This is a genomic window from Micrococcaceae bacterium Sec5.1, from assembly GCA_039636795.1.
Lineage (GTDB): Bacteria > Actinomycetota > Actinomycetes > Actinomycetales > Micrococcaceae > Arthrobacter.
Map to the genome: position 1 here is coordinate 2296712 of CP143430.1, position 115343 is coordinate 2412054.

Genomic DNA, 115343 nt, shown 5'->3' on the forward strand with positions numbered 1-115343 from the left:
AGCCACGGGGCTGCCCATACTTGGGTGAAGAACTGCTGTGACTAACCTTCCGGCGTTCCGATACCCTCATTGCCGCTAGGTCGGCTGCAATCACAACACCCCCCGAATCATGAACGACTGGGGCGAACCATGCCGGAACCAACCCTGCCGACACGCCCTCACCCAACAGAACTGGGCTGCGAAAAAGGGTATCGACGCTTAGAGACGCGCACGCCTTCCGATGCGCGACACCCGAAAATTATGCAGCACAGCGAGCAGAAGGAAGGATGGTCGATCTCGTCCACCCATTCCTCGAATACGCCTCGTCTGGCCAGCAGCAGCGGGTCTCCCCAAGCCAACAACGCATGGTATGAGTCCAACCCTTCTGGCCGTATCACCCCAATCGGGTAATACGGCCATCTTTGCCGGGCTGGCTGCACATCGTTGAGAGGCGCTCAGGGGACGATAACGCCCTTGCCGCTGCTCTGGCGGTCGAACCATTCGTAGGCCTTCACTGCCTCGCTCAGTTTCCAGCGATCCGTAAAGAGTGCGTCGACGGCGATGCCGCGGTCAAGGACGAAGTCTGCCAACCGGCCCATCTGCTCTGTCGAGAGCGTCCACGAAGTCTTGGCCGTTACTTGCTTTGAAAGCAGTTCTGTCATGTCGACCTGTAGCGGAGCTCCCCGCCCCACCCAGCACAGGGTACTCCAGAGGCCCAGCACCTGAAGCGCCTGGTTGGTAGCGATCGGCGCACCTGATGTCTCAAGGCTTTTCGTCACGCCGAGGCCTCCGGTGAGGTCGAGAACTGCCTCCCGGACGGAGCCGACCTCGAGCGGATTGATGGTTTCGGCCGCGCCAAACTCACGAGAACGTTCCAGCCGGTGCGGCTCGATATCGAGCGCGATGACCTTGGCTCCGAGCGCGGTGGCCAACTGGGTAGCGGAGAGACCTACCGGTCCCTGCCCGAAGATGGCGATGGTGTCGTCGCCGCGCAGATTGATCATTTCGAGTGCCCCCCACGCAGTTCCCGTGCCGCAGCTGATGGCGGCGGCGGCTTCGAAGGACAGGCCGTCAGGCAGAGGCATCACGATCGAAAACGGCACCTTGATGTAGTTGGCGTGCCCCCCGTTCACGGCGTATCCGAGCGCACGGTGTTCCTCACGGCACATGTGGGTCCAGCCCGTCCGGCACTGGTCGCAGCGTCCGCAACCGATGTAGTGGTGGATCATCACCCGGCGCCCTATCCACGACGCCGGCACCAGATCGCCGGCGGCCACGACGACGCCGGCGGGTTCGTGTCCGGCGATCGCTTTCGGCGTCTGGCCCTGTGGTTTTCGGTACTCGTGTAGGTCTGATCCGCACATTCCCGACGCGCGGACTTCGACGACGACCTCATCGGGTCCGGGGCTTGGATCCGGAAATTCCCGCAACTCGAGTTTGCGGTCTCCCTTGAATAGAACTCCTTGCATGGGATTCTCCTTGATATAGAAAGCTAAACGTGCGTGGTCAGCGGCTCACACCATCGGTGGGTGGCTAAAAGGGGTCGCACAGCTTTCGAAGTGCGGCACCGGAAAGGCCAGGGTTATTTACTGCAGGGAATCGGCGACTTCCTTTGAGATTCCGATTGATTTCAGTTCGATGTAGGCGTCGATGCCTTCCGGGCCGAACTCGCGGCCGAGCCCGCTCTGCTTCACGCCGCCCATCGGGGCGCGGAACCCTGCCGGATTCCCGTTCAGCTCCACAGTTCCGGTCTGCATCAGGCCAGCTAAGCGCAAACCGCGCTCGATGTCCGATGTGAAAACCGACCCGTTGAGGCCGTAGTTGGAGTTGTTGGCGATGGCGATGGCTTCATCCTCGGTCTCATACGGGATGACCGATACCACGGGTCCGAAGATTTCCTCCTGGGCGATGGTGGCGTCGGGGCCGACCCTGGTGAAGACCGTCGGCTCGACAAACCACCCCTTCTCCAGGCCGGAAGGCCGCCCGCCGCCCCGGACGAGCCGCGCACCTTCCGCGATGCCGGATGCAATGTACCCCTCAACCCGCTCACGCTGGCGGGCGCTTACGAGGGGCCCGATCTGGGTGGCCTCGTCCCGCGGGTCACCGACCGGCATGGTGTCGATCAATGCGTTCAGGCGGTCAAGGAACTCGTCCTCGAGCCGCGAGGGCACCAGGAGCCGGGTCTTGAGGCTGCAGACCTGTCCACTATTTCGGAACGATCCGATGCGCAGGGCTGACACGGCCGCATCCAGGTCGGCATCGTTGAGGATGACAGCGGCCGATTTGCCTCCGAGTTCCAGCGTCACCCGTCGCAGGTCCTGGGCGGAGATTTCGGCGATCCGCCGGCCGGCGACGCTCGACCCAGTGAACGTCACCTTGTTCACGCCGGGGTGCGAGACGAGGTACTCGCTGACCGCGCGGTCGGCGGGCACAACGTTCACAACCCCTGGCGGCAGGCCGGCCTCTGAGAGCAGTCGAGCCATGAAGTAGGCGTCCAGCGGAGTCTCCGGCGCCGGCTTGAGTACAACGGTGCAGCCCGCCAGCAGCGCCGGGACGATCTTCTGCACAGTCAGCGAGGCGGGTACGTTCCACGGCACTACAGCCGCCACCACGCCCACCGGCGCGCGCGTGACGAGCGCCTGGCCGTTAGCTGAACGGCGCACACTGCGGAATGGATACGTCTCCGCAGTCTCGAGGTACGCGTCGAGAATGCCAATGGGATTGACGACCTGGATGTTGCGGGACTGCGTGATCGGACATCCCATCTCAGCCGTAATAAGCTGGGCGAGCTCCTCGCTGTGCTCAACGAGGAGTTCGCGCAACCGTTTCAGGATCGCCACCCGTTCTGCCAGAGACATTGAGGGCCACGGCCCGGCGTCGAGGGCCTGACGAGCGGCGGCCACCGCCCGGTCGACGTCCTCGCGGGAGCCGGAAGGCACCGTGGCGATAACGTCCTCGCTCCACGGAGAGACCACCTCGATACGGTCCCGTGTTGCTGGTGCTACCCAGTCACCCCCGATAAATACCGAATCGTGGTTTGTCATCAAGTTAGTAGCCATTGGAAGCCCTCCGGGTAGTCTGTGGCTGTAGTGCGTCTCTTGGGTGGAAACCGGCACTTAGTCTTGGCCGGGAATAGTCACGGAGCCAAGTGCCTGCTGTTGGTGCTGTCCGACGAGTTCGGAACAGCCGGTGCCGCCACGGATGGATCAACTTCCGGGGATGAGTGACTCGCACTGTTCTTGGGGTCGCCGAGCAAAGAGTGGCGCAGGCTCACGTGACGTGTTTCCGGCGTGAGAAGGAAACCTGCCAAGCCAAGCGTCACGGCGAGCCCGATTGCATAGAACGCGGGGGCGACGGGGGTACCGAATTGGGTCACAAGGGCCGTGGCGACGAGCGGGGTCGTTCCTCCGAAGATGGCCGCGGCGAGGTTGAAGGCCAGCCCGTGCCCGGCGTACCGCACTCGGGTCGGGAAGACCTCGACCGCGATAACGAAGAACGCCGAATTGATGAGAGAAACACCGATCGCCAAGAGGCATTGTCCAAGGAGGGCACCGATCACCGTGCCATTGGAAGCCAGAGCGAATGCCGGATATGCCAACAGCACCAGCCAGATAAACCCCGCAGCGAGCACGGGCCTGCGTCCGAAACGATCGCTGATGCTGCCGAAGACAGGCCCGAGGCAGGCCAGGAGCAGGACTGAAGCTCCAGTGGTCAGCTGCGCTTGAAACTGGGAAAGGTGGCCGTACGTCACGACGAACGTGAACATGTACCCGATAACCAAGTAGGCCGCTGCCGTCTGCGGAGCCTGAAGCAGGAGAATCCGGCCGATTGACTTCCACGACTGGGCAAGGCCGCGCAGCGTGTCCTTGACAGTGACCTTCCCGGCCGCCGCAGCTTCAAACTCCTCAGGGTCATCGAGGCGCAACCTCAACCAGAAGCCGATCCCAGCGATTACGCCACCAATAACGAACGGCACGCGCCATCCCCAGTCCATATAGGCGGAGTCTCCCATTGCACCGCTGATGCCAACGATCATCAGCGACAGGAACGCGGTCGGGACGTAGAGGGCAAAGATAACGATGCCGATCCACTTCCCACGCTTGTTGTCGGGGGCGGATTCGATGACATAGGTGTAGCCGCCGGAGGACTCACCGCCCAATGACAGTCCCTGTACGAGGCGGCAGACCACGAGCAGGATCGGAGCAGCGATGCCAATCGCCGCGTACGAGGGGAGCAACCCGGTCAGCAGTGTAGCGCCGCCCATCATCAGGACCGTCAAAGACAGAATACGCATTCGGCCAAGACGATCGCCGAGGATGCCGAAAAGTACACCCCCGAGTGGCCGGGCAAAGAACGCTGCAGCGAAGACCGCAAACGTGGCAAGCAGCGCCGCGGCCGGATCGCCCTTGGGAAAGAAATGAATCGCGAGCGCCGGGGCCGTCAGTGCGTACACCGAGAAGTCAAATATCTCGACGACGCTGCCGATGGCCCCGCCCAGAAGTCGCTGATGTGGGCGAATTTCGGTCTTAGGTTTTTTCATGGTGTGTCTCCTCGTTGAGTGCCTGCATGATGCTGCTGAAGTAAGGAACTTCTCTGGTCGTTGGGGGGCAATCAAGAGCCCCACGACCGTTGAAGTGCCCTCGATGACCTTGATAAGGCTTGTGCAGGCTGCTTGCGACGTCCGTTTGCGGGCGGCCGCATGCAGTCACAGGGCCTTCGAGGTACCTTGTCCAAAGTCATTTGTGAGTGACGAAGGCGCCAATGCCTGGGTCAGCACAGGATTCAGATGGCTTTTGTGGAGCGTCGGCTTGTGTAACTCAGTTCCAGAAGTGACAGTATCCTGTTATGTAGGATTTCGTCAATAGAACTTACGGAATGGTGGAACGAGGTTCCATTCGTCTAGGCTGAGAGTACGCAACAGTTTACGACCGGGAGGCAGACAGGTGCGGAAGTCGTCTTCCCGCCGGCTGTGACGGACGCGGGTTCGGAAGGAAAATAGGCGAGCGTAGTAGGGAGACGGCATGAGTGCGGAACTGGAGCGCGGACTGCAGGCGATAGAGCTGATGAGCCAGGCGCCACGCGGGCTCACTTTCACTGACATTGCCGAGGGTTTGGAGACTTCCAAAGGCCCCACGCACCGGCTCATCAGTGAGCTGGTACGTCTGGGATATGTGCGAATCGACGAGTTTGGACGTTACCACCTGACGCTGAAACTTACGTCTCACGCCCTGCACTACCTCGAACTAATCCCGCTGGTGGACCTGGCGGGCCCCCTGCTGGAAGACCTCGCGATGGCCAGCGGGGAACTCGCGCGGCTGAACCTTGTAGACGGAAACCATCTTGTACGCGTCAGCAAGGCCCAGGGCAGGCAGTCCGGCCTGAAGTACGATCCCCTTCATGTTCACGGCGGCAACATTCCCCTTGCCTCCACGGCCAGCGGTTTACTCCTGCTTAGCGGCCTCCCCGACGACGAAGCTGCGATGCGTTTACAGGCAGAGGGTTTCGCGCCCTCGGACGAGTACGGCTCTGCTGCGCCCCGCAGCCTCGAAGAGGCCCTGGAGATACTGCACAGGGCACGGAAGGTTGGCTACCTGTACCTACCCAACATCTTTGAGGAAGGCATTGCGGCCCTTGCCTATCCTATCCGAGCGGCCGGCAGCACTGATATCGTCGGCGTACTCACCGTATCCGGACCCAGCTTCCGCTTCACCGAACAGGCAGCCCAAGGCGTGCTGCCTGTCATGGAGAAAATCGCCGACGAACTCGGACGCATACCTTTGGCAGACATGCTCGGATCCTACGTCCCCACCCGGTAGATGCCCCGGTGAAAAATCATGTTCAGACCTGCGAGCACGATGAGGCCAAGCTTTTGTAGCGCGCTGCCACGGTCAGTAATAAGGGCCGGGCTGGACAGGTACATCGCCACCCTGGTGGCGGCTGTAATCATGAACCGAGGTGTGACCGGGGGAGAAGGTGCTTGGCCGCGGTCGTCACCCAAACCAATCCCCTCACCATCGACGAGAGGGCGGTCAGGCCCCCACCTGCCCGTATAGCCCGGCGGGGCGACGGTGACCTCAACTCTTCATGGGAACCACTGTAGGGCGGCGCAGCGTTGATCGGGCCGCTGTCCGGAGCTTGAAGATCCTCGGGCAGAGGCAGCTCAGGGGTGTCAGCCGGAACGTCGCTTTCGAGGGTCACCGTGAAATAGGAATGTAGGTCGCTCCACCGGACTTCCAAGACGGTGCCCGCAATGCAGTTCCGGCGAGCGGTGTCGAAGTCGTCAAAGTCGTGGTGCGCCAGCGCGGCCACGGCAGGGTACGCCTTGGAGCATGAGCGCGGAGACAAAGACGCTGCGGCCAGTCGGACGGCACGGATGCCAAGCGTTAGAGGTGCCATGACTAGACAATATCCCGTTATTCGGGATATCCTCAGCGGAGGCCGTGTTGGTCCGGAAGACGACATGATGAGGTGCGTACCGGGCGGCACGGTGGAAGGCAGGGCCGCCATAGTTGCTGAAGAACCAATCGGCTGCCTGGGCCAGCAGGAAGAGATCGCCGCCGCGGTATTTTTGGTCGCCTCGCCAGTGGCAAGTTTCGTGAGCGGCTCCATTCTTGTCGTGCATGGCGGGCACACCATCCGGTATGACGTCGTCCAGCCTGGGGCGCTGCACTTCCCAGACCAACCAAATCCTCAAGAAAAAGGGAACCAACATAATGCGTGCAACCTTGATGTACGGCCCTGGTGACGTCCGGGTCGAGAACGTCCCGGACTCCGTCATCAAGCATCCTACAGATGCGCTGGTCCGAGTGACTGCGTCGTGCATCTGCGGCAGCGACCTGCACCCATACCACTCCATGTCCCCTGTAAACGGGCCCGCCCGGATGGGTCATGAGTTCATCGGCATCATCGAGGATATCGGCTCAGCAGTGACCACGCTGAAGAAAGGTGACCTCGTGGTCTCCCCGTTCGCTATCTCCGACAACACCTGTGAGTACTGCCGCGAAAAGATGCACACATCCTGTTCGCACCACGAGGCAGGCTTTTGGGACACCATCCCGGACGAAGGTGGCCAGGCCGAGGCAGCGCGTGTCCCACTGGCGGACGGAACCCTCGTCAAGCTGCCAGTCGCCGTCGACTCAGCCCTCATCCCATCCCTGCTGACCCTCGCGGACGTCCTTGGCACTGGCCACCACGCCGCCCATGCAGGCGGCGTCAACAAGGGCACCAACGTCACAGTGATCGGTGATGGGGCGGTCGGGCTGATGGCCGTGCTGGCCGCTAAACGTCTAGGCGCCGAGCAGATCATTCTCATGGGCCGGCACAAAGCCCGCACTGACCTCGGCCTCGATTTCGGCGCCACTGATGTTGTTTCCGCCCGCGGTGACGAAGGCATCGCGCAGGTCCGTGACTTGACCGGCGGCCACGGCACCCACGTGGTCCTTGAAGCGGTCGGACACATGCCGGCCTATGACCAGGCAGTGGGCGTCGTCCGCCCCGGCGGCATCATCAGCCGGGTTGGCGTCCCGCAGTACGAGGAAGGTCCCATTGGGTTCGGCAGCCTGTTCCGGCACAACATCAAACTCACTGGAGGACCCGCACCGGTGCGGGCATACATTGACGAGCTGCTGCCCGAAATTCTCAACGGCACCATAGAACCGGGCAAAGTATTTGACGTCACCACCAACATGGACGGCGTTCCTCAGGGATACAAGGACATGGACGAGCGCAGGAGCCTCAAGATCCTCATCCAACCCTGAGCCTGACAGAGGAAATGCCTGGCTTTGGTGTGGCGGTGACACTCAGTTGCTGTGGCCCTACAGTTCATTTTGTGGGCGATCCCTGCCGGGTCAGGGCAGGGCCAAGTGTCACGGATGGCCCTCGGTAAGCCCGCTTTAACAGCGCACTCCATCTCCCCGGGACTTGGAGCGCGACGGCGGTCCGTTGCCAAGGTACGCTTTCGCACGGTTGAGTCCTCCCACGAGCAGAAAAAGACCCGCGGGGTCCGAAGCGGGCGGTTTCGGACCCCTTGAGTCTGGTCGTTGGCCCTAATGAGTGCGGGTGTCCGTGCCGCAAGGCTTATGGGCCCAGTAGCACCTAGAGGGCGCGCCGCCGGACGTGAACCGCGGCACCGCCCGCCAACCATTCGCGCTTCATCCTCCTCGGTCCTCGTGCGCACAACTTTTTCGCCTGACTGGAAACGCGCTGCGAATGTAAATGTCGTGGTTCCCCGTCGCGAAGCGGCGAATTTCGCGCGCTGTGGGCAACGCACAAGGTTCGGCGCATTTACTCCGCGTCGGTTAAGACGGGCGGCCATCTGCCCAACGTGCGGTCCTCACATACGGGTGCGCAACGTGACCGTCTTCGTGGCCGCGGCGCTGCTTCTCACCGGAGCTGCCGCTCGGACCTTCGCGTCCGCCTCTCCGCAGATCATTTGCCACAGTCACATCACCCCAGACGCGCAAGTGCAACCCGAGCCGTACCTTGAAATGGACCGGGTCAGGGTACGTTGTGCCCGGCTGCTTGGATGAGTCCGTACCACTCGCCCCGGGTCAGTGGGATATCAGAGCCGTCCGCCGCGTCCCTAATGCGCTGGGGAGTGGTAGAACCAAGGACTACCTGGAAGCCGGCCGGGTGGCGGGTGATCCAGGCGGTGGCAATAGCGGTCGGTGTGACGCCGTACTCGGCCGCGAGCCGGTCGAGTTCGGCATTCAGCTCTGGATAGTCCAGGGAGCCGAAGAACACGCCGTCTTGAAATCCCTTCTGAAAAGGTGACCATGCCTGCAGGGTTATTTTGTTGATGCGGGCATAGTCGACGACGCCTCCTCCGTCACGGCTGATCGAGTCATCCTTACCTGTCATGTTCGCTGACAGGCCCTGCGCGATGATCGTGGAGTGGGTGAGTGACAGCTGTAACTGGTTCGCGACGATCGGCTGCGTCACCGCCGTCTTAAGCAAATCGATCTGCCGCGGCGTGTGGTTCGAGACCCCGAACGCACGGACTTTACCGCTGGATTCCAGGTGGTCAAATGCGCGGGCGACCTCCTCGGGCTCGACGAGCGCGTCGGGTCGGTGCAGTAGCAGCACGTCAATGTAGTCGGTTCCGAGGGCTTCCAGCGACTCTTCCGCGGAGGTCACGATGTGTTCGTAGGAGGAGTCATAATGCCACTCCTTCGCGACGATGCCAGTCTTCGTTTGCAGAGTGATTTGTTCGCGTTCGGTCGTGCTCAGTTTCAGGGCCGAGGCGAATCGTCGCTCACACGTGTGCGGTTCTCCGCCGTACAGGTCGGCGTGGTCGAAGAAGTCGATACCGGCCTCCCGGGCTGTGGTGTACAGCTCACGGATGTCCTCGTCGGAGTTATCCCTGATCCTCATCATGCCCGCCACGATGTTGGGCGCGAGGCTGCCTGTTGGCCCAAGGGGAACGGTGCGCATAATCTCCTCCAAGAAGAATCTTTATGTGAATTTGCCGGATCAATGCAACACCCTGAACCGCGGGGCCCGGCGTTTTGGGTTTAGTCGGTTTCGGGGCTTGTGCAGAAGGGACACTCGCTCCTGTTGGTGTCTCCTACACAGACTGGATCCGACCGGTTGCGAGCACAATCGGACCAGGCAAGATTGAGTGAAAATTGGGCTGCAGGGCCGGAAGAACCACCCTTATGTGGGCCAATCATCCAGAGGTCCTCGTATAGCCCCGGGCGGCCGCTTCTCTGTTGAGGTACGCCGTCAGTGAGAAACCGTGATGCGCCGAATGGTCTGTTTCTGGTCGTGCAGGAAAACAAATAAGCGGGGCTCTATCCCTTCGGCGGCCAACCAGAAGCCCGAGTTGTCCCTCATCACAGTGTCGATGACCCCTCGTCGTACTTCCCCGCCGAATCGTCGCACCTCCACGAGTTCGCTTGGTTTTGGCACCCAACCCGAGCTGGTGGGCTCGTTGTCCGTTCCGACAATGATGAAGGCGGCGTCGTCATCTTGCTTACGATCAGTAATCATGACCTCCCCTTGAACTCCCTAATGGTGGGTTTACAAGCCTGGGCCCCCAGCGGCCCTGCTGCTGCCTGGGAATCTCATAGCCCGCCCTACGGGCAACCTCAAGGACGAAACCCTTCGCCAGGACGAGCCGCGTCATCTACTGGTGTCGTGGTACAGTCCAGCGGCGCGTGCGCGCTGGGTAGCGAGCTCGATCACCAAATCGAGGTTGGGGGTGGGGACCTGCACTAGTTCGGCCAGATCGAGCGGGACCCGGAACAGTCCGTCGATCTCCATGGGCCGACCAGCCAAGAGGTCCTGCGCGATGCTTTGAAGATGACTGGATGTCGCCAGCTTGCTCAATCCTTTATCAGGATCGCCTGGGTCGCATCCGAGGGCGCGGGCAATCGCGACACCCTCGTCGGCCATCGCCTTGGCGGTGCCGGCAACGGCTGGCTTGTCAAGGACGTCCTTCATGGCCGAGGCGGTAACGACGCCGAGTGAACCCCCGATCAGGTTCATCACCAGCTTGGCCCAGACCGCGTCGCGGATTTTCGACGTGATGGTTACCTCCAGGCCGCTGGGGTTCAGGAGCGATGCCAGTATGTCGAGCCTTGCATCAGGCTTACCGTCGGGGCATCCGATGATCAGCCGGTTGACTGCGTTCTCGGCACGGATCACTCCCGGTGCGATTACACTGCAGGCAGTGTAGGCCACGGCGCCCGCAGCGCGTTCCGGGCCGATGTGGTCCCAGAGTGCCCCGGTGGGATCCAGCCGTCGCAAACGGGTACCGTCCAAGGTTCCGCCGTGAGAGTGGAAGTACCACCAAGGGATGCCGTTCATGACGAACAGCACCAGGCTGTCGCGGTGGAGCAGGGAAGCGACGTGCTCGGCGATGGCTGGCAGGGCCGGGGCCTTGACCGTGACGATGACAATGTCCTGGAGGCCAAGGCCGGCGGGCTGGTCGGTGGCGACCGGGTGGGAGAGGAGTGTCCCGTCGCGGGTTTCTACCCGCAAACCATTCTGTTGGATGGCGGCAAGCTGTTCACCGCGGGCGATCAGCGAGACCTCGGCGTCACTTCCGGCGAGCCGCCCGGCGATATGCCCACCGACGGCTCCGGCACCGTATATGCAGATTTTCATGTTCTCTGTTCCCTGGAGTCGACTACGCGAACTGCTGACGTTTTTGTGTTGCTGCAGTGCTGAGGAAGGTGATGTCGTTCCCGGTCGATACGTAACCGGCACCGAGTTCGAGGTATTGGCGGATCAGGTCCGGCCAACCACCAAGGCCGCCGATTCCCACCGAAACTCCATTCGCCTGGCAGGCCTTAATGACTCGCAGGTAGGCATCGTGCACCTTGGGGTGGTCCATCTGTCCGGCGATCCCAAGCCCGACGCTAAGGTCATTCGCTCCCACGAGGACCATGTCGAGGCCGTCCACGGCGGCAATTTCTTCGACGGCGTCGAGTCCCGTCTGGGACTCGATCATTGCGACGACCATCGAGGACTCATCAAGCACCCGGAGGACGTCGGCGGGCGGGTACGCCCGGTAGTTCAGCTGCGGGGCGGCGCCGGCGAGGGAGCGTTCCCCAAGGGGCGCGTGCTTCACTGCGCGGACGAGGGCGCGTGCCTGGGCGGCCGATTCCACGTCTGGCACGATGATGCCCATGGCGCCGGAGTCCATAACTCTGGCGATGAGTGCAGGGTCCAGGCCGGGGACGCGGACCAGAGGGGTGACGCCGAGGTGGTTGCAGGCCATGCAAATTTGCCCTGCGGCTTCCAGGGAGAAGCTGCTGTGCTCCATATCAATGTAAATGGAGTCAAAACCAGCGGTGTAGGCGATGGATGCGATGTCCACGGTCCGCACCAGCCGGACGGTCATCGAATATACGGTCTCGCCCTTGGCCAGCTTCTCTTTGGCGTGGTTGCGCAGCAGGGGAGTGGCTTCATTGTTCATGTTCTGTGGTCTCCTGATCGACGTAGTTGTTTTAGCCGAAGAGAGCCGGCAGTGTTTGGGCCTCGTCTTCGAACCCGTACACGGATTTGATTTCGAGGTATTCTTCAAGGCCGAACCTGCCCATGGAGCGGCCGATGCCTGACTGCTTGTAGCCGCCCATGGGGGTGTAGGAATCGGTGGCTGCGCCGTTGTAGCTGACTCGTCCGGCGCGCAGGCCGTTTACTACGCGGCGGGCATTTTCCCGGTCCCCGCCGAACACGTAGCCTCCGAGGCCATAGGGTGAATCGTTCGCGATCCGCAGGGCCTCGTCCTCGTCACGGTAGGGGATAACGGCCAGAACGGGTCCGAAGATTTCCTCCCGGGCGATCGTCATCTCCGGTGTAACTCCGGTGAACACGGTCGGCTGCACGAAATAGCCCTGGTCCAGGCCCTCAGGCCGTTCGAGGCCGCCGGTGACGAGGGTGGCGCCCTCGTCAAGACCGGTCTTGATGAGATCCCTGATCGATTTGTACTGCGCGGCGCTAATGACCGGGCCCATTGTCGTCGAGCCCTCCAGCGGGTCGCCCAGGCGGAAGCGCTGTGCCTCATCGACGAGGAAAGGTACCACCTGCTCCACCTGGCTTTCGTGCACCAGCATCCGGGTGGGGGCGTGGCAGGACTGACCGGCGTTGAAGAAGCTGCGTTGGATGTTCCAACGTGCGGCTTTTTCCAGGTCTGCGTCGGGCAGCACAATGTTCGCTGATTTTCCGCCCAGTTCAAGGGAAACGCGTTTCACGGTTTCCGCGGCGGCCGCTCCTACCTGCTGCCCGGCGCCGGTGGAACCTGTGAAGGAGATCATGTCCACACCAGGGTGGTGGGACAGCGCATCGCCGACCTCGCGGCCGGTCCCGTTCACCAGGTTGAAGACACCAGCCGGCACACCCGCCTCGTGCAGTACCTGGGCCAGAAGCGTGCCGCTGGCGGCAGAGTTGATACTGGGTTTGGCGACGATGGTGCACCCGGCAGCGAGCCCATAAATCAGCTTGATAACGCCGGTTTGGATAGGCCAGTTCCAAGGTGAGATCAGAGCACAAACGCCGATCGGCTCGCGACGGACAATGGCGCCGCCTATACGCGATTCGAAGGGGTATTCCCGCAAGATGTCGCGGGCTACGCTCATGTGCTGCGCTGGGCCGGTGACTTGGGCGCGGCTGCTGATGGGGATGCCAACTTCGCGCGCAATCAACTCGGAGAACTCGTCCGTGTACGACTCGTATACGTCGATGATGCGATCAATCAGAGCGATCCGTTCGTCCACGGAGGTGGTGGAGAAGCTTTCGAACGCGCGCTGGGCAGCCGCGACGGCGCGATCCACGTCCGCTGCGCTCCCCAAGGTAACCCGGGCGAAGGCCTCCTCGCGCGTGGGGTCGATGAGTTCCACTTCGCGGGGGTTGGTCGGATCAGTCCATTGACCGTCGATGTAAAGGTGCGGGTACTTCTTCATGATCGGGGTTCTCCTGTGGGGTGGCGTGTGGGGTGGGTTAGCTGCTGTGGGTGTAGCCGCCGTCGCAGGCGATGGTTTGGCCGGTGATGAAGGCAGCGGCGGGTGTGGCGAGGAAGAACATGATGCCGACGAGGTCGGTGGGGACCATTCCGCGGGGGATGCATTGCAGGGACGCGGCGCGTTCGCGGACTTCGGCGGTGGGGTTGACGGTGCGTTCGACTTCGGTGGCGACGCTGCCGGGGCGGATGCAGTTGACGGTGATCCCGTGGCTGCCGAGTTCACGGGCCAGGGAGTTGGTCATGCCGATCAGTGCTGATTTGGAAGTGACGTAGTGCAGGTAGTTCACGGTGCCGCGGGTGACTGCGTCGGATGAGATGTTGATGATACGGCCGAAGCCGGCTTTGCGCATGTGGGCAGCGACTGCTTTGACGCAGAGGTAAGTGCCGGTGATGTTGACCTTCAGTACGTGTTCCCACTGCTCCAGGGGGATCTCGTCGAACGGGCCCTTGTCGATGCTCGCGAAGATCGAGGCGTTGTTGATCAGCACGTCGACCCGGCCCCAGGTTTGGATCACGGTGTCGACCATGGCGGTGACGGACGCTTCGTCGGCCACGTTCACCTTGACGGCCAGGCCTACCCCGCCGGCGTCATGAATTTCCTTCACGACTGCTTCGGCCTTGTCGATGGCAAGGTCGGCTACGACGGCAACGGCTCCGGCTGCTGCGAACTGGCGCGCCAGTTCCCGCCCGATGCCCTGGGCTGCGCCGGTGACAATAACTACCCGCCCCTCGACGCTGAAGTCCCGCGCTGATGCCGGGACGCCGGAGTCATGGGGAATGTGGGTCAGGGGTGTCGTCGTCATGGTCGATTCCTCGTTGGTTTCGCATCGTGATGGTGGTAGAGGCAGTGATGAACAGGGGTTGCCGTCATAAACCCGCATTCACCCGTAACCGCCTAAAGCGGTGTGGGAAACAGGAGCGGCGGAACCCCCTTGCCCTTGAACAATATCCCGCCATGTGGGATAGTGTCAATGGACGGCGGCCGGTTCTGCACGAATTGCAGCGGCGGGCCGGGCGCCCCACCCCCGCGGATCTTGCCGGGGGAATACATCGACTTTGTGTTAAGGAGCAGGACATGCGCGTAAGCAAGGCAGCGGATACTGACATCGAAGCAGTCGGATCCATGCGTGAAGGAGTGCTGGACCAGAAGCACCTGCTGTTCGGTGAGGACGGCTCGCCGAACAATTACGACCTGAACATGGGCCACACCGGCGGCGGCGGGTGGCGGACCCCGCGTCACCGGCACAATTTTGACCAGGTCCGCTACGTGATCAAGGGCCGCCTGCCCTACTCCGAGAACGATTTCCTGGAGGAAGGCTGGGTCGGGTACTTCCCCGAGAGCGTCCACTACGGCCCGCAGGAACGCGCCGAGGGCCTGCGCACCCTGGTCCTGCAGGCCGGCGGCGCCAGCGGCCAGGGCTACCTCTCCGTCGCCCAGCGCGAAGCGACCAACGCCGAGCTGGAAAAGACCGGCGAATTCAAAAAGGGCATGTACACCTACACCGACGCCAACGGCGACGAGCAGACCGTGGACGGCTCCCAGGCGATCTTCGAACACGCCACCGGCGGCAAGCTCGAATTCGCCACCCCCCGCTACGAAGACGTCATCGCCATGAACCCCGACGCCTACGACTGGCTCCCCTCAGCCAACCAGGGCGTGTCCGAGAAATGGCTGGGCACCTTCACCGAGCGCAACTTCCGCATCGGATTCCTCCGACTCGAAGCCCGCGCCGTTTACCAGGCAGGCCAGTTCCCCTCCATCGAAATCCTGTTCCAGACCAAAGGCCAGGTCACCGCAGGAGGAGAAAAATACGGCCCCGAAACCGGCTACGAATTCCTCGCCAACGAAGGCCCCAAACCCCTCGAAGCCATCGAACCCACCGAATTCCTCCGCTTCGTACTCCACACCTTCTAACCACCACAGACCAGCACGGGGCCCACAACGGGCCCCGTGCCCACCCACACAGCCACACGCAAAAAGTAAAGCTCTGCATCTCCAACTAGTTGCAGTCACCCAATCCAGATCAGCCTTGATGCATCGCCAGACGCGTCGGGCATCCCAGCCCAGAGGAAGTAACCAGAATGCCAAAGAAGATCGCGATTCTGCACACAAGCTTCGTATTCGTATCCGTCGAGCCTGTGATCAATGACCTCATTGCCGAGCTCATCCCAGATGCTGAAGTCATGCACTTTGTAGACTCTGACGTTTTGGCCACAGTTGTGCGCGAGCAAGGTATTTCACGGAACAGCGAGGCGCGAATGACCCATCTTGCGCAGGCGGCAGAAGCAGCAGGGGCGGACATCATCTTCTCTGCATGCTCTTCTTTGGGACCGGCGCTGGACGTCGCGGCCCAAAACGTTCGCACCCCAGTGGTGAAAATTGACGAGGCGATGGCAATTCGCGCCGCCCGCGAAGGTAACCGTATTGGCGTCCTGGCCACCGTGCCCACCACGCTTGGTCCGACATCAGACCTGATCCAAGCAAAAGCCGACGAAATCGGGCGCAGCATTACGATCGAGCAGCGCTTGTGCGAAGGAGCGTTCTCAGTCCTTATGTCGGGGGACCGCGAAAAGCACGACGCCATGATCACTGAGCAGGCGACAGATCTTGCGAAAAACGTTGACATTATCGTTCTGGCACAAGCATCCATGAATCGACTTGCCGGCGTTCTTCAGGAAAAGACCAAGATGACAGTGCTGTCGAGCCCTCGTATAGGCGTGGACTACCTCGCTCAGCGCGTCGCGGAACTCCCTGCGTAAGCATTTCGGGGGAGCCACTTTGTTCTCCCCGTCTGCCGCCAGTCCTCATCCCTGAAGGATCTAATCGCCCTGAACCTTGAGTCATGATTTGCCTACAATCTACTGGCCTTGGGAGGCGACGGTTCTCCACATGCGCTGAGTCAGGACGTGGATACACGCTGGATAGGTGAAGACCTCTTAGCTTGGTAGTGATCACACACAGCCAACGCCTAGGAGGTCTTCATGTTTCACGGTCCATGTCCAGGCTGTAGGAGCCGAACCCGGCGACCTGGCAACGGATCCGGGCTGCACCGCGCCTGCGCCGAGGTCCTGGCCGACAACAAAAGGCTCGACCTGCGCGGATTCCATCCTGATTAAACCCCAGCAACCCTGACAGAATGAAAAGCAGAACGCTTCGACCGCTCCCTGCAACTGAACTAGGCCGGCAACCGGAAACCAGGACGCACCCACGCCTTCCAGCCATGGGGCTGTACTTCTGCAAGAAACCAGCGGCCATACGGGAAGGCCCGGGGGCGGGATGAGTGCGTTTAGCGGGTGAGGGTGTCCAGGGCACTGAAAGCGAATTTCCTGGCTGTGATGTTCCAATGACCCACCAGACTCTGTAGGTTCTCACCGTCGGCCCGGTGTCCTGGTAGCTGTTCCTGCAGGATGCCCAGGATGCCGGTGCGCAGCTCGGTATTGAAGTTGACCTTGCCCACGTTCATGGCCGCCGCCTTAACCAATTCCTCCGCAGGGATGCCCGACGCGCCATGGAGCACTAAGGGAATGTGGGTCTGCACCGCGATGTCTTGCAGGACATCCCAGCGCAGCTGGGGTTCGCCTTTGTACTTGCCATGGACGTTGCCCACAGCCACCGCCAGCAGTTCGGCGCCAGTACGGGACACAAAGCTTTCCACCTGGGCAGAATCGGTTAGACCAGCCACGGAGACCCCGGACTGATCAGCACCGAACGCCCGGTCCTCATCTCCGGCGAGGCCACCGAGCTCCGCTTCCAGCACTACATCGGGACCCAGCAACGCGCGGGCCGCCACAACCAACGCGATGTTTTCCTCGTAGGGAAAGCAGGAACCGTCCGCGAGGACGGAATCCGCCCCCGCCGCAACGGCGTCGGCCATCAGTTTGAGGTCTGAGGCGTGGTCCAGCTGGACTGCCACGGGAACGTCCGCGGCGTCCGCCAGGCCCCGCAACGCCGCCAACAGTCGCAGGCCGTTAGGGGTGGCGGCGGTCTTCGGGGCCACCATCAGGATCACGCCACGGCCTGCTTCCTCGGCCGCGCTAACCACTGCCAGCGCTGTGGTGAAGTCGTAGCAGGTGAAGGCGGGGACGGCTGAACCGTGCTGCAGGGCGGAGGTGACCAGGTGGTCGAGTCGGGTGCGCATCAGACTGCCAGGCCTCCCACAGGGCTCCAGGCGACGAAAGTCAGCGTGAAGCCGGCCCGCCTGCTCACCGCAGTGGACGGCATGGCGGATGTGACGGTCTCCATCGGTGCCAGGGGCGCGGCCATTGGCAGTGCCACGGCACGCAGACCATGGACAGAGCTGGTGTAGTTGCTGTTCATGTTCGTCCCTAATTCCAGGTTAGAAGGCGTTGCTGAGTTTGCGGGTGACGTCGGCGAGGGACTGGTCATCGCCCACGTTGCCGGCGAAGACGATGTAGGGGATGCCCTTGGCGGGTCCGTCCACGGGTTCCCAGAGGGAGACTATGCCGGGAAGCATGGGGCCGCGGACGATTGCGTGGCGGATCTCGAGTCCGTGGGCGGCTACGTCGGAGGAGGTGATGCCGCCTTTGGCGATGACGAATCGCGGCGGGAAGGTTTTCAGGGTCCGGTTGACAATGGCGACGACGGCTGCCGAGACTGTGCGTGCGATCCGCAGGCTTTCAGTGGGATCGCTCGTCTTGATGAGCAGGCGGCTGGTGTGAACGATGACGTCGCCGCGGCGGAGGGCCTCGACGACGGAATCGACCGTCTGGTTCAGGTAGGCGTCAGCGGCTGTTTCGGTTTCGGCGGCGAGGAGTTTCTCGACGTCGATCTCCACGATGCGGGCGGCGCTGTGCTGTTCCGTCAGCGCTTTGAGTTGCCGCGTGGTGACGCCCACATGGGAGCCGACGACGATCAGGCCGCCGGCTTCGGACGGGGTGTTGCCGGCGTAGGCTTCGGCACGGCTGAGTTCGGCGCGGATCTCCTGACCAATGCGTGCCCGCACGAACGGCGGACCCACGCGGTACAGCAGTTTCTTACCGCGGCGTTCCGCTTCCTCCAGGCCGAGGGACAGGGCCCGGAGGTCGTTTTCGCTGACGATGTCGGCCACGATGGGGGTCGAGCCCGCGGCGGCTTCGACGGCGTCGGCGATGGCCTTGGCGCTGATCCGTGCACCGATGGCAGGATCCTGGGCTGCTGCGCCGGCGCGGATGATGTTAAGGTCCACCACAATCACGGACTCGGCGGCGAAGCGTCCCTTGGACTTCTCCTGGACGTAGTCGGCCATCACGGAGGTGGTGAAACCGAAGGTGGCGTCCTTGGCGAATTCGGTCTCGGACACCGGGGTGAGGGTGCCGGCTGCCTCGCCGGTGCCGCGCATGTAGTGGACGCCGCCGATGGTGACCCGCCCGGCGTCGGGGAAGGCGGGAACCAGCACCACACCGTCGGTCTTTTCTCCGCTGACATCCGCCACGGTGGCGGCAATAACATCCGGTTCCAACGGGTAATGGCCGCGCAGGGTGGAATCGCTGCGGCTGACAAAGCTCAAGCGCAGTTTTTCCAGGGACCCCGCGGCGGTGAGGGCGTTACGGACCACTTCCTCATTTCTAGAAGCGGCCTCGGCCGGGTCCAGGCTACGGGTATTGGTCAGGACGTACACGGCCGGCTTGGACTGGCCGAAGGCCCAGATGAAGTCCTCAACTTCCCAGTGGGTGAGCACCGGTAGGTCCGCAACTGACTGGGTTCCGGTGGGGTCGTCGTCAAGCACCACCAGCACCCGGGGGGCTTTCGCGTTGGAGGTGGCCAAGGCTTCAGCCACTGTCGCAGCAGGGATCGGGACCTCGGCCGGGTAGGCGGCCAGAACGTCTGCTTCAAGCGTCACTATGTACTCCGTTGTCATGAATGGTATTGGCAGAGCTCAATTCGGACATATTGCATTCGAATTGGCAGTTTGTAGGGCAGAGGGACGCCGCTTTCTCAGTACCGTCCCGGCTGTGTGGGTGGGCACGGGGCCCGTTGTGGGCCCCGTGCTGGTCTGTGGTGGTTAGAAGGTGTGGAGTACGAAGCGGAGGAATTCGGTGGGTTCGATGGCTTCGAGGGGTTTGGGGCCTTCGTTGGCGAGGAATTCGTAGCCGGTTTCGGGGCCGTATTTTTCTCCTCCTGCGGTGACCTGGCCTTTGGTCTGGAACAGGATTTCGATGGAGGGGAACTGGCCTGCCTGGTAAACGGCGCGGGCTTCGAGTCGGAGGAATCCGATGCGGAAGTTGCGCTCGGTGAAGGTGCCCAGCCATTTCTCGGACACGCCCTGGTTGGCTGAGGGGAGCCAGTCGTAGGCGTCGGGGTTCATGGCGATGACGTCTTCGTAGCGGGGGGTGGCGAATTCGAGCTTGCCGCCGGTGGCGTGTTCGAAGATCGCCTGGGAGCCGTCCACGGTCTGCTCGTCGCCGTTGGCGTCGGTGTAGGTGTACATGCCCTTTTTGAATTCGCCGGTCTTTTCCAGCTCGGCGTTGGTCGCTTCGCGCTGGGCGACGGAGAGGTAGCCCTGGCCGCTGGCGCCGCCGGCCTGCAGGACCAGGGTGCGCAGGCCCTCGGCGCGTTCCTGCGGGCCGTAGTGGACGCTCTCGGGGAAGTACCCGACCCAGCCTTCCTCCAGGAAATCGTTCTCGGAGTAGGGCAGGCGGCCCTTGATCACGTAGCGGACCTGGTCAAAATTGTGCCGGTGACGCGGGGTCCGCCACCCGCCGCCGCCGGTGTGGCCCATGTTCAGGTCGTAATTGTTCGGCGAGCCGTCCTCACCGAACAGCAGGTGCTTCTGGTCCAGCACTCCTTCACGCATGGATCCGACTGCTTCGATGTCAGTATCCGCTGCCTTGCTTACGCGCATGTCCTGCTCCTTAACACAAAGTCGATGTATTCCCCCGGCAAGATCCGCGGGGGTGGGGCGCCCGGCCCGCCGCTGCAATTCGTGCAGAACCGGCCGCCGTCCATTGACACTATCCCACATGGCGGGATATTGTTCAAGGGCAAGGGGGTTCCGCCGCTCCTGTTTCCCACACCGCTTTAGGCGGTTACGGGTGAATGCGGGTTTATGACGGCAACCCCTGTTCATCACTGCCTCTACCACCATCACGATGCGAAACCAACGAGGAATCGACCATGACGACGACACCCCTGACCCACATTCCCCATGACTCCGGCGTCCCGGCATCAGCGCGGGACTTCAGCGTCGAGGGGCGGGTAGTTATTGTCACCGGCGCAGCCCAGGGCATCGGGCGGGAACTGGCGCGCCAGTTCGCAGCAGCCGGAGCCGTTGCCGTCGTAGCCGACCTTGCCATCGACAAGGCCGAAGCAGTCGTGAAGGAAATTCATGACGCCGGCGGGGTAGGCCTGGCCGTCAAGGTGAACGTGGCCGACGAAGCGTCCGTCACCGCCATGGTCGACACCGTGATCCAAACCTGGGGCCGGGTCGACGTGCTGATCAACAACGCCTCGATCTTCGCGAGCATCGACAAGGGCCCGTTCGACGAGATCCCCCTGGAGCAGTGGGAACACGTACTGAAGGTCAACATCACCGGCACTTACCTCTGCGTCAAAGCAGTCGCTGCCCACATGCGCAAAGCCGGCTTCGGCCGTATCATCAACATCTCATCCGACGCAGTCACCCGCGGCACCGTGAACTACCTGCACTACGTCACTTCCAAATCAGCACTGATCGGCATGACCAACTCCCTGGCCCGTGAACTCGGCAGCCACGGGATCACCGTCAACTGCATCCGCCCCGGCAGCGTCGCCACCGAAGTCGAACGCACCGTCAACCCCACCGCCGAAGTCCGCGAACGCGCCGCGTCCCTGCAATGCATCCCCCGCGGAATGGTCCCCACCGACCTCGTCGGCATCATGTTCTTCCTCGCCACACCCGCCGCTGCCTTCATCACCGGCCAAACCATCGCCTGCGACGGCGGCTACACCCACAGCAGCTAACCCACCCCACAGGAGAACCCCCATCAGCGGGGTGCTGAAACCGGCTTTTGGCCCCCATCGCGTTATCGCTAATGGCGTGCAAAACGTGCCGAATCGGATGGGCCCTTCGTCACATATTGCTTCAGGGGCCGCCTGTTGGCGCGAACGACATGCCAGCTAAATGCTCGGCTGCCATTCCCGTGCATATGTAGCGTCGCGTTGTCCTTTTGGCTGTGGTGTTGGAGCCGTGGAATTTTTGGTTTATTGACTCTGTTGGTTCCCCAGCAGGCGTCCGGATATGGTCGATGCCGCTTGCTTGACAGCGAGGACCGCTTGCTGGACCTCCACGTCGCGCCGGGCTTTTTCATCCCAGGCGACACCGACACTGCCCAAGGCTACCTTTTGCTCGTTGAAAATCGGTGCTGCGAGGCCGTAGACGCCGGGGTTGAATTCTCCCATGGTCAGCAAGTAGCCGTCTTTCTTTATCTCGCCCAAAGTCTTGCGGAAGACGCTCCAGGTGCTGCCCAGTCCGGCGTCCTCAATTTCAGTGCTGTGACGGGCGTAGATGGCTTTCAGCCGGTGGTGGGGGAAATGGGCGAGGATGACTTTCGATACTGCCCCTTGGAACAGGGGCCGTCGCTGCCCCCGGCTAAACCGGTTGGCCGGACTCTTCGGGGCGCGGGCTTCTCCGATGCACAAGACGGAGTCACGGAACGCTGTACACAGAAGGGCTGAGTGCCCGATTTTGTCCACCAGGTCCTCGAGCACGCCATGGCTGGCCAGGAGTAATGGGTCGGTCTGGCGAATCTGCAGGTCCATCTCGATGATCCGGGGGCCGAGGCTGTAGAAGCCGTTACGCACCGTGGTGAGCAGCCCTGCATCATGCAGGGTCTTAATGTACCGGTATCCCGTTGACCTGGAAGTCTCCAGAGCTTCAATAATATCCGCTGTTGACCAAACAGGCTCAGCTTCACTGAACAGGTCCAGAACGTTCAGCATCCTTGCCAGACTCCCAGCGCTATCTGGAGCCGCAATACTTTCCCCAGCGCCATCCAATGAACCGCGTCCTCCCATGACGTGACTCCAATCCCTTTCCTTGTGTCACCCAGCCAACGGGCGATCAGAGTCCACGTTCGCGGGCTACCAAGCAGGCCGATGCGCCGGCTAACGACTGCTCTAGATGCCTCAGATGATGGGCGACTTTTACTACGGGTGCCGGTAGTGCTGACTATTATACTGCGTACCAATGTGGAGGCCGCGCAGCGATGCGGCTGGCGGTGCCTGCCGCCCCAACGAATTGAAGCAGCAGGCACCGCCAAGTCCGATCCTGTGCAGATTCCGCAAGCCAGAGCAAAACCTGCACGCGTAGCCCCGCGGCGGTTAGAGTTGCATGTAGACGCTTTTGGTGTAGAGGTAGTTGTCCATGTGTGCGGCGGTGCCTTTGTAGCCGTAGCCGCTCATCTTGGTGCCGCTGAATCCGACCAGGGGGTCGATGTAGCCGTAGCAGTTCACCCACATGGTGCCGGTGTGCACGCCGTGGACCACCTGAAGGGCGGTGGAGAGGTTTTGTGACCATACTGCTCCGCCGAGGCCGAAATCGCTGTCGTTGGCGATGGTGATGGCTTCGTCGATGTCGTCGAAGGACAGGATCGAAAGGACCGGGCCGAAGATCTCTTCGCGGGCGATGCGCATCTGGTTGGTCACGGCACCGAAGACGGTGGGTTGGACGTAGTATCCGTTGCCGAGTTCGTCCCCGAGCCGTTGGCCGCCGTGAAGCAGTTCGGCCCCTTCGTTCTTGCCGATGTCGATGTAGGACAGGACAGTGTCCAACTGCTGTTGGGAGATGACCGGTCCCATGGTTGCGGTGTCGTCGAGGCTGTGGCCGACCCGCTGGGTTTGCATGAAGGCCAGCAGCCGCCGGGTGAACTCGTCAACGATGGACCGCTGAACCAGCACCCGGGTCCCGGCGAAACAGATCTGGCCGGAGTTGGCGAAAACGCCCATTGCGGCGCCGGGAACGGCCTTGTCCAGGTCCGCGTCCGCGCACACAATGTCCGCGGACTTGCCGCCCAGTTCCAGCTGCAGCTTTTTGATATTCGTCGTGGACGCCTCGATGATGCGCCGGCCGGTTTCAGTCGAGCCGGTGAAAGCGATGCGGTCCACGTCGGGGTGGGCCGCCAGCGCGTTGCCGGCATCGCTGCCGGGGCCGGTGACGACATTGATGACGCCTGCGGGCACGCCGGCTTCGTGGAGGATCTCGGCAACCCGCAAAACCGAAAGAGAAGCTTCCGAAGCCGGCTTGAGCACCGTGGTGCAGCCGCTGGCCAGAACGGCCCCGATGATCCAGAACTGACCGCCGAGGGGGCCGTTCCAGGGGATGATGCCGCCGATGACACCGACCGGGGCCTTCAGTGTCATGGTCGCGACGTTGCCGGGGATGCCGTTCATCAGTGTCTCGCCTGAGATGTTGGTAGCCTGTCCGGCGAAGAATGCCAGCATCTTCATCAGGGCGGGCTTGGAGTTGCGCAGCCTTGAGATCGGGGCGCCCATGTCCAGCGCTTCGATCTGGATCAGTTCCTCGAATCTTTCGTCAAGGACCTGGGCGATGCGGGTCAGCAATCCCTGGCGCTCGTACGGTGTCCAGGTGCTCCACGGACCCTTGAATGCCTTTCGTGCAGCGAGGACGGCACGGTCGACGTCGGCCTCACCGCCGGAAGCAAACCGCGCCAGAAACTCTCCGGTGGACGGGGTGGTGGTGGTCAGTGTCTTTCCCGACGCCGCAGGGACCCGCTGTCCATCGATAAAGAGGTGGTGCACATCGCGGGACAGGAAATCCTGCGCCTGCTCGCTCAAAGCGAAGTTTTGCTCGGTTACGGTCATGACTTTCCTCTCAGATGACCCTTTGACATTCCGTCAAACAAAATGAAAACGCCGTGGTGATGAAGTTCCGGCCGTCGGCCGGATGGCATGTCAGATTCCTGCTGTTTGGCCGCCGTCGATGACCATTGCGTGACCGGTTGCAAATGAACCGAGATCAGAAGACAGCCAGAGTACGGCCGACGCGATCTCCTCTGGGCTGCCCATCCTGCCGACAGGTTCCTGACCGATCACGTGGGCCCGTCCTTCCGGGGTGCCGCCGGAGAATCTGTCCATCATCGGCGTTTCGATGATGCCCGGGCAAATAGCATTGACCCTGATGCCCTGCGCGGCGTAGTCGAGAGCCGTTGATTTTGTCAGGCCGATCAGACCGTGCTTTGCGGCAACGTATGCAGCCTGGCCTCGTATCCCCATGACGCCGGCGCCTGATGAGGTGTTGACGATAGAGCCACCGCCGTGTTCGAGCATTGCGGGGATCTCGTACTTCATGCAGAGGAAGGCGCTGCTCAGGTCGATGTTGATGATTCTCGACCACTCATGCTCGGAGATGTCGACGAGGGGTGCTGCGGGTTGTTCGATACCAGCGTTGTTGAAGGCGATGTCGAGGCGACCAAACTGCTCAACGGTTTGGTTGATGGCGGCCTGGATGTCACTGGATGAAGTAACGTCGCACTTTACGGCCAGGACCTTCCCGCCATGCTCGGCGGCGAGTCGAGCGGTCTCGTCATTGCCGACCGTATCTATGTCGGCCAGCACCACGTTCGCGCCTTCGGTTGCGAATGCCAGCGCCGTAGCCCGGCCAATGCCGCTGCCGGCACCGGTTACGAAGGCAACCTTTCCGGCGAACCTTTGTTCAGTCATCTTGGGTATCACTTTCTGTCGTAGGGGTGAAGCTCGGGAGCAGCTGATTCGGCGGCCGGATCGGAAGGCGCCGAAAGGGTTGTTAGGGCCGTTCTATGTCAACGGCGTGTCCGTAACCGCACCGCTGTAGCGATCACGCAACTCGATCTCGAGCTCTTCCAGGGTGCGCCCTTTGGTCTCCGGGATATAACGGAAGGCGAAGAGCGCCGCGAGCACATTGAGGATCATGAACCCAGAGAAAACAGCCACCGAGCCGAACCGCTCAGCAAGAATGGGGAAAAGGAACGAGATGAGAGAGTTGGCGATCCACAACCCGCCGAGGGCTGCGCCCATGGCGAACCCCCGGATAGGCAAAGGGAACAGTTCCGAGAGCACGAGGAAGCCTGTGGTGCCCAGGAAGGTGACCATAAAGGCCGTTACTAAGAGCATGAACAGCAGGATCAAGTACGAACGCAGGATCGACTCGGGCAGCAGGTAGGTGAAGAGGAGTCCAAGATGCGAGGCCGCAACCCCGCCGAACCCGAGCAGCATCATCTTGCGGCGTCCCATAAGGCCGAGAATCCACATCCCGACAATGGTGAAGACAATCATGGCGATTCCGACGGTCACAGAAGCGAGCAGCGAGGCGGAGCGCGTAAGGCCGGAGCTTTCCAGCACGGTCGGCGCGTAGTACATGACCACGTTGATGCCTGTGGTCTGCTGGGCGATCGCGAGGATGATCCCGACGAGGATCAGGCGCTTCATCCAGGGTTCGCTGCGGAGGGTTGAGAGGACGGAGATTTTGCCCTCAAGGTGGTCGGCTTCGACGATCTCCGTGATCTGCCGGTACTCGTCCTCGACCCGGTCCGCATGATGTGCTCGCTGCAGAGTGCGCTTTGCCTCGGCATACATCTGCTTGCTCGCGTACCAACGCGGGGTGTCGGGCAAGCTGAGCATCCCGACGAGAAGCCCGGCAGCCGGAATAAGAGCGATGCCAAGCATGTAGCGCCAAACGACCGTGTCGTGGATCAGGTTGGCGAGCACTGCGTTGATAACGAACGCCAGGAACAAACCGATAACCAGCATGAGCTGGTTCACCGTGACGATCCGGCCGCGCTGCGAAGCCGGCGCCATTTCGGCGAGATACAGCGGAACGACGACGGATGCGACGCCAACGGCGTAACCGAGTGCGATGCGCCCCGTGACCAGGATGGCGATGCTGGGAGCCAACGTACATATGACCGTACCAATAACGAAGATCACGCCGGCAATGACCAGCGATTTCTTCCGTCCCACCCGGTCAGCAATGGGCCCGCCCAGAAGTGCACCTGCGGTTGCTCCGGGGAACAGCAGCGAAGTAACGACCAGGCCCTCGATAACGGGAGTCAACTGGAAGTCCTCCTGGAGGTACACCAGCGCTCCTGCGATCACCCCTGTATCGAAGCCGAATAGGAGACCTCCCAAGCTGGCGATCATAGTCAGGCGGAACAGGAATGTTCTTGGGTCTTCCTGGCTGTTCTTGGTCAGAACCTTTGTCGAGAGTGAATTATCAGACACAAAGTCTCCTTAGCGGTTGGACGGGTTCAGGGCCCGCATCCCACTTGGGTTCGATCGACGGTGTTCGTTCATGTGCCTTGTTACCTTAATTCGGGTGTCCGATGCGCAGCGGCGCGAACACGACGGTGTGTTGAACTGGTCCTTCTCGACTCGGTGGCACCGATTCGAGAGGGACCGTGATGGGGCTGCTAATGCCCGTTGGCTCAATGAGCTGGGTGACAATGCTGTGACGGTGCGCACAGTTCATAATTGACAATATCCTGCAATCTGGGACATAGTCAATTCCACGAGCATGCGCGACTGCCACACCCTAGTGCGAGACACGGAGACTGCGCTTTTGGCCAAAACAGGGTGCGGCCCCTACGGAAAGATTCGCGCTCTTTGCGGCGAAGGAACAAGAACACCATTGGAAAGGACCATAACCATGGCTGGAGAACATCGGGACTTTCAGTCCCGCCTCATCGTTACCGGACTAGATGCCGACGGCCGGTCGACTTTTGTTAGCGACGGTGCGACGACTGACCGGCTCGTCGCGGACGGCTATACGCGTAACCACCTGTGGCAAGCGACGGAGGTCCCCACGCCTGTCATGGCGCCCAACGGTCCAGGTAACGCCTCGATCATCCCGCCGCCTCCGGCTGGCTATAACTACGTAATCACTGCCTTTGCTCCTGACAGCGAGTGGGATTACGAAGGAGGCTACGCGCGAATTCTTGCCGAGTCTGGTGCCGGCGATGCAGTTGATCCCACGGATGCCCCCGGCATGCACACAACTGACACCATCGATATCGTCACCATCATTTCAGGAGAGGCGATTGTGTTGCTTGACACGGGCGAGACGACCATGAGGCAGGGTGACACCATCGTTCAGCGGGGTACCAAACACGCGTGGCGGAATCGGACGGATAAGCCTTGTGTGGTCTCAGCGGTTCACGTCAGCGTAGTTCGCTGAGGCTTCATTTAGCGGCAAACAGAGAGGAAGATCTTATGCAACGCGAGAGTTCTGACCTGCCTTTGGCCCGTCGAGTAATCGTGGGCCTCAATGACAGTTCAGCATCCACGGTCATCGCGGACGATCGAAACCTGCCCTCTACCCGTCTCCCCAACGGAATCGTGCTGCAGGAGTTGTGGCAACAGCGGACTATCCCCGCTGAGCCCGACGATCGACCGGAGCCCGAGTGGACCTTGGGGCCGGCTGCACCGATGCAAGGAGCCGTCGTTCGGATCCTTACCGTACCGGCGGCGAAAGGCGGCGAGCCGGCAAGGCCGGACCTGCATACCGACCCCTCCCTGCACGTGATCACGATGCTCGACGGTGAACTGGACTTCGTACTTCAGGATGGCGATGTGACGCTGGGCTTCGGGGACTCGATCGTTTTGCGGGGCACTATGCATGACCTACGAAACCTGCAGCCGCGACCGGCAACGTTCGTCTACACGTCCTTTCCCCTTGTTGAGGGTGGATTGAAGGACCACTGAGGTACACGTCTCTCGCCCGCAAACAGTGATAGCGCCCCCCAAAACCGACTGGTGCCATGGGGGGCGTTGTGTTGAGACTGGCACTCTTTATGCGTGGCTATCTTGAGGTGGCCTGCGGCGATGGATGGGCCCTGGCCACTGGCGGACCTTCTGGCTCGTGAAGGGTGCTGTTTTCCAGGAGGCGTTTGGATATGGTCGTTGCAGCCTGTTTTACGGCGAGCACTGCGTGCTGGACGTCGACATCGCGCCGCTCGTTTTCATTCCACGCGACTCCCACACTGCCCAGGGCTGTTTTCTGGCCGGTGAGGATGGGTGCTGCAACTCCGTAGACGCCGGGGTTGAACTCTCCTTTGGTCAGGAGGTAGCCGTCTTTCTTGATCCCGCCCAAGGTCTTGCGGAAGACGCTCCATGTACCACCCAGTCCGGCGTCATCTATTTCGGTGCTGTGCCTGGTGTAGATGGTTTTCAGGCGGTGGTGGGGGAGATGGGCCAGGATGACCTTCGACCCGGCTCCTTGGAACAAAGGGCGCCGCTGCCCGCGGTTGAAGCGGTTGGCGGGACTCAATGGGGCGCGGTACTCTCCGATACACAGGACCGAGTCACGGAACGCCGTTAGCAGAAGAGCGGAGTGCCCGATCTTGTCCACCAGGTCCTCGAGCACGCCTTGACTGGCCAGGAGAAGTGGGTCGGTCCGGCGAATCTGCAGGTCCATCTCGACGATCCGCGGGCCCAGGCTGTAATAGCCGTTGCGCACGGCGGTGAGCAGGCCAGCGTCATGCAGGATTTTGATATATCGGTATCCTGTAGAGCGCGAGGTCTCCAGAGCCTCGATGAGGGCAGCTGCGGACCAGACTGGCCTGGTGTCGGTAAAGAGCTCTAAAACGTTGAGCATCCTCGCCAGACTGCCAGTGGAGTCCTGACTATCTGTCACCTCATCGGTACTGGTCGGCAAAGCGCTTTCTGCCATGACTGCGTCCGATCCCTCTCTTTGTGGTTGCCCGGCTTCGCATGGTTAGAGTTGCATGTAGACGCTTTTGGTGTAGAGGTAGTTGTCCATGTGTGCGGCGGTGCCTTTGTAGCCGTAGCCGCTCATCTTGGTGCCGCTGAATCCGACCAGGGGGTCGATGTAGCCGTAGCAGTTCACCCACATGGTGCCGGTGTGGACGCCGTGGACCACCTGAAGGGCGGTGGAGAGGTTTTGTGACCATACTGCTCCGCCGAGGCCGAAATCGCTGTCGTTGGCGATGGTGATGGCTTCGTCGATGTCGTCGAAGGACAGGATCGAAAGGACCGGGCCGAAGATCTCTTCGCGGGCGATGCGCATCTGGTTGGTCACGGCACCGAAGACGGTGGGTTGGACGTAGTATCCGTTGCCGAGTTCGTCCCCGAGCCGTTGGCCGCCGTGAAGCAGTTCGGCCCCTTCGTTCTTGCCGATGTCGATGTAGGACAGGACAGTGTCCAACTGCTGTTGGGAGATGACCGGGCCCATGGTGGCCGCGTCGTCCAGGGCCTGCCCGACCCGCTGGGTTTGCATGAAGGCCAGCAGCCGCCGGGTGAACTCGTCAACGATGGACCGCTGAACCAGCACCCGCGTGCCCGCATAGCAAACCTGGCCGGAGTTGGCGAAAACGCCCATTGCGGCGCCGGGAACGGCCTTGTCCAGGTCCGCGTCCGCGCACACAATGTCCGCGGACTTGCCGCCCAGTTCCAGCTGCAGCTTTTTGATATTCGTCGTGGACGCCTCGATGATGCGCCGGCCGGTTTCAGTCGAGCCGGTGAAAGCGATGCGGTCCACGTCGGGGTGGGCCGCCAGCGCGTTGCCGGCATCGCTGCCCAACCCCGTGACGACATTGATGACGCCTGCGGGCACGCCGGCTTCGTGGAGAATCTCGGCAACCCGCAAAACTGACAGAAAGGCCTCCTCCGACGGCTTGAGCACCGTGGTGCAGCCGCTGGCCAGAACGGCCCCGATGATCCAGAACTGACCGCCGAGGGGGCCGTTCCAGGGGATGATGCCGCCGATGACACCGACCGGGGCCTTCAGTGTCATGGTCGCGACGTTGCCGGGGATGCCGTTCATCAGTGTCTCGCCTGAGATGTTGGTAGCCTGTCCGGCGAAGAATGCCAGCATCTTCATCAGGGCGGGCTTGGAGTTGCGCAGCCTTGAGATCGGGGCGCCCATGTCCAGCGCTTCGATCTGGATCAGTTCCTCGAATCTTTCGTCAAGGACCTGGGCGATGCGGGTCAGCAATCCCTGGCGCTCGTACGGTGTCCAGGTGCTCCACGGACCCTTGAATGCCTTTCGTGCAGCGAGGACGGCACGGTCGACGTCGGCCTCACCGCCGGAAGCAAACCGCGCCAGAAACTCTCCGGTGGACGGATTCGTCGTGGTCAGTGTCTTTCCCGACGCCGCAGGGACCCGCTGTCCATCGATAAAGAGGTGGTGCACATCGCGGGACAGGAAATCCTGCGCCTGCTCGCTCAAAGCGAACTTCTGCTCGGTGGTCATGATTTTCCTCTCAGATGACCCTTTGACATTCCGTCAATCAAAAATGAAGACGCCTTTGCCGATCTTGCGTTGATCGAACAGCTCGTACGCCTGCTCTGCTTCGGCCAGCCGGAATTCGTTGGTGAACAGCGATTCAACGTCCAGGCCGCGTTCGGCGATGAACTGGGCGCAGTCTTCCTGCTGGTTCTTGCTGAAGGTGAGTGACCCGAGGACGGTTTTATGCAAATGGATGAGTTCTTCACTGTCCACATCGATTTTGCCGAAGACGCCGACCATGCATGCGGTGCCCCAGGGCCGGACTGCCTGTATCGCTTGCCGGCGTACGGCTGGAATAGCGCTGCATTCGATGGATTTGTCAGCGCCTTCGCCGCGTCGGGTCAGCTCGCGAATAACGGCAACGGGGTCCTGCTCCCGGGAGTTGACAAGGTAATCGGCGCCAAGTTGTTTGGCCATGTCCAACCGTGAAGGCTCGACGTCGATAGCAATGACCCTGGCGCCGAATGCCTTCGCCAACATCGTGACGCTCAGCCCAACCGGTCCTTGACCAAAGACCGCTACCGTTTCGTCGGCGGAAAGCTCGACCCTTTTGATGGCTGCGAACGCCGTTCCGGTGCCACACGAGATGGCCGCGCCGGTCTTGAACGAGAGGGAGTCGGGCAATTTGATGAGTGTGTGCGCGGGAACCTTCATGAAGTCCGCATGCCCGCCGTCGCCGTTCAGGCCGCCGTAAACGATGCGCGCGTTCGGGCAGTACTGCGTCCAACCGGACCGGCAATACTGGCAGGTGCGGCACCCGTCGTAGTGATGGACCATAACGCGGTCCCCGACTTTGGCTTCGGTGGGCCGTACAGCGTCGCCGACAAGCTCGACAATCCCACAGGGCTCATGCCCTTCAATCACCAGTTCAGCTCCCGTACGCTGCGGACCGTGGAGGTGATGAAGATCGCTCCCACACATACCAGAGGCCTTCATACGGATGACCACTTCATCAGGTCCGGGTACCGGATCCGGATAGTCGCGGATCTCAAGCCTGCCCTCGCCCTCGAAAACAACAGCTTTCATGATTACTTCTCCTGCCGCGCTTGTATTTCGCACGGGGCGCTACCGGTTGTGGCCAAGGGAGGGGGAGCGACAGGCAGCAATACCTGCTCCGGCATGACCAATGAAATACGGTTGGGTTTGGCTGGGCCGGTGCACGTTTTGCACTGGTTCGATCGACATTGTTCAGTCATGCGTCTTACTACCTTCGGCTAAGTGTTCGTTGGGGCGCGCGCGAACATGTGGGCAATCTCGTAGCTTTGGCATTGATGCGCGTAATCCCCGCTGCTGTTGATGATATCCTGCATTATGGGACTTGGTCAATATCCGGCCATTGCTCCTGTTTTTACGTTGGGCGTTTTCATGATGACCAAGACGAAAGGTGTCTCATGCCTGAGCTTTCCAGTGATTTGGTTGAACATTTCGCTAACTTTGTTGTTGAGACGAGCTACGCCAATACGCCTCCGGAGGCTGTTGAGGCGGCAAAGAAGAGCATCCTGGACACGTTCGGGGTCATCCTTGCCGCGAGCGGAACGGAACCGGCCGTTCGCGGACTAGTGGAGATCGTCAACGAAAGCGCTGGCCGGCCCGAATCGTCAATACTCGCTTTCGGGGGTAAAGCTCCCGCAATCATGGCTGCGTTCGCTAACGGCGCCATGGCGCACTGCCTGGACTACGACGATCAAACCCCTTGGGGTCAGCATTCGTCCAGTTCCATCATCCCGGCGGCATTCGCCGTTGCGGAACGCCTCGGGGGTGCAACAGGCGAGGACATGATCGCCGCGGTCGCCGCCGGGCAGGACATCTTCGCCCGCCTGCGCTGCAACGTTGGATGGAAAAAGGACTGGAACCTTTCGCCCGTGATAGGAGTGTTCGCCGCTGTTGCTGCCGCCGGCCACCTGCTGCATTTGTCGCGGGAAGAGATGATCAATGCCTTCGGCATCGCTACCATGCAGTCGGCCGGGCTTATGGAACTTGTCGCCGGGACTGGCGGGAATGTCCGCGGAATGTATGCCGGGTTCTCGGCTAAAGGTGCCGTTCTCGCTGTACTGCTCGCCCAGAAAGGCGTGACCGGAGTCCCGACCGTCTTCGAGGGTCAATATGGATTCTTCAACACCTACTTCGACGGCCGATACGACCGCGAAGCCATCCTCGAAGGCCTCGGGAAAGACTTCAAAGGCAGCGGAACCCTGTATAAGCTCTGGCCGACCGTGGGCACAGCCCATAGCCACATCCACGCCACGATTGAGCTGTTGAACGAGAACAACCTTCAACTGGACGACGTAAGGGAAATCCGTCTCCACGTCGGGGATTATCACTATCTGATGTGTCGGCCGCTGGAGGAGAGGCGCGCCCCGGCAACGCTGGTGGACGCCAAGTTCAGTCTTCCCTTCCTGGTGGCTGTAGCGGCCGTTCATCGGGGTGTGAAGGTGTCACATTTCACCGAGGAAGCGCTGAAGGATCCCAGAGTCCTGGCCGTCGCCCAGAAGATAGTTCCCGTGGGCGACGCAAGCCTTGACTGGAAGCTCGAGCTGCCCCCAGGACGCGTAGAGCTCGAAATGACAGACGGCAGGACATTCAACATGGTGGGAACCGGTGTCCCGGGCAACCCGGAAGCCCCGTTGGACTGGAAGGCCATAGGACAAAAGTTCCGGGACTGTGCGAATGCCTCAGCCACGCGCCCGGCATACGATCAGATTGCCGCTGCAGAACGCATCGCACAAAACCTTGAAACTATTCCCGATGCCGTGGAATTGGTAAGGGCGTTGGCTCCCCGGAGCTGAACCTTTCGTCACGTCAAAAGTGCAGCACCCCGGATCCCATGGAACCGGGGTGCTGCCTTTTGAGACCGAACCTGCTTACGGTGCTGCCAGCGCGATGTTCATATTCTCAGGCGTGAGCAGGCTGGAAACGGGGACGCTGGAGGGGATCTCCGGGCTGTTGGTGTCAAGGACCAGGTCGCTTGAAACGGTTGGAACCCGCACAGGAACCTGGGCGGGTACCTCCCGGCCTTCCTTAATCTTGATCCCGGCAGTGACGCCAAACCGGCCGAACCAGACGTGGCTGCTCGCGAGCCAGGACTTGGGCGTGATTCCAGCGTCCTTCGCCTGCTTGACCATGGTGAGCCACGAGTAGTTCATCACGTCGCTCAGAAAGGCCGGCGGTGTCTTGCGATCGTCGATGTAGGGCTTCAGGAAGTCGTCGGTGGTGTAGTCGTAGATGACTGCCGCGGGCTCCTGTCCCGAGGCCAGAAGGGCGTTCGCAGCCTGCGCCGCGCCTTGCGCTGTCCACTGGGTGAAGCCCTCCGTGGTCTGGGTCCAGCCTGCACCGTCGAGGACCTTTTTCAGGCAGGGCTGCCATTCTGCGGCGTTGCTGTTGCCGGGGATGCCGGTGTAGAGCGCGTAGGACTTGCCGTTCCCCAATTCCTTCACCAGGGCCTGGGCGCCCTCGGTGTAGAGCTCGCAAAGGGCCAGTGGGACCTGGGCTGACACGGACGATGCTGCGTCACCTGGGAGCGGGGTGTTCACTGTAACAACGGTGATCCCTGCCTGCTTGGCCTGCTGCAGCGCGGACGCGATGGCTCCACCAAAGACCGGGTCGGTCACGATGATGTCGACCTTCTGGGCGATAAGGCTGCGCAGGTTCGCCAGTACCGCGGCGACGTCGCCGTTGGCGTTGTTATAGACGATCTTCTTGACCTGCGGATAGGCCAACGCCTGAGCCGTGGCTTCGCCGCGGAAAATGTTGCCCCACGCGTTGCTGCTTTGCATCGCCAGGGCAACAGTCAGCGTACCGTGTCCGGTGTCGCAGGAACCCTGTTGCAGGCAGGTTTTGAATAGTGCATTTTGCTCGGGTGTGAGTGGCTTTGAGGCAGCTGCCATGGCGTCTGCCGCAACCGGGTCCAGATCGGAAACGGGGATGTCGGTCAGGAAGGTCTTCTTGATCGTGGCCGCGAGGGCCTGCTGGTCGACGCTTTGGGCGGTGATGTCATCGCCGGAAGCGGTCGCAGGCGCGCTGGAACCGCCGGAGGACCCCGTCGTAGAGCAGGCTGCCAACGACGCTGCCAGCAGGAACGCTGACAGCAGTTGAGCAACCGATCGGTTCTTGTGTGGCCCTGAGCGGGCCGGGGATGTCACGTTCATTTAGTGTAACTCCTCAGTGGATGGGTAGCGGCGCACATGGATTTGCCTTTGATGTGGGCGCCGATGACAGGCTGTGACAAACGGGCAAGCCCTGGCGACACGCAAGAGATGCGTGGTGAAAGCTGCTTGCCAAGGCCCGCGGGTCCCGGAGAGTGGAACCCGCGGCTTTGTGAGGCCGAATCTGCTTATGGTGCTGCCAGTGCGAGGTTCATCTGCTCGGGCGTGAGCAGGCTGGAAGCGGGAACACGGGAAGGGATTTCAGGGCTGTTGATGTCCATAACCGAATCGGTTGTGACAACCGGTACCCGAACGGGCACCTCAGCGGGAACCTGCTGGCCTTCCCTGATCTTGATTCCGGCCGTGACGCCGAAGCGGGGGAACCAGACGTGGCTGCTTGCCAGCCAGGACTTCGGGCTGATACCGGCATCCTTCGCCTGCTGAACCGCCGTGAACCATGAGTGGGTCATCACGTCGCTAAGGAAGGCCGGGGGTGTCTTGCGATCGGCAATATAGGGCTTCAGGAAGTCATCGGTCGTGTCGTCATAGATGATGGCGTCAGGCTGCTGACCCGATGCGAGAAGGGCGTTGGCAGCCTGCGCTGCGCCTTGCGCTGTCCACTGGGTGAAGCCCTCCGTGATCTGGGTCCAGCCGGCCCCTTCGAGGACCTTCTTTGCGCACGGCTGCCATGCTGCGGCGTTGCTGTTGCCGGGGATGCCGGTGTACAGCGCGTAGGTCTTGTTGTTGCCAAGCTGTTTCACCAACGTCTGGGCGCCCTCGGTATACAGGTCGCACAGCGCCAGCGGGATCTGTGCAGACACCGAGGACGTAACATCCCCGGGGAGCGGGGTGTTATATGTGACGACTGTCACTCCCGCCTGCTTGGCCTGCTGCAGCGCGGACGCGATGGCTCCACCGAAGACCGGGTCGGTCACGATGATGTCCACCTTCTGGGCCACCAGGCTTCGCAGGTTCGCCAGCACCGCCGCGACATCGCCGTTGGCGTTGTTGTAGACGATTTTCTTCACCTGCGGGTACGCGAGTGCCTGGGCTGTGGCTTCGCCGCGCATGATGCTGGCGAAGGAGTTGCTGTTCTCTAGTGCGATGGCAACGGTCAGGGAGCCGCGACCGGTGTCGCAGGAGCTCTGTTGCAGGCAGGTTTTGAACAGTGCATTTTGCTCGGGTGTGAGTGGCTTTGAGGCAGCTGCCATGGTGTCGGCCACTACCGGGTCCAGATCGGAAACGGGGATGTCGGTCAGGAAGGTCTTCTTGATCGTGGCCGTGAGAGCCTGCTGGTCGACGCTTTGGGCGGTGATGTCATCGCCGGAAGCGGTCGCAGGCGCGTTTGAACCGCCGGATGACCCGGTCGTGGAGCAGGCTGCCAACGACGCTGCCAGCAGGAACGCTGACAGCAGTTGAAGGCCCGGTCTGTTCTTGTGCGGCCTTGGGCGGGATGGAAATGTCTTTTTCATCGATGTATCTCCTCAGTGGATGGATGGGGGCGCCCACAGTTCTCCTTCGATGGGGTGCCCGGGGACAATTTGTGATATGCAGGCAGGCTTCGGAAAAGCCTGGGCAGGCAGTGATAGCGCGTTTGGGGCATTCCGCGTGGTGCGGTCTCAGCGGCGTGAATCCTCGGCTGCGGAGGAAGCGCAGAGTGATGATCCCCAAAGCCGCGGGTTCCGGATTGGATGGGGCCCGCGGCTTATGTGAGGAAGACGATGCTTAGGGAGCTGCCAGCGCGAGGTTCATTTGCTCGGGTGTGAGCAGGCTCGATACGGGGATACTGGAGGGGATGTCCGCACTGTTGGTGTCGAGCACTGAGTCAGTCGCCACGGAGGGCACACGCACGGGGACCTTGGCTGGGATCTGCTGACCTTCCTTGATCTTGATACCGGCGGTGACTCCGAATCGGCCGAACCAGACATGGCTGCTGGCGAGCCAGGAGGTCACCTTGGTACCGGACTGTTTGGCCTGCTGGACGAGTGAAAGCCAGGAGTGGTTCATGACGTCGCTCAAGAAGACGGGTGGAGTCCTGCCCTCGCTGATGTAGGGCTTCGCGAAATCGTCGGTGGTGTAGTCATAGATGATCGCTGCTGGTTCCTGGCCGGAGGCCAGGAGGGCGTTTGCCGCTTGCGCTGCGCCCTGAGGAGTCCATTGAGTGAAACCCTCGGTGACTTGGGTCCAGCCGGCATCGTCAAGGACCTTCTTTGCGCATGGTTGCCATGCCGAAGCGCTGCTGTTACCTGGGATGCCCGTGTAGAGCGCGTAGGACTTGTTGTTCCCCAATTCCTTCACCAGGGCTTGGGTGCCCTCGGTGTAGAGGTCGCAGAGCGACAGCGGGACCTGGGCGGACACGGAGGAGGCCGCGTCGTCCGGGAGCTCGCTGTTTACCGTGACCACCGTGATTCCTGCCTGCTTGGCCTGCTGAAGCGCGGACGCGATTGCGCCACCGAAAACCGGGTCGGTAACGATGATGTCAACTCTTTGCGCGATCAGACTCCGCAGATTCGCCAGTACGGCCGCGACGTCGCCGTTGGCGTTGTTGTAGACGATCTTCTTGACTTGCGGATAGGCCAGCGCCTGCGCCGTGGCTTCACCGCGGAAGACGCTGACCCAAGGATTTGCGTTCTGCATCGCCAGGGCCACCGTCAGGGACCCGTGGCCGGTGTCGCAGGAGCCCTGCTGGAGGCAGCTTTTGAACAGTTCATTTTGCTCAGGCGTAAATGACCGGGAAGCGGCGGCCATGGCATCTGCCACCACGGGGTTCAGATCGGAAATGGGAATGTCGGTGAGGAAGGTCTTTTTGATTGTGGCCGAGAGTGCCTGCTGGTCCACACTCTGCGCGGTGATGTCATCGCCGGACGCGGCCCCGGTGGTGCCCGAGCCGCCTGACGGGCCCGTCGTCGTCGAGCAGCCGTCCAGCAAGGCCGCCAGCAGAAACACTGCCAGCAGCTGAAGAACCGAGCGGTTCTTATTGGGCCCTGTGCGGGCCCGGGGTGCCATTCTCATCGAAGTAACTCCTCATCGGGATGTTTGGTGGGTGCGCCCATGGCTCTCCTTTGATATGGGCGCCCAAGAATTAGCGAGCTGGGACGGATGGCAAAGCTTTTGAGCCTCCGCTCAAGGTCATGAAGCTTGTAGAGCCGCGCTGCAGTGGCCAGAAGTCGGCTTTATCGCCATCTCCACATGGACAGGAACGGCTTTGTGTTCTTGCTCACGCTTGAAGAATATCTCGTAATGTGGGATAGTGTCAATCAATCGGAATCGGCTCCTACGTGGACGAAGCGGAGGGGCCGGAAGCCGTAATCCCTGGTTTGGCCGGGGGTGGATGACTATTTCAAGGGCAGGAGTGCCTGACCGCCCATCGGCGGGAAAGTCTCCTGCCTTGCGCAGCGCATGAGCAAAACCGCTTGTGACCTACAACACGTTCGCGTTAGGTGGAGGAAAATGCAGCCAATCCGCGCGAACCAATCCTTCGGTCGCTCTGGCCGAAACTTCAGTGAAGCAATGCTGCTTCTGACCCGGAGGTTCAAAGAAGTGTTGAAAACCCTGCGGAGGTATCCGCGATGACTACAGATGTGACACGGAACGGCCCGACCTACATTCCGCCGGCCGCCTCCCAAAACCGGCTGACGGACTTGAAGTACCGATTTCCGGCGCGATATCTGGCCAGCTGGGGCGCACTGCTCCTGCTGCTGCTTTTTGCATTGGTGATTGCCCCCGCCAGCCTGGGTGGGAATTCAGTCCGGGTCGTCAGTGCCCTCGCGGGTGTTCTCGCTTTGGCAGCAATGGGGCAGATGCTTGTCGTGATGTTGGGCGCAATCGATCTTTCGGTCTCTGCCGTGGTTGCTGCCTCGGCCGGAATAGTAGTCCACTACGGTGTGCCGGGAGCAAACCTGTGGCTCGTCATTCCCGCAGCCCTTGTGCTGTCCATGTTTATAGGCATCGTCAACGGCTTCTTTATCTGCGTTCTTCGACTCAACTCGATCATCGTCACACTGGCTACCTACGGAATTGTCACGGGCGGGATGCTTCTGTGGACCGGTGTGTCTTTCTCGCTGACTGGGGAAGCGCCGGAGCAGCTGCAGCAATTTGCGCAGTGGTCCCTCCTGAACATCAACATGTGCTTCATAGCGGCGCTCATTGTCGGTTTGATCCTTGCTGCTGTTCTCTCCTACACCCGTGCGGGGCGCAGGGTCGCCCAGGTCGGATCGAATCCTCGGGCAGCGACCGCCCTCGGCGTGCGGGTTGCCCTGGTACAGATGAGCACATTCGCCGCCGTCGGCCTTCTCTACGGAATCGCCGGTGTGCTGATTGCCGGCTTCATTGGAACGCCGGACATCTCCATCGGCGCACCCTACCAACTCGCGACGGTGACGGCCGTGGCTATCGCCGGGCTCACCTTCAGTGGCGGCCCAACCAGCGTCGCAAGCCTGCTCGTATCCTGCGTCTTCCTGCAGTTGCTGGATCAGGCACTTGTTGTGGCCGGGTTCCCCACGGGCGCGCGAATTATGATTCAGGGCTTCACCCTTGTCGTCGCAGTGGCGGCGATCACCATCAGCCAATACGGCCTCGCCGGAATCCGGCGGATTGCAGCGCTGCAGCTGGGAAGGCCACTGAAATGACGAGTCAACTCACGCCGCCGCCGTCGCGAAGGACCAAAGGAGAACATGTAGTGGAAAAAATCATGGACGTGGGGACTACACAAGCCGGCTCTGTGCCTGCGGAGACTGACTCGAAGGAGCCAGCCGTCGTCCTCGCGGGAGTGTCCAAGTCGTACCCGGGCGTGAAGGCCCTCAGCGACGTCAACTTCGACTGCCGGCCAGGAGAAGTCCATGCACTCGTGGGAGAAAATGGCTCCGGGAAGTCCACGCTTATCAAGATCGCATCGGGCGTCCTTACCCATGACACTGGCGAAGTCACGATCGGAGGCCAAGCACTGGCCGGCGGATCGGTGAAACGCGCCCGCAAACTCGGGCTGATGACTGCGTACCAGGACACCTCATTGGTTGAGGAACTTACCGTCGCCGACAACATCGCGCTATCCTTCAACGCCATCGGCGAGCCGCGTCCGGTGGATCTGGACCGCCTTCTTGCCCGCTATGACCTGCCTTTCAAGCCCACGGACCTCGTCGGCGCGCTGGGCCCAGGCGCACGCCAGCTCCTCGAAGTCGCGAGGGCCATGAGCCACCAGCCACGCGTCCTGATGCTCGATGAACCGACAGCGGCCCTGGACATGCAGTACGCGGCACACCTGGAGGGGCTGATCCGTCAGTCCCGCGACGAGGGAGTCGCCATCGTTTACGTCAGTCACCGGCTCGAAGAGGTCCGCCGCCTCGCCGACAGGCTCACCGTCCTCCGTGACGGAGTGATCCAGGGAACCTGGAGTGGCCGAAACTGGGAAGTGGATGAAATAGTCGAAGTCATGGTCGGCGCGCCAACCGATCTCGAGTTTCCCACGCGGACGCCGTCCAAAGCGCAGGGTGACAGGCTCGAGGTCCGGGATCTGGCCGGGCAGGGGTACGGCCCCGTGTCCATCAGCGTCCGTCCAGGCGAGATCGTCGGCGTCGCAGGAGCAGAAGGCAACGGACAACGCGCCCTCCTGCGAGGCCTCATCGGAGAAAAGCGCACCTCCGGAGAGATCCTCGTCGACGGCAAGCACGTTGGACGGAGCGGTCCATCAGCCGCTTTAGATGCCGGGATCAGTTTCCAAAGCGGAGATCGCGCCGTGGAGTCTGTCTACAGCGAACTGTCCGTTATGGAAAACGCTACTGCGCAGCTGGGTCCTGAAAGCGGCCCATTCGGTCTCGCCTTGCCGGGCCACTTGCGGGCGGCTTTCAGTAAGGTTTCGAAGCAGCTCGGCATCGTGGCAGCATCGCCCTACCAGCCCATCAGCGGCCTATCCGGGGGTAATCAGCAGAAAGCAGTCCTGGCCAGGCCAGCTCTGCGGCCCCCCAAAGTCCTGATAGTCGATGAACCGACTCAAGGTGTCGACGCGCGGGCCCGCATGGACATCTACCGCGTCCTGTCCAGTGCAGCCGAGGAAGGAATGGCCGTACTCGTAAATTCCTCAGACTCTGCTGAACTGGCAGGGCTGTGCGACAGGGTCTACGTTATGTCACGGGGCAAGGTGGTCCAGGAAATCGCCAGTCCGATGACCGAGTCCGCCATCGTCCGTGGCTTTGTCAGTGCAGCTGACGTCGACCAAAGCCACGTCGATCAAGTGCCAAGCGACGCGGGGCTCATGTCCCGACTCATCGCACGCGCCACCTCAAATTTCCCCATAGTTGTTCTGTTGCTGCTGACTGCAATAGTGGCGGGATATGCAGGCAGCCAATCGCCCTTTTTCTGGACCGGGCCCAACCTGGCGAACATGCTGATCATCGCCCTTCCACTAGCCTTCGTCGCCCTCGGACAGCAGTTCACCATGCTTTCGAGAGGCTTCGACCTATCTATCGGGTCAACAATAAGTCTTACCGTAGTCTTGGTCTCCATGACGCTACCGGACTTAAGTACCGCGTCGCTGCTGGCAACGATTCCATTGCTTCTTCTCGTCGCGGCGGCCATCGGCGGTTTCAACGCAGTGCTGATTGGCTGGCTCAAAATCAACGCCGTGGTCGCCACTATCGCCACCATGGGCATTGTCCAGGGAATTGCAATCATCCTGCGCCCAGCCCCGGGTGGTGTCATTGCGCCCGACCTCGGAACAGCAGTCAGCCTCGGAATTGCATTCCTGCCGGCCCCCTTTATCGGCCTGATCGTGCTGACAATCGCACTGGAACTCTGGCTATTCCGCAGCCGTACGGGGCTGGCAGTGCGAGCTGCTGGCTTCAATCCCGAAGCAAGTCGTAGGATCGGGCGGCAAGTCGGCGTCATTCGGGCCGTCGGACTTCTCGTGTGTGCTCTCGGCGCAGTCGTCGGTGGCGTGCTCCTGGCATCCCAGACAGGCATCGGCTCCAACGCCGTCGGAGCTACCTACTCTCTTCCCGCGTTCGCCGCAGTGTTCCTGGGAGGGGCAGTTATGACCGGCGGCAGGGGCTCGTTCGTCGGCGCCCTTCTGGGTGCCGTGTTCCTCTCGCTGCTCGACAATGTCACCCCGCTGCTGAACATCCCAAATGCGACCGAGCAAGTCATTTACGGCATCATCCTGCTCGTTGCAGTGTCGGGTTACACGGTGGCCCAGCGGGTACGAACCCGCAAATGAGGTAGCTATCCATCAGTGCCAACCCATTTGAATCATCTCTCCAACAAACCTGCTGACCAGAAGGAGCCTGATATTGCGTGCAAGACAGGAAATTGTTGACCTGCTGACCGAGTACTACGCCGAAATGGAGACTAACGACTCCGTCCGGTATGGCGAGTACTTCGCGGACGACATAACTTTGACCTTCGCTCCCGCGCCGACGATCACCGGTCGCGATGCGGCGCTCACCGCGATGTCGGGGCTGCTGGGTCGGGTGCAATCCCTGCACCACGATCTGGTCAACGTGTGGGAGGAAGATGAAGGCGCCGTTATCTTCGAATCCCTAGGGGTTTGGCATCTCCATGACGGAAGGAGCGTATCGATCAAGGCATGTTCCGTCTTCAAGGTGGAAGAAGGGAAGTTCACGGATCAGCGAATCTATGTCGACAACTCGCCCCTTTTCGCGCTGCTCGATGAACCAGTAGCGACAACCCAGTCATAGTGACGGACCACTCCGTCACTCCCTGGACGCGGGTAGAACTATGGCACCGGAACCCATGCCTTCCGCTTCACCCTTAGTGGCCGCCTCACCGGCCCTCTGGTTCAGAAGCAGAACGGTCCCTGCGCGCATTTCCCAATACGTCCTGTGCAGGGACCGTTTCGCATTGAGGCATCAGCGGCAAGGACAGATGTTGATGCAATCCTGCAATGTGAGATAATTGAAATTGTTGGCGTGCGCCAATGCAGCACACCAGCAGAGGAGAAGTCAGCTGTCAGCTCTGTTCGAAGGATCGACTTGATTCAGGCCTGCACCTTTCTCCATGGAAGAGACGGACGCCAGACAGGTTATTTGCTTTTACCGGAGGCCAGGAGGAATGCATGGAAGACAACCGTAAGCGCCCACGCTTCAGGGGATACTTTGTCGGGTCAGCCACGGTCATCGGAGCATCCTACGGCCAAGGAACGACTAATTTGGAACTACAGGCTTTCACCGGTGAATACATCGAGTACTCCATTGACGCCGTTCCCGACTCCGCGGGGGCAGCCGAGCTCCCCGGTAAGAATTTTCGTCCCATCTCGGTCAAGATCCAGCACGGTGGAGAGCGCTGCAGTGTGATTGCGCTGACCCCGGCTGGAACTCGACGCACAAGCGTAACTCTGGGCACGGCCCTTGCCCTACACCAGTCCGGAGTCCACACGGTGGTTGAAGGGGGCCTGCAGGCCGAAGTGTCTTGTCCCAGACCGCAACGGTCGGGAAGCTCCACGCGGCGCCTCAAACCCGTCGCCACAAATGCGGTAATGAAGACGCGGTAGTTGCGGCAAGATCCTTCCAGTTAGAGCCACTCTCTCTACCAATTCAAGAACTATTGGAATTCCACAAACGAAACGCGGAGATACGCACGTGGAGTGGGGGAGTGCACATGACCCTGGGGACTGCCCCGGCTGTTGCTGACTGGGGGGCTTAGGCCGTGGTGAGCGCGGTCGGTTGGTTGCTTCATATTCGATGGGCGTGAGTTTGCCCAGCCCTCTTTACTGTCGCTCGCGGTGATAGGACCGCTCGATCCAAGCTGCTACGGCCAGCGAGGACTTTATCCGCGCGTTCATCTAAACCCGACGGTCCTGCCGAAATCCCGCTCGATCAGGTCGCCGTGAACCGGTGGCCCCCGTCTGCCGTTCAGGCCCGCTCCTCTGAGAACGCCGACCAGATACCGTGGTCCCTGTACAAGCGATAGACCCTCTTCTCACCGGCACGATGCCCTTCTCCGGGAGTTCGTCGGCGATGAACCGGTACCCTGTCGCCAGGTCCTGGGCATGAATGTCCCGAGCGGCGGTGACTAAGTGCGCACCGGCCCAGCCCTGTTCCGTCACCGGGCGGGCTCTCCACCGGTAATGAGCCTTGCTTGCTGAATCCCAACACCCTCCGCGGCCGCCGGGCCGACCCCCGATCCCTTACGTTCGGCGGTGGCGATCCAGTGCTTCAACGTCTTGACCGAAAGCTCGAGATCCTTCGCGATCTGCGCCTTACCCTTGCGGGCCGCATCAATTACATCCTGCGGAACTCTGCCCCGTAAGCCGTGGGCATGTCAACATCCTTCCGCGAGCACAAGCTCGCTAGGTGACGGAGTCAGCAAAACCGGGGATTCCCGTAGGTGGACAGTTGGCCTAGTCAATGGCAACAGACGGTGGTGCAGGTGTCCCACCTCGAAGGACGCTGCGTGGCTCGGCATATGCCCGCTTCACAGGCGCTGTTGTCAAACCAACGGCGATGGGCGGCAAAATGGGGACTCACATGGTGTGAGTCCCCATCCTTTCCTGCGCCCAGGCCAGGCTCTAACGATCTTGACCCGATAACTTCAGACGCGCGCCCTTCCGCCGATCGCTTCTACAAGGTCAGTTGTCGGTGTAGGGGAGTTCGCGTTCCGTGCTGAGATCCCAGACGATGGCTTTGCGGCGGGTGTACATGGCGATGGAGTCGAATCCGTTTTCTTTGCCGAAGCCGCTTTGTTTCATGCCTCCGAAGGGGACTGTGGGGTGGAAGGAGCGGTAGGTGTTTACCCAGACGGTTCCGGCTTCGAGGCGTTTGGTGAGGTGTTGGATGGTGCGTGCGTCGTTTCCCCAGACTTGGGCGCTGAGGCCGAATTCGGAGGAATTGGCACGGGTAATGACCTCTTCGATGTCGGTGTAGGACAGTACGCTTGCCATGGGGCCGAAGGCTTCGGTCCGGGCGGCGGGGTTGTCGTCGGTGACTTCGGCCAGGACGGTGGGCTGGTAGAAGGCGCCGTTGGCCAGCTCGCCTTCTTCTGCGGGGTTGCCGCCGGCCAGGGAGACTGCGCCGGCGTCGATCGCGCTTTTGACCAGGGCGTGCACGCGGGCGCGGTGCTGTTGGGTGATGAGCGTGCCCATTTGTGAGGATTCCTTGGTGGGTAGTCCGACGCGGACGGTTTTCGCTTTTTGCCCGAGCCTGTCGCTGACTTCGGCGTACATGGAGGCCGGGACGAAGATCCGGGAGCCGGTCACGCAGCTTTGGCCGCTTTTGGCGAAGTTTGAGTGCAGCAGCGAGGGGATGGCGATGTCCAGGTCGGCGTCCGGCAGCAGGATTGCCGGGCTCTTGCCGCCGAGCTCCAGGAACGTCGGCACGATATTGGTAGCAGACTGGTGGATGATGGCCCGGCCGGAGCCCGGTCCGCCGGTGAAGGCGATCATTCCGGTGTCCGGGTGTTCGGTCAGCAGCGGCCCGACTGTTTCGCCGCGACCGGTGACCATGTTGATGACGCCGGCCGGGAGGCCGGCTTCCAGGGCGAGTTCGACCATTCGGTAGTTCAGCAAGGGGGCGACTTCGGGTGCCTTGATCACGATGCAGTTCCCGGCCACGAGTGCCGGGCCTGCCTTGAGCGCGACGAAGTTCGCGTTTCCGTTATAGGGGCTGACGCCCGCGACGACGCCGAAGGGTTCGTCGAGCCCGTAGGAGAGCCGGTCCGGCAGCTGCGCGAAGGTGCGGCCTTCAATCTTGTCAGCCAGGCCGGCATAGTAACGAAGGACCCGGGCGCTGTTATCGATGTCGGCGAGGGCTTCGCGGCGGAGGTGGCCGACGTCGGCAACTTCGATATCGGCCAGTTCCTCACGGTGCTGAACGATCGCATCGGCCCAAGCCGTGAGCATGCTTGCCCGGACCTCGGGCGCGGTCCGGCGCCACACCTTCTCGAACACCGCCTTCGCTCCGGCCACCACAGCATCAATCTCTGCGGCATTGGCTTCATGGAGCGTGCCAATGACGGCACCCGTAGCAGGGTTAATGATCTCCATCTCATAGCCGTCTGAGGGGACCGCCACTCCCTCCGCCGAGATAAGCCCGATCCGAAAGCGCCTTCCCTCTCGCGTGCCAGCACACTCTTCGAACGTTGTCGTTGTCATCTTCGCGGTCTTCCTTCAGATGGGGATTGAATAGGTCGATTGATTCAATAGCTGCTTGTTATGCACTGTGCCTACTTAGTCGCGCAGGATCGAAGTCCCCGGTTCGAGAGGGGCCAGCTTCTCGGATGGTTCTGTTTCCCCTTGGCCGCGGGATGGCACTTTGACGAAGAGCAACAATACGAACGCGAGCGAGAGTGCAACCAAGGGAACGGACATTCCCACAATGGTGTCGCCTGGGGTGGCGAGCTTGCCGATAAGAAACGGCCCGAAGAAGCCGCCGGCAGAAGCCAAGGAATTGATGACTGCGATTCCCACGACGGCCTGCCGCTTCGTGAGGATCTGACTGATCAGGGCCCAGTACGTAGGAATGTTTCCGATGACGCCACATGCAAGCAGGATGAGGCCGATCATACCCATCAGCGGGGAACCGCGGAATACCGCGGTCATGAGCAGGCCAATGATAGCGGTAGCGAAGCAGGACAGCACGATGAACTTCCGTCGTCCGGTGATGTCTGCATACCGGACAAGCACCAACATCACGATGGCCCCGCACACGTAGGGGATCGCACCGTAAAGGCCGATGTTGGTCGGAGAGTATGACGGATTCAATTGCGACACAACCTGCGGGAGGAAGAAGGTCATGCCGTAAGAAGCGACCCCGGCCAGTGCATTGATCAGGCCAAGGTACAGGATCTTGGGGTTCCGCAGCGCCCGCAGTTCGCTCGACTTATCGTGCTGATCTTCGGGCATGGCCGCATACTCTTCGGCTATGGAATCTTCCAACCACTTCTTTTCGCCAATACTGAGCCACTTTGCCTTGCTCGGGCGGTCAGCCAGTGTGAGGAGGATCCAGATGCCGAGCAGGACCGGCGGCAGGCCTTGAAGAATGAAGATCCAACGCCAAGAGCTGAGCCCGAACCAGTCCGCGTGTTCGAGTATCAAGCCGCCACTTATGCTTCCAACAATAAGAGCAACAGGCATCGCCAGCGCGATGGCACCGATTGCCCGGCCGCGGTCATGGTTCAGGAACCAATAGGTGAGGAACAGAATGAGCCCTGGGAAAAGGCCAGCCTCAGCGATACCCAGCAGGACGCGGGCGAAGTACAACTGGGTAACCGAGTATACGAATCCGGTGGCCATGGTGACCAGGCCCCACGTAATCGCGATACGTGCGAGCCAGAGTCGGGCGCCGACCTTGGCGAGAATCATGTTGCTGGGCACTTCCAGGAGAACATATGCGACGAAGAAGATTGCGGCCACGGCACCGTACGTCGCAACGTCAATTCCGAGTTCCTTGCCCATCGTCAATTGCGCATAACTGATGGAAGCGCGATCCATATAGTTGAACCCGTATAACAGGAAGGCCACCGGCAAAATTGTCCGTCTGACTTTCCTAATGACCGTCTTTCGGTCCACGACCGGCTTGGCCGGTGAAGAATTTGTAGTCACGCTACCTCCTCGTAGGTGCGCCCGATATCGGGCCGAATATGCGGCACCGAAAGGCGCCAATCTTGGATATCTGACTTTCGTAAAGCGAATGGTAAGCCAGTCTAGAATTTTATCCCTGCGGCAACTGCAGTGTTATTGGTAACACACTGTGGCACTTGAGGCTCGAGTGGAGGACTTGGGTTTGTCCAAATAGTTGAAGCGCATCCTCAATCGACTTCTTGATTAATGATATTCCGCTATGCGGGATATGGTCAAGTACTCTTGTGGCCTGTTCCGAACTGAATGCTTTCACTCCTGGTACTTCTACAGACGCCCAATACTGCCCTGATCTGTCAGCGGACCAGCGCCAAAACCTCAATGACGTCATCGCAGGTTTCGATATCCTGGATGAGGTCTTGCACCCTTTTGACATTTTCGAAGGAGACCGGATGAATCGATGCCTCTGCGCATTCGCCGAACTTCTGGCGGAGCTCTTCCCATGTCATCGGACGTTCAGGTGTGCCGGGCACTTCTGAACCCAGGCGTTCGATCCGGCGGCCGTCGCGCATGATTAACTCGACTTTGCCGTCCGGCAACTTGAGATTCCAATTGAGGGCCTCATCGAATACGGGTTCGACCTTATCGGCCAGCGCGAGTACTTGCACGTCCTTGAGGGCATCTGTTGAGAAGTCCCAAATACTCATTTTACCCTTGACGAGGGCCAGTGCAACGGTGAACGGCAACGAGAATTTCGCATCCATCATCGTTTTGGGATTCTTTCGTTGATCCAGCGGTGCTGTCATCCGCTGGGCGAAATCGCCGACGTAGACGCGCACTGTTTCAATATCTTCGAGGACTATTTGGTTTTCCCGCGTCAGTTCAATTGCCGCATGAATGTAGGTGTGGGCGTTGCCCACTGCAGGCCAGTACTTATAGGTCATGCCTGTACAAAGATATTCAGACCCGAGGTTTTCGAGCATCTTTTCACGGTTATATTCTCCGTTGAAATAGACCTTGAAGATGCCGGCCTCACCTTCGAACAGGTTCTCCATCCCCAGCATCCCCTTCTGGGCAAGGAGAACGGCGTTCACGCAGCTTTGCGCTATAAACCCGGCATAAAGCCCGCGCAAGTTGCTGCCCATACCAAAGATCTGTTCCATGGTCCCGCCCGCTGTCAGGCTGACAATGCCCATGGCGTGCGCGATCTGCGTTGAACTAAGGCCCAGGAGCGCTCCGCAAGCCGCGACGCCCGAGTACACCCCGACTGCCCCGGACAAGTTCCAGTCCATATGCCAGCCCACGTTGCAGCGGAGCCGGATGAATAGTTCCTGGCCGACGGCCACTGCTGTGAGCAACTCTTGGCCGGTTACTCCGCCTTTGCGCTCAGCTAGCGCAAGGAGGGCAGGGACGAGGGAACTGTCAGGATGGGCGCCCCAAGGTGTCTGGCTGTCGTAGTCGAGTCCGTGCGCCAGAGTCCCGTTGGCGAAGGCGGCTGCACCGGCGGGCACGCGGCCGCCGAACCCAAGGATGCTTGCTTCTTCTTTGCCGCCGGCTTCCGTGACGAGCTCGATAAGAGGTTTAGTGGCCGGTTCCATTCCGCTCGCGCCGAGCATGACGCCGATTGTGTCCAAAAGGCTCTTTTTGGCGGCCTCGACTGCCTGCGTCGGCAAATCGTCAAATCGAGTATCTGAGGCGAATTTCGCGAGGTCGTGGGAAAGGTCGATATTGTTTGCCATGTGGTGTCTTTCTTTCTTCTCAGAAAATTTCATGCAGGCATCGCCGCACGGTTTTATCCGGCAAAGCGCATTTCTGGAAGGCCCCTTACGCCCAGCCCGTAGATCCCGAACAGACCACCGGCGCCAGGTTGGGTGGCCGGTACGCCACGCAACGGCTTTGACATGCTGGTGAAGTAGAGAACGTCCAGATTGCGACCACCGAACATGAGGCTGGTGACGTTCCGTACGGGAACATCGATTTCCCGGTCAATTGATCCATCGGGTGCGTAGCGGATGATGCGCCCGCCGAGCACTTTGGCATTCCAGAGAAAGCCCTCGGAATCGACGGTCGCACCGTCGACGGTGCGGGCATAGTTCCGGTCGGAAACATGCAGGCGTTTGTTCGATATGTCTCCGGTGGCTATATCATAGTCGTAGGTCCAAATGACCTTGTGCTCGGAATCGCCGAAATAGAATGTCTTATCGTCGGGGCTCCAGCACGGAGCGTTGGAACAGATCAAGCCGGTGTCAATCTCTTTCACGGAAAGGTCTGGGTCCAGACGGTAAAGTGACCCGTTTCCTGCCGGTTTCCGCAGAATGTCCACGCTGAGCGGATCGAAATCGTAGCCCATTGATCCTGCAAAGAACCGGCCCGCGCGATCGACCTTGCCGTCGTTGAACCGATAGTGAGGTTTATCCGCTAAGGGGTTGACGATGGGGGTGACTTCCTGCGTGGCAAAATCATAGAAATTGAAGCCACTTGCCAGGGCGAGAACAGCGCCTCCGCTCTCTCGCAATGCCATCGATCCGATATACGTCGGAACATAGTACGTGCGAACGTCACTTCCGGCTTCATTGCAACTCCAAATTTCACACGCCGTGCTATCGACCCAGTAAAGTCGTTGCTCCCGGGCATCCCAGAGCGGGCCTTCGCCCAGATGGTTCTTGCAATCGACCAAAAGTTGAATTTCGGTCATCATCTCCACCTATCACTTTCATTGCGCCCGGGGCGCAGGTACTTCCTCCTGCTGTCTTCCGCTGATCAGTGAAGCGCGCGCGTCAGAGGCATGCGGTCTGGCCGCCATCTACGGAGACGACCGAACCAGTCATGAAGCTTGCGTCATCGGTCAGGAGAAAAACGATAACCGCAGCAATTTCCTCCGGGTAGCCAATTCGCCCGATCGGATGCTTCGCATTTATGCGGGCGACAGCCGCGGGATCTTCCATCATGTACTCGACCAGGGGTGTCCTGGTCATGCCCGGGGCGACCGCATTGACCCGGATACCAAGGGGTCCAAGCTCGGGGGACATGGATTTAGTTATGCCGGAGATCCCGAATTTCGAGGCGACGTAGGAGAGCCGGTTCGGCACGCCAAGGACACCGGCTCCCGAAGAAATGTTTACGATAGCTCGTGGCCCGCCGTCGTCCTTCACTGCCAGCACAAACGCTTGGCACATATTGATTGTTCCGTCGAGGTTCACTGCCATGATCTTGCGGTGTTTTTCCGGATCGGTGTCGACGATGCTGCCTTCGCCCGTAATTCCCGCGCAGTTAACGAGGCCGTTGAGCCCGCCGAACTTCTCACGCATCTCAGCGAGAAGCGCCACCGTCTCAGCGTGGTCACACACGTCAAGGACTGCCCCATGGATGCGGTCTCCCTCTGCAGCAGCTGACAGGGCGGCGTCAACGCCGACTTGAGTGACGTCGATAGCAACCACCGTCGCCCCTTCGGCAAGCAGCCTCTTTACGCTGGCGGCCCCAATCCCGCTGCCGGCGCCTGTTACAACTACGGTTCGCCCTTCGAATCGCTTCATCGAGACTCCTCTTGCATGTCTGCTGATACTCCTGCCTGTGGCCATGCTGGACACGGAAGGATGCACAGATTGTTTTGTATGTGAATTAGAGTTTCATATACGCAGTGACGCGTCAATAGCCGCGCGTCGCAGTTGGGCTGAGCCCGTAACAAGTTGAGGTCACGTCTGGACGTAGCGAGGAGCTCATGGCTGTGGTGGAGCTTGGGCAGGCCACGGGAAGGAATCGCGTTTGAGTGCATGCGGCGTTGGCCGTCTCCAGCATCCGACGCGACCATAGAACTTCGCTAGCGGGTTCGACCCGAACCAAGGAGCAGTCGACTGTCTGAAATGGCAGGGATCCCGGAAGGGGGAGTAGTCAGACTGTTCGAGGCCAGCTTTCCGGACCTAACCCGTCAGCTGGGTCGGCGTCCGTCTCTCGGATATGTTCAGTCGCCCTTTGAGGCACCTGCACCCATGCGCCGCGACAATTCCTTACACGTTTCCACCAACAACTCGCGTGCTTGATCGACCGGCACATTGCCCATGCCATTGAGGCGATGGATGAAAGGCGTGGTCATGGCAGCTACAGCCTTACCCGTGTAGTCGAAGACTGGCGCTGAGATGTTCGTGACCCCTTCAATCGTGAGCGATTTTCCCTGGCAGAATCCGGCCTTGCGGACCTCAGGCAGGTCAGAAAGGAAGCGCGACCGGCGGGCGCTGGTCTCGTTGCCTGCGAGCATTAGCAGGTTCTGAAGTTCCGCGTCTGCCATGAACGCTGCCAGAACCCGGCCAGAAGCGGAATCGTCAATGGGGATCTGTGAACCCAAACGAACCGTGTTCACGTTGGTGTCCGGACAATCCGCTTGAGCAATAACAAGCAGCTTTCCCGAGCTAAGAATGCAGAGGTGAATGCTTTGACTGATGCGATTCGCGAGCTTCTGCATCTCATCGCCAGCAATGACTGTCAGGCGACGAATGATCGGTTGCCGATGCGCGACTTCAAACAGTTTCGTTGTTAAGTGATAGCGCTCGCCCTCATTGAGCTCTATGTAGCCGCGTTCGCGCAGCACCATAAGCACGCGGAAAATCTCCGAGGTAGTTCGGCCGAGTTTCTTGCCGATTTCTGCTTGGCCCAGCCCACTGTCCTCGGAGGCCAGGAGTTCCAGGATGTCGAGTCCCTTGGCCAGAGCCGGGGCCCGATACTTTCCCTCATCTGTTTCCGTTTGCACGCCCGCCCCGTTTCTCCTCCCCATCCGCACTGGACGGGGTCATAAGTTTTATATATAAAACCTATATGCTTGAACCGAATCAGGCAAGCGGTAACTCGATGGTCGTAGCCGTAGTTCCCATAGAGATTGTGAACAGCGTGGCGTGATGCAAAAAAGCGCTAGCCTCCGGTATCGATTTGGGTTTCCATACTCATCTCGACGCCAGGAGGCTCTCGTGGCCTACGTCCCCAAGCCGACGCTGACCTGGCAGCCAAGGCCAGGGGGAGGCTGGCCTGGTTGGTCGTGGAGCAGGGCTGGACCTTGGGCGCGGCCGCAGAGCGGTCCAGTCCCGCCGGCCACCGGGAAGAAGTGAGTGGACCCGTACCTGCCGTGCCGACGACGGCATGGCGGACATGTCCTCGCGGCCACGTTGGAGCCAGAACCGCACTAATGTCCGCGCCGAACGGTGGATTTTGGCGCCGCGGTTCACCTGCCGGTGCTGTCCTCAACGGGTCGCAGCCCACCTGCATCTTGCATCCTCGACGGCTGGAAGGGTCCGGTCCGGGTGCCAGATGCCCGGCTGACCCGCCTGGACCAAGGCCCCGGGCTGCCCGTCCGCAAGCCAGCGCCCCAACGTTAGCGCCAAGATGTGGATGACCCCCAGCACGTAGGCGAGCGGAGTATTCGTAACATGCCTCCTTCATGAGGTTTACGAATCGATCCTCCCGGAATTCTGTACTAAGTCTCATAATGCAGGATATCCTGAACTTGCGGCGCGCGCTGGAACCTAACCGCACCCATCTACTAAGGAGCAAACACATGAGTCCCGTAATCGTTGTAGGAGTCGACGGCAGCAAAACGGCAAATAGGGCGGCAGAGTCAGCCTGGGACCTTGCTGCAGCACTGGGCGCGTCCCTCCATGTGGTGTCAGCCTTCGACAGCGACCGGACCGAAGTTCTCGGCAGCGGCAGCGATCAGCGGGTTGTCTCCGACGCGGATGGCGCCGAGCACGTGGCCCGCAGTGTCGCGGAAACCTTGGGCCGGGACATCAAAGTCACCTACTCGTCAGCCCGAGGCCGCCCGGCGGATGCCCTCATCAAGGAAGCTCTCCGCATGGAAGCCCAGATCATCGTTGTAGGTAACCGGAAGATGCGTGGCATTGGCCGCGTCCTCGGCAGCGTGGCCAACAGTGTGGCCCACAACGCCCCTTGCGATGTTTATATCGCAAACACGTACGACGTCGACTGATAGGAAGGCCGGCTCAGAGCATGTTCCGTTCATCTATAGAGAAAGATGCCCGGAACTGCCTGACCTGCCACTGGCCGGGCGGCGGCTTTCGGCATCTGACGTCCTGCCCCTGCTGTTCGGCGGTCCCTGGCGCTTCCTGCAGCGGCTGATCGTCACCTGGCTCCTGATCCGTAGGAGCGGGATGACGCCAATCGATTCCGCCCACCCCTTTCTGTCGGTTCAGTATTCAATGGTGGCTGGGCAACCCTGGTGCTGTTCGGCTTGGTAGCCATTCCACTGGTTTTCACTTCCGGCGCTGGTCCTGTTGAGTGCCGGGACCTTCATCGCCGTTGGCCTGATCTTCATCGTTGGCCACGCATCAGTGCTGGCGGTACTTGTTGATTGTGCTGTGGGGTGTTGCCTTCGGGGGCGCACCGGCCCAGCCACAAACGGCCATCAGTGGGCAAGCGTCGAAAACGCCCACGTCGCCAACTCGATGCCCGGGGTCGCATTCAATATGGCATCTTTGCCGCCGGCGTGTCCGGTGCGGTCGTGATCAGCAACTTCGATGGCATGCTCCTGCCCATCGTCATGTCCGGGCTCGCGCTCCTCATCGCTGTTGCCGGACGCCGTACGGCCTTTCCCAAATAACCAGCAGGAAGCGCCTGCGACTGCAGCACCTGCCATTGCTTTGAAATCAAACTGACGCAATGTCCTTGTCCCGGTTCACCGGAGCTCAAGAGCAGCCGTCCCAGAAGCCACCTATTCCCGGACGATCAACTGAAGGTGGGATACACATCCCGCGGAGGTCGGACCTGACGCTGGGACCTTAGCGGAGCCATCGGATTCGATCTGTGCAGCGCCAGCGTGCTCATGGGGAGGTGGTCGAAGCCATGGGGGCGGGGGAGTCTTGCTGGGTCCTTCTTCAGGCCGCGTCCGCGGGCCCGACGCTGTTGCGTTCGAAGCTGGGCTACGCGCCCATCCCGGACTAGGGGTATACGCGTCCGCCATACCTTTCCGAAGCCGAGATGGGGCATATCACCGGAGCATGCTGACGAGTCGGACGCGCGAGCTGGCAAGTACCTCCCCCGGGGTATTGGGCCGTACCCTGGCGACGAGAACGGCTGTCACAATCGGCGAGTCTCCATCCTTAAGGGATCCGGCCATTCAGCGAAGATCTGCAGCCGGTTTGGTTACGCCTCGGCGTCATGGGTGGAACAGTGAGTCCGTATTTAGGCCTTTCCGCGCGATCTGGCCCGTTCGGCCAATTCTGTGGCCCGTGGTCGCGTTCCGTGGTGGAACATCATGCCCTCGGGCAATCCTTTGATCGTCGCGCTGGAACCGGAGATATCAATGGTGATCCTGCTGTTGGCCATGGGGGCGTTGGTAATGTGCAGGTCGCCATAGCTTTCGGGGAGTACCGGGTTCATCCAGAGACCGCCGCGGGCAACGTCCGCGTAGTAGCCCATCAGGCTTTTGATCAGGAAGATGGGGGTAGTGGCGGCCCAAGCCTGTGGCGAGCATGCCGTCGGGTAGGCTACGGGGACGTCGAAGTGCTCGCGGCTAAAGCCGCAAAATAACTCCGGCAGCCGCCCTTCCGAGTACTCGGCCGCCTCAAACAAAGCTGTGGAGATCCGCTGTGCCTGCTCGACGAAACCGTAGCGCAGGAGTCCGGCTGTGATCACGGCATTGTCGTGGGGCCACACGGATCCGTTGTGGTAGCTGGCGGGGTTGTAGGCGCCCATGTCGCTGGCCAGGGTTCGCACGCCCCAGCCGCTGAACATCTCAGGGGACATCAGCTGTTCTGCCACTAGGGGGGCCTTGTCCTCATCGATGATTCCAAACAGCAGGCATTGACCCATGTTAGAAGCGCAGGCATCGACAGGCCGCTTTTTTCTGTCCAGGGCGATGGCGTAGTAGCCGCGGTCTGGCAACCAGAACTGCTCGTTGAACTTCCTCTTCAACTGTGCCGCGAGGTCCCGGTACTCCGCTGCCAGGTCCAAGTCACCGGCGTCATAGGCTATCCAAGAGCGGGCCAGAAACGCGCCGTAGACGTAGGCTTGCACTTCGCAGAGCGCGATCGGGGGTTCGGCCAGAGTGCCGTCGGCAAAGTTGATGCCGTCCCAGGAGTCCTTCCAGCCTTGGTTGAGAAGCCCCCTGTTGTTGAGGCGCTCATACTCGACGAAGCCGTCGCCGTCCTTGTCGCCGTAGTTCCGGATCCAGTCCAGCGCCCGGTCAACATGCGGCAGCAGGGCAGCGATGGTTTCTGCAGCGAAGCCCCAGCGGCTGACTTCCCCGAACAAAGCCACGAACAGCGGGGTGGCATCGATGCTGCCGTAGTAGGCGGACTTGCCGCCCAACGCCAGCCCGCTGGATACGTCGAGTCGGACTTCGTGCAGGATCTTGCCTGGCTCCTCTTCGCTCATCTCGTCCACGACCTTGCCCTGGCGGTCGGCGAGCGTCTGAATAGTGCCGAACGCCAGGGACGGATCCACCGGCAGCGCCATCAGGGACGCCCATAGCGAGTCCCGGCCGAACAGCGCCATGAACCAGGGCGCGCCCGCAGCCACCACGACCCGGTCCGGGTGCCTGGGGTCCTCGATGCGAAGGGCTCCCAAGTCATCATAGCTGCGCCGAAGGGTCTGCTCTATGGAGCCGTTGCCCATGTGCAGCACGGGAATCTTTGATACCCACTCCTGGCGGCGCAGGTCGCGCGGAGATAACTGGTCGGCGTCGGGACGTACGAGCTGTGCTACCGGACCGCTCCCGTTGACCGTGGGCACCGCACTAACAGTGGCGCTCCATTGTCCATGCGGCGGGACAAATGCCTGGAACGTCAGGGCTTCGGGTGAGGCGTGGGCGCCGTCGGCAGACACGAGGACGCCCTTCCGAATGTCCTGCCAAGTGGCCCGGATCGTCAGCCGATCCCCTTCGACCTCGCGGGACTCGTCCCAGCGCCGCTGGATACGCGCTTCCTTCACCTCGAAGAGGTCCGCGAAGTCCGCCTCTACCTTGATGGAGACGAGGCATTCGGCAGGGGCCATAGAGTAGTTTCGGACGGTGATTTGCTCCAAGATCCCAGCGCCTACCTCGCGAAGGCGTTCCACAATCAGCGGGCTGTCGGCGTATCCGTCTGAACGGCCTACGCGGCCAGCAATCAGGACCCGGTAGGGTTCTTTTGTCTTGGCGACCAGCGGCTCCAAGGGCTCACCGTTAATGGTCAAATTCCAGCCGGACAGGATCCGGGTGTCCTCATAGAAAACCCCGTGCGGGTATTCCGGATGGATGTCCCCATTCGCCGCGGAAATGCAGAAGGATGAGCCCTCTACAAGTGTGATCGACCCGGGCCCTAAGGGCCCGGCAGCAGTGTCGGCATTCCATCCAGTCATCCTGGGCTCCTTCAGAGGACTGACCTCAACCGCTTTAACACCGGGTGGCGCCGCTCGGATCGCTGTCCATCCGCCGAATCCCTGCCCAACCGACGCTACGCCTGTGTGCCAGATGAAGCCAGCCCCCGGTAAAGCGGGCTGGAGGAGGTAATAAGGAAAGCGGCAACAGCAGCCGTAAGAGCAGGGGTGACGATTCACGGTCGATGGGGGCCACACTACGTTAAGCCCTGTGACCCGGTTTGGTGAACTGCCAATTAGCATTCTGGCGGCCACGGCAGCCTCGGCCCGTCCGGTGTGGCCAATTCACTACGGCACAGGCCCGTCACACGGCGGTTATGCCCGTGGGCTGGCCCACCTCTTCGGCAGAGATCTTGGCGCGGCGTGACGTGAGGAACATGCGTACGTCGGCACGGTTATCCATGAATCCACGATAGGCGCGCATTTCGGACTGAAGGAGTCCCTCTGGGTACCCCCATCAAGGGGGACTCCCTACGCGCGTAGAGACATGATGTTGTAGGAACATGAAATCTGCCACCCTCCCAATCGGTGCCGATATAGAGCCCGGCACGAAGAACGTGGTATCCGCGTCGCTTGTTACCGCCGTCATTTTCATCACGGCCATCGCCCCGTTAGCGACGGACATGTACGTTCCCGCGTTCCCGATGGTCTCCGTCGAGCTCGGCGCGAGTGCCACGGAGGTGCAGCTCACGCTGACAACGTTCTTCGCCGGGATGGGACTGGGCCAACTGGTGGGAGGTCCGTTCTCGGACCAGCGGGGACGCCGCTGGCCGTTGCTTGCGGGCACGATGGGGGTTTTTATTGCTTCCGTGCTCTGTGCGCTTGCGCCCTTCATTGGTGCCATGATGGTGGCCCGTTTCGTCCAGGGCTTCGCCGGCGGCTGGGCGATGGTCATTGGCCGGGCCATCATCATTGACCTGGTCTCCGGTACCCAGCTGGTCCGGGCGTTGAACATCATTGCAGGAGTGGGCGGGATCTCTCCGGTAGTCAGCCCATTGCTCGGGGCCGGAATCCTGCAGGTTTCGCACTGGCGGACGGCTTTCTGGGTACTCGCCGCGGTGGGCATCGTGATGGCGTTATGCGTGGTGTTCATCGTTCCGGAATCGCTGCCCAAGGAGCGGAGGCATGGCGGCGGGCTGCAGACCTTCGCCAGAGCTGCCTGTGAAGTGCTGGGCAACCGCCAGTACGTGGGTTACATGGTCATCAGCTCGGCGGCGATGATCGCCCTCTTCGCCTACGTGGCCACCTCAGCCTTCGTTCTCCAGTCGATGAACGGACTCTCGCCGGTTGCGTACTCCGTGGTGTTCGCCGCCAACGCAGCCGCTGCCGCAGTTGCTGCCTTGGTTTCGGCCCGCTTGGCCGGCCGGGTATCCACCCGGAAAGTCATCGTTGCGGGCATGGTGATCGACCTCGTTGCCGGCGCGCTTATGTTGGTCAGTGCCCTGTGGCTCGGAACTCCGCTGCTGGCAGCATTGGGGTGCTTCTTGGCCGTGATGGTTGCTCAGGGGCTTCTCGGCGCCAACGCCGGAGCGCTGGCTGCGGAGGCGGTGCCGGATCACCCGGGAACAGGTTCCGCCGTCCTTGGCATGATCCAGTGGGTTGTGGCTGGAATCGCTGCGCCCATTGCAGGCCTTGGGGGCAGCCACACCGCCGCGCCCATGGCGACCATGGTGGTGGCCGGTACCCTGATCGCCTTCCTCGGCCTCGCAATCGCCAAACCTCCCATCAAATGAAGGAGCATTCCATGAAGACCACCCTCGCGATTATCGGTGCAGGGCCGGGCTTGGGCCAGGTCGCCGCACGGCGCTTCGGAGCCGAAGGATTCAACGTCGCGCTGATCTCGCGCTCCCAGGAGAAAGTGGCCGCGATCGCCAGCGACCTGAACGATGCCGGAATCACCGCCCCTGGCTACGCCGCCGATGTCCGCGACGCTGAATCGCTCGACACCGCACTCGTCCGGGCCGGCCAGGAGTTGGCCGCCGTCGAGATTCTCCAGTACAGTCCCGTGCCGTCCAAGGAATACCTGCGGCCCGTTCTTGAGACGGGCCGCGAGGAACTGCGCTCCGCGATTGAATTCTCGGCACTCGACGCTTCCGCGGCCATACACACGGTCCTTCCCTTTATGCGCGCCCTCGGGCGCCTACATTAGGCCTCCAGGGAAAAATCATGTCCCGAATCCTCATCACAGGTTCCAGCGACGGACTCGGCCGCGCGGCGGCCGAATCGCTGCTCGACGACGGCCATTCCGTCGTCGTGCATGCCCGCTCCCAAGAACGGCTGTCAGCCGTTCGGGATCTTCTGGATCGCGGTGCGCAGTCCGTGGTGGGCGATCTCGCCCGGCTCGATGAGGTTCGCGATCTGGCTCTGCAGGCGAACGCCTTGGGGCGTTTTGACGCCGTGATCCACAACGCCGGCGTCATCAACGGTCCGTCCCTGCTCCCCGTGAACGTGGTGGCGCCGTTCATACTCACTGCGGAAATGACCAAGCCCGGCCGGCTGATTTACCTCAGCAGCAGCATGCACCGCGGCGGGGATACAGATCTCGACGGCGTGGACTGGAGCGGTGCGCGCACGTCCCGTTCGTATTCGGACAGCAAGCTCTTTGTCACCACACTTGCTGCGGCCATTGCTCGGCGGTGGCCGGGTGTGTTATCGCACGCGGTGGACCCCGGCTGGGTTCCGACCCGCATGGGCGGGCCCGGTGCCAGCGACGACTGGCGACTGGGTCACGTTACGCAGGCCTGGCTCGCTGTCAGTAACAGCCCCGAGGCGCTCCACAGCGGGCACTATTGGCATCATCAGCGGACTCAGGCGCCCCATAGGGCGGTATCTGACGTGCGCTTCCAGGAGGCACTCCTTGGCTCGTTGGCCGACTACACGGGAAACATTATCGAAGGAGATGCACATTGAGCACCTGGGCCCAGGCGATCGAACGTATTGCCGTGAGCGATGACCTGCATATTGCCCCGTTGCGCGCCAACGGCGTTACGTACGGAACGCCCACGTGGATCTGGTCTGTCGTCGTCGCCGACCGTCTTTACGTCCGGGCGTGGAACGGCAAGCGTTCCCGCTGGTACGGATCCGCGATGACTCAGCGCGTCGGCCGCATCATTGCCTCGGGGGAGACCCACGAGGTGAAGTTCTTCGCCGCCGATCCGGCGCTCAACGACCGAATCGACGATGCCTACCGGACCAAGTACGCCGGGAGCCCCTATTTGCCGACCATGGTCGCCTCCGGGCCCCGGGAGGCCACAGTAGAGATCGTTCCGCGGAAGGAATGATGAACATGGTCAGCTGCCACTCACGGGCAAGGTCGCCTTTGTCACAGCCGCGAGTGTGGGGAGAGTCTGACGACGGCGGGGCACTCGCCGAGGCCGGTACATCCGTCCAACAATACCGACGGGATAGGAACCCAGAATCCCCAAACGACCGTATCCTCAGCGTGAAGGCTGTGCGAAAGTGACGTCTGAGCTGGGAATCCGCTGATGGAGGCCCTACCGGTACCTCTCTTAACCGGGTCTCCCTCGCGTATGTGAATGATGGTCTTCTTGAAAGCGCAGAAGGAAACTTCGACATTCGTTAGCGCACATTACGAGGGTGACAAAGACATGACTACGAACACTGACGGAATCAAGAAAACCGCCATCCGTGCCACTCTGGCAGATGACGGCGTTTCGCGCCGGGGGCTCATGAAACTGACCGGGGCCGGCGCCGCCGTGCTCGGGCTCTCCGCTGTTGCGGGCATGGCAACGGCGGGTGCAGCCTCCGCGGCGCCCGGCGCATCCCGCAAGGACCTGGAACCCGGAGACACCTCGAACGGTGCGGACAACTTTTACACCAGTGACCAGGTCACGGTACGGAAGGTCTCCTTCAAGAACCAGTACCAGATGAAGGTTGTGGGGAACCTCTTCGTCCCGAATAACCTGGAGCGTAGGCTGAGCAACCCGGCCCTTGTGGTGGGCCACCCGATGGGCGCAGTGAAGGAACAGAGCGCCAACCTCTACGCCACCAAAATGGCCGAACAGGGCTTTGTCACGTTGTCCTTCGATTTGTCCTTCTGGGGCGAAAGCGCCGGCACACCGGGCAACGCCGTCTCACCGGACATCTACGCCGAGGATTTCAGCGCAGCGGTGGACTACTTGCGCTCCCTTTCCTTCGTTGACCAGGAACGCATCGGAGCTATTGGCATTTGCGGCAGCGGCAGCTTCGTCCTCAGCGCGGCCAAGATCGACCCGCGCATCAAGGTCATCGCCACGGTGAGCATGTATGACATGGGGGCCGCAAACCGCGACGGACTCCGCAAGTCCGTGACCCTGGAACAGCGCAAGGAGTTCCTCGCGAACGCTGCCGCGCAGCGTGATGTGGAGTTCGACGGCGGCAAGCTCGCCTACACAGGCGGCACCCCTGAGGTGCTCACTCCGGATTCGACCGACGTGGACCGGGAATTCTACGACTTCTACCGCACTGCCCGCGGCTGGTGCCCGAACACGACGACGCACCCGGCCCTGGCGACGAACACGAAGTTCATGACGTTCTACCCGTTCAACGACATGGACCTGCTCGCACCGCGGCCGCTGCTGTTCATCACCGGGGACCAAGCGCATTCGCGCGAATTCAGCGAGGAAGCGTACCAGCGTGCCATCGGGCCGAAGGAACTGTTCTATGTTCCTGGAGCAGGACACGTTGACCTCTACGACCGCGTGGGACTCATCCCCTTCGACAAGCTCACGAGTTTCTTCCGCTCGACGCTGGTCTGATAGGTGAATTAAGGCCTACAAACAAAAATGCTCCCCCGGGGCTGGACTGACAATGTCGGTTCCGGTTCCCGGGGAGCATTTTTGCTGTGGGCTGTCAGGCGTGGCCAGGAATCTTCCGGCGATGGTGATCCCCGACCATGATGCGCGAGAGACTACCGCCGCGAGCCGGGCCGGCACGGGGGTCCCACGGTCCCACTCTGCGGCACTGCGATAAGCGCCGTTGTGAAAAATCAGAATGTTCAGGCCCGCGAGCATCAAGAGGCCGAGCTTCCACGGAGCACTGCAGCGCTCAGCGATAATGCTCGCTCCTTCAGCGGAGTAGGGGTTCTCGCTGGCCGGGCGATGGGCATGGAGTCCTGCTCCGGGCCGCCGCTGCTGGGTAATGTTCTGGCCGCCTCCCCGGGAGTCCCTGGGTGACGTATTCGTCGCGTGGATGTGAGCGCGGGCCCCTTGAGCTTCAACGGGTATGGGACCGAGGCTAAGCGGCTGTATGTCAGGTATGGCCCCAACATCTCGCAGGCCCGGGCTGAGGAGGAAGAACTCGGCTACCACGAGTCACGCCACGTGGATCAGTGGGCTGTGGCGAACCTCCTCGCTGGCCCTTCCGCGTTCCCGGTCGCCTGCTTCGTCGACGATGCGCAATTTCCCGGATCACGCAACCACTTTGAGCGGGACGCCGGCCTGTCCAGGGGGGCTATCCGCCTGTGCCCGACTACTGGCCGGCCCCCCGATGGCCGGAGACGGCAGTGGTCGCTGCACTCGGTCTGCTGATCTTCCGGCGCCGACTGCGGTGGTTGATGCGGGTGCTGCTGGCCGGGCGAACGGAGCGAACAGCGCATGCACCGTCCCGGTGCCCGATCCACACGTGTCCTTGGACTCCGGTCACCCGCCAAAAGGGTCCCTCCCGGTACCTGTAACAACAGAGGCTCCCGCCCGCCGTCGGGGGCTGCTTTGCTGGAATGGACCGAATTTTGCCTGGGAAAAGGACAATCCGCCATGCAAATGAAGAAGCAGACTCTGGTGGTGATCACTGCGCTGGCACTTTCCCTTACCGGGTGCAGTACCTCTTCGGAGAGCCCGGCCTCGACGAGCACGGCCGGTGGGAACACCGTCGCCGCGAACACTACGACGACCTCGCAGGAAACTGCCAGCCCGGAAGGAACAGAAACGATGACAGCCAGCGAGAACCAAGGAAACACGCCGATCGCCATCCGGATTGACGGCCGGACCGTGAACGGAACCCTGTCAGGGAACGCGACCGCCCGCTCGCTGATAGACCAGCTTCCTCTGACGCTGTCCTTCAGCGAATTCGGCGGACAGGAGAAGCACGCAGAACTACCGAAGCCGTTGTCGCTTGAAGGCGTTCCGGCCGGCGATGACGCTGATCCGCTGACAATTGGGTACTACGCCCCCGGCCACACCCTCGTCCTCTACTACGAACCTGTGGGGCATTACACCGGGATTGTACGGATCGGAACGTTCGATGACCTCGCGGCAATCCGTGACCGCAGCGGCCGTTTCGAAGCCATCTTGAGAATCAGGGACTGAGCAGCCACCCGCCAGTCCCTTCCGCGCAGAAGAACGGAACCATTTTTGACTCGCCCAACCCTTCAGGATGACGCCTGCGGACAGCGTGCCCCACGAACACCGACCCCATGAACACCTCGGTACCTTTGAAGAAACGAAGGCCGATTCTTCCGCTCGGGTACACCGGTTCCCGGGGGCGGCGCTGCTGGTCATGGCACGGATGGGTTTCCTGCTGATCGCCACGGAAACCATGCCGGCGGGCCTGCTGCCGCAGATCGCTGCCGGGGTTGACATTACCGTGGGTACCGCCGGGCAGTTCGTCAGTGCCTACGCATTGGGAACCGTTGTGGCCGCGACGCCCGCGGTCGCCATGACTCGGGGCATGCGCCGGAAGCCTGTTTTCGTGGTCGGGATCCTTGGCTTCCTGGCCGCGAACCTTGTCACGGCGTTCTCCACAGACATCGTTCTTTCCCTTGGAGCACGGCTCCTTTCCGGTGCATTCTCCGGCCTACTGTGGGGCATGTTCGGGAGCGGTTACGCCCGCCGCATCACCGCTCCCGAACATGCCGGCCGCGCACTGTCAGTTGCGTCCCTTGGTACCCCGGTCGGACTCGCAGTGGGGACGCCGTTCGGTTCCTGGCTGGGCACCACCTTGGACTGGCGCTGGTCCTTCGGCGTGCTCTCCATCCTCACGGTCCTGACCGTACTGCTTGCTGTTTTCCTGGTGCCGGATGCGCCCGGACAGCGTGCCGGGACGTGTGTGCCCATGGTGCGGGTCCTCGGGATTCCCGGCGTCGCGATGGTCCTCGCCGTCGTTGTCAGCTGGATGCTCGGACACAACATCCTCTAGACATACATCGGCTCCTACCTCCGCACGGCGGGTCTTCCGCTCCCGGTCGAGGTCGCCCTGGTGGTGTTCGGAGCGGCGGCCATTGCCGGAATCGCCATCACCGGCGCAATGATCGACAAAGGACTTCGGCGTCTGGTCCTGCTCAGTATTGCCTCCTTCATTCTGGCCAGTGGGATCTTCATCGTCGGCCACGCCTCGGTGGCGGCGATCGTTACCGCGATTGTGCTGTGGGGCCATCGCCTTCGGCGGGGCTGCAGCCCAACTGCAAACAGCCTTCAGCGCTGCCAGCGGCCACAACGCCGACGTCGCCAACGCGATGCTCGGCGTGGCCTTCAACCTGGCGATCTTCGCCGCCGGCGTGGCTGGCGCGGTGGTGATCAGCACCTTCAACGGACTGGTTCTGCCGGCCCTGATGGCCGGGGTGGCCGCCGTCGCGCTCTTCTTCGCAATAGCGGCACGCCGCACCGCATTCCCCACGTAACCAAAGGCAGGAGAACTAAATAGACCCCACGCTCAGACCGATCCCGCTGTCCGCTGCCATGGCTGCCAGCCTCCTGCTGGCATCCTGCAGCCCCACACCCGCAGCAACACCATAAGGATGACAACAACATGACTACGAATACTGACGGAATCAAGACGACCGCCCTCCGTGCAGGTCTGGCAGAAGATGGCGTTTCGCGCCGCCGGCTCATCAAGCTGACGGGTGCCGGCACCGCTGTACTTGGGCTGTCCGGTGTGGCCGGCATGGCAACTGCCGGAGCAGCTAACGCAGCACCGGGCGGATCCCGCCCAGCCTTGGAACCCGGCGACACCTCGAACGGGGCAGACAACTTCTACATCAGCGACCAAGTCACGGTCCGGAAGATCTCCTTCAAGAACCAGTACCAGATGAAGGTCGTAGGCAACCTGTTTGTCCCGAACACCCTGGACCGCAGGCTAAGCAACCCTGCACTGGTGATCGGACACCCCATGGGCGCCGTAAAGGAACAGAGCGCCAACCTCTACGCCACCAAAATGGCAGAACAAGGCTTCGTCACCTGTCGTTTGACCTCTCCTTCTGGGGAGAGAGCGCCTGTAAGCCAGGCAACGCCGTTACCCCGGACATCTACGCCGAGGACTTCAGCGCCGCGGTCGACTACCTCCGCTGTCCTTCGTGGACAAGGAACGAGTGGGTGCCATCGGTATCTGCGGCAGCGGAAGCTTCGTTCTCAGCGCGGCAAAGATCGATCCGCGGATCAAAGTCATCGCCACTGTGAGTATGCATGACATGGGCGCGGCCAACCGCGACGGACTCCGGAAGTCTGTTTCGTTGGAGCAGCGGAAGGCGTCTTTCGCCCGGGCTGCGGCCCAGCGGGACGTAGAGTTCGACGGCGGTAAACCCGCCTACACAGGCGGCACGCCCGAAGTGCTCACGGCGGAGTCCACCGACGTTGACCTGGAGTTCTACGACTTCTACCGCACGGCACGCGGCTGGCGCCCCAACACCACAACGCATCCTGCCTTGGCCACCAACCCGAAGTTCATGACTCTCTACCCGTTCAACGACACAGACTTGCTCTCATCGCGGCCCCTGCTGTTCATCACCGGCGACCAAGCCCACTCCCGCGAGTTCAGCGAGAACGCGTACCAATTGGCGGCAGAGCCGAAGGAACTGTTCCTGGTACCCGGGGCGGGCCACGTGGACCTCTACGACAGCGTCAACCTCATCCCCTTCGACAAGCTTACGGACTTCTTCCGCTCATATTTGGTCTGATCGACACACTGAAGGAGCCCACCGAGGCAGAGTTGGCGGGCTCCTTCAGCGTGTCAACGGTCGGGCTCTGTTCGCGAAGCAATCTGCGGATCAAGGAGTTCGGCAAGATGGAGGCTCTTGCGATGGGGATCAACCTGCTTCACCTGCATGGCGCAGCTGAACCCATCGGCAAGCACTGGAGTTTCGTCGGGTGTTGCAGCCAGTGCTGGAATCAGGCCCTGCTCGGCGACCTTCATGGAGACTTCGTAGTGATTAGCTTCGAAGCCAAAGTTTCCTGCAACGCCGCAGCAGCCCGTGGCCTCGGTGACCTCCGCCACGCCAAGGGACGCCAATGCCTTGCGCTGGACAGTCGCTCCAAAAGTGGAGTATTCGTGGCAATGCGTTTGCACGGTGACGGCCTGGGGGACCGCAGGCGGCGTCCAGCCAGCATCAATCCATTCCTTGACCGCTTCGGCGAAGCTGCGGATTCTGTAAGAAACGCGTTCGGCGGCTTCGGTGCCGAGAAGCTCCGGTGCGTCCTTTTTCAACGCGGCGGCACAGCTTGGTTCGATGACGACAATTGGGGTCATGCTGCCATCGTCGAGCTTCTCCACAGCCCTGGCCATGAGTTTCTTGGCGGTTTCCAACTGCCCGGTCGAAATCCACGTGAGCCCACAACAGGCATCGGATTCGCACACGACTTGCCTGCCGGTGCTTTCGATCACCCGCGCTGCCGCGCCGGCTACCTTAGGTCGGAAACCTTTAGTGAAAGAGTCCACAAAGAGGACGGCATCTGCAGTATCGCAGGAGGAACTGTAGGGGGCTAAAGCCTCACGCAGCGTTCTCCTGGACGCGAACTCCGGCATCTTGCGCTTGGTAGTTAGGCCACCGGCTGCAGCCACAACCTTACCGAGCGGGCTGGCAAGTACCTGATTGACCAACGGACTGATCAATGAGGTGAGCTTAAGCCATCGAGGAAGCCAGCCTAGCGAAAAGTGGGACATCGGCCGGAGCTTTCCCTCGTAGTAGTGAGAGAAAAATTCTGATTTGTAAGTGGCCATGTCCACCCCGGCGGGACAGTCGTTGGAACACGCTTTGCACGCCAAGCACAGGTCCAGCGCTTCGCGAACGTCTTCGGACTGCCACCCTTCGTCAATGGTCCGGGCGCCACGGACCATGTCCTGCAGAACACGCGAGCGTCCCCGGGTAGAGTCCTTTTCGTCACCGGTCGCCCGGTAGCTCGGACACATCACCCCGCCGGCGTCTGAACGGCAACGCCCAACCCCGATGCACGCCTGAACTGCATGGACCCACGGGTCCACGCCCGCGGCTTCGGCTTCTAAGGGGCGAAGCTCGAAGTGGGTTCGCCAGTTGCGGGAAGGGACACCTTCCAGCGCGAGGTTGGCGTCGAACGCGTCGGCGTCAGTAATGGACCCAGGGTTCAGGATCCCCGTCGAGTCCCAGATTCTCCTGTAGCGCTCAAAGGCAGCGATCATGCCGGGGGAGTACATTGTCGGTAGGAGCGCCGAACGAGCCCGCCCGTCGCCGTGTTCCCCCGAAAGGGAGCCGCCATGGCTCACGACAAGCTCAGCGGCTGACTTTGTGAACTTGCGGAACACATTGCGTCCCTCTTCGCTGCGCAGATCGTACGAAATACGGATGTGCATGCAGCCTGCGCCGAAATGCCCGTACATGATGCCCGTGAGTCCGTACTCTTTCAGGAGTTCACGGAAGTCGGCGAGGTAGGCGGCCAGATTTTGCGGTGATACCGCGGAGTCTTCCCAGCCGGCCTGAGATTCGCCTCCGCTGGCGGGTCGGGAGGACAGGCCGGCGCCGTCTTCCCGGACCCGCCAGAGGGTGGCGCGTTGCGCCACGTCCGGAACGGCGCGGCCATCCGTTAACCTGCCGTTCGCGGCAAGCCGCTCCAAGAGGCGTTCAGCCTCTTGCGCGACCTCTTGTGGATCGTTTCCATCCAGGTCTACATACAGAAACGCCTTGCCGTTTGGGAGCCCCAGAACCGAATCGGCACCGCGTCGGAGCCGCATGGTGTTCACGATTTCCTCATCGATCCCTTCCACAGCGGCAGGGGAGAATTCCAGGATCGTTTCGATGTCCTTGGCTGCGTCCACGACGTCGGCATACCCAAGACACACCAGAAGCGCGCTGGGTGCCTTAGGTACTAGTTTCATCCGGGCCCCGACCACTACCGCGCAGGTGCCTTCTGTTCCCACCAAGGCACGTGCCAGGTTCAAGCCATTCTCAGGTAGGAGGTTGGCTAAGTGGTACCCGGAGACCTGGCGCTGGATTCGGCCAAGTTCAACACGGAATCCCGCGAGATTGTCCTGAGCCAATGACTTCAGGTCCTCGCAGAGTGCGTAGGCCCGTGCGACAGAGAAAGCGTCTTGGGGATTAGTCGCTCGCAGCCCGCCGGCAGTGGCGGTGATCTGCGCCCCCTCGGTGGTGACCACGTCGATTTCCACTACGTGGTCCGATGTCCGTCCGTAGCGGACAGAGTGATTGCCACAGGCGTCATTGCCAATCGCCCCTCCGACGGTGGCGCGATTCTTGGAAGAGGGATCCGGGGCAAACGTTAAGGTCCCGCCCGTTTCCTTTTCGCACTCACTGGTCAGGGTTGCTAGGATCACGCCGGCTTCCACATTGGCGACGCCATTGGCCTCGTCGATGCTAAGAATTCTGTTCATATGTCGCGAGAAGTCCAATACGATGCCCGGGCCAATGGCATTGCCGGCCATCGAGGTCCCTCCACCGCGGCTAATCACGGCAGTTTTGGTTTCCCTGCATGATTCTAGGACGGCGACGACGTCCTCCACAGAACGTGGAAAGACGACTCCGAGGGGCGGGACCCGGTAGTTGGATGCGTCATAGGAGTATGCAGCTAGCCGGTGGCCGGTAGTTTCAAGGGGCACGCCAGCTGTATGTAGCCGCACCAGGATTGGTGCTTGATCTGTTGGGGCGTGGACTCGTTGGTTCATTTCGTTGCGAACTCCGGCATCGGGTAATTCTTGATTTCTTGTTGGGTCTCGACGCCTTCGAGCAGTCGCCAGTCTCTGCCTGGCTGGTCCTATCGAAACCATTTAGGGGACTGCACATCCAGCACAGTTGTGGCGACCAAGCGTTAGGACTGTCGCAGCAGGTCGGCCTAGTGGCCAGTTTGCGGACAGTTGGGGCAGGCGTCAGATGAACTGTCGTTTGGTGGCCCGCACCGTTTGGCTGTTAGCAAGCATTCGGTGCGGGCTCCAGAGACTGTCTAGGCAGGCAGATGCGAAGTGAACCAGACCTTGCGGAGGGTCTCGCGGATAGTCCAGCTGCCCTCCCAACCAGCAGGGGTGACAAAGAGGGTGCCGGGGTGCAGTTCGAAACTCTTGCCATCAGGTTCAGTGATGGTGCCAGAACCGCTGAGGATGTAGCAGGCTTCGTCGAAGCCTGGGCGGGTGCTCTTGAACGTCCCAGGTGTTACCTCCCAGATTCCCGTGGCCTCTCCATCCCGGCCCCAGAGGCGGGCTGAGGCTTCGGTTTGCCCTGGAGTAACCGACGTCTCCTTTGTCTGCGGTGCGCCCAGCTCTTGGGACCGGGCGTCGGACATTACTGTGGCTCTGATCATCTTGGTGCTCTCTGTCTTGTCATGGATGCGACTTGTGCATGCGTCTGGCCGAGGTAAGTCTCTGCCCCTCGCCTAGTTCCTGTAATCCGGACGGGTTCCAGACGATGGGACCGGGTTGGTCCCATCGATCCATACTCCTGCGAGGTCGGGCGCTTCTAACTCTGATACGGGTCAGCGATACCGATGTACTGGGTGGTGGTGTATTCGGCGATGCCTTCCGCGCCGCCCTCACGGCCCAGACCCGATTGCTTGACACCGCCGAATGGTGCTGCGGCGTTGGAAATGACACCGGCGTTGAATCCAACCAAGCCGAACTCAATTTGTTCCGCCACACGAAGAAGTCGGGAGTGGTCGCGTGTGTAGATGTATGAGGCAAGGCCGTACTCAGTGGAATTCGCCAAGGAAATGGCCTCGGCCTCCGTGCTGAACGTGGTTATCGGTGCCACCGGACCGAAAATCTCCTGCCGCAGGATCCGGGCGTCGTGGGGAACGTTGGTGAGGACTGTCGGTTGGTAGAAGTACCCGGGCCCGTCACCGAACTGCCCGCCCAAAGCTACTGACGCTCCGTCTTCTACAGCTTCAAGTACCAGCGCGTGGACATCATCACGTGCGCGGGCATCGATGAGCGGGCCTACTGTGGATCCTTGCTCGGTGCCCCGTCCGAGCTTCAGGGCCTTCATCGCTGTGGTAAACGCTGCCGTGAATTCCTCTGCGACATCTTCGTGCACCAGGAATCGGTTTGCCGCTGTGCAGGCTTCACCCATGTTGCGCATTTTGGCCGCCAGGGCGCCTTCGACGGCCTTTTGAAGGTCGGCGTCGTCGAAGACGATGAAGGGGGCATTGCCGCCGAGTTCCATGGACGAACGAAGCACATTCTCGGATGCATCGGCCATGAGTTGTTTGCCCACGGGTGTGGAGCCGGTGAATGAAACTTTGCGCAAGCGGGAGTCCAGCATTATTGGTCCCGAAATGTCGGCGGCCCGCGAGGATGGGACGACATTGAGAACCCCGTTGGGCAGGCCTGCCTCGAGCATGATTTCAGCAAACAGCAGTGACGTAAGCGGAGTCAGCTTCGCCGGTTTGAGGACCATCGTGCAGCCAGCAGCGACGGCCGGACCCACCTTTCGGGTAGCCATTGCAAGAGGAAAATTCCATGGGGTGACAAGAAGACACGGCCCGACTGGTTTCTGCTGGACCAGAATCTTGTTGTGACCCTCCGGCGTTGTGAGATACCGCCCGTAGTCTCGAACGGCTTCCTCGGCGAACCAGCGAAGGAATTCGGCACCGTAAGCTACTTCCGCTCTGGCCTGGTCCAGCGGTTTACCCATTTCCAAGGTCATCAGAAGAGCGAAGTCATCAGCACGCTCGGTAACCAGTTCGAAGGCCCTGCGTAGAATTTCGGACCTGGACCGGGATGATGTGCGGGCCCAGTCTGCCTGTACCTTATCGGCGGCATCCAGAGCTGCCTCAGCATCGATACTTCCGGCATCGGCCACGTGGGCAATGACATCACCCGTGGCAGGATCAACGACGGGAAACGTTCGCCTGGTTGATGCTTCAATCCACTGGCCGTTAATTAGAAGACCCGTAGGTACCGATGCCAACAGTTCATTCTCACGTTCGGTGATGGTGGTGGTCATCCGCTCGCTCTCTTTCTTGCCTTAGGGAAGGCCGGCATCGCAGCACAGTCACGCCGGTCCTCTGAGGCAGCGCCGTCATCATTGATGGCGCTGACTGACCGCAAAATGCTTCGGACCGAGTGTCGACCAGCGCAAGGGGCTCCTCGCGGTACGCTTCAGCCGCGCGCCTGCCGGATTATTTGTTTGATCTTGTGCCGTTGAATTTCCCCGCGTCGCCCGCAGGTACAGGTCGAAGGGAAATGATTTGAGCATAGACCCGTAGTAGACAGAGTACTGTCGACAACGGACTAAGGCAAGGCCTGTCGGCTAGCGAATAAGAAAAGGTTGTACATTGTCGACTAATGAGGTCTAGAATCACAACATGACTACTCATGGCTTAACCCGGCCTCCAAGGATGCGGCTGGCCGACGCCGCCCATCAATCGCTTCGTCTTGCCATTATCGAAGGCAAGCTGGCCATGGGGGAGCGCCTCACCGAAGCGCACATCGCCGAAGAGCTGGGAATGAGTCGCGCGCCGGTGCGTGAGGCTATACAAAGGCTCGCGGCCGAGGGGCTCGTCTCAGTCGAACCCCATCTGGGGGCCCAAGTCCTGGATTTGTCACTTGAGGATATCGTGGATCTGCATAATCTGCGTCTTGGCCTGGAAACCACAGCCTTAAGGCTCTTTCTTGCCCGTGGAAGCTCGGCCAAACCTCTGCGCACGCATCTGAACGAGATGAAAGCTGCGGCCGCTAAGAAAGATGCCGGTCGATTGATCAACGCTGAACTGGACTGGCACCGGAGCATCAATGTGGGGTCCGGAAACCAGCTCATTGCCCGGATGTTTGGGGAGTTGGAGGGGCGAATTCTGCTTGCGACGTCCCTGGAGGACAGAGTCCTTCGGGTAATTACGCCGGCGGGCAACTCTCATTCGCATCTCAGTTACGTGGTCGAGGAGCACGAGCAGATCATCAGCGCCATCGAAGAAGGCAGGAACGGGGAAGCGCAGGCCCTGTTTGAAAAGCACTTCCTCTCAACCGTCGCCCTGCTGCTCCAGAGACTCGGAGGAGATCCGTCCCTGCTCTTGGAACCGATGTCCGGCACTTCCACGAACTAGGAGATCACAGCTGGTTCCCCTGCTGCCGTTCTGGTACCACGAGCCGGATACGCTCTGCCCAGCGCCGCTTTCCGAGAGCTGAGATGGGCGGACCGGTCGGGCGATGTTGTTGATCAGCCATCGCCCGTGCTGTGGTCCGCGGGAAAAGTTAGTTATCGGGGGCCACGAGGCATGACAGCGACGTCTAAAGCTGCCGGGCCGCCCCGGATCCGTCTGGCCAGCATTTTCCACGCTGATCAGTCGTGCCGGGCGACGCATCCTCACCCTTTTCAGCTTGCACACGTTCAGGTTCGACGCACTGTGCGCGCAGGTCACGGAAAGTGTCCTAGAACTAACGGCAACGGCGAGGCTCCGCGAACACCCAGAAGGCAGTTGCGCAGCCTCGCCCGCGAGCCGTCCGATGCTACATGGACGTGCTGTTTGCACAGATCAGAAGGATATGACCTGCCGCAGTCCCTGGCCTGATCGCATTTGTTCAAATGCGCCGGAGACCTGATCCAGCGAGATACTGTCGCCCAGCAATTTTTCGATGGGCAAACGCCCGGCCAGAAAGAGATCAGCAAGGGTAGAGAAAGTGATCGAAGGGTTCGAGCTGCCGTAGCTGCAGCCGATCACGGTCTTTCCGTTCATCGTCAGCTCCAGAAGATCGAGGGGGACGGTGGCTCCCCTCGAGGGCATGCCGACGAGCACGGTTGTACCTGCGGTCTCGGTCACTGCGATGCATTGAGCGGCAGTATCTACACGGCCGGCAGCTTCAAAGGCGTATTCCACGCCTCCCTCAACAATGGCCATGCATTCCTCGATCACATCGCCGCTGCGCGCGTTTACGGTGTGCGTGGCCCCGACACTCCGGGCGGCCTCCAGTTTTTCTTCGGACATGTCTACGGCAATGATCGGGTTGGCACCAGCCAGTGCCAATCCCATGACTACCGATAAGCCGACGCCCCCGCAGCCGATAACAACGGCTGAACTTCCTGCGCGGACCTTCGCGGTGTTGAGGGCAGCTCCAATCCCCGTTGTAGCCGCACAGCCGATCAATGCTGCCACTTCAAAAGGCAGATCGTCGGGGACGGCAATTGCTCCGGACTCCGGGACCACGACGTATTCGGCGAAACTGCCAACGTTCAGGAACGGATAGATGCGGTTGCCTTTGTGGCTAAGCCTGGTTTGGCCGTCCGCCATGACACAGTCATTGGCTGTCGTGTTCTGACACGCCCACTGCCGTCCGCTGACACAGAACTTACAGCGCAAGCATGGGGCGAACCATGACAAAGCGACCCTCTCGCCAATCCTGGACTCGGGCACCCCTGCGCCGACGGCTTCTACGATGCCGGCGCCCTCGTGTCCAAGAATCATGGGAGAGGGCATGTCCCAGTCGCCGGAGGCGACGTGCAGGTCGGAATGGCAGACACCGCTGGCATGGACTCGAACCCGGATTTCACCCGGCCCCGGGTCTGCTACGTCAACAGTGGTGACCTCCAGAGTTGAATCATCGGTGAAGATGAGCGCCTGTGCTGTGATGGTCGTCATTTGGCAGTCCTCCAGCGGGGAAGGTCTTCGGTTGCAGTCGAGATTGAGTTATAGAGGTCTGGACGCCGATCGCGGTAGATCGGGCGCGTAAGCCTGGTATCGATGACGGCACGACGGTTGATGACGGCAGAGACGACGTCGTCGTCGGTGTTGGAGGCCACGGCCAAGAGGCGTCCCTCAGGATCAGCTATGAGGCTTGTCCCGCAGAAATCAAGTTTGTCCTCACGGCCGACCTTGTTTGCCGCGAGGAAGAACAACTGATTGTCGCAGGCACGTGCTGAAAGCACCGTCTTGAAGGGGAACTGTTCGGGCGTTGCGAAGGGCGCGACGATAAGATCCGCTCCGTTGAGGGCGGTGGCGCGTGCAGATTCGGGGAACTCATTGTCGTAGCAGATATTAATACCCATGGCGAAGTCACCCACCTGGGTGAGGTTGAAGTAACTTCCGTTGCGGAAGAACACCTTTTCGAGGGTTTCGGTTGCTGCAGGATGCGTCTTGCGGTATTTACTGATGATCTCGCCATCGGGGCCAATCACCATCGCGGTGTCATAGCTTATTCCGGGACCGTCCTCTTCCAAGATGGTGGCGACGATCGTAACCCCGTGCTTTCGCGCCGATTCCTTGACCGCGCTGATTGACGGTCCCTCGTCATTCTCTGCGAGACGGACAAGTGATGGATCGTGGCGCGCGAAAACGTACTCGGTGTTGAAGAATTCAGGCAGCACAATGAGCTGGGCACAGTGCTCAGTGGCGGCGACGTCAATCAGGGCGATCGCCTTCGCAATATTCGCATCGCGGTCGGGTCCGCTGTTCATCTGAACAGCTGCAACGGTAAGGTCCCCCGGCTGCCGGGTGGCGACATCGGTGACCGTGTGGTTTGTGAGTGTAGTCATTTTCGGATCAAGTCCCTTCAGATTTACGGGATTTAGGGAGTGGCAGGGCTGGGTGCACGGACACAGACCCGCGTTCCACGTTGAAAGCCAGGTCAGCGTCCCGTTTTCATAAGAAACAGTAGAAATATCGTTGTCGACTGTCTACTACGCTAGTAGACTAGCGCATATGCCGCCAGTAGGCGAGCGGTAATAGAAACGAAACATTTCCAGTGTAAATCTAGGCCAATGCTGGCATCGGAGGTCTACCGGGTTGCCGGGTTCAAGAGAGAAGGCAGGACACCTTACGTTGTGCAACCTCTTGACAGCACCTCACTTCCATGTCGACAATCGACCGAGTACACCTCGTCAAAGTAGCCGAGGTCACATCCCCAAGGAGAGTTTGATGTCATTCACATCCCGAGCAAAGCGTTACGTCCCGGCCTTAGCCATCCCCGTAGTGGCTGCGCTGGTAATAACCGGCTGCGGTTCCTCTGATTCAGGCACGTCAGGGGGTTCGGACGCGCAACTGACCATCGCCGACTACGGCGGAAAGCTCAGTAAGACAATGAATACGACTTTTCTGGAGCCGTACAGCGCGGAGTCGGGTGTGAAGTTTACCCAGGACCCGAATATGGATAACAACAAGATTGCCCTTCAGGTCCAAAGCGGCAATATCCAGTGGGATATGGCAGAAGTGGACACTTGGTTGGCAACCCAACAGTGCGGCAAGCAGTTCGAGGAAATAGACGCTGACGCCCTGGACACGTCAAAGTTTGCTGAGGGCAGGGTGACAAATAAGTGCGGCCTACCTGTACTGGAGTGGGGAGCGGTTCTGGCCTATGACAAAACCAAGTTTGGCGACAACCCTCCGACCAGCTGGGCCGACTTTTTTGACACCCAGAAATACCCTGGCAAGCGCTGCGCTCCCACAACTTCCCAGTTCAACATGGAGGCAGCGTCTCTAGCCTCTGGCGTGAAGCCGGAGAACCTTTACCCTCTGGATGTGATGACAGCGATCAACAAGTATCAGACCATCAAGCAGGACACGACCTTCCTGACCTCAAGCACGCAGCAGGTGGACACCATGCTTTCCGGGGGAGCCGTCATGTGCATGGTGTACTCGCCACGTGCATTTGACGCAATCAGCCAAGGGGCGAAGTGGGATGTTGTCTGGCCTACGGTACTTAAGCAGTGGGACAGCCTGGTCATCCTGAAAGGCTCACCGAACGCGGGACCGGCGAAGAAGTTCCTGTCCTGGTTGTCGAACAATCCTGAGGCGCAGACCAAGTTCGAAGAACTCGCACCCTATGCGTCAACCGCCGCCAAGAGTGGTGAACCCAAAGTCTCCGATCTTCAGGCTCAGTACCTTGTCTCCAACCACAGGAACGACGGCGTGGCATTGGATAACGAGTGGTACGCACAAAACAAAGATGCCGCTGAATCGCAGTGGCGTGCAGCTCTGGTTGGGTAATTGAGGGAGCACAGATGTCTACATCAACACTGAAGCCATCGAGCCTGCCGCAAAGCCCGACTCTGAGGAGGCCATTCGCATTCAGACCCGTTTTACTGCTGGTGGTTCCTGGCTTCGCGATTATCGTTTTGTTCTTCGTGTATCCGGCGATCTCGGTCCTCTCCCGGGCCTGGACGCATTTCCAGGCACCGCAGAAGGGTGGCTGGGACAACTTCGCCTGGTTCTTCACCGAAGACGTGAACATGACGCTGCTGCTGCGTACGTTCGGCATCACCCTCCTCGTCACTATTATCACGTTGGTGCTCGCCTTCCCGTTCGCCTATCTCATGACCCTCGTTTCACGCAGATGGCTAGTTGTGATGACGACTGCAGTGATGTTGCCGTTCTTTACCAACTATCTGGTCAGAATCTTTGCCTGGGTAGTTCTCTTGCAGGACAACGGCGTCGTCAACGGCGCATTGTCGGCATTCGGGATAGCGCCGTTCCACATGCTGGGAACCACTTTCGCGGTCGCGGTCGGCATGGCGCAAACGCTCCTGCCCTTGATGATCCTTCCGCTCTATTCCGTGCTGCAGGGGATTGACCGGAGTCTGCTGCGTGCTTCTGAAAGCCTTGGTGCCTCACCGGCCAAATCCTTCTTTCGCATCTATTTGCCACTGGCCACGCCGGGCATGCTCGCCGGCAGCGTGCTCGTGTTCGTCTTCGGGCTTGGGTTCTACCTGACGCCGGCGATTCTTGGATCACCGCAGAACGCTCTGCTTGCCCAGCAGGTAGTTACTCAGGTCCAGGATTTGCTGGCATGGGGACGGGGGTCGGTACTGGCCTTGGTCTTGTTGCTCGTTACCTTTGCCCTTCTGGCGGTAGCTATGCGATTCTCCCGCCATACGGTGAGCTCAGCGTACGGAATCAGGTGAGAACAATCATGCAAAAACCAGCCCGAAGTTCATCTCCTCGTCTTGCACGTATTCTGCTGATCGTCGCCGCCGTTTTGATCGCGGCATGGATGATCGTCCCCACGCTGGTCATCATCCCCCTGAGCTTCTCGTCCTCGCAGGCCAGCTTCCAGTTCCCACCGCCCGGATGGTCACTTGATCTGTACCGCAACCTCGCAACAGGAGAATGGCGTGACGCCGCCCTCAACTCGATCAAGATTGCAGCCGTAGTCACAGTGCTGACTACGGTTCTCGGAACGGCAGCAGCCCTTGGGCTTGACCGATCCAAGTTCCCTGGCAAGGGACTCATCACGGGCTCAATGTTTGCTCCCTTGATCGTGCCAACATCAATCCTGGCAATCGGTATCTACGCCGTGTTCCTGAACTGGAAGTTGAACGGCACTTTCTTGGGATTCGTCGCGGCGCACTCAGTTGTGGCACTTCCAATGGTTTTGGTCTCGGTGTCCTCCAGCCTCAGGGTCTTCGACCGAAACCAGGAGAATGCCGCTGCCAGCCTCGGAGCAGGGCCACTGACCACCTTCATGAGCGTGACGCTTCCCCAGATCCGTTCAGGCGTCGTCACCGGGGCCGTCTTGGCATTCCTGGCTTCGTTCGACGAGGTCGTAGTATCCCTTTTCCTCGCCAGCCCGCGTCTGCAGACCCTGCCGGTCTTGATGTTTTCGAGCATGAGACGCGAGCTTGACCCGACCGTGGCCGCGGCAGCAACCGTGGTGTTCGCCCTGGCTGCCATCGCCATCCCCATCGTCGCGCTGATACAGACAAGGAATCATCATGTCCGCTGACCGGCAAACCCGAGGCGCGGGTCTTTCATTGCGCCGACTCGCAAAGAGCTATGGCTCCGTCCATGCCCTTAAGGAAGTTTCTCTCGACATCGCCCCGGGCGAGTTTGTCACGTTCCTGGGCCCGAGCGGCTCTGGCAAGTCAACCACCCTGAACCTCATCTCAGGCTTCCAGGAAGTCACCTCCGGTGAAATCCTTCTGGACGGAACAGCCCTGCAGGACGTCAAGCCCCACAAACGCGAACTAGGGATCGTCTTTCAGAACTACGCGCTGTTCCCCCACATGACGGCAAACCAAAATATCGAGTACTCGCTCAAGCAACGGAAAGTGCCGACCGCGGAGCGTAAGATCCGGGTTCAAAAGGCCTTGGCGTCCGTTGGCCTTTCAGCCTACGGCGATCGGTACCCCCGTGAACTCTCCGGTGGGCAGCAGCAACGAGTGGCCGTCGCCCGAGCCCTTGTCTTTGAACCCCGCGTGCTGTTGATGGATGAGCCCCTCGGGGCCTTGGACCGGAAGTTGCGTCAAGTCCTTCAACTCGAAATCAAGCGGTTGCATCGTGAGCTGGGCATCACCTTCATTTTCGTGACGCATGACCAGGAAGAAGCCTTGGTGATGTCGGACCGCATCGCTGTATTCAATGATGGCCTGATCGAACAGGTAGGAACGGCAGCAGAGCTGTACGAAAACCCTGCAACCCCCTTCGTGGCGGAATTCCTCGGCGAGACCAACGCGCTCAAGGGCGTCATTGAGACTGCCGGATCGGGGGTTCTGGTGCGCGACTCCGGGGCTTGGCGAACGGGATCCGTCGACGACGAGCGCCTTCCTGCCGGTCCGGCAATCCTCTTCGTCCGCCCGGAAAAGGTGCGTCTGGTAACGGAGGCCAAACCCGTCAAGGAGCACGAAGATTCTGTGTTCGGGGTGGTCCGCGAAACCGTATATATGGGCTCGCTGCAAAAGATCCTGGTTACGGATGAGGAGGGAGCCACAGTGACAGTACTCGAAGCCACGGGTGCACCGTTGCCCGCCATTGGCTCCAGGGTCGGTGTCGCCTGGGACATCAGCGACGCCCACGTCATCAGCACGGACAAAAGAATCCAACCAGCCAAGAACGACGAAGTGGTGAGCATCTAAGTGGCAGCAACGACGACAACCATCCTGCCTTTCGTTGGCGGACAGTCATATAGTCCTCAAACCGAGACGACAGACGAGATCCTCGACCCGGCTGATAAATCCATTCTGGCCGTGGTACCTCGTTGCACTCCAGCGGACGTGGACGCGGCAGTAAGAAGTGCCGACCATGCATTTCGCACCGTCTGGAGGAAAACGACTCCTTCCCAGCGGTCAGCTGCGCTGCTCAGGGTCGCCCATGCCATCGAGGACCGCACCGAACAGTTCGCTCTGCTGGAGTCTCAAGACGCCGGCAAGCCCATTGCGGCAGCCCGGAAAGAAATTGCAATTGCAGTGGACCACCTGCGCTTCTTTGCCGGTGCGGCCCGAACCCTTGAAGGGGCAGTTGCAGGGGAATACCTCCCCGGAATGACTTCCATGCTGCGCAGAGACCCGCTTGGTGTGGTCGGCCAGATTGCGCCGTGGAACTATCCGCTCCTCATGGCCATCTGGAAGTGCGGGCCGGCCCTGGCCGTAGGAAATACCGTGGTGCTCAAGCCAGCTGAGACGACCCCCCTGTCGACATTGTTGCTGGCCGAAGTCGCCGGACAGTTCCTTCCCGACGGAGCCTTGAACGTCGTCACGGGTGCAGTTGAAACCGGCGAGGCCGTAGTTGCACATCCTGATGTACGCATGGTCTCGATCACCGGCTCGACACGGGCCGGCAGGCGCGTGGCAGAACTGTCCGCCACCCAACTCAAGCGTGCGCATCTGGAACTTGGAGGCAAAGCCCCCTCGATCATCTTCGACGACGTAGATCCAGAAGTCGTGGCCCACGAAGTCGCAGCGGCAGCGTTCTACAACGCTGGGCAGGACTGCACCGCCGCTACCCGGATGATCGTTCATGAAGCCATATATGACGACTTCATCAAAGCCCTGGCATCAGCTGCTTCGGGGTACACCATGGGGCACACGGCAGCTGAAGAAACAACGCTCGGGCCGGTATCCAATGCACTCCAACACGAACGCATAAATGGCGTGCTCGAACGTTGCCCCGGCCACATAGAGAAGATCAACGGCAAGGCATCTGATGCCCTCAAGGGTTATTTTGTGGACCCCACCATCCTGGTTGGTGTCGATCAGCGTGACGAAGTCGTCCAGAACGAGATTTTTGGTCCAGTCGTTACCGCCCAATCATTCAATACTCCAGAGCAGGCTCTCACGCTCGCGAACGGCACCAACTACGCGCTGGCCTCTTCGGTCTGGACAAGCAATCTGGACCGTGCCCTGCGCTTCTCCACGGACTTGGAGTTTGGCTGTGTTTGGGTCAACAACCATCTGAGCGTAACGGCCGAATTCCCTCACGGTGGGGGAAAGGACACGGGAGGCGGAAAAGATCTGTCCACGGCCGTCCTGCATGAGTACACAGAGGCCCGCCACGTCATGTTTGGAAGTCTGGGATCCAAATGAATGCCCCAGAATCTCGACACGAGATCCTCTTCACCCCAATTCAACTTGGGCCTAAAACTGCACCCAACCGCTTCTACCAAACCCCGCACGCCTCCGGCCTTGGAGACTCAGTAGGTGCTGGTGCCGCCTTGCGCGCCACCAAAGCCGAAGGAGGATGGGGTGTTGTCAACACCGAAGCCGTGAAAATCAGCGTTGAGTCAGACATGAGCGGTTTCCGGACGATGTCCTGGATGATCGACCAGTCCGACGTCCGCAATTGGCAGCGCACCTGCGAGGAAGCCCACCAGCACGGGGCACTCATCGGCATAGAGCTGCTTGTCACAGCATCCAAGTCCTCCGGAATGGGTGCACGGGAGCCGGCCGGCCGGGTCAGCGCCATTCAGAATCCCGGTGATTTCAACGCCGGGTACTACGAGCTCGACATGGCCGACATCAAACGTGTGCAGCAGCAGTATGTTGATGCCGCCATCATGTCGCGCGATGCAGGTTTCGACATCGTCAACATCTACGGTTGCGAGGGAGCGGGCCTGCCCCTGGAGTTCCTTTCGCCCTGGTACAACAAGCGAACCGACAGCTATGGAGGATCGTTTGAGAACCGGGCTCGCTTTTGGCTGGAAACACTGGAAATGGTCCGTAACGCGGTGGGCAACGACGTGGCCATTACCGCTCGTTTCAACCCCTCCGAAACCAACGGCCGCAGCAGTGCATCGAACCTCGACCCGGAGGGTCTGCGTTTCATCCAGGCAGCAGACCACCTGGTAGATTTCTGGGACATCCAGCTGGGTAGGCCCGGGCAGCTGGCATCATCGAGTTCTCCGGCCGCCCGTTACGGCGTAGAGAATTACGCGGGCGAATGGACACGCGAAATCAAAGGGCTGACGACAAAACCAGTCGTTGCCACGGGGTGGTTTACCTCCGCGGACGAAATGGCAAGGGTGATCAAATCCGGCCAGCAGGATCTGATCGGTGCCGCTCGTCCGTCCATCGCGGACCCATTTCTACCCAACAAAATACGTTCAGGTGATTTTGACAGCATTCGTGAATGCATCGGATGCAACGTATGCGTTTCACGCTATGACCATGGAAGCCGGATTGTCTGCACCCAAAACGCGACGCTCGGCGAAGAGTACAGACGAGGCTGGCACCCTGAAAAGTTCAACCCGTCGATCAAGGCCGAAGAAGCTGTCCTGATTGTCGGCGCAGGGCCTGCCGGATTGGAACTGGCGTCCGTTTTGGCCAGGCGCGGGCACGAGACTGTTCACGTCGTCGACGAGGCCCCGGCCATCGGAGGCCACTATCGCTGGGTTCCCAAGCTGCCGAACCTCTCTGCATGGTCCAGAATCATTGACTACCGTGAAGGGATCCTTCGGCATCACCCTGGTGTTGAAATCATCACCAACACCCGGCTCTCCGCTTCGGACATTTTGGACTACGGCGCAACAACAGTCGTCCTCGCCACCGGCTCGTACTGGTCCACTGACGGTCTCAACGGCTGGTCCAGGGCGGCTATACCCGGCGCCGACGCTTCAACCTCTTGGCAGTTCACTCCGGAGCAACTCATCGCCGAGGAGCACAACATCGATGGGGAAAGCGTCCTCGTCTTTGACTGCGACGGGTATTACATGGCGCCAAGCGTGGCTGAAGGACTCATGTTGGACGGCAAGAAAGTCACCCTGGTCACCCCTTACCCCGAGGCGGGGCGCTGGTTGGCCCATACCGGGGAAAAGGACCTCATTCGCCGCCTCCACCAAGCTGGTGTCGTTATCCTGCCATCTACGAATGTCACAGCTGTCGGCTCCGGAACGGTACAACTGGCCTCGAGCGGTGTGGACTCCAGAACCTGGTCCATGAATGTCGACGCTGTCGTCTGGGTAACCCAACGCGTGTCCAATGACTCGCTCTATCGTGAATTGATGGCCGTCCCGGAGCAACTGACCGCCAATGAGATCGACCTGATGCTTAAGGTGGGCGACTGCAGGGCTCCTCGGATGCATTTGGCCGACACCATTTTTGACGGCCATCGTCTGGGTCGGGAATTTGATTCCGGAAATCCCGCCATCCCGCTGCCTTTCATCCGTGAACACAGGATCCTTGGCTGGCGCGATGACGACTACGACGCACCGCTGCGGGAGAGCCGCAGGCTACTTCCGATCGAACCAAAACGATGACAAGGCTAAGAGAGCGATACAGCCGCACCTCGCAAAGTTCAGTTCCCCTGCGGCCGCTCGGACCATGGCTCATTCTCGCAAGGAGAAATCAATCCCACGGTCGCCCTCAGGCAACCAGCAAGGGCTCACAGACCCAGCACCGTACACCGTCCTTTCAGGAGAAGTTGTGAAGATTGCAGTTCTAGTAAAGCAAGTCCCCGATACATGGACAGATCGAAGGCTCGATCTCACCACTGGGCTGATCGATCGAGTCACCACGGAGCAGGTCGCCGACGAAATTAACGAGCGCGCTCTGGAGAACGCACTCCGAGTCAAGGACCAGGACCCAACGGTTGAGATCGTAGTTCTATCCATGGGACCCGCTTCAGCCGAAACGGCGTTGCGTCGGGCACTGTCCATGGGAGCTGACTCTGCGGTTCTCGTTGCGGATCCGTCCTTGGCGGGTTCCGATATGCTTCAGACCGCCCGCACCCTGGCCACAGCCGTGGAGAGTATCCGGCCCGACCTGATATTGGCGGGCAACGAGTCAACCGATGGACGCGGTGGACTTGTGCCGGCCATGATCGCTGAAATTCTCCGTTTTCCGTACCTCCCGGCACTGGACACGGTGGAGATCACACCCTCGGAAGTACGCGGTTCTCTGCAACTGGATGGCGCCATTGCATCTGTCGCCAGTGGCTACCCTGCAGTCGTTTCACTAACCGAACAGAGCGCAGAAGCACGCATTCCCAACTTCAAGGGCATCATGAAAGCCAAGAAGAAGCCCATCGAGGTGAAGTCCTTGGCTGAGCTCGGAAACGAAGCCGGCCCTGCAACGGCTTCCGCCCGGTCCGTAATGGTTGGGGCTACGGCCCGCCCCCCTAAACATGCCGGCACCAAGATTACCGACGACGGCACGGCTGCGCAGCAACTTGCTGCCTTCTTGGTCTCCCGCAGCTTGCTTTAGAACAACCAATAGACGAAGGAACGCAGTTATGGGCAACGTCCTAGTTTTCATTGAAACGACACCAGAAGGCCATGCCAAGTCATCTGCAGCGGGCTTGCTTGGTGCTGCCGCTGACCTTGGGACTCCCGTGGCTGTGGCGGCAGTTGCTGAGACAGCAGCCAAGGAATTAGGGGATGTACTTGCCGCCGCAGGTGCAAAACATATCTACTTACTGGGCTCCCTCACCACAGTGGGGACGGAGCTCGGTAGGGCTGCCGTCGGTGCGCTTGCCCAAGCGGCCGAAGAGTATGAGGCAGTGGCAGTCTTGCTCCCTCACACCAACGACAGCAAGAACATTGCAGGCCGCCTGGCCGTCGTGACTGGCGGAGCGGTAGCGGCCGATGCAGTCGCTTTGCGGATGGAGGAAGGGGAAATAATTGCCGAGCATTCAGTTTTCGGCGGTGACTACACCACCGAGTCCACAGTCGAAGAGGGCCTGATGGTCATCACGGTGCGCCAAGGAGCAATCGAGGCCCGGGCCGCTGCCGTGGAGAATCCCGAAGTTCAATTTGCTGAACTGCGGCTGGAAACTGCGCCTGGCGCAAGGATCCTTTCAGTCGAGGCGCTCAGCACGACCGGTGCGCGTCCGGCGCTGTTGGAAGCCCGGACGGTAGTCTCGGGGGGCAAGGGTCTCGGGTCCCAAGCGAGCTTCAGCCTGGTCGAGGATTTGGCCGACGCACTGGGCGCTGCTGTGGGCGCCTCAAGGGCAGCCGTCGATGCCAACTACGTGCCCCAAGCACTGCAGGTTGGACAGACCGGAGTCACCGTCTCACCCCAGCTTTATGTGGCATTGGGGATTTCTGGTGCCATTCAACATCGTGCGGGCATGCAGACAGCCAAAACGATCGTGGCAATCAACAACGACGCCGACGCGCCGATCTTCGACATCGCAGATTTCGGTGTGGTCGGGGACGTTTTCACGGTTGTCCCGGAGCTGATTGAAGCGGTCAAGTCCCAAAAAGACTGACACCAGCAGAGTAAGTACGTACCACCTCCTAAGGAACGGAACCATTCCCATGCACGGCACAGAACGCGGTGCACAGCCGCCCACAGCGCCCCAACGCCGGCGATTGGGCGGGGTGCGGCACGACACGTATCCTGTCAGTTCATCAGACACACCGCAGCCCCAGCCTGAGTCTACGGCTACAGGGCTGACTCCTTCTGAAGCAACCGAGAGCACTGCGGTTGTACCGGTCCGTCGGCGCATGGGTGCTCCGCGTGCGGTTTCTGAAACGACCAACCGCGCCGCTCCCACACCGGGACGTGGACGCATGGGCACTCCGGAATCGACAGCATCGGAATCGCCAAATTTCGAGGCTTCGGTCCTCTCCTCGGGGGAAGCGCCCACGCATAAGTCCCAGGATCCTCCCTTTGGCCCCGGAACCATAGGGAAACGATCCCAGGATAACCGCCGTCCGACCGCTGCTGGCCGACTGCCAGCGCGTGATGGTGGGACGCCGTCCCATGGGAAGTGGAAGGCAATGACTGTCAGGCTTCTGGTAGTGGTCGTCATCGCGGTGGTTATCGTGCTGTTAGCTCGCTGGGCCCGAACAACACAGCCGGTCGTGGATTTCCTGAGCACATATCCAGGTCATTCCGAACCTGTGGGCCACTCTGCAGCTGGAACACCGGCCTGGGTAAATTGGCAGCACTTTCTGAATATGTTCTTCATAGTCCTCATCGTGCGGACCGGACTGCAAGTGCGCCACGAAAAGCGACCAGTTGGGTACTGGAGTCCCACGCCAGGTTCGTTCTTCGCACCCAAGGGAAACGCCCGGAAGAAAGTCGGTCTGGCCCATTGGCTGCACCAGTGCCTCGATGTGCTGTGGATGACCAACGGCCTGATCTTCATAGTCCTGCTCTTTGCCACGGGACGGTGGACACGCATTGTGCCGACGTCATGGGATGTTTTCCCCAACGCTGTCTCTGCAGCCACCCAATATGCTTCGCTCAACTGGCCGCCAGAGAACGGCTGGGTTTACTACAACGCTCTCCAGGTGTTGGCTTACTGTCTGACAGTTTTCGTTGCGGCTCCGCTGGCTATCGTCAGCGGGTTCCGCATGTCAACCTGGTGGCCCGACAACACCAGAGCCAATAAGTTCATCACAATCGGGTTTGCCCGGGCGATCCACTTTCCCGCCATGCAGTACTTCGCCGGGTTTACGGTCGTGCACGTGCTCCTCGTTTTCCTTACCGGTGCGCTTCAGAACCTAAACCACATGTACACATCCCGCAGCGCCGCAGACTGGCTCGGGCTCTTGGTCTTCCTTGGCTCGATTGTGGTTATCACCGCGGCCTGGTACCTGACCAAACCTGTCTTCACAACCCCACTCGCCGCAAAGATGGGCAAAGTTTCCCGATAGACCCTTCCGAATTCGCCCAACGTCACTCCAAGAGAAAGAAGTGTCACCATGAACGTTCTCCAAACCCTCGCAGGCAGCCAATTGGTTGGGCCTGCCGGCCCGCACTCCGACTTCGATGCAGCCGAGTATGACCGTCGACGTGCGGCACTACGAGAGGTGATGCAACGCGAAGGACTGGATGCCGTTCTCATCAACAACCGCTACACCCACCGCTACTTCTCCGGCCACATCACAAACCTGTGGACGAACCGATCGCGCCCCATATTCTCAGTCTTCACAGCCAGCGGTGAGAGCTATGCAGTGGCTGTCGGATGGGAAGGCAGGCGCGTCGTCAATACCGCCTCTGATCTGGTTCTCGTTCCCTACGGTGGATCCGGAATGGACGCTGAACCCAGCCTCGAGGCAGTCAGGGACATTCTTGTCAGCACCGTAGGGGAGAACGTACGCATTGGCTATGAGGGCAGCCTATGGACCAGCTACGAAATCACTGAAGCGGAGATGCTCAGCCTGCGCAGCAAGCTGCCAAAAGCAACCTTCCTTGAAATATCCACGCAGCTGGCATTGGTGCGGATGCGTAAGTCCGAAGGCGAGGTGCAGGCACTTCGGCAGGCCGCCGCCATCAACTCAGCCGCATTCGATACGATTTACACCCCAACAGCCCGCGGTCTGACCGAAGGTGACATCTACCGCAAGATGTCGGCGGCTCTGTTTGAAGCCGGCAGCGAGGAAATCTACTTCATGATCCTCAACAAGGGGGACTCCGCCCGCCAATTCAGCGTGGACAACCCCGTCATCTTCTTGGACTCCGGGGCCGTCTACAAGGGGTACGCATCGGACTTCAACCGATACATGACTTGGGGAAAAGCACCAGCAAAGCTGACCGACCCGCTGACGCGACTGAAAGAGGTCGCAGAAGTTATTTACGAGGAGGTTCGTCCGGGACGGACATGGAAGGAAGCCAACCAGGCTGTGTATACCCGCAGCATCAAGATTCTGCCGGAGCTGGCCACCAGTGGCACGAACATCGGGAAATTCGGCCACGGCATCGGCCTTCAGATGCCGGAATTGCCATACTTGTCCGATGATGACAACACCGAAATCCTTGAGGGGACCGTGATGTGCATCGAACCGTCACTGCGGCACGACGACATGGGATACCTCACCTCGGTGACCTGTGAAGAAATGGTCGTCGTCCGTTCACATGGATGCGAACTTCTGTCGGACGGCAAGGGTGCAGAGGTCCGCGAAGTCTGAAAACTGACCCTCGATATGCCTGGAAATGCCGTTCGAAAGGCCGCATCACTCGTAGCTCAAATGCAGATCTCCTTGTAAGCGGCAGATCTGCACGGGAACGGACGGCCAAACGGGATGGATATCCAGAGCATCCCGGAGATAGGTGAAATTGCCCTTGGGCCGGTGGGGAACCATCCCAAGGGCAATTTCCACTTAGCCAAATGATGGCTGCTTCAAGGACTTTGAAATCGAGGCTGTCGGGTACGCGCTGCTTACTACGGAGCTCAGATAGCCTTCTGCCGTGACGAGGACAAACGGTCCTCTGAGCTGTGAGAAAGAGCCTCGACCCAAAGAAACCAGCCCCGGCGTCCGGCTGTGTTTTCGGAGGTCTGGTGCACAGACGATTTCTAGTGCACGAGCGGGCAACGGGTAAGGTCATATGTTCAAAGGAACCGGCGGAGAAAGGACTTCGCCATGCGACTTTTGGCTTTCTTACCGGTCGCCGTCGGAGGTGTGTGCGATGTAGACGTCGCATGGAGCGATGTGCGCGATACTATTTCGGACACTGCCCAAGACCCGGCCTATGCCTTCTATCCCCTTGTTGCCTACAACGACAATCTGCGCCTGGGTGCGTTCGGCTTCCCTGACCAGCGCCTAGGCAGGCTTTCCCCGTGCTGTCGAGTATGTCATCTTGATGCCACCGCCCAGTGACTCGACCACGGTGCGGGTTACCCACTCGGCGGTTCCGGCATCAGAAACGACCCTTTGGTCGCTACCGCTGCCGAAAACCTCTGTTCGGCTGCTGTCGAAAGCTGTCACCACGTGGAGTGTCGCCTTCTGTGACTCCGCGAGGACGCGGTTTCGGCTGCCTTTTTCGCGGTGTTGCTTCCGTCAACACCGACAATGATGGGTCCGCTCATTACGTCTATTTCCTATGGGCTCATGAGCCAGTCACGCTCAACGTACGCGCGGCGTGGCCAGGGTTGGAATGCTTGGAGAATAAAGTTACGCCGACACTGGTCTGGGTCCGGATGCTTGCTGCGTGATCACCGGTTTTACCAGCCGCGTTCTGCGAGGCGGTGGGGCTGCGGGATGTCATCGACGTTGATGCCCACCATGGCTTCGCCGAGTCCGCGGGAGACCTTGGCGATGACATCGGGATCATCGTAATAGGCGGTTGCCTTCACGACTGCGGCAGCGCGCTCTGCGGGGTTGCCGGACTTGAAGATACCGGAGCCGACGAACACGCCATCGGCGCCGAGCTGCATCATCATCGCAGCATCAGCCGGGGTCGCGATGCCACCAGCGGTGAACAGCACCACCGGGAGCTTGCCCGTGGCGGCGATTTCCTTGACGAGTTCGTACGGGGCCTGCAGTTCCTTGGCCGCGACATACAGCTCGTCTTCGGGAAGGGCTGCGAGCTTGGCGATCTCGGAACGGATCTTGCGCATGTGGCCGGTGGCGTTGGAAACATCCCCGGTGCCGGCTTCGCCCTTGGAACGGATCATCGCCGCGCCTTCGTTGATGCGGCGCAGTGCCTCACCGAGGTTGGTGGCACCGCAGACGAAGGGAACGGTGAAGTTCCACTTGTCGATGTGGTTCACGTAGTCGGCCGGGGTCAGGACCTCGGACTCGTCGATGTAGTCAACACCGAGGGACTGCAGGACCTGGGCTTCGACGAAGTGGCCGATGCGGGCCTTGGCCATGACCGGGATGGACACGGCGGCGATGATCGCATCGATCATGTCAGGATCGGACATGCGGGACACGCCACCCTGGGCGCGGATATCGGCCGGGACGCGCTCGAGCGCCATGACGGCGACGGCACCGGCGTCCTCGGCGATGCGGGCCTGCTCGACGTTAACGACGTCCATGATGACGCCGCCCTTGAGCATCTCCGCCATGCCCCGCTTAACCCGGCTGGACCCCGTCGAAGGCTTACTGTGCGTCAACATATACTCCTAATGCGACATAAACACTCTGGACGGCAGAATCGGTGTGCATATCACCAGTCGACTGCGATGTACTTGGTTTCGAGGAATTCGTGGATGCCATGGTGACCACCTTCGCGTCCGATGCCGCTCTGACGGGTACCACCAAACGGAGCTGCCGGATCGGAGAAGACACCTGTGTTGATGCCGACCATTCCGGCATCGATGCGTTCGGCCACCCTCAGGGCTCGTTTCAGATCGGAACTGTATACATATGATCCCAGACCCATTTCTGTGGAGTTGGCCAACTGGATCACTTCGTCCTCCGACTCAAAGCCGACAATCGGTGCGACCGGGGCAAACCATTCATGATTCAAAATGGCAGCGTCAGGGGAAACATTCGAGAGAACGGTGGGGTTGAAGTAGTAGCCTGGTCCGCCGGGGTTGTTGCCGCCAACGATCCGTGTTGCTCCCTCAGCGAGTGCCGCTTCGACTGCCAGATTCACCCCTGAAAGTGCAGCGGAGCTTGCCAAAGGGCCAACGTCAATGCCGGTTTGGCGCCCGGGTCCGACCCGGAGGCCCGACATGGCGGCCGAAAAGGATTTGGTGAATTCGTCCCGGACGGATTCGTGGACGTAGAAGCGATTGGCCGCCACGCAGGCTTCTGCGTTATGGCGCATTTTCGCTGTGAGTGCGCCAGCGACCGCCATTTCAATGTCGGCGTCCTCGAATACAAGGAAGGGGGCGTTTCCCCCCAGCTCCATTCCTACGTTGAGGACCCGCTCGCTTGCCTGGGCAATGAGCTGCCGGCCAACCGCGGTGGAACCCGTGAATGAGACCATTCGTACGGGCCCGCAAGACATGAGGTCTGCCACGACCTCTTTGTCTTGGACAGTGGGGATGACATTCACGGCACCCGACGGGAGACCGGCTTCTTCCAGAAGCTCGGCAATCCGCAAAGCAGTCAACGGGGTTTGGTTCGACGGTTTGACCACCACGGTGCACCCCGCTGCCAGGGCGGGAGCAACCTTCCGCGTCACCATGGCCGCCGGTAGATTCCAAGGCGTAATGGCCAGGACAACGCCCACCGGCTGGGAGACCTCAAGAATTCTGCGCGCGCCTGAGGGCGATTCCCTCAGGGAACCAGGAAGACGGACAGCCTCTTCGCTGAACCATCGGAAGAACTCGGCGGCGTAATCTGCCTCACTTAAGGCATCGGAGTACACCTTGCCGTTTTCACTGACGATGATTTCGGCAAGCTCCGCTCGGTGGGCCCGGAGGTTTTCGAAGCCTGCCCGCAAGATCTCTGCCCGCTCGCGAGGTGATTTGGCTCCCCACGCTGGAAGGGCTGCTTCTGCATTGGCCGCAGCACGCTTGCCGTCTGCCACCGAAGCGCTGTGCACCTCGGCGATGGCCGCCCCCGTGGCGGGATCGTGGACCGGGAACACTGCCCCGTCTGAAGAGTCGGCCGGCACTCCGCCAATGTGGAGGCCACGCACGTTGGTGCTCACTGTCATGATGTTGGTTCCTATCTGGATGACTAGGGGAGAGATAGACCCGACCGGGAATTCAGCTGCTGAATGCGGAGAGGTCAGGGCCGCTGCGTCGTGTCCTCAACGGCCCTAGCGGCTTTTGGTAAGAAGAAGGTCAGGGTCTCCGCCAAGACGGACAACGGCTCCGGAGACGGTTGAAAGAATGTAGCGCTGCACCGCATCCATGGCGGCTTCCTCATCGGCTGATTCAATGGCCGTTATGAGGCAGTCGTACTCATCGGCAACATCGGAGAGATTCTCCAGGCCCTCATCATCCAGCGCAAGCGCCATGAGGATCTGGCCTTCCAGGCCATGGAAGAGCTGGATCAAGACGGGGTTGCCGCTTTGTCGGAAGACCTCGGTATGAAAGTCCCATTCGTGCCGGGCTACCGCTCCTGTGTCCTTTTGCTTGGCAGCTTCGCGTATTTGCTCCGTACGCCGTTTGAGGTCGGACGTGTCCATGCCTCGCTTTGCGGCGATCCCGAAGGCTACGCGTTCAAGTCCAACCCTGACGTTGTACAGGTCCACGATTGCCGGGCCGTCGATCTCGCGGACTATCGCGCCCTGATGTGGCCGCTCGTCAACGAGTCCTTCTTCAACCAGCTTCTGGATTGCCAACTTCACTGGTCCCCGGCTGACCTGCAGTTCCGCGGCCAGATGTGCTTCCTTAAGGCGGGAACCCATCTGCAGGCTGCCGTCGATGATGCCCGCGCGCAGACGGTCATAGGCGATATCGACGAGCCTGTTCCTGGGCGCCGGAGCTAGCCGTGCAGCAGTGTCGGTCAAGGACCGGCCCTCCTTAGTTGATGACAGTACAACCCAACTATAGCGACAAAAGCATAGATTGCTAGCAGTTTGCAATCTTTGTCCCACCCCCCTTGACAGTGAGTCACGACACAACCAACCTTGTAGCTATCAGAAAACTGTTAGCAATCCTAATCCCAAGTGATTGCCTGTCATCTGAATCCAAGAACGTGAACTGAACGAGACAGCACTGCCACCGCGCAGTGCCGCTAGTGAAAAGGAATCCAAAGTGAGCAGACTGCTTCAGACCGGTATCAACGCTGGGAGCAAGCCATTGGTGAAGGTTGTCGGAGGCGAAGGATCACGCTTCATCCTTGATGACGGGCGAAGAGTGATCGACGGCAGCAACACCGGTGGCCCCCTTGGACACGCACACCCTGACATGGTTGAAGCGGTCAAGAGGGCTGCCACTGCACCTGTCATCAATGAGGGGTGGTTCTACGCCGAACGGGAACAAGCTGCTCAGGAACTCATCGATGTTGCCTTTGCCGGAGAGCACGATTGGGTTGGGGCTGTCCGCTTCTTCATCAGCGGCAGTGAGGCCAACGATCTCGCTCTGTCGTTGAGCCAGGCCTTCACGGGTCGTACCGCATTGGCAACCCGCGAGCGCGCCTACCACGGCATGACCGGACTCTCGCGCGACATGACCGTGCAACCGCATTGGCATGGAGGCCTTTCGTTCCAGCGCGGCGGCACACGCCCGGTGCCCCGCACCGCACCTGTCAAAATCCTTCCGGCAACTGTCCGCGCGCAGTATGGCGAACCGCTTCGCGATGAGCACCTGCAGGAGCGACTGGCCGGGGCTGAAGAGACTCTGTCCGATGTCGCCGCAACAATCATCGACTACACCCAAGGCGGCCACTACTACGACGCCGCCTATCAGGACCGCGTTGCCGAGGCAGCCCGGAACGCAGGTTCCCTCTGGATCGCGGACGAAGTCGTCACCGGACTGGGCCGTCATGGCGGCAACTGGTTTGCCTTCCAGGGCGGCAAAAGCCGTCCCGATATTGTCACTTTGGGTAAGCCCCTGGGTGGTGGCGCAGCACCTGCCGGGGCAGTCGTGCTGTCCAAGGAACTGGTCGAAAACATGAAGGACAAGACCTGGCAGACCTACAGCACCTTCCGTGGGCACCCGATGCTCATGGCGGCCGTCAGGGCGCACCTGCGAATCGTGCAGAACGAAGGGCTCGTCGAGAGGGCAGCGCGCATGGGGGATATCACCCGACGCAGGCTTATCGAGATCGCCGAGAAACACCCGAGCGTTGCCCGTGTGGACGGCGACGGCCAGCACTGGACGGTCGAGCTCAAGGGAACTGACTGGCGCAACTGGTACGGCGACACCCTGGAAGCGCCGGTCGCCTCTAAGGTGGCCGCACGCGCGCTGGAAGCCGGGGCAATGATCGGAACCAGCGGGGAGCGGGATTCTCTGTTCCTCTCACCGGCGCTCAACATGCCCGAGGAAGACCTCGAGGGGCTGTTCCAGGCGCTGGACCACGGCCTGGACGTCGCCGACGAGACACTCGACCGCGGTCTGCTGGGAGCATCAACGGTTGCCGGGTCCTGACGATGTTGGCTGAGCTCCCGAGCCTCGCCGCGGCGGAGGAACCCGCCATAAGAGCGCAAGCCGGTAATCCCCACCAGAAATGCAGCATCACTGAAAGGAACACCCCATGATCCGAGCAGGAGTAGACGTTGGAGGCACGTTCACCGACGTCGTTCTGATCGACGAGGCCACGGGTGACATTACCCAGCGCAAAGTACCCTCCGACCCAAAGCAGCTTGAGGTTGGTATCGTCAATGGCCTCGTCCGCAGCCTTGGAGGCCCAGAGCACACCGAGGAGCTCGGGTTCATCGGGCACGGAACTACTGTCGCCACGAATGTCACCCTCGAACGCACCGGTCCCCGCGTGGCCATGCTGTGTACCAGGGGATTCCGTGACGTCCTCGAAATTGCCCGGCTCGCCAAGCCCGGCACCAAGCTGTACACGCACAAGTCGGTTATGCCCGAACCAGTGGTGGCACGCAAAGACTGCTTCGAAGTTGCTGAACGTATCAACGCCAAGGGCGAAGTCGTTGAGGAACTCAACGAAGACGATGTAAGAGAAGCCCTTCAGAGCATCGCCGCCCGAGGCATCAAAGCCCTCGCCGTCTGTTTCCTCTTCTCCTTCCGCAACGGTGAACACGAACGCCGCGCACGTGACATCGCCGCTGTCGAGGTCCCAGAGATGGAAGTTTCCCTCTCCAGCGAGGTGTGGCCGGAATTCCGCGAATACGAACGGGCCAGCACCACAACGCTCAACTGCTACCTCCGTCCTGCAGCTTGGTCGTACCTGGAAAGGCTCGGCTCAGCCATCGACGAGACCTTCCCACAGTCAAATCTGTGGGTCATGCAGTCCAATGGTGGACTGACCACGCCGGACGCAGCTGCCGGCCTCCCCGTCAGGCTTGTCATGTCCGGCCCCGCTGGTGGAGTCGTGGGAGCCAAGTACGTCGCCGCCGAAACCGGCTTGAAAAACCTCATTACTGTCGATATGGGCGGCACCAGCTTCGACGTCGCCCTTATCCAAGACGGCGAACCGTCCTTGGTCGACAAGCAGGACGTCATGGGCCTTCCGGTCAAGGGACGGGCCTTGGACATTCTGACCATCGGCTCCGGTGGCGGCTCGATCGCCTGGGTGGACGCTGCCGGTCAGTTCCGTGTCGGCCCCCGCAGCGCCGGCGCATTCCCTGGCCCGGCATGTTACGGCCGAGGCGGTGTCGAACCAACCGTCACGGATGCCAACCTCGTCCTGGGCTACTTCGACCCGAACGTCCCGATTGCCGGCGGCGATCTCACCCTGGACTACGACGCCGCGTACCAGGCCTGCGCCCGACTGGGCAAGGAACTGGACATGTCGCCTGTGGAAGCAGCTTGGGGTATCCGCTCCATCGTTAACGCATCCATGGCCGGTGCGGTCCGAGCCGCCTCCGTCCGCCGTGGGCACGACCCGCGCAACTTTGCACTCCTCGGTTTTGGCGGAGCAGGGCCTCTCCACGCCGTGGACATTGCGGCAGAGATGAACATGCGCGAGGTCGTCATTCCGAACGTGGCCGGTTGCTTCAGTGCGCTAGGCATCGCCATTACCGACGCCGTCCACGACCTGGTCAATACCCAGTCGGTCCTCGCCAGCGCAGCAAACTCGGCCGCCACAGTAGAAACGGGCTTCGGATCTCTGGTCAGCCAGGGCAAGGAAGAGCTGGCCGCCAGCGAAATCCCGGAAGCCCTGCAGGACTTCGAGTACTCAATTGACCTGCGCTACAAGGGTCAGAACTCACCGCTGAACCTGCCGCTGGCTAAGCCCGGTGACCTGCATGATGCTGTCGCAGCGTTCCACAAGGAGCACCTGCGCCAGTTTGGCTACAGCACACCAGAAGATGATGTCGAGGTCGTCAACCTCCGGCTCCGTGCGCTCGGACGAATCGGAAGGCGCCAAGAAGTCTCCCAGGAGCCCCTTGCATTGCACCCCGCAGCTCCAGAGAGCACGCGGGAGATCAGCGTTGGTGCCAATAAAACCGCCGGCGCGGGTATCTACAACCGTCTCTCCCTGAAGGCTGGCTCAAGCTTCAGCGGCCCTGCCATTGTCAACTCCGACGACACCACTGTCGTCGTGCCCCCTGGCGCGAATTGCCACATCGACCGCGCCGGACACCTGCGCATCATTCTGGAGGAAGCATGATTTCGACGGCCGTGGACCCGATCACCCTTGAGGTGATCCGGAACGGTCTGCTCACTGCGGCAGACGAAATGAAGAGCGTTGTTCTTAGGACCGCGTATTCCCAGCTCTGGAAAGAAGCCGGGGACCTTTCCTGTGCCTTGCTGAGCACCAGCGGTGAGTGCGTCGCCCAAGGCTCTGCCGACATCCCGATCCACTTACCCACAATGCCCTACAGCTTCGCGGGCATGATCGAGAAGATACCGGTCGATCAGATGAAGCCCGGAGATGTCTATCTTCACAATGACCCTTTCCGCGGCAATAACCACCTGCCCGACTTCTTCATGCTGAAGCCGGTCTACGCGGGTGAAACCCTTCTTGGCTTCTCGGCAGTCCGCGGACACTTCATCGACGTCGGTGGCAACGGCCCTGGTTCCTACTCCTCGACCGCCCCGGACATTCAGGCGGAAGGCTTCCGCATCCCGCCGACCCGGATTTGGCGTGAAGGTGTCAGGAACGAAGATCTCGTGGAACTGCTGGAGATGAACCTCCGCAACCCCCACGAACGCATTGGTGACCTCAACGCACAATACGCAGGTTGCAACACAGGCGAACAGCGTCTTCTTGCCTTGGCAGAAAAATATGGCGCAGAAACGCTTCTGCAGTCTGTCGAGCAGATCCTTGACGACTCCGAGACTGTCGCCCGCAAGCAGATCGAAGAAATCCCCGACGGCGTCTACACGTTCGAGGACTACTGCGACGGCGACGGCATCGACAACACCCCATTCAAGATTGCCTGCTCCGTCACCGTGTCGGGCGGCTCTGTAGCAATCGATTTCGACGGCACGTCCAAGCAGACGAAGGGCGGCATGAACATGGCCCTCTCGGTGTGTTTCGCCGCCTGCGTCTACGCAATCAAAGCCCTGACTGATCCGGATGGCCCGGCCAACTCTGGTGCCTACCGCGCCGTCTACGTTACCGCACCGGAAGCCACAGTCGTCAATGTGGCCTACCCTGGCGCAGTTGTTGCCGGCAACCACGAAACCTCCGCCCGGGTCGCAGACTGCGTCACGGGCGCCCTGGCCCAGGCCCTGCCCGACCGTGTTGTCGCAGCCGGCGCCGGCAGCTCCGGGGTACTGGTCTTCGGCGGCAACGTCGACGGCGAGGACTTCATCCGCGATGAAATGCACGCTTCAGGCCAAGGCAGCGGTCAGGACGCCGATGGTGGCAACGCGCACCGCGTAAACCTCGCGAAAACAGGCAACATACCGGTCGAAGCCCCTCGAGATGTCCTACCCAATGACGGTCCTGGAGAACTCGATCACCGATGATGGCGGCCGGCGAGTTCCGTGGCGGGTGCGGTATTCAGCGCCGGGTTCGCTTTGACTCCGAAGGCTGGCTCAAGATCGTGGCCGAGCGTGGAACCGTACCTCCGTATGGACTGTTCGGCGGTGGCGAAGCCGCTCCCAGTCAAGTGGTCCTCACCGGTGCGGATGGTGACGCCAAGCAGTTGCCCTCGAAGACAGCGCCGCTTAATGTCAAGGCTGGAGACGAGCTGTTCCTGAAGTGCGCAGCCGGCGATGGTTTCGGTGATCTGCGCGACCGCCCCGTCGGAAATCCTCAGGACGACGTCGACAATGCGTATGTCTCTCCCGAGATCACCCGGGAGGTCTACGGTGCAGAGGTGGTCTCGGTCGCCGATCGTCCTAACGGCGTCCGGTTCGTACAGCGCAACAACTAGCACCCAAATTGAATGGGTTCCTTGCTCCGGTTTCCTCGGGGCAAGGAACCCGCTCCAAGGAAGAAACGTGATGTCCTCAGAAATCGAAGGAATTCTTAGCTCGGTCAACACCTACCTCGACGCTCTCTACAACGGGGACACCGACCTTTTCAAGACCGTGCTCCATCCCCAAGTCCAGCTCTCGTCCGGAACCGAATCGACATTGGTAACCATGAACCGCGAGCAGTACATGGACGTTGTCAGCAACCGTCCATCTCCGGCAAGCCGGGGCGACCAGCGCCGCGACATCATCGATAGCATCACCCGCTCAAGCCCCACCAGCGGGCATGCGCGCGTACGAAACACCTATGCTCCCAAACGGTTTGTCGACGACCTGATCCTGGTACTGAATGATGGCCATTGGTGGATCATCTCCAAGACCTGGCATTACACCCTCAATGAAGAGCGATCCGTACTTGGTACATCGGGAGATACTGCCGAAACATCTGCGCACTAGTTTCGCTTTGACAACTGATAATTGTTGGCAATCAAGGAACGGTATGCGCAACTCTGTAAGCCTTACTTCGGAAACGAAGCAGGAAACTCTGACCACCATCCCTTCCGGAGGGCACGCGCGGTTGCGTGTTGCCTTCCGCGAAACGCTCGTCCTCACAGACGAGGACGGGGGACAGACTGCCCAGATCATCCCGGTGGTTGCAGGCGACCACCGGGACCGCTTCTCATCAGCAAACACCATGGCCATCAACAAGACGGCCTTTTTCACCAACGGGCATATCTTCTACTCGTACTTTTGCCAGCAGATGATGACCATCGTCGGCGACGACACGGGGCGCCACTCACTCCTTCCGTCACCGCTTGGCTCGTTGGGAAGTCCCTCGTACACCGGGGGGCAGCACAGCCAGGGACTTCTGGCTGAAGTTGCAGCCAGTTTGGAGACAGAGCCGCAACTGATGCCCTTCCCGTTCCAAGCGTTCGTCCAGCATGATCTGAGCGCTGATGGCAAGGTCTCCGCTCCGAGGTCGGGTAGTGAAAAGGGGCACACCCTTGCTCTGCGTGCCGACATGGACCTGGACGTAGCCATTGTCAACAACCCCTTCCTACTCGCCGGCTCACCTGACGACAGGATCATCTCAGCCCGCATTCTTTCCACAAAACGTGAGGTATAGCTCCATGGAATCGACACTTGTTGACAGGGCTCCATTGAAGGACTTTGTCATCCCGGCGCGCCATGGACTGGCCTTCGAAGTGGAGCAGGGTTCGACCATCAAGTTCATCGATGTTGAAGGCCAGCAATGCGCTGACATCATCGCCTTTAACCGGGACAACCTCAAAGAACGCATGTCTCCATTCCGATCTGTTTCCTTGGCGGGAAAGATCTACTTCACCACAGGTGACCAACTCGTTTCGGACGACCTTGAGCCGCTTCTGACGATCACCTCAGATGCAGTTTGTACACACGACATCCTGTGTGGAAGCTGCTCCCCAGGTATGAACCGGACCCGCAATGGCGGTCTGGGAGCCGGGAAACGAACCTGCCATGTCAACTTCGTTGAGCAGCTTCGCCGATACAACGTCGCTCCGGAAGATATCCCCTACTCCCTGAACATCTTCATGAATTACCCGATTGGTCCTACCGGACAAATGGAGTACGCGACCTGTAAGTCCCAACCCGGCGATGCAATCGAGTTTCGAGCCGAGAAAGATCTTGTCGTCGGTATCTCGAATTGCCCTCAAGAACTGACTCCGCTGAACGGATTCAACCCAACGTCCAGCCGCATCCAGGTTTTCGGAGCTCAGTAACCCCCTAATCCCCAGTCCTACCTTTCAGAAGGATCAACCATGAAGTTCTCTCAGCCCGAGTGAAGTGGGTAACGGCCGTGGCCGTTCTTGTCGCGCTCACCGCCACCGGTTGCAACGCAAGCTTCGCCAGCAGGATCCACCCCGAAAGTTCCTCTGCTCCGGTGGACTTCGAGCGCATCCAGAAGAGCGACAAAGTCGCGGTGATGCTCCCGGAAATACATTGTCCAGCAAGGCCACGTTTAAGTTGCTTCGGACATCAGCCTTGCCCCGGTCACCTTCTACTCGGACAGCAACCAGCCGATTGGCTTTGATCAGGACCTCGCGGCCGCAATGGGCGAGTACTAGGTACTGAATTCCAATTGAAAACCTCGGCTTCGACGTATCCTCGGCGGCCTCAGCTCCCGGTTCGACATTGCCCTGAGCGGGATCCCGACACCAAGGAGCGAGAAGGCGCCGTTGATTTTGTCAACTATGTCAGCTCAGGACTTACCACCCTCACGGTGAAGGGCGACCCCAACAAGCTCACGGGTAACAGTGATCTATGCGGCCACAATGTCGGCTCGCAGCGCGGAACAAGCGGTGAGTTCGGGGCGATCGTGATGAATGAGCGGTGCACGGCTGCCGGCAGACCCACTGTCAATATCACAACGTTCCCCCACCAGCCCGATGCCATCCAGGCCTTGCAAAGCGGCCGCGTTGAGGCTGTCACGGCTCAATCGGCGTCGTTACTCTACATTGTGAGCACGATGGGCGACGCCTATGAACTGGTGAACGGCAAACTGCCACAGCGGTTCGATGGGCATTGCTGTCCGCAAGGCCAACACCCAATTGCGGGACATTGCGGGACGCGCTACAGGCGGCACTTGTTGAAGTTCAGAAGTCCGGCGTTTTCGACCAGATTTTGGCGAAATGGGGCCCGACCGATGGCACGCTTCCGGGAGCCCCAATTAACGGCGCCAAGTCATGAGCCAGGCTACAGGGGCCTACACCCCCGAACCCATAATTCCGGGCCGTCAACCTGAATGTTGGATTGCCGCCGCACTGATTCTCGTGCTCCTGGCCATGTTCGTGGAGTTCATCCTCACCAGCCAAGCGATCCATCTGGACATCATTGGGAAATACCTCTTCGAAGCCACGATTCTCTCCGGAGTGCTGCTGACCATTGAGCTGACGCTCTTGGCAACGCTCATCGGCCATGTGCTCGGCGTGGATCTGGGTCTTCCGGGGAACACCAATCCTGGGCATAGCAGCGAATTGAGCCGCCACCCATGGCCGGACACACGGCCGCTGCCCCGGTTCCCGCAGCGCGCAGGATCATAGGCCAACGAAAATGGCCACGAATGGCGCCGGTCGTGCGGTGCCATTCGTGGCCACTTAAGTGGTTATAAGCATAAGTCAATTTGGTACACTGGCCCGCCGCCATGGTATTCACCGGCATGCAAACAAGAGCTGATCTGTGCTTTGCCGTGACTCAATACGCAAAAAGGTCCAGGCTTCACAGCCATTGGCACGCAGAACAGTTGTATTGGGAGTGTGCCCTCTTGAGCCATCCAGAGCATGCTGGAATCCGAGGTGACCGTAGCAACGAATCCAGATCGAATTAGTGTCGTTCCCTGCCTTATTTCAACGTGGGTGCCTTCCAGCTTGCTCCAGTCTCCCTCTTCCCCTTTAATCCGGGGGGAGCACACCTGCACGATCTGCCCTGAAACTGGTGTCTGTGCCCAGGAGGATGGCATGACGTGGCGGGGTTGTGGATATGTTCATACTGGTCCCCGTCCTCGCGTGATGCGTTCGGCCCGGAGCATCACGGGGCGGTCAATCATGGCACCATCCAGTTGGGCTGCCCCTCCATCCGCTGCAACAGATACGGATATCACTTTCCTCGCCCATTCCACCTCAGCAGCCGTAGGGGCGAAAATCTCAGCCGTGGGCTGGATTTGTGCCGGGTGGATCAGCAGCTTTCCGCCGAATCCAAAGGACTTCTGCCGGCGTGCATCTGATGCTGTTGCCAGCGGTTCACGGAAGTTGGTTGTGACGCCTGCTATCGGCGCTGCCTGATCAGCCAGTCGGCCCGCCAAAACCAGGTGCGCGAACGCGTAGTGCAGTTCGTTTTCTTCAACTCCGGGGGCTATGCCGAGGTCTGCGGCAAAGTCCAAGTTGCCAAATGCCAACCGGACAACGGCCGGGTGGCTGGCAATCTCTCGAGCAGAGTCCAGACCGCGTGCTGATTCAATGAGTGCGACAACGGGGGTCCCGGGAAAGAGCGCCGCAACCTGGTCAAGTTCGTTGACATCCTCCGCCTTGGGCAGCATTACGCCGATAAGACCCGGAGATCCAGCCAACGCAGCCACGTCATCATCAAAATAAGGGGAATGTGCACTGTTGATTCTCACCAAGCACTGACTACGGAGCAGGTGGTCTGCCACGTTCCGTCGTGATTCGCTTTTTAGTCCCGACGCAACAGCATCTTCTAGGTCGATTATGACGACGTCGGCACCGGCCTCGGCGGCCTTTTCGAAACGGTCAGGTTGCGCTGCGGAGACGAAAAGGAATGTCTCGGCGGAGCTGATCTTCTCGGCGAAACTCATCCGAGTGCCTTGAGCGACAACTCGTCCCACTCCGGAGTTACCCCCGTGAAGTCCGGTCCCTGACCCTTGCGGTAGATCAGCATCGTCCGTTCGAAGACGATGACAATCTGACGGCGTTGGTTGAACCCAACCGTTCGTACGCGGACGATACCAACATTGGGACGGGATTTTGATTCCCGCTTGGCCAGCACTTCAGACTGCGAGTAGATGGTGTCACCTTCGAAAACCGGGTGGGGCAGCCTGACATTGTCCCACCCCAGGTTGGCAAGGACGTGCTGGGACAGGTCCACCACGGACTGCCCTGTGACCAAAGCGAGAGTGAAAGTAGAGTCCACCAAGGGCTGACCGAACTCGGTTTGCGCCGAATAGTGGGCGTCAAAGTGTATCGGTGACGAATTCTGGGTAAGGAGTGTGGTCCAGATGTTGTCTGTGCGGGTGATGGTTCGTCCGAGAGGGTGCCTGTAGGTGTCCCCGACGGTGAAGTCCTCATAGTATCGGCCCGTCCAACCTTCCACGTAGGATGGCGCAGCCTGGTCATTTTTGGCCGTGGACCCGGCCATGGTCGCATCAGTAGTCATGTCTCCAGTTTGAAGCCGAAGACGAGGCTCCTGCCAATGACATCTTCGGCCGAAATCGATGCGCTGGGTGCATGACGTCGGATGTTCATTCGTCATGCCCGTATTGGCCCATAAAGTCGATGAATCTAGTGACCGGAGCGGGCTGTCGGCGGCCGATCAGCCAAACCAGGCCGACGCTTCGATGAGCCGCTGCATCGGTGATCTGCAACTGTCGGGTCCCTTGGGCCATCGGTCCATCGGTGCGGGGAAGGATTGCCACTCCCAGGCCAGCACGGACAAGTCCCCAGAGGGTTGTCATCTCCGTGGCCTCAACGACCATCTGTGGCTTGAATCCAGCCGAAGCGCAGAGGCGATCGCCAATCTGTCGCAGGCCGAACTCTGGTCGAAGTCCTACGAACGATTCGTCTCTGACGTCTCCCAGGTGAAGGTGAGTGGCGCTTGCTGCGGAGTGGTGGTTCTCAGGAACCACCAAAGCCAAGGGTTCATCGGCGACTTCGATCCAGCCAAAAGTAGTATCGTCGGGGCGCGGAGCGAGTATTGCGACATCCACAGCCTGCGTGCGTACAAGGTCCAAGACATGATCGGCAGCCCCGCCTTCCAAAAAGAAGGACGTGTCCGGGACTTCAGTTGTAAACCCGCCAATGATCTCAGGTATAAGCCACGATCCAAGAGATGACACAAACGCGAGTGAGACTACGCCTCGGCCGGGATCTGTCATTGCCGTGATGCGTTGCTCGGCTGTTTCCAGCTCGCCAAGGGCCCTCAGAATGTGGGTCCTTGCCACTTCTCCAAAACGATTGAGCGTCAGCTTCCTGGCGGACCGATCAAACAGTCGGGTTCCAAAATGATGTTCCACTCGTTGGATACCCCGCGACAGCGTGGACTGTGAAAGGTGCAGCTTGGCGGCTGTTTCCGTCACGTGTTCGGATTCCGCGAGAGCCGCGAACCATCGAAGTTCATCCATGTCCATAGCTCATGATGCGCTTTTTGCATGGACATTGCCAACAGTTTTCATTGGACTATGCCTTCGGCGGGGCTGAAAGTTAATGCATGCAGCTACGCAATGGTTCTCTTCCTTCCGACTCATCCTCTACCGGACGTGCTGGCCCTCTGGCCGGAGTCGTCGTCGTGTCTTTGGAGCAGGCCGTTGCCGCTCCTTTTGCCACTCGCCAGCTCGCCGACCTTGGTGCCAGAGTTATCAAGGTCGAGCGGCCGGGCGCGGGTGACCTGGCCCGTGGATACGACACCACGGTCAAGGGGCTGGCAAGCCATTTCGTTTGGCTCAACCGCGGCAAGGAGAGTGTCGCAGTGGACGTCAAGACTCCGGAGGGGGCCAAGATTCTCCAGCAGCTTATTGACAAAGCCGATGTGTTGGTTCAGAACCTCGCGCCTGGAGCGGCAGGTCGGTTGGGTATCGGCGCTGACGAACTGGCCCTGAGCCGGCCGGATCTGATCACATGTGATATCTCCGGGTACGGTTCCGGTGGACCGTACGCTGCCAAGAAGGCCTACGACCTGCTTATTCAATGCGAAACCGGTCTGGTGTCCATCACCGGGACTGACGAGACGCCTTCCAAGGTCGGCCTGTCCATCGCCGATATTGCGACCGGCATGTACGCCTACTCCGGAATACTCACGGCTCTCTTGCGGAAGGAACAAACCGGCAAGGGTGCAAACCTCGAGATTTCCATGCTGGAGGCGTTGGGGGAGTGGATGGGTTATCCGCTCCTTTACACAATGTATGGGGGGACGGCGCCGGCCCGCACGGGCGCAAGCCATGCGACGATCGCGCCGTACGGACCTTTCACCGTTGCCGATGGGACTGTCATCAATCTTGGGTTGCAGAATGAACGTGAGTGGGAGAACTTCTGCAATGTAGTTCTCGAGCAGCCTGCGTTGCGAGAGGATCTTCGCTTCTCCAGCAATTACCTCAGGGTAGAGAACCGGGATGCTTTGGACCGTATCATCAGTTCGGTCTTCTCAAAGCTGTCCGCAGAGGAGGCAATCGCCCGTCTTGAGAAGGCACCCATTGCCTACGCCGAACAGCGAACCATGGACTCTTTCGCAGCCCATCCGCAGCTGGAGGCAAGAAGGCGTTGGGCGTCGGTGTCCACCTCGGCTGGTGAAGTGCAGGCTCTCATTCCTCCGGTAACGTTCCGCGGGGAGTCCGCGCCGCTACTACCAGTCCCGGACTTGGGACAACACACGGAAGCGGTACTTCAGTGGCTATCCACCCCAAAGAACTAGAGACGTTGTTCTTGGCAATCCCATGAGAAGCTTTCCTACATCAAAACGCATCCGACCGGCCTCACCACTGCCGTCGGCAGGACGAAGTAAAGATCAATATCACCGTGCTGCGCAGGCTTCAGCAGTCGGCTCGGCTTTGGGCAACATGGCAGACATCGTTTGCGAACTGGGTGACGAACTTGCTAACCAGCGACCGGCGCTTTCAGCCGCGAACAGCCCCTACGCCATCCTTAGCCACTGTTTGGGTGTCGTCGAGTTCTGGCTGGGACACGTCTTACGCGGCCGTCCCACCACGCGAGATAGGGACAGAGAATTTGCCTCGTCCGGTCCAGTCGAACGTCTACTCATCCGGGTCCGAATATCGCAGATGGAAGTCAGCACGGACTTTTGCCGGCCGTTCCCCCGGACTGTCCGACATCCAGAAGATCATCGTCGGGCTTCCCCCGCCGAAATCGTCACTCATGTGTTGAGAGAACTGCACCAACATTTAGGGCACCTGGAAATGACCCGAGACATTCTTCAGTCACGAGAGTCTGCCCTGGACACAGCAGGGATCAAGCGCTTGGGCTCGCGCGCTCGTGTAGCTTCTGAAGTGAACACCACCCCCTCCTGGGTCCAATCGCCCCAGGCAATGAGCGGCACAGTTGATGTATTGACGGCTGCACGTCACCTGATGGACAGCTACCTGCTGAGGTTGGATGAGCTTTGGTTAGGCTTTTGGGCCGAAGGGGGAGACGCCAACATCCTTGAACTCGATGCTTACCTGCATAACGAAATGAAACTGTCGGCCGAAGATGCCAATCGCCTTCGTGCGGTCGTAGGCAGGCTAGTGGCTGATTCAAGTAATTCCGAATAGCTGAACACTGCGAGTCACGGAAATTCCGCCCGCAGGTGTATACAATGGCTCCGCTATTACGGCGTGGCTCCCTCGTCAGCCCGTTCGGCATCTACCTGATGCGGGTGTACGCAGCGGACGCCGTCTCCGACTCGCTCATTGAAGCCGCAAGGGTGAACGGCGCCGGCGAGTTCCGGATCTTCTGGCAGGTGGGATTCAGGCTCCCCAGCAGCAGTCCGCCAGTGCGGCCGGCGGCGGCGCGCGGGCGTTGTTCTCCGCTGTGATCACCGGTTCCCTCGTCAGCATCGTTCCCCTGATCATCGCTTTTCCTGTTCCTACAGCGGTACTGGCAAGCCGGACTCACCACCGGCGGCGTCAAGGAATAACAACATCGACCCCGCGTAAATACCTCGGCCACTACGCACCCCAGGGAGCGCGACAAGGTCCCGTAACCTGCATTGGCACAGTATCCATCGAGGTCTTGGCCCCCAAAGCATGTTCAAGCTGACTGTCGAATGGAGTCATGACGGTGGGCTGTCAGCTTTGTACGCGCCGGCGGAAGTGTCTGGGGGTTTCTCCAGTGTCGTTGAGGAAGTGCCGGTTGAAGTTGGAGAGGTTGGTAAAGCCGACCTCGTAGCAGATATCGGAGATTGCCTTGTCCGTGCTTTCCAGCAACCGGCGCGCCTGGGCCAGGCGCAGTTTGCGGACAAGATCGCTGAAGTTCTGCCCGGTGGCTCGCTTGAAGTATTTGGAGAAGGTGGGCTCGGACATTCCGACCATGGCTGCCGCGTCTGACATTTTGACGTTGCCTGCATGGTGGGTAAAGACGTACTCCAGTACGAGGTCCACCACTGCGGCAGCCCGCCCGTCAAGTTGCGGCCTGAACCATTCGTCCGCCAGGTAGCGGCGGTTTTCCTCTGGGGCAGTGGTTAGAATCCGGAACAGTGCCAAGAGGTACTGGAGGCGGGCGAGACCTGTGGTGGCCCCCATTGCCTCGATAGCTTCGGCCGCTTCCTTGGCCGAGGTACCCAAGAATTCGATGCCACGCGACGACTGCTCCAGCAGGGGCTTGACCTCCGCCAACTCGGGCACCAGGGAGGCGGCCTGCTCGACCCAGTTACCGTCGAACTGAATGACTGCGTCCCGATCTTCCAGCACTTCGCCAGGCTCGAGGTCGCTGACCCAGTCGTGGGGGAGCCCGGACCCCACGATGGAGACGTGACCGGCTTCGAAGGTGCCGATATGGTCTCCGACAATGAATTTTCCGGTGCCCTTGCGGATGAGATGGATCTCGTACTCAGGGTGGTAGTTCCATCGTGCGACAGGGCTGGGATAGCTGTGTTGGTGCCACCGGACGGAGTGGTTGGGGTCTGGAGGAATGATCTCCCTGTTGGCACGAAGGCCCAGCAGTCTCTCGGCTAGCCGGGCTGTGGCATCATCGGTGGCGGTCAAGGTTGTCTCCGTAAATCGGGTTTCCCGCATAGGGCGGGGGCCGTTTAGATCCAGCAGTGCTCCCAGAATAGCGGGAGCCGACAGTCCTAGTGGCAAATTTGTATCAGAAGTTGGCAACTATGGCGCTAGTTGTGTCCGGGCCACGCGCCTAATCTTGAGGAACATCAGCGGACCGCACATTTTGAAGTTACGGCCCCGCTTCGGTTTCCCTTCCCGGCAAAGCAGCCGGCACGGCTAACTGTGCACCCCATGGAGAACAAAGGAGTCCTTAATGCGCTCAAAAATGCGCGCTGCTACGCTTGCGGCCGGTGCTTTATGCATCGCACTCTCGGCATCAGCCTGTTCCGGTGCCGGCGGTGGATCTTCGGCCGGTGACCAGAACAGCATCAACGTCCTGATGGTCAACAACCCCCAGATGGAGGATCTGCAGAAGCTTACGGCAGATAACTTCACCAAGGACACCGGTATCAAGGTCAATTACACGATCCTGCCCGAGAACGATGTCCGAGCCAAGATCAGCCAGGAATTCTCCAGCCAGGCCGGCCAGTACGACGTTGCATCCCTGTCCAACTACGAGATCCCGTTCTACTCCGAGAACAAATGGCTCGCGCCCCTGGACAACGTGGCGAAGGACGCCGATTTCAACCAGGCAGACATCCTTCCCGCCTACACAGCCTCCCTCACCGGCAAGGACGGCAAGCTCTACGGCGAACCGTTCTACGGCGAGTCATCGTTCCTGATGTACCGCAAGGACATCTTCGACGCCAAGGGACTGACCATGCCGGAGAAGCCGACCTGGGACCAGGTGGCAGTCCTGGCGGCAAAGGCCGACGGCGCGGCTCCTGGCATGAAGGGCATCTGCCTGCGCGGCCAGCCGGGCTGGGGCCAGGTCTTCGCTCCGCTGACCACCGTAGTTAACACCTTCGGCGGCACCTGGTTCGACAAGGACTGGAACGCGAAGGTCAACGCCCCTGAATTCAAGGAAGCGACCGAGTTCTACACCAAGCTGGTGCGCGAGCACGGCGAGGCGGGCGCCGCGCAGGCAGGTTTCACAGAGTGCCTGAACAACATGAGTCAGAGCAAGGTGGCCATGTGGTACGACGCCACCTCAGCCGCAGGCGCCTTGGAAGCCGACGGATCACCGGTCAAGGGCAAGATCGGCTACGTGCAGGCACCCGTGAAGGAAACCAAGTCCTCCGGATGGCTGTGGACGTGGTCGTGGGGCGTCCAGGCGGCATCCAAGAAGCAGGACGCTGCCAGCAAGTTCATCGCCTGGGCCAGCTCCAAGAAGTACGAGGAACTGGTCGCCTCGAAGCTGGGTTGGGCAAAGGTTCCGTCCGGCAAGCGTAGCTCTACCTATGAGAACGCCGACTTCCAGAAGGCCGCCCCGTTCTTCGAAGCTGAACGGACCGCCATTCAGAACGCGGACCCGAAGAATCCAGGCGTACAGGAGCGTCCCGTTGTGGGTATCCAGTTCGTCGGTATCCCCGAGTTCGCAGACCTTGGAACCACTGTTTCGCAGGGCGTGAGCTCCGCGATCGCAGGCCAGGGTTCCGTGGAGGATGCGCTGGCCAAGGGTCAGGAAGCCGCCCAGAAAATCGGCGACAAGTACAAGAAGTAGCAATCCACCAACAGGTCCTGTGGTCCGCCCGAGGCGGACCACGGGACCGCAGGAGCCGTCATGACAATAGCAACAGCGCGCATTTCCCGCTCAGGGCACAGCGCCACCAAACCTTCGAAAAACGCCAGGTCCCGAGAGCGTGCCCTGGCCTGGGCCCGGCGCGCGCCGCTGCTGCCGGCCCTGATCTTCCTCATCATCGTCACCCAGCTTCCCTTCGTGGTGACGCTGATCATCTCGTTCCTGAACTGGAACAGCCTGCGCCCGGACCAGACGGGGTTCGCTGGGTTTGAAAACTACATCCAGGTCCTCACCAACGCCGACCTGCGCCAGGCCATCTTCACCACGATCGTGCTTACGGTTTCCGTGGTCCTGGCCAGCCTGCTGATCGGGCTGGGCCTGGCCCTGCTGCTGGACAAAAAATTCCTCGGTCGCGGCCTGGCCCGCACGCTACTCATTGCCCCGTTTTTGGTGGTCCCCGTGGCGGCCGCCCTGGTCTGGAAGCACGCCCTGCTCAACCCCACCTACGGTCTCATCAATGGCGTCCTGACCTGGCTCTGGTCCCTGTTCGGCAGCAGCAACCCTCCCCAGCCGGACCTGCTCTCGCAGGCGCCGCTTACCGCCGTCGTCCTGTCCTTGGTTTGGCAGTGGACGCCTTTCATGATGCTGATCCTGCTGGCTGGGCTGCAGTCCCGGCCCATGGACACTGTGGAAGCCGCCCAGATGGACGGGGCAAGCCCCTGGGATATTTTCCGGCACCTGACCCTGCCGCACCTGCGCCAGTACCTGGAACTGGGTGGACTGCTGGGCGCGATCTACATTGTGCAGAACTTCGACGCTGTCTTCACCCTCACCTCCGGCGGGCTGGGCACGGCCAACCTGCCATACGCCATCTACCAGACGTTCTACTTCGCCAACGAATATGGTCTGGCCTCCGCCGCCGGCGTCGTTGTGGTCATCGGCACCATCATCGTGGCCACGTTCGCACTCCGCACCGTCTTTTCGCTCTTCAAGAAGGAGGCAGCACGATGAGCACCCTCAACCCTGCCGCGCCCCGCAACACGCCCACCGTCCCCACGGCACTGAACACAGGAACGCCCCGCCGGCAGCTTGGACGGTTCGGAGGAAAGTCCCGGATGGACCCTACCCGTAACAGCACCGCTGCCGGTGTCGCTGCATGGCTCCTGGCGCTGCTCTTCGCAGCCCCTGTCCTCTGGATGATCCTGACCTCGTTCCACTCGGAGACAGACGCTGCCACCAACCCGCCATCCATAGCTGCGAACCTCAACCTGGATGCCTATCAGGAATTCTTTGGAGCGAGCTCCGGTGTCAGCCCGTGGCCGCCGCTTATCAACTCCGCCATGGCCTCCATCCTGTCCACGGTCCTGGTCCTGCTCCTGGCAATACCTGCGGCGTACGCCCTGTCCATCCGGCCGGTGAAGAAGTGGACGGACGTCATGTTCTTCTTCCTCTCCACCAAGATGATGCCGGTGGTGGCCGCGATCCTGCCGCTCTACCTCTTCGCCAAGAGCGTCGGTGCGCTGGACAACATCTGGTTCTTGATCTTGATGTACACCTCCATGAACCTGCCCATTGCCGTGTGGATGATGCGATCCTTCCTAGCCGAAGTGCCCGTGGAAATGCTGGAGGCAGCCCAAATCGACGGGGCCAACCTCCTGCTCACCCTGCGCAAGGTCATCGCCCCCGTCGCGATGCCCGGCATCGCCGCCACCGCCCTGATCTGCTTCATCTTCAGCTGGAACGAACTCCTCCTTGCGCGGGTCCTGACAGGCGTTATGGCAGGCACCGCCCCGGTGTTCCTGACCGGGTTCGTCTCAAGCCAGGGCCTGTTCCTCGCTAAAGTCTGTGCCGCCGCCGTCGTGATCTCCCTCCCTGTGCTGTTCGCAGGATTCGCAGCCCAGGACAAACTCGTCCAAGGACTCTCCCTCGGTGCCGTGAAGTAACGCGCCGGTCCCCACCCATCTCTTTCAAGGATTTACTTTCGATGACAACGACCACCACACAGTCACCTGCCTCCAGCTCCGGACTGCCGGCTACCATGCGGGCCAATATCCTCAAGAGCAAGGGCGATATGGCGATGGAAACCTTGCCCCTCCCGCAGCTCGACGCAGACCAGGTCCTGGTGCAGGTCGCCGCCGTCGGCGTCTGCGGCAGCGACGTGCACTACTACGAGCACGGGCGGATCGGGGACTACGTCGTGGACCATCCGCTGATCCTCGGCCACGAACTCTCCGGCCGGATCGCCGCAGTCGGAACCGCCGTCGACCCTGCCCGCATCGGCAAGCGGGTCGCCGTCGAACCCCAGCGCCCCTGCCGCACCTGCAAGCAGTGCAAGGCCGGCCGGTACAACCTCTGCCCCGACATTGAGTTCTACGCCACCCCGCCAATCGACGGCGCATTCGCCGAGTACGTGACCATCCAGTCCGACTTCGCCTACGACATCCCCGACAGTGTGAGCGACGAGGCCGCCGCCCTGATCGAACCGCTCTCCGTCGGGTTGTGGGCCTGCGAACGTGCCAAAATCCGGCCCGGAAGCCGAGTCCTCATCGCCGGTGCCGGGCCCATCGGCATCATCGCGGCCCAGGCCGCCCGCGCCTTCGGCGCCACAGAAATCTACATCACCGACATCGCAGAGGACCGCCTGACCTTCGCCCTGGAACACGGCGCCACGCGTGCGCTCAATGCCCGGACAGACAGTGTGGAAGGGCTCGACGTCGACGCGTTCATTGACGCTTCCGGGGCACCCCAGGCGGTCCGTTCAGGCATTAAGGCCGTGGGCCCGGCCGGGAGGGTCATCCTCGTTGGTTTGGGGGCGGACGACGTCGAGCTTCCCGTCTCGTACATCCAGAACCGGGAGATCTGGCTCTCAGGCGTGTTCCGCTACACCAATACCTGGCAGTTGGCGATCCAACTGATCGCCGACGGCAAAGTCGACCTCGACGTCCTGGTCACCGGCAAGTTCACCCTCGCCGAATCCGAGAACGCACTCAAAGCTGGCAAACAGCCCGGCCAGCTCAAAGCCGTCGTCTACCCCGGCCGCTAAGCGGATCACGGTACCGTCGCAGCAACCACGTCCAGGACCGACCTGCAAGGAAGCAGCCATGCCACCTCTAGAGAACGCCCCAGAACCGGACCTCTCCGACGATGCAGCCCCGATCACGGTCATCGGAGAGTCACTCGTTGACATCATCGATGATCAGCGCAGGGGAAACGGCGCTCCCGAGATGCATCCGGGCGGCAGCCCTCTCAACGTCGCCGTCGGCTGCTCCCGCCTCGGCCTCCGCACCAAACTCGTCACGCACTTCGCCGACGACCGTTACGGGCGCATCATCGCTGACCATCTGGACAGCAACGGCGTCGAGAGCATCGTCGGCGGCTCCGAACCGACTTCAACCGCGCTGGCATCACTGGACGCCGCCGGAGCAGCGCAATACAGGTTCTCCATCAGCTGGGACCTCAACGGTGCATCCATCCCAGCCCTGGCAGCCGCGGAGAATTCCAGCCATGTCCACACCGGGTCCATTGCCACGGCCCTGCCCCCGGGCAACAAGTCGGTGATGGGCCTGTTCGAAGCCGCCCGCCCGCACGCCACCATCAGCTTCGACCCCAACTGCCGGCCGGCCATCAGCACCGACGTGGCCGCGGCACGAGAACAGGCCGAGGGCTTCGTGACCGCCAGCGACATCGTCAAAGCCAGCGACGAAGACCTCCGCTGGCTCTACCCCGACAGGCCCCTGGAAGAATCAATGAAGGCATGGCTGGCTCTGGGGCCCGCCTTGGTGGCGTTGACCCGCGGCGCCAACGGACCCGTCCTCCTCAGCCGGACCGGCAGGGTCGACGTCCCCGGCGAAACGGTCACCGTAGCAGACACTGTCGGAGCAGGAGACTCTTTCATGGCCGCGCTGATCTCAGGGCTCATGCAGCTGGACGCACTCGGCGCAGGGGGCCGGGAGCGCCTCCAGGGAATTACCCGGGGCCAGCTTCATGCCCTGGCCCGCTACGCGAACAAAGCAGCAGGCATCACCTGCTCCCGACAAGGCGCAAACCCACCGCGACTGGCGGACCTCGGCCCCCTGGCAATCCCTTCGTCCTTCCTCGGAGCATAGGCACCCATGCCACCCCTGCACCCCTCCGCCTGTCTTGAAAAACTGGCCGATAACCGATGCTCCGTCAACCTGCTCAGACTCGGAAAGTGGCTTATGGCATGTCGAGTTGGCTTTTGTAGGCGGTGTTTTTGTTGGTGTTCCAGCCGGCGATGATGCCGGCTCCGAGCATTTGGTCGCTGAGCCTGGCGAAGCGGTATCCGGGGTCTGTGTCGAGGGCGAGTTGCATGTATTGGTGTGCTTTGGATCCTCGGCCTTGCCACCAGTTGATGTAGCCGATGGTGGTGAGGATGGGTGCTGCGTGTTGGGGGCTGGTTCTGGTGTAGGCGTGGAGGAGGAGTTGTTGGGCCCATTCGATGCGTGACCATTGAGGTGGGGTGTTGGTTTGGGCGAAGAGGATGCGTTGGGGTGGTTCGTCGATGCCGGGGATGTCGGCCAGGAGCCGGTCACGGATGTGAGGGAACTGAAAGTTCGCGATGAGGGCGGCGCAGTCCTCGTCGGTGGGGAAGTCCTTTGATTCGAGCATCCTTATCCAGAGCCTGCTCGCTTCTCGTGCGGCTTCGTCAGGGGGCTGTGTTCGGACGGATTGCATGCGTTCCTCGACGGCGGTTGATTTTGCTGCTTCCTGTGTCGCGGCTGGGAGCATGATTCGGTTGGTAGGTTCGATGGTGCTGCCGCGGTAGATGAATTCGGCATTGACCTGGCTGTACTCAGTGGAACTGATTGGCAGACTGATGTCCTGCCCGGGCTCGCTGTCGTAGGGGGAGTAGGCGTCGTCGCCGACGAAAATCCCGTCGCGGATGGTGATGCCGTTTTCGGCGAGGACTCCGGTAAGGGCTGCAATGGTTCCGGCGTGTGGTTTGGGCTGGCCTGGTTCGCAGTGGGTTGAGGTGTAGACGGCGAAGACGATGCTCGTCGCAGTTGTGTCGCTGGTGAGGTAGCTGCTGACGGTGCGGGCGTAGGCGAGTTCGTTTCCTGGTTGGCGCGGGAGGTCGATGCGGAGGGTCGCGCCGACTTTGTTCTTGTCCAGGGTGATGCAGACGAGGCTTTCCTTGGGCCAGAAACCTAGGGTATGGCCGATAAAGCTGAGTAGGTCTGCTGGGTCCTTGATGGTGAGCTCATTCATTGTCCTGTTCCTTAGCCCTGTGTGTTGTTCCTGTGGTCGTTGGTCTTATGCGCCGTTCTGATAGGGGACCTGTGCGCTGGGGTTAGGGGCTGGAGTGCAACTTGGGGGACCGGGACAGTGCCGGAAAGTTCGGGAGGAAGGAAGCGACGCAGGAGCGCCGAGCGAAGTTTCCGGATCGGTTCCGGCGCGTGAGCGCCCTGGTTGCGCGGAGAGCCTGCCCAGCGATGATCGGAATATCAGAATGACAAACAGCGGTGTTGCTTCTGGCCTTTCATGGGCGGACGTGCCCTCCACGCCATGACGTCAGCGGCTACTATCTTGGGCACGGAAGCCACGGGAGTGTTGGTTGGCCAGGGCGCAAGTTGCAGGTGCATCTACGTCAGCGTTGTGCGCCTGGCATCGAAATGTCAGGCCGCCGCTGACGGATCATTTTCAAGCCGTGGTGCTTATCGGGCGTCGTAGATTTGCCGACGGGACGCGCCAAGGCGGTGAACCTGGGTGAGTGGTGGGCTGGTTCTGTGCACGCAGACATATGCGCCGTTATCGGCAAGCGGGCTGACTGGCTAAACTTCACGTAGCCGGGTATCTGCCTCCCGATCAGTCGATCGACAGCGTTCATACCTTGTTCGACGCACCTCGTGCTCTTGGAGAACTCGCAGCCGTTCGCGGCGTCGCGTTCCATTCTGATGCTCTGAAATAGGTAAAGCCGTACTGCAGTCCGAGAGCATCTGCCCCGTTCGGGACCAGATCAGCGCCCGGAGGCAGTGGCGGGACCCGCAATGCCCAGGCTTGTAGACCACCGTTGAGCAAAACACACCATGAAAGCCGAATCCAACAGCAATAGTTCATTGCCGATGGTGGACGCTCCTTCATTCTGGGTGAGTGGAGGGCTGGCCCACCAACGGTGAAGGACGGCTGGATTCTAGTCCGGACGGGCTACCGGAGCGAACGGGGAGCCACGGGAATCAAGTGGCAGATGCCTTTTCGTTGAAGACGATGAAACATCGTCAATATGTTGGAGTTCGTCCTCTACGCGGCCGGTTTAGATGTTGCTTTGGCTGTGACTGGGACCGCGGTTCCGCAAATCTCCTAACTCCAATCCAAAGAAGTACCCCATCTGCAGAGGTGAGTCAACGATTCTGGTCGGCTCGTGCCCGGAATTACTCGACCAGTCGTCCAGTCTGCGAACAGACGTAAATGGAGTTCGCTCCCTACCCTTAGAGGTTGCGCCCATTCGGTGCTCCCCGCTCATGAGAGCCCGTTAATTTCATCGAGAAGTTGAGCGGCCGACGACTTCCAGCTCACGAGATCGGCGATTGACTGCCTCAATGTAACAGCTTGGGTGCGGGCAGACTCTGGGTCATCCAACACCTGCTGAATTGCGTCCGCCCATAGATCGATAGCCAAGGTTGTCACAGAATTACGTGTGGAAATGATCGAGGTCGGAAAGGTGTCGATACCTGAATCCCGCAGGAACTGAGCGAGGCCCGATTCGGAACTCATTAGTACAGGCACGCCGCTGGCAATTGCCTCATAGGCTGAGAGCCCGAAGCCCTCGTGCCTCGAAGGCATTATCACCACACGGGCCTGAGCCAAGTCCTGTACGACTTCAACCTCAGAGTCTGAGTAGGGACGGAGAATAAACGTCACTCTTCCTTCGAGAATCGCATCCAGTTGTGATTTGACCTCGTTGGCAGCTTCGTCCGGCACGCCTCTGATCACGAGCATCGGAAGGTGCGGCTTGGATGGCGCCCAACTGTCGACAACGCGTAGAAGTGCTTCGGCGGCAATGTCGATCCCTTTCGAATGGAAATCGTCAGCTCGCCCGATGATTACCACTCGGTTTCTGACAGGCGGGTGCGCACTCGCAGTGTCAAATGTCATGCGGAGCCCTGGAACGAGGCAGATAACCCGCGATTGCTGTCCTGCGCCTATAAGCTCGTCGCGAATCGACTCAGTTAGGAGTGGACCAATCCCGACAACCATATCGGCCGAACGAGCGAGCTCTCGTTCGAGTCCTCGACGAATGTCGGCGTTTGTCATGTGGGAATCGCCGCCCCGCGTTTCCTTCGCCGCCTCAAGTTGCTCAGCGTCGGTGTGAACAAAATGCACCCGCCGGGCTTGTGGGAAGAATTGCTGTTGAGCTGCCGCATATGGGCCTAAAAGCCTCCCGTGGCCCACTATGACGTCAGGCTCCCACCCTTGAGCGGCAAACACAGGTCTCAGAAGGAGCGCTTCGCGATCACTCAACCCGGGGATCCTGGCGGGGGCAACAAGGGCAACAGCTGATTCGGAGGCAGATCGAACATCGTCGTCCGACGCGTGGGGCACCATTACGGCGGCTTCAACACCAGCGTCTGAAAGCGCGATAGCCAACTCCCTGTTGACCGTCGAGATGCCGCCACGTCCCGAGGCCCACTCATCCGCGACGAGCAGGATG

General features: G+C 60.6%; 99 protein-coding genes and 3 pseudogenes (1 of these 102 cut by a window edge). 53 read left to right on the forward strand and 49 right to left on the reverse strand.

The features are described 5' to 3' along the window. Positions 1-434: 434 nt before the first annotated feature. From VUN82_10625 to VUN82_10635, 3 genes are all read right to left on the reverse strand, one after another. Positions 435-1448 carry a zinc-binding dehydrogenase gene (locus VUN82_10625; protein ID XAS74237.1) on the reverse strand — a complete coding sequence of 338 codons (1014 nt, stop codon included), beginning with the start codon at positions 1446-1448 and terminating at the stop codon, positions 435-437. 117 nt (positions 1449-1565) lie between these two features. Beyond that, a complete protein-coding gene (locus VUN82_10630) occupies positions 1566-3023 on the reverse strand; it encodes an aldehyde dehydrogenase (GenBank protein ID XAS74238.1) in 1458 nt (485 codons plus the stop codon). 92 nt (positions 3024-3115) lie between these two features. Beyond that, complete coding sequence (locus VUN82_10635) at positions 3116-4519, reverse strand: MFS transporter (protein ID XAS74239.1); 1404 nt, start codon at positions 4517-4519, stop codon at positions 3116-3118. 481 nt (positions 4520-5000) lie between these two features. Between VUN82_10635 and VUN82_10640 the strand changes: the two genes are divergently transcribed. Next, positions 5001-5795, forward strand: coding sequence for an IclR family transcriptional regulator (locus VUN82_10640; protein XAS74240.1), 795 nt, complete (start codon positions 5001-5003; stop codon positions 5793-5795). Here VUN82_10640 and VUN82_10645 read toward each other — a convergent pair. Next, positions 5777-5926: a hypothetical protein gene (locus VUN82_10645; protein XAS74241.1), complete on the reverse strand. Its 150-nt coding sequence runs from the start codon at positions 5924-5926 to the stop codon at positions 5777-5779. The genes VUN82_10640 and VUN82_10645 overlap by 19 nt on opposite strands. Beyond that, positions 5923-6375 (reverse strand): DUF6152 family protein, encoded by a 453-nt coding sequence (locus tag VUN82_10650; GenBank protein XAS74242.1) that lies wholly within the window; start codon positions 6373-6375, stop codon positions 5923-5925. Before VUN82_10650 ends, VUN82_10645 begins: the two co-directional genes overlap by 4 nt. Before the next feature lie 317 nt (positions 6376-6692). Between VUN82_10650 and VUN82_10655 the strand changes: the two genes are divergently transcribed. Further along, positions 6693-7736, forward strand: coding sequence for an alcohol dehydrogenase catalytic domain-containing protein (locus VUN82_10655; protein XAS74243.1), 1044 nt, complete (start codon positions 6693-6695; stop codon positions 7734-7736). Between the two features lie 739 nt (positions 7737-8475). On the opposite strand, the gene VUN82_10660 is transcribed toward VUN82_10655, so the two are convergent. The 6 genes from VUN82_10660 to VUN82_10685 form a co-directional block, all read right to left on the reverse strand. Further along, positions 8476-9411, reverse strand: a complete 936-nt coding sequence (locus tag VUN82_10660) for an aldo/keto reductase (protein ID XAS74244.1) — start codon at positions 9409-9411, stop codon at positions 8476-8478. Between the two features lie 291 nt (positions 9412-9702). Continuing rightward, positions 9703-9969 (reverse strand): hypothetical protein, encoded by a 267-nt coding sequence (locus tag VUN82_10665; GenBank protein ID XAS74245.1) that lies wholly within the window; start codon positions 9967-9969, stop codon positions 9703-9705. Positions 9970-10101: 132 nt separating this feature from the next. Then, the gene (locus VUN82_10670; protein XAS74246.1) at positions 10102-11088 is read right to left on the reverse strand and encodes a 2-dehydropantoate 2-reductase; all 987 of its coding nucleotides are present in this window, start codon (positions 11086-11088) and stop codon (positions 10102-10104) included. A gap of 22 nt (positions 11089-11110) precedes the next feature. After that, entirely contained in the window at positions 11111-11902 is a 792-nt protein-coding gene (locus VUN82_10675; GenBank protein XAS74247.1) for an aldolase/citrate lyase family protein, read from the reverse strand. A 31-nt stretch (positions 11903-11933) separates the two neighbouring features. Next, complete coding sequence (locus tag VUN82_10680; GenBank protein XAS74248.1) at positions 11934-13385, reverse strand: aldehyde dehydrogenase family protein; 1452 nt, start codon at positions 13383-13385, stop codon at positions 11934-11936. A gap of 37 nt (positions 13386-13422) precedes the next feature. After that, the gene (locus VUN82_10685) at positions 13423-14247 is read right to left on the reverse strand and encodes an SDR family oxidoreductase (protein ID XAS74249.1); all 825 of its coding nucleotides are present in this window, start codon (positions 14245-14247) and stop codon (positions 13423-13425) included. A gap of 272 nt (positions 14248-14519) precedes the next feature. On the opposite strand from VUN82_10685, the gene VUN82_10690 reads away from it, so the two are divergent. Together VUN82_10690 and VUN82_10695 are read left to right on the forward strand one after the other, a co-directional pair. Further along, positions 14520-15359, forward strand: a complete 840-nt coding sequence (locus tag VUN82_10690; protein ID XAS74250.1) for a hypothetical protein — start codon at positions 14520-14522, stop codon at positions 15357-15359. A 167-nt stretch (positions 15360-15526) separates the two neighbouring features. Beyond that, positions 15527-16204: an aspartate/glutamate racemase family protein gene (locus VUN82_10695; GenBank protein ID XAS74251.1), complete on the forward strand. Its 678-nt coding sequence runs from the start codon at positions 15527-15529 to the stop codon at positions 16202-16204. Between the two features lie 527 nt (positions 16205-16731). Here the strand turns inward: VUN82_10695 and VUN82_10700 are convergent. From VUN82_10700 to VUN82_10715, 4 genes are all read right to left on the reverse strand, one after another. Next, a complete protein-coding gene (locus VUN82_10700; GenBank protein ID XAS74252.1) occupies positions 16732-17583 on the reverse strand; it encodes a class II fructose-bisphosphate aldolase in 852 nt (283 codons plus the stop codon). Further along, positions 17583-17762 (reverse strand): hypothetical protein, encoded by a 180-nt coding sequence (locus VUN82_10705; protein XAS74253.1) that lies wholly within the window; start codon positions 17760-17762, stop codon positions 17583-17585. Before VUN82_10705 ends, VUN82_10700 begins: the two co-directional genes overlap by 1 nt. Positions 17763-17781: 19 nt before the next feature. Next, positions 17782-19284, reverse strand: coding sequence for a four-carbon acid sugar kinase family protein (locus VUN82_10710; protein XAS74254.1), 1503 nt, complete (start codon positions 19282-19284; stop codon positions 17782-17784). 162 nt (positions 19285-19446) lie between these two features. Beyond that, on the reverse strand, positions 19447-20286 hold the full coding sequence (locus VUN82_10715) for a hypothetical protein (GenBank protein XAS74255.1): 840 nt from the start codon (positions 20284-20286) through the stop codon (positions 19447-19449). Positions 20287-20558: 272 nt separating this feature from the next. Between VUN82_10715 and VUN82_10720 the strand changes: the two genes are divergently transcribed. Further along, complete coding sequence (locus VUN82_10720; GenBank protein XAS74256.1) at positions 20559-21383, forward strand: SDR family oxidoreductase; 825 nt, start codon at positions 20559-20561, stop codon at positions 21381-21383. A gap of 240 nt (positions 21384-21623) precedes the next feature. Here VUN82_10720 and VUN82_10725 read toward each other — a convergent pair whose 3' ends face one another. From VUN82_10725 to VUN82_10740, 4 genes are all read right to left on the reverse strand, one after another. Beyond that, entirely contained in the window at positions 21624-22361 is a 738-nt protein-coding gene (locus VUN82_10725) for an IclR family transcriptional regulator (GenBank protein XAS74257.1), read from the reverse strand. A gap of 381 nt (positions 22362-22742) precedes the next feature. Continuing rightward, positions 22743-24242, reverse strand: coding sequence for an aldehyde dehydrogenase family protein (locus VUN82_10730; GenBank protein ID XAS74258.1), 1500 nt, complete (start codon positions 24240-24242; stop codon positions 22743-22745). Positions 24243-24332: 90 nt separating this feature from the next. Then, positions 24333-25100: a glucose 1-dehydrogenase gene (locus tag VUN82_10735; protein XAS74259.1), complete on the reverse strand. Its 768-nt coding sequence runs from the start codon at positions 25098-25100 to the stop codon at positions 24333-24335. A gap of 93 nt (positions 25101-25193) precedes the next feature. After that, positions 25194-26636 (reverse strand): sugar porter family MFS transporter, encoded by a 1443-nt coding sequence (locus VUN82_10740; GenBank protein ID XAS74260.1) that lies wholly within the window; start codon positions 26634-26636, stop codon positions 25194-25196. Positions 26637-27060: 424 nt separating this feature from the next. Between VUN82_10740 and VUN82_10745 the strand changes: the two genes are divergently transcribed. Then, entirely contained in the window at positions 27061-27588 is a 528-nt protein-coding gene (locus VUN82_10745; GenBank protein ID XAS74261.1) for a cupin domain-containing protein, read from the forward strand. A 35-nt stretch (positions 27589-27623) separates the two neighbouring features. Beyond that, entirely contained in the window at positions 27624-28115 is a 492-nt protein-coding gene (locus VUN82_10750; protein ID XAS74262.1) for a hypothetical protein, read from the forward strand. Positions 28116-28212: 97 nt separating this feature from the next. Here VUN82_10750 and VUN82_10755 read toward each other — a convergent pair whose 3' ends face one another. The 3 genes from VUN82_10755 to VUN82_10765 all read right to left on the reverse strand — a co-directional run bounded on the left by VUN82_10755 (position 28213) and on the right by VUN82_10765 (position 31686). Further along, on the reverse strand, positions 28213-29007 hold the full coding sequence (locus VUN82_10755) for an IclR family transcriptional regulator C-terminal domain-containing protein (protein XAS74263.1): 795 nt from the start codon (positions 29005-29007) through the stop codon (positions 28213-28215). A 120-nt stretch (positions 29008-29127) separates the two neighbouring features. Continuing rightward, positions 29128-30624: an aldehyde dehydrogenase family protein gene (locus VUN82_10760; GenBank protein ID XAS74264.1), complete on the reverse strand. Its 1497-nt coding sequence runs from the start codon at positions 30622-30624 to the stop codon at positions 29128-29130. 33 nt (positions 30625-30657) lie between these two features. Next, positions 30658-31686 carry a zinc-binding dehydrogenase gene (locus VUN82_10765; protein XAS74265.1) on the reverse strand — a complete coding sequence of 343 codons (1029 nt, stop codon included), beginning with the start codon at positions 31684-31686 and terminating at the stop codon, positions 30658-30660. A 365-nt stretch (positions 31687-32051) separates the two neighbouring features. Here VUN82_10765 and VUN82_10770 point away from each other — a divergent pair, with 365 nt between their 5' ends. Further along, a complete protein-coding gene (locus VUN82_10770) occupies positions 32052-33446 on the forward strand; it encodes an MmgE/PrpD family protein (GenBank protein XAS74266.1) in 1395 nt (464 codons plus the stop codon). A 75-nt stretch (positions 33447-33521) separates the two neighbouring features. Here VUN82_10770 and VUN82_10775 read toward each other — a convergent pair whose 3' ends face one another. From VUN82_10775 to VUN82_10785, 3 genes are all read right to left on the reverse strand, one after another. After that, a complete protein-coding gene (locus VUN82_10775; GenBank protein ID XAS74267.1) occupies positions 33522-34805 on the reverse strand; it encodes a substrate-binding domain-containing protein in 1284 nt (427 codons plus the stop codon). Positions 34806-34990: 185 nt separating this feature from the next. Continuing rightward, complete coding sequence (locus VUN82_10780) at positions 34991-36274, reverse strand: substrate-binding domain-containing protein (GenBank protein XAS74268.1); 1284 nt, start codon at positions 36272-36274, stop codon at positions 34991-34993. 253 nt (positions 36275-36527) lie between these two features. Continuing rightward, complete coding sequence (locus VUN82_10785; GenBank protein ID XAS74269.1) at positions 36528-37814, reverse strand: substrate-binding domain-containing protein; 1287 nt, start codon at positions 37812-37814, stop codon at positions 36528-36530. A gap of 557 nt (positions 37815-38371) precedes the next feature. On the opposite strand from VUN82_10785, the gene VUN82_10790 reads away from it, so the two are divergent. From VUN82_10790 to VUN82_10805, 4 genes are all read left to right on the forward strand, one after another. Next, positions 38372-39430: an ABC transporter permease gene (locus tag VUN82_10790; GenBank protein XAS74270.1), complete on the forward strand. Its 1059-nt coding sequence runs from the start codon at positions 38372-38374 to the stop codon at positions 39428-39430. Positions 39431-39480: 50 nt separating this feature from the next. Next, positions 39481-42009, forward strand: a complete 2529-nt coding sequence (locus tag VUN82_10795; protein XAS74271.1) for an ATP-binding cassette domain-containing protein — start codon at positions 39481-39483, stop codon at positions 42007-42009. Positions 42010-42082: 73 nt separating this feature from the next. Beyond that, a complete protein-coding gene (locus tag VUN82_10800) occupies positions 42083-42490 on the forward strand; it encodes a nuclear transport factor 2 family protein (protein XAS74272.1) in 408 nt (135 codons plus the stop codon). A gap of 377 nt (positions 42491-42867) precedes the next feature. Next, positions 42868-43302: a hypothetical protein gene (locus tag VUN82_10805; GenBank protein XAS74273.1), complete on the forward strand. Its 435-nt coding sequence runs from the start codon at positions 42868-42870 to the stop codon at positions 43300-43302. Between the two features lie 219 nt (positions 43303-43521). Here VUN82_10805 and VUN82_10810 read toward each other — a convergent pair. The 7 genes and pseudogenes from VUN82_10810 to VUN82_10840 form a co-directional block, all read right to left on the reverse strand. Next, positions 43522-44071: pseudogene (locus tag VUN82_10810) on the reverse strand (IS3 family transposase). Positions 44072-44379: 308 nt separating this feature from the next. Further along, entirely contained in the window at positions 44380-45900 is a 1521-nt protein-coding gene (locus tag VUN82_10815) for an aldehyde dehydrogenase family protein (GenBank protein XAS74274.1), read from the reverse strand. Between the two features lie 75 nt (positions 45901-45975). Continuing rightward, a complete protein-coding gene (locus VUN82_10820; protein XAS74275.1) occupies positions 45976-47349 on the reverse strand; it encodes an MFS transporter in 1374 nt (457 codons plus the stop codon). A gap of 332 nt (positions 47350-47681) precedes the next feature. Beyond that, a complete protein-coding gene (locus VUN82_10825) occupies positions 47682-49064 on the reverse strand; it encodes an MmgE/PrpD family protein (GenBank protein XAS74276.1) in 1383 nt (460 codons plus the stop codon). A gap of 53 nt (positions 49065-49117) precedes the next feature. After that, positions 49118-50023 carry an SMP-30/gluconolactonase/LRE family protein gene (locus VUN82_10830; GenBank protein ID XAS74277.1) on the reverse strand — a complete coding sequence of 302 codons (906 nt, stop codon included), beginning with the start codon at positions 50021-50023 and terminating at the stop codon, positions 49118-49120. A gap of 79 nt (positions 50024-50102) precedes the next feature. Next, positions 50103-50858 carry an SDR family oxidoreductase gene (locus VUN82_10835; protein XAS74278.1) on the reverse strand — a complete coding sequence of 252 codons (756 nt, stop codon included), beginning with the start codon at positions 50856-50858 and terminating at the stop codon, positions 50103-50105. A gap of 425 nt (positions 50859-51283) precedes the next feature. Then, positions 51284-52066: an IclR family transcriptional regulator gene (locus VUN82_10840; protein ID XAS74279.1), complete on the reverse strand. Its 783-nt coding sequence runs from the start codon at positions 52064-52066 to the stop codon at positions 51284-51286. 192 nt (positions 52067-52258) lie between these two features. On the opposite strand from VUN82_10840, the pseudogene VUN82_10845 reads away from it, so the two are divergent. From VUN82_10845 to VUN82_10855, 3 genes and pseudogenes are all read left to right on the forward strand, one after another. After that, positions 52259-52682, forward strand: a pseudogene (locus VUN82_10845) (leucine zipper domain-containing protein). Positions 52683-52864: 182 nt separating this feature from the next. Next, a complete protein-coding gene (locus VUN82_10850) occupies positions 52865-53293 on the forward strand; it encodes a universal stress protein (GenBank protein XAS74280.1) in 429 nt (142 codons plus the stop codon). A 438-nt stretch (positions 53294-53731) separates the two neighbouring features. Next, the gene (locus VUN82_10855; GenBank protein ID XAS74281.1) at positions 53732-53923 is read left to right on the forward strand and encodes a hypothetical protein; all 192 of its coding nucleotides are present in this window, start codon (positions 53732-53734) and stop codon (positions 53921-53923) included. A gap of 581 nt (positions 53924-54504) precedes the next feature. On the opposite strand, the gene VUN82_10860 is transcribed toward VUN82_10855, so the two are convergent. Further along, positions 54505-56661 carry a glycogen debranching N-terminal domain-containing protein gene (locus VUN82_10860; GenBank protein ID XAS74282.1) on the reverse strand — a complete coding sequence of 719 codons (2157 nt, stop codon included), beginning with the start codon at positions 56659-56661 and terminating at the stop codon, positions 54505-54507. Positions 56662-57182: 521 nt separating this feature from the next. On the opposite strand from VUN82_10860, the gene VUN82_10865 reads away from it, so the two are divergent. The 11 genes from VUN82_10865 (at position 57183) to VUN82_10915 (ending at position 65566) form a co-directional block, all read left to right on the forward strand. Further along, complete coding sequence (locus VUN82_10865; protein ID XAS74283.1) at positions 57183-58412, forward strand: multidrug effflux MFS transporter; 1230 nt, start codon at positions 57183-57185, stop codon at positions 58410-58412. An 11-nt stretch (positions 58413-58423) separates the two neighbouring features. After that, a complete protein-coding gene (locus tag VUN82_10870) occupies positions 58424-58828 on the forward strand; it encodes an SDR family NAD(P)-dependent oxidoreductase (GenBank protein XAS74284.1) in 405 nt (134 codons plus the stop codon). A 17-nt stretch (positions 58829-58845) separates the two neighbouring features. Next, on the forward strand, positions 58846-59589 hold the full coding sequence (locus VUN82_10875; GenBank protein ID XAS74285.1) for an SDR family NAD(P)-dependent oxidoreductase: 744 nt from the start codon (positions 58846-58848) through the stop codon (positions 59587-59589). After that, the gene (locus VUN82_10880; protein ID XAS74286.1) at positions 59586-59960 is read left to right on the forward strand and encodes a DUF2255 family protein; all 375 of its coding nucleotides are present in this window, start codon (positions 59586-59588) and stop codon (positions 59958-59960) included. The genes VUN82_10875 and VUN82_10880 overlap by 4 nt, the downstream gene beginning before the upstream one ends. A 327-nt stretch (positions 59961-60287) precedes the next feature. Then, on the forward strand, positions 60288-61436 hold the full coding sequence (locus VUN82_10885; GenBank protein ID XAS74287.1) for an alpha/beta hydrolase: 1149 nt from the start codon (positions 60288-60290) through the stop codon (positions 61434-61436). Between the two features lie 429 nt (positions 61437-61865). After that, positions 61866-62207 (forward strand): hypothetical protein, encoded by a 342-nt coding sequence (locus VUN82_10890; GenBank protein XAS74288.1) that lies wholly within the window; start codon positions 61866-61868, stop codon positions 62205-62207. Between the two features lie 231 nt (positions 62208-62438). Continuing rightward, on the forward strand, positions 62439-62984 hold the full coding sequence (locus VUN82_10895) for a cyclophilin-like fold protein (GenBank protein XAS74289.1): 546 nt from the start codon (positions 62439-62441) through the stop codon (positions 62982-62984). A 67-nt stretch (positions 62985-63051) separates the two neighbouring features. Continuing rightward, positions 63052-63813 carry an MFS transporter gene (locus tag VUN82_10900; protein ID XAS74290.1) on the forward strand — a complete coding sequence of 254 codons (762 nt, stop codon included), beginning with the start codon at positions 63052-63054 and terminating at the stop codon, positions 63811-63813. A 169-nt stretch (positions 63814-63982) separates the two neighbouring features. Further along, positions 63983-64294, forward strand: a complete 312-nt coding sequence (locus VUN82_10905; protein XAS74291.1) for a hypothetical protein — start codon at positions 63983-63985, stop codon at positions 64292-64294. A 128-nt stretch (positions 64295-64422) separates the two neighbouring features. Further along, the gene (locus VUN82_10910; GenBank protein ID XAS74292.1) at positions 64423-65079 is read left to right on the forward strand and encodes an alpha/beta hydrolase; all 657 of its coding nucleotides are present in this window, start codon (positions 64423-64425) and stop codon (positions 65077-65079) included. After that, positions 65066-65566 carry an alpha/beta hydrolase gene (locus VUN82_10915; protein ID XAS74293.1) on the forward strand — a complete coding sequence of 167 codons (501 nt, stop codon included), beginning with the start codon at positions 65066-65068 and terminating at the stop codon, positions 65564-65566. The genes VUN82_10910 and VUN82_10915 overlap by 14 nt, the downstream gene beginning before the upstream one ends. Before the next feature lie 53 nt (positions 65567-65619). On the opposite strand, the gene VUN82_10920 is transcribed toward VUN82_10915, so the two are convergent. The 3 genes from VUN82_10920 to VUN82_10930 form a co-directional block, all read right to left on the reverse strand. Next, entirely contained in the window at positions 65620-68538 is a 2919-nt protein-coding gene (locus VUN82_10920) for an FAD-binding and (Fe-S)-binding domain-containing protein (GenBank protein XAS74294.1), read from the reverse strand. A 275-nt stretch (positions 68539-68813) separates the two neighbouring features. After that, on the reverse strand, positions 68814-69167 hold the full coding sequence (locus VUN82_10925) for a cupin domain-containing protein (GenBank protein XAS74295.1): 354 nt from the start codon (positions 69165-69167) through the stop codon (positions 68814-68816). 155 nt (positions 69168-69322) lie between these two features. After that, entirely contained in the window at positions 69323-70807 is a 1485-nt protein-coding gene (locus tag VUN82_10930; protein XAS74296.1) for an NAD-dependent succinate-semialdehyde dehydrogenase, read from the reverse strand. A gap of 361 nt (positions 70808-71168) precedes the next feature. Here VUN82_10930 and VUN82_10935 point away from each other — a divergent pair, with 361 nt between their 5' ends. Beyond that, the gene (locus tag VUN82_10935; GenBank protein ID XAS74297.1) at positions 71169-71903 is read left to right on the forward strand and encodes a GntR family transcriptional regulator; all 735 of its coding nucleotides are present in this window, start codon (positions 71169-71171) and stop codon (positions 71901-71903) included. Between the two features lie 429 nt (positions 71904-72332). On the opposite strand, the gene VUN82_10940 is transcribed toward VUN82_10935, so the two are convergent. Continuing rightward, the gene (locus VUN82_10940) at positions 72333-73433 is read right to left on the reverse strand and encodes a Zn-dependent alcohol dehydrogenase (GenBank protein XAS74298.1); all 1101 of its coding nucleotides are present in this window, start codon (positions 73431-73433) and stop codon (positions 72333-72335) included. After that, entirely contained in the window at positions 73430-74326 is an 897-nt protein-coding gene (locus tag VUN82_10945; protein ID XAS74299.1) for a carbon-nitrogen hydrolase family protein, read from the reverse strand. Before VUN82_10945 ends, VUN82_10940 begins: the two co-directional genes overlap by 4 nt. A gap of 382 nt (positions 74327-74708) precedes the next feature. On the opposite strand from VUN82_10945, the gene VUN82_10950 reads away from it, so the two are divergent. From VUN82_10950 to VUN82_10995, 10 genes are all read left to right on the forward strand, one after another. Then, positions 74709-75776, forward strand: coding sequence for an extracellular solute-binding protein (locus tag VUN82_10950; GenBank protein ID XAS74300.1), 1068 nt, complete (start codon positions 74709-74711; stop codon positions 75774-75776). Between the two features lie 14 nt (positions 75777-75790). Further along, positions 75791-76690 (forward strand): ABC transporter permease, encoded by a 900-nt coding sequence (locus VUN82_10955; protein XAS74301.1) that lies wholly within the window; start codon positions 75791-75793, stop codon positions 76688-76690. An 8-nt stretch (positions 76691-76698) separates the two neighbouring features. After that, on the forward strand, positions 76699-77511 hold the full coding sequence (locus VUN82_10960; GenBank protein XAS74302.1) for an ABC transporter permease: 813 nt from the start codon (positions 76699-76701) through the stop codon (positions 77509-77511). Further along, complete coding sequence (locus VUN82_10965; GenBank protein ID XAS74303.1) at positions 77501-78640, forward strand: ABC transporter ATP-binding protein; 1140 nt, start codon at positions 77501-77503, stop codon at positions 78638-78640. Before VUN82_10960 ends, VUN82_10965 begins: the two co-directional genes overlap by 11 nt. Further along, on the forward strand, positions 78641-80086 hold the full coding sequence (locus VUN82_10970) for an aminobutyraldehyde dehydrogenase (protein ID XAS74304.1): 1446 nt from the start codon (positions 78641-78643) through the stop codon (positions 80084-80086). Further along, the gene (locus VUN82_10975) at positions 80083-82254 is read left to right on the forward strand and encodes an NAD-binding protein (GenBank protein XAS74305.1); all 2172 of its coding nucleotides are present in this window, start codon (positions 80083-80085) and stop codon (positions 82252-82254) included. The genes VUN82_10970 and VUN82_10975 overlap by 4 nt, the downstream gene beginning before the upstream one ends. A gap of 166 nt (positions 82255-82420) precedes the next feature. Beyond that, complete coding sequence (locus VUN82_10980; protein XAS74306.1) at positions 82421-83200, forward strand: electron transfer flavoprotein subunit beta/FixA family protein; 780 nt, start codon at positions 82421-82423, stop codon at positions 83198-83200. A gap of 28 nt (positions 83201-83228) precedes the next feature. Continuing rightward, positions 83229-84206, forward strand: a complete 978-nt coding sequence (locus VUN82_10985; GenBank protein ID XAS74307.1) for an electron transfer flavoprotein subunit alpha/FixB family protein — start codon at positions 83229-83231, stop codon at positions 84204-84206. Between the two features lie 514 nt (positions 84207-84720). Further along, a complete protein-coding gene (locus VUN82_10990) occupies positions 84721-85602 on the forward strand; it encodes a hypothetical protein (GenBank protein ID XAS74308.1) in 882 nt (293 codons plus the stop codon). 48 nt (positions 85603-85650) lie between these two features. Continuing rightward, positions 85651-86856, forward strand: a complete 1206-nt coding sequence (locus VUN82_10995) for a M24 family metallopeptidase (protein ID XAS74309.1) — start codon at positions 85651-85653, stop codon at positions 86854-86856. Positions 86857-87327: 471 nt separating this feature from the next. Here the strand turns inward: VUN82_10995 and VUN82_11000 are convergent. From VUN82_11000 to VUN82_11015, 4 genes and pseudogenes are all read right to left on the reverse strand, one after another. Further along, positions 87328-87755 (reverse strand): annotated as a pseudogene (locus VUN82_11000) (universal stress protein). Positions 87756-87890: 135 nt separating this feature from the next. After that, positions 87891-88790, reverse strand: a complete 900-nt coding sequence (pdxS, locus tag VUN82_11005) for a pyridoxal 5'-phosphate synthase lyase subunit PdxS (GenBank protein ID XAS74310.1) — start codon at positions 88788-88790, stop codon at positions 87891-87893. Positions 88791-88840: 50 nt separating this feature from the next. Continuing rightward, on the reverse strand, positions 88841-90283 hold the full coding sequence (locus tag VUN82_11010) for an NAD-dependent succinate-semialdehyde dehydrogenase (GenBank protein ID XAS74311.1): 1443 nt from the start codon (positions 90281-90283) through the stop codon (positions 88841-88843). A gap of 105 nt (positions 90284-90388) precedes the next feature. Beyond that, positions 90389-91084 carry a GntR family transcriptional regulator gene (locus tag VUN82_11015; protein XAS74312.1) on the reverse strand — a complete coding sequence of 232 codons (696 nt, stop codon included), beginning with the start codon at positions 91082-91084 and terminating at the stop codon, positions 90389-90391. 247 nt (positions 91085-91331) lie between these two features. Between VUN82_11015 and VUN82_11020 the strand changes: the two genes are divergently transcribed. The 7 genes from VUN82_11020 to VUN82_11050 all read left to right on the forward strand — a co-directional run bounded on the left by VUN82_11020 (position 91332) and on the right by VUN82_11050 (position 98335). Further along, entirely contained in the window at positions 91332-92666 is a 1335-nt protein-coding gene (locus VUN82_11020; GenBank protein XAS74313.1) for an aminotransferase class III-fold pyridoxal phosphate-dependent enzyme, read from the forward strand. A 106-nt stretch (positions 92667-92772) separates the two neighbouring features. Continuing rightward, positions 92773-94818: a hydantoinase/oxoprolinase family protein gene (locus tag VUN82_11025; GenBank protein ID XAS74314.1), complete on the forward strand. Its 2046-nt coding sequence runs from the start codon at positions 92773-92775 to the stop codon at positions 94816-94818. Next, the gene (locus VUN82_11030; GenBank protein ID XAS74315.1) at positions 94815-96125 is read left to right on the forward strand and encodes a hydantoinase B/oxoprolinase family protein; all 1311 of its coding nucleotides are present in this window, start codon (positions 94815-94817) and stop codon (positions 96123-96125) included. The genes VUN82_11025 and VUN82_11030 overlap by 4 nt, the downstream gene beginning before the upstream one ends. Beyond that, on the forward strand, positions 96122-96535 hold the full coding sequence (locus VUN82_11035; protein XAS74316.1) for a hydantoinase B/oxoprolinase family protein: 414 nt from the start codon (positions 96122-96124) through the stop codon (positions 96533-96535). The genes VUN82_11030 and VUN82_11035 overlap by 4 nt, the downstream gene beginning before the upstream one ends. A 70-nt stretch (positions 96536-96605) precedes the next feature. Further along, complete coding sequence (locus VUN82_11040) at positions 96606-97031, forward strand: nuclear transport factor 2 family protein (protein XAS74667.1); 426 nt, start codon at positions 96606-96608, stop codon at positions 97029-97031. Positions 97032-97074: 43 nt separating this feature from the next. Continuing rightward, entirely contained in the window at positions 97075-97701 is a 627-nt protein-coding gene (locus VUN82_11045; protein XAS74317.1) for a DUF1989 domain-containing protein, read from the forward strand. 4 nt (positions 97702-97705) lie between these two features. Beyond that, positions 97706-98335, forward strand: coding sequence for an urea carboxylase-associated family protein (locus VUN82_11050; GenBank protein ID XAS74318.1), 630 nt, complete (start codon positions 97706-97708; stop codon positions 98333-98335). A 539-nt stretch (positions 98336-98874) separates the two neighbouring features. On the opposite strand, the gene VUN82_11055 is transcribed toward VUN82_11050, so the two are convergent. Then, positions 98875-99051, reverse strand: a complete 177-nt coding sequence (locus VUN82_11055) for a hypothetical protein (protein XAS74319.1) — start codon at positions 99049-99051, stop codon at positions 98875-98877. Positions 99052-99298: 247 nt separating this feature from the next. Between VUN82_11055 and VUN82_11060 the strand changes: the two genes are divergently transcribed. Continuing rightward, positions 99299-99655, forward strand: coding sequence for a hypothetical protein (locus VUN82_11060; protein ID XAS74320.1), 357 nt, complete (start codon positions 99299-99301; stop codon positions 99653-99655). A gap of 440 nt (positions 99656-100095) precedes the next feature. On the opposite strand, the gene VUN82_11065 is transcribed toward VUN82_11060, so the two are convergent. From VUN82_11065 to VUN82_11075, 3 genes are all read right to left on the reverse strand, one after another. Next, positions 100096-100923 (reverse strand): CoA ester lyase, encoded by an 828-nt coding sequence (locus VUN82_11065; protein XAS74321.1) that lies wholly within the window; start codon positions 100921-100923, stop codon positions 100096-100098. Further along, positions 100920-101501 carry a MaoC family dehydratase gene (locus VUN82_11070; protein ID XAS74322.1) on the reverse strand — a complete coding sequence of 194 codons (582 nt, stop codon included), beginning with the start codon at positions 101499-101501 and terminating at the stop codon, positions 100920-100922. The genes VUN82_11065 and VUN82_11070 overlap by 4 nt, the downstream gene beginning before the upstream one ends. An 85-nt stretch (positions 101502-101586) precedes the next feature. Then, positions 101587-102465, reverse strand: a complete 879-nt coding sequence (locus VUN82_11075; GenBank protein XAS74323.1) for a LysR family transcriptional regulator — start codon at positions 102463-102465, stop codon at positions 101587-101589. An 86-nt stretch (positions 102466-102551) separates the two neighbouring features. Here VUN82_11075 and VUN82_11080 point away from each other — a divergent pair, with 86 nt between their 5' ends. From VUN82_11080 to VUN82_11090, 3 genes are all read left to right on the forward strand, one after another. Next, positions 102552-103748, forward strand: coding sequence for a CaiB/BaiF CoA-transferase family protein (locus VUN82_11080; GenBank protein ID XAS74324.1), 1197 nt, complete (start codon positions 102552-102554; stop codon positions 103746-103748). 631 nt (positions 103749-104379) lie between these two features. After that, complete coding sequence (locus VUN82_11085) at positions 104380-104604, forward strand: hypothetical protein (GenBank protein ID XAS74325.1); 225 nt, start codon at positions 104380-104382, stop codon at positions 104602-104604. A gap of 44 nt (positions 104605-104648) precedes the next feature. Further along, positions 104649-104867, forward strand: coding sequence for an ABC transporter permease subunit (locus VUN82_11090; protein XAS74326.1), 219 nt, complete (start codon positions 104649-104651; stop codon positions 104865-104867). A 253-nt stretch (positions 104868-105120) separates the two neighbouring features. Here the strand turns inward: VUN82_11090 and VUN82_11095 are convergent, their stop codons facing one another. Next, positions 105121-106035 carry an AraC family transcriptional regulator gene (locus VUN82_11095; protein XAS74327.1) on the reverse strand — a complete coding sequence of 305 codons (915 nt, stop codon included), beginning with the start codon at positions 106033-106035 and terminating at the stop codon, positions 105121-105123. A 271-nt stretch (positions 106036-106306) separates the two neighbouring features. On the opposite strand from VUN82_11095, the gene VUN82_11100 reads away from it, so the two are divergent. The 5 genes from VUN82_11100 to VUN82_11120 are packed head-to-tail and all read left to right on the forward strand — an operon-like array spanning position 106307 to position 111780. After that, positions 106307-107656, forward strand: coding sequence for a sugar ABC transporter substrate-binding protein (locus VUN82_11100; protein XAS74328.1), 1350 nt, complete (start codon positions 106307-106309; stop codon positions 107654-107656). Positions 107657-107716: 60 nt separating this feature from the next. Then, on the forward strand, positions 107717-108685 hold the full coding sequence (locus tag VUN82_11105) for a sugar ABC transporter permease (protein XAS74329.1): 969 nt from the start codon (positions 107717-107719) through the stop codon (positions 108683-108685). Next, entirely contained in the window at positions 108682-109617 is a 936-nt protein-coding gene (locus tag VUN82_11110; protein XAS74330.1) for a carbohydrate ABC transporter permease, read from the forward strand. The genes VUN82_11105 and VUN82_11110 overlap by 4 nt, the downstream gene beginning before the upstream one ends. Before the next feature lie 41 nt (positions 109618-109658). Continuing rightward, positions 109659-110717 (forward strand): NAD(P)-dependent alcohol dehydrogenase, encoded by a 1059-nt coding sequence (locus tag VUN82_11115; protein ID XAS74331.1) that lies wholly within the window; start codon positions 109659-109661, stop codon positions 110715-110717. A gap of 58 nt (positions 110718-110775) precedes the next feature. Beyond that, positions 110776-111780: a carbohydrate kinase gene (locus tag VUN82_11120; protein XAS74332.1), complete on the forward strand. Its 1005-nt coding sequence runs from the start codon at positions 110776-110778 to the stop codon at positions 111778-111780. Positions 111781-111871: 91 nt separating this feature from the next. Here VUN82_11120 and VUN82_11125 read toward each other — a convergent pair whose 3' ends face one another. Further along, entirely contained in the window at positions 111872-112903 is a 1032-nt protein-coding gene (locus VUN82_11125) for a DUF4192 domain-containing protein (protein XAS74333.1), read from the reverse strand. A 1248-nt stretch (positions 112904-114151) separates the two neighbouring features. After that, a protein-coding gene (locus tag VUN82_11130; protein ID XAS74334.1) for a glycosyltransferase family 4 protein crosses the window boundary here: on the reverse strand, positions 114152-115343 show its 3' portion. Its footprint extends 605 nt past the window's final position; only the last 1192 of its 1797 coding nucleotides appear in the window; its start codon lies off the right edge, out of view — the gene reads right to left on this strand; it ends in the stop codon at positions 114152-114154.

Coding starts and splice junctions, on each gene's coding strand:
- VUN82_10625 (XAS74237.1), bottom strand. CDS start 1,448: ATGCAAGGAGTTCTATTCAAGGGAGACCGCAAACTCGAGTTGCGGGAA.
- VUN82_10630 (XAS74238.1), bottom strand. CDS start 3,023: ATGACAAACCACGATTCGGTATTTATCGGGGGTGACTGGGTAGCACCA.
- VUN82_10635 (XAS74239.1), bottom strand. CDS start 4,519: ATGAAAAAACCTAAGACCGAAATTCGCCCACATCAGCGACTTCTGGGC.
- VUN82_10640 (XAS74240.1), top strand. CDS start 5,001: ATGAGTGCGGAACTGGAGCGCGGACTGCAGGCGATAGAGCTGATGAGC.
- VUN82_10645 (XAS74241.1), bottom strand. CDS start 5,926: ATGATTACAGCCGCCACCAGGGTGGCGATGTACCTGTCCAGCCCGGCC.
- VUN82_10650 (XAS74242.1), bottom strand. CDS start 6,375: ATGGCACCTCTAACGCTTGGCATCCGTGCCGTCCGACTGGCCGCAGCG.
- VUN82_10655 (XAS74243.1), top strand. CDS start 6,693: ATGCGTGCAACCTTGATGTACGGCCCTGGTGACGTCCGGGTCGAGAAC.
- VUN82_10660 (XAS74244.1), bottom strand. CDS start 9,411: ATGCGCACCGTTCCCCTTGGGCCAACAGGCAGCCTCGCGCCCAACATC.
- VUN82_10665 (XAS74245.1), bottom strand. CDS start 9,969: ATGATTACTGATCGTAAGCAAGATGACGACGCCGCCTTCATCATTGTC.
- VUN82_10670 (XAS74246.1), bottom strand. CDS start 11,088: ATGAAAATCTGCATATACGGTGCCGGAGCCGTCGGTGGGCATATCGCC.
- VUN82_10675 (XAS74247.1), bottom strand. CDS start 11,902: ATGAACAATGAAGCCACTCCCCTGCTGCGCAACCACGCCAAAGAGAAG.
- VUN82_10680 (XAS74248.1), bottom strand. CDS start 13,385: ATGAAGAAGTACCCGCACCTTTACATCGACGGTCAATGGACTGATCCG.
- VUN82_10685 (XAS74249.1), bottom strand. CDS start 14,247: ATGACGACGACACCCCTGACCCACATTCCCCATGACTCCGGCGTCCCG.
- VUN82_10690 (XAS74250.1), top strand. CDS start 14,520: ATGCGCGTAAGCAAGGCAGCGGATACTGACATCGAAGCAGTCGGATCC.
- VUN82_10695 (XAS74251.1), top strand. CDS start 15,527: ATGCCAAAGAAGATCGCGATTCTGCACACAAGCTTCGTATTCGTATCC.
- VUN82_10700 (XAS74252.1), bottom strand. CDS start 17,583: ATGCGCACCCGACTCGACCACCTGGTCACCTCCGCCCTGCAGCACGGT.
- VUN82_10705 (XAS74253.1), bottom strand. CDS start 17,762: ATGAACAGCAACTACACCAGCTCTGTCCATGGTCTGCGTGCCGTGGCA.
- VUN82_10715 (XAS74255.1), bottom strand. CDS start 20,286: ATGCGCGTAAGCAAGGCAGCGGATACTGACATCGAAGCAGTCGGATCC.
- VUN82_10720 (XAS74256.1), top strand. CDS start 20,559: ATGACGACGACACCCCTGACCCACATTCCCCATGACTCCGGCGTCCCG.
- VUN82_10725 (XAS74257.1), bottom strand. CDS start 22,361: ATGCTGAACGTTCTGGACCTGTTCAGTGAAGCTGAGCCTGTTTGGTCA.
- VUN82_10730 (XAS74258.1), bottom strand. CDS start 24,242: ATGACCGTAACCGAGCAAAACTTCGCTTTGAGCGAGCAGGCGCAGGAT.
- VUN82_10735 (XAS74259.1), bottom strand. CDS start 25,100: ATGACTGAACAAAGGTTCGCCGGAAAGGTTGCCTTCGTAACCGGTGCC.
- VUN82_10745 (XAS74261.1), top strand. CDS start 27,061: ATGGCTGGAGAACATCGGGACTTTCAGTCCCGCCTCATCGTTACCGGA.
- VUN82_10750 (XAS74262.1), top strand. CDS start 27,624: ATGCAACGCGAGAGTTCTGACCTGCCTTTGGCCCGTCGAGTAATCGTG.
- VUN82_10755 (XAS74263.1), bottom strand. CDS start 29,007: ATGCTCAACGTTTTAGAGCTCTTTACCGACACCAGGCCAGTCTGGTCC.
- VUN82_10760 (XAS74264.1), bottom strand. CDS start 30,624: ATGACCACCGAGCAGAAGTTCGCTTTGAGCGAGCAGGCGCAGGATTTC.
- VUN82_10765 (XAS74265.1), bottom strand. CDS start 31,686: ATGAAAGCTGTTGTTTTCGAGGGCGAGGGCAGGCTTGAGATCCGCGAC.
- VUN82_10770 (XAS74266.1), top strand. CDS start 32,052: ATGCCTGAGCTTTCCAGTGATTTGGTTGAACATTTCGCTAACTTTGTT.
- VUN82_10775 (XAS74267.1), bottom strand. CDS start 34,805: ATGAACGTGACATCCCCGGCCCGCTCAGGGCCACACAAGAACCGATCG.
- VUN82_10780 (XAS74268.1), bottom strand. CDS start 36,274: ATGAAAAAGACATTTCCATCCCGCCCAAGGCCGCACAAGAACAGACCG.
- VUN82_10785 (XAS74269.1), bottom strand. CDS start 37,814: ATGAGAATGGCACCCCGGGCCCGCACAGGGCCCAATAAGAACCGCTCG.
- VUN82_10790 (XAS74270.1), top strand. CDS start 38,372: ATGACTACAGATGTGACACGGAACGGCCCGACCTACATTCCGCCGGCC.
- VUN82_10805 (XAS74273.1), top strand. CDS start 42,868: ATGGAAGACAACCGTAAGCGCCCACGCTTCAGGGGATACTTTGTCGGG.
- VUN82_10815 (XAS74274.1), bottom strand. CDS start 45,900: ATGACAACGACAACGTTCGAAGAGTGTGCTGGCACGCGAGAGGGAAGG.
- VUN82_10825 (XAS74276.1), bottom strand. CDS start 49,064: ATGGCAAACAATATCGACCTTTCCCACGACCTCGCGAAATTCGCCTCA.
- VUN82_10830 (XAS74277.1), bottom strand. CDS start 50,023: ATGATGACCGAAATTCAACTTTTGGTCGATTGCAAGAACCATCTGGGC.
- VUN82_10835 (XAS74278.1), bottom strand. CDS start 50,858: ATGAAGCGATTCGAAGGGCGAACCGTAGTTGTAACAGGCGCCGGCAGC.
- VUN82_10850 (XAS74280.1), top strand. CDS start 52,865: ATGAGTCCCGTAATCGTTGTAGGAGTCGACGGCAGCAAAACGGCAAAT.
- VUN82_10860 (XAS74282.1), bottom strand. CDS start 56,661: ATGACTGGATGGAATGCCGACACTGCTGCCGGGCCCTTAGGGCCCGGG.
- VUN82_10865 (XAS74283.1), top strand. CDS start 57,183: ATGAAATCTGCCACCCTCCCAATCGGTGCCGATATAGAGCCCGGCACG.
- VUN82_10870 (XAS74284.1), top strand. CDS start 58,424: ATGAAGACCACCCTCGCGATTATCGGTGCAGGGCCGGGCTTGGGCCAG.
- VUN82_10875 (XAS74285.1), top strand. CDS start 58,846: ATGTCCCGAATCCTCATCACAGGTTCCAGCGACGGACTCGGCCGCGCG.
- VUN82_10885 (XAS74287.1), top strand. CDS start 60,288: ATGACTACGAACACTGACGGAATCAAGAAAACCGCCATCCGTGCCACT.
- VUN82_10895 (XAS74289.1), top strand. CDS start 62,439: ATGAAGAAGCAGACTCTGGTGGTGATCACTGCGCTGGCACTTTCCCTT.
- VUN82_10900 (XAS74290.1), top strand. CDS start 63,052: ATGACGCCTGCGGACAGCGTGCCCCACGAACACCGACCCCATGAACAC.
- VUN82_10910 (XAS74292.1), top strand. CDS start 64,423: ATGACTACGAATACTGACGGAATCAAGACGACCGCCCTCCGTGCAGGT.
- VUN82_10920 (XAS74294.1), bottom strand. CDS start 68,538: ATGAACCAACGAGTCCACGCCCCAACAGATCAAGCACCAATCCTGGTG.
- VUN82_10925 (XAS74295.1), bottom strand. CDS start 69,167: ATGATCAGAGCCACAGTAATGTCCGACGCCCGGTCCCAAGAGCTGGGC.
- VUN82_10930 (XAS74296.1), bottom strand. CDS start 70,807: ATGACCACCACCATCACCGAACGTGAGAATGAACTGTTGGCATCGGTA.
- VUN82_10935 (XAS74297.1), top strand. CDS start 71,169: ATGACTACTCATGGCTTAACCCGGCCTCCAAGGATGCGGCTGGCCGAC.
- VUN82_10940 (XAS74298.1), bottom strand. CDS start 73,433: ATGACGACCATCACAGCACAGGCGCTCATCTTCACCGATGATTCAACT.
- VUN82_10945 (XAS74299.1), bottom strand. CDS start 74,326: ATGACTACACTCACAAACCACACGGTCACCGATGTCGCCACCCGGCAG.
- VUN82_10950 (XAS74300.1), top strand. CDS start 74,709: ATGTCATTCACATCCCGAGCAAAGCGTTACGTCCCGGCCTTAGCCATC.
- VUN82_10955 (XAS74301.1), top strand. CDS start 75,791: ATGTCTACATCAACACTGAAGCCATCGAGCCTGCCGCAAAGCCCGACT.
- VUN82_10960 (XAS74302.1), top strand. CDS start 76,699: ATGCAAAAACCAGCCCGAAGTTCATCTCCTCGTCTTGCACGTATTCTG.
- VUN82_10965 (XAS74303.1), top strand. CDS start 77,501: ATGTCCGCTGACCGGCAAACCCGAGGCGCGGGTCTTTCATTGCGCCGA.
- VUN82_10975 (XAS74305.1), top strand. CDS start 80,083: ATGAATGCCCCAGAATCTCGACACGAGATCCTCTTCACCCCAATTCAA.
- VUN82_10985 (XAS74307.1), top strand. CDS start 83,229: ATGGGCAACGTCCTAGTTTTCATTGAAACGACACCAGAAGGCCATGCC.
- VUN82_10990 (XAS74308.1), top strand. CDS start 84,721: ATGACTGTCAGGCTTCTGGTAGTGGTCGTCATCGCGGTGGTTATCGTG.
- VUN82_10995 (XAS74309.1), top strand. CDS start 85,651: ATGAACGTTCTCCAAACCCTCGCAGGCAGCCAATTGGTTGGGCCTGCC.
- pdxS (XAS74310.1), bottom strand. CDS start 88,790: ATGTTGACGCACAGTAAGCCTTCGACGGGGTCCAGCCGGGTTAAGCGG.
- VUN82_11010 (XAS74311.1), bottom strand. CDS start 90,283: ATGACAGTGAGCACCAACGTGCGTGGCCTCCACATTGGCGGAGTGCCG.
- VUN82_11025 (XAS74314.1), top strand. CDS start 92,773: ATGATCCGAGCAGGAGTAGACGTTGGAGGCACGTTCACCGACGTCGTT.
- VUN82_11030 (XAS74315.1), top strand. CDS start 94,815: ATGATTTCGACGGCCGTGGACCCGATCACCCTTGAGGTGATCCGGAAC.
- VUN82_11035 (XAS74316.1), top strand. CDS start 96,122: ATGATGGCGGCCGGCGAGTTCCGTGGCGGGTGCGGTATTCAGCGCCGG.
- VUN82_11040 (XAS74667.1), top strand. CDS start 96,606: ATGTCCTCAGAAATCGAAGGAATTCTTAGCTCGGTCAACACCTACCTC.
- VUN82_11045 (XAS74317.1), top strand. CDS start 97,075: ATGCGCAACTCTGTAAGCCTTACTTCGGAAACGAAGCAGGAAACTCTG.
- VUN82_11050 (XAS74318.1), top strand. CDS start 97,706: ATGGAATCGACACTTGTTGACAGGGCTCCATTGAAGGACTTTGTCATC.
- VUN82_11060 (XAS74320.1), top strand. CDS start 99,299: ATGAGCCAGGCTACAGGGGCCTACACCCCCGAACCCATAATTCCGGGC.
- VUN82_11065 (XAS74321.1), bottom strand. CDS start 100,923: ATGAGTTTCGCCGAGAAGATCAGCTCCGCCGAGACATTCCTTTTCGTC.
- VUN82_11070 (XAS74322.1), bottom strand. CDS start 101,501: ATGACTACTGATGCGACCATGGCCGGGTCCACGGCCAAAAATGACCAG.
- VUN82_11075 (XAS74323.1), bottom strand. CDS start 102,465: ATGGATGAACTTCGATGGTTCGCGGCTCTCGCGGAATCCGAACACGTG.
- VUN82_11080 (XAS74324.1), top strand. CDS start 102,552: ATGCAGCTACGCAATGGTTCTCTTCCTTCCGACTCATCCTCTACCGGA.
- VUN82_11085 (XAS74325.1), top strand. CDS start 104,380: ATGAGCGGCACAGTTGATGTATTGACGGCTGCACGTCACCTGATGGAC.
- VUN82_11090 (XAS74326.1), top strand. CDS start 104,649: ATGGCTCCGCTATTACGGCGTGGCTCCCTCGTCAGCCCGTTCGGCATC.
- VUN82_11100 (XAS74328.1), top strand. CDS start 106,307: ATGCGCTCAAAAATGCGCGCTGCTACGCTTGCGGCCGGTGCTTTATGC.
- VUN82_11105 (XAS74329.1), top strand. CDS start 107,717: ATGACAATAGCAACAGCGCGCATTTCCCGCTCAGGGCACAGCGCCACC.
- VUN82_11110 (XAS74330.1), top strand. CDS start 108,682: ATGAGCACCCTCAACCCTGCCGCGCCCCGCAACACGCCCACCGTCCCC.
- VUN82_11115 (XAS74331.1), top strand. CDS start 109,659: ATGACAACGACCACCACACAGTCACCTGCCTCCAGCTCCGGACTGCCG.
- VUN82_11120 (XAS74332.1), top strand. CDS start 110,776: ATGCCACCTCTAGAGAACGCCCCAGAACCGGACCTCTCCGACGATGCA.
- VUN82_11125 (XAS74333.1), bottom strand. CDS start 112,903: ATGAATGAGCTCACCATCAAGGACCCAGCAGACCTACTCAGCTTTATC.